The sequence below is a fragment of the Streptomyces sp. CA-251387 genome (assembly GCF_050936625.1).
Lineage (GTDB): Bacteria > Actinomycetota > Actinomycetes > Streptomycetales > Streptomycetaceae > Streptomyces.
Genome location: NZ_JBNJMJ010000001.1, coordinates 2,447,726 through 2,562,653, shown reverse-complemented (window position 1 = coordinate 2,562,653; position 114,928 = coordinate 2,447,726). Strand labels below are relative to the sequence as shown.

The following is a 114,928-nucleotide window of genomic DNA, read 5'->3' as shown; positions in this document are numbered from 1 at the left end:
CCCCTCACCCGTAACAACGTCAGCCCAGGTCACCCGCGGCGGTCAGCTCGGCGAGCCGCACCAGCGTCCGCACACCGGAGCCGGTGCCACCCTTCGGCGTGTACCCGAAGGGCCCGCCCTCGTTGAACGCGGGCCCCGCGATGTCGAGGTGCGCCCACGTGATGCCCTCACCCACGAACTCGCGCAGGAAGAGACCGGCGACCAGCCCGCCACCCATCCGCTCACCCATGTTGGCGATGTCGGCGGTGGGCGAGTCCATGCCCTTGCGCAGGTGCTCCGGCAGCGGCATCGGCCAGGACGCCTCCCCGACCTCCTCGGCGGCCTCCACGATCGCGGTACGGAACGCGTCGTCGTTGGCCATCACACCGAAGGTGCGGTTGCCCAGCGCCAGCACCATCGCGCCGGTGAGCGTCGCGACGTCGACGATCGCGTCCGGCTTCTCCTGCGACGCGGCCCACAGGGCGTCGGCGAGCACCAGCCGCCCCTCGGCGTCGGTGTTGAGCACCTCGACCGTCTTGCCGCTGTACATGCGCAGCACGTCACCCGGACGCACGGCGGACCCCGACGGCATGTTCTCGGCGAGCGCCAGCCACCCGGTGACGTTCACCTGGAGGCCGAGCCGAGCGGCGGCGACGACCGCGGCGAAGACGGCCGCCGCCCCGCTCATGTCGCACTTCATCGTCTCGTTGTGCCCGGCCGGCTTCAGCGAGATGCCGCCCGAGTCGTAGGTGATGCCCTTGCCGACGAAGGCGAGGTGCTTGTCCGCCTTGGAGTGCGTGTACGTCAGCTTCACCAGGCGCGGGCCCGCGGCCGACCCGGAGCCGACACCGAGGATGCCGCCGTAGCCGCCCTTGGTCAGCGCCTTCTCGTCGAGCACCTGCACCTTGATGCCGTGCTCCTTGGCCGCCGCCGAGGCGATCGCGGCGAAGGACTCGGGGGTGAGGTCGTTGGGCGGGGTGTTGATGAGGTCGCGGGCGCGGTTGAGCTCCTCGGAGACGGCGGTGGCGCGCTCGATCGCCGCCTTGTGCTCCTTGTCGCGCGGCTTGCCGCCGAGCAGGGCGGCCTCGGCGAGAGGGGCCTTGCCGTTCTTCTTGTTCTTCTCGTCCTTGCCGTTCGCCTTGTAGGCGTCGAAGGCATAGGCGCCGAGCAGCACGCCCTCGGCGACGACGCCGACGTCGGCGGCATCGCCCAGCGGCAGCGCGAACGCGGCCTTCTTGGAGCCGGCGAGGCTGCGGGCGGCGACGCCGGCGGCCTTGCGCAGCGCCTCCGCGTCGTACGCCCCGTCCTTGGCGTCCTCGGGCTCGGCACCCAGGCCGACCGCCACCACGAGCGGGGCCTTGAAACCGGCGGGTGCGGGGAGCTTCGTCACCTCGCCCTCGGCACCGGAGGCACCGAGGGTCTCCAGGACGCCGGCCAGCTTGCCGTCGTACGCCTTGTCCACGGCCTCGGCGCCCGGTGCGACGACCAGGCTCCCGCCCTTGGAACCAGAGCCCTTGGCGACACCGATCACGATCGCGTCGGCCCGCAGGCCGGGCGCCGCGGCGGTGCTGAGAGTGAGAGCAGTCACGGTGGTGAAATCTCGCTTCCGATGTGAAGTTGCGATGGCCGAATTGGTGTGGGTCGACCGGGCCCGACGGCCGACCCTAGTTCCGACCTACGGGTGCGGTATCAGCGGGGCCTTCCCCGGTACGGCGAACACTCGGGACGAGCCTACGCTCGTGTGAGCGTTCGCTCATTCCTACGGGCGTTCACCTGTCGGTGGCGTCGTGGTCATTTCTTGATCCTTGATGTTGGTGAGCTGAGTCACACTCGTCTGGTTCCGGTGAGCGATCAGCTTGCCGCTTGCATGATTTCCACGGATCCTCCGCCGATCTGTCACGGGCGGCCGTACGGGGATCTTCTGGGGGGAAGGGGCAACCAATGGCGCAGAGTGCGCGCAGACGGAGAAACCGCAGGAATACGGTGGCCGCCCTGGCGGCCGCGAGTCTGCTGAGCCTGGGCCTGGCGGCGGCCCCGGGCGCCGCGGCCGCCGAGGCGCCGCGCATCGATCTCAGGGTGCTGGTCGTGGACAACGGCGACAGCCCCGTCCGGGCCGTCACCGCCCAGCTGAAGAGCACCGGCATCCCGTACACGACCGTCGACCTGAACGACGCGAACCGCCCGACCATCACGGACGCGTTCCTCAGCGACACGGTGAACGGCAGGCCCCGGGCCAAGTACCAGGGCGTCGTCCTGCCCAGCGAGGCCCCTTTCGGCGCGGGCTCCGCCGAGCAGACCGCGCTGGAGAGCTACGAGCGCACCTACGGCATCCCCCAGGTCGACGCCTACACCTGGGCCCACCCGGGCGTCGGCCTCGACTACACCAGCGAGGGCGGCTGGGCCGGCGCCCTCGACGGGCGGCAGGCGTCCGTCACCGACGCGGGCAGGGCGGGGTATTTCGGCTATCTCGACGGCGCCTTCACCTTCGAGGACAACGACGCGTCCGTACAGGAGAGTTACGGCTACGCCGCCCGGCCCCGCACCGGCTTCACCAGCTATGTCGACCTTCCCGTGCCCGCGGGCTCCGGGCGCGGCAGCCTCATCGGCGAGTACGCCCACGACGGGCGCCGCGAGCTGGTGGTGACCTTCGCCTACAACCAGTACCAGCAGCAGTTCCGGGTCCTCGCCCGTGGCATCGTCGAATGGCTGACCCAGGGCGTGCACCTGGGTCGGACGCGCAACTATTTCGCGGTGCACGTCGACGACGTCTTCGCGCCCGACAGCCGCTGGGACACCGAGCACAACTGCACGCCCGGTGACTTCGACTGCGTGGGCGGCGACGGCGAGGGGACCACGCCGATCCGTATGACCGCCGAGGACGCGGTGTACGCCGCCCAGTGGCAGCGCGAGCACGGGTTCACGCTGGACATGGTCTACAACGCCGGCTCCGGCGAGGAGTGGAAGCGCGAGAACGGCGGCACCGACGCCCTCACCGACCGCCTGCTCGCGGACAAGGCGCAGTACCGCTGGATCAACCACACCTACACACACCCGTTCCTCGGCTGCGTCCAGGACACCTCGACCGTCCCGTGGAGCTGCGCCGAGAACGCCGACGGCTCGACGCGGTACATGAGCCGCGCCGACATCTCGGCGCAGATCCGCGACAACCACAACTGGGGCGTCACCAAGGGGCTCCCGCTCGACCGCACGGAACTCGTGACCGGCGAGCACTCGGGCCTGAAAACCCTGCCCCAGCAGCCCGACGACAACCCCCACCTCGCCGGAGCCCTCTCCGACAACGGCGTGAAGTGGACCGCCTCGGACAACTCCCGTGAGCCCGACCAGCGTTCGGTCGGCGCCGCGCTGACCGTGCCCCGCCACCCGATGAACGTGTACTACAACGTGGGAACCGACGAGGAGATGGCCGACGAGTACAACTGGATCCACACCTCGGCGGCCGACGGCGGCAGCGGCATCTGCGCGAACAACCCGGCGTCCACCTGCCTCGACGAACCGCTCGACCCGGCCACCGGCTACCGGTCGTACATCGTCCCGCAGGAGGCCCGTGCCGCCCTCGGCCATGTCGTCTCGGGCGACCCGCGCCCGCACTACGCCCACCAGTCCAACCTGGCCGAGGACCGGACGCTGTACCCGGTCCTGGACCGGGTGCTCGCCGACTACCAGGCGCTCTTCGCCGACAACACCCCGGTGCAGAACCTCGCCCAGAGCGCCATCGGCACCGAGCTGCAGCGCCGCGCCGCCTGGCGGACCGCTCTCGCGAACGGCTCCGTCACGGCGTACCGCATCGGCAGTACCGTCACCGTCAAGGCCCCGTCCGGGACCACGATCCCGGTGACCGCACCGGAAGGGACCACCAAGCAACTCTTCATCGGCACCACCGCGTTCGGCACGCCGTACGCGGGACAGCGCTCGGCCTGGACCACGCCCGAGCTGCTGCAGACCGCGCTCAAACTGAATCTGCCGTAGAACGCGACTAGGGCCAGCGCCAACGCCTCTAGGGCGTGGGGAACTGCGCGACCAGCCACAACGGACCAGCAGCCGGGGTCCGGGCAGCAGTTCCCCACCCATCATCCGCAAAGCAGGGGGAACCGCGTAGCGATGCGTACGGGCCGTCATGTCACCATGCTCACCGAAGGCACCTATCCGCACGTCCACGGCGGCGTCAGCACCTGGTGCGACCAGCTCGTCAAGGGCATGCCCGAGGTCGACTTCCACATCGTGTCGCTCACCGGCAGCGGCCGCGAACCCGTCACATGGGAGCTGCCGCCCAACGTCTACCGGCACACCTCCGTACCGACCTGGGGCCCACGCCCTGGGCGGTGCCGAGCGCCGTACGGCCGGGCCCGCCGCCGTTTCAGCGACGCCTACGAGCGTTTCCTGCTCTCCTTCCTCGACCCCGAGACCCACTGCGACTTCGGCGAGGCCCTGGACGAGCTGGCCGAACTCGCCCGCGACGGACGCCTGTCGGCGGCCCTGCGCACCGAGTCGGCGCTGCGGTCGCTGATGTGGATATGGACGATGCCGCATCTGCCGACCGCGGCCGCCCGCCCGACCGCGCACGACGCCCTGACCGCGACCGACCTGCTGGAACACGCCCTGCGCCCCCTCGGGATCCGCATCCCCGAGGACTGTGTCGCCCACGCCGTCAGCAGCGGCCTCGCGACCCTCCCCGCCCTCGCCGCCCGCAGGCTCGACGGCGTGCCCTTCCTCCTCACCGAGCACGGCATCTATCTGCGTGAGCGCTACCTCGGCTACCGCAGCGACGCCCAGCGCTGGCCCGTGAAGGCGTTCATGCTCGGCTTCTACCGTGAGCTCAACTCGCACGGCTATCGCACCGCCGACCTGATCACCCCCTGCAACCAGTACAACCGCCGCTGGGAGGAGCGCGGCGGTGCCGACGCCGACAAGATCCGCACCGTCTACAACGGCGTCGACCCGCACGCCTTCCCGCACGCCGGCCCCGAGCCCGACGTCCCCACCCTCACCTGGTGCGGCCGCGTCGACCCCATCAAGGACCTGGAGACCCTGCTGCGGGCCTACGCCATGGTCCGCGCCGAACTCCCGGAGACCCGCCTGCGCCTGTTCGGCCCCGTCCCACCCGGCGGCGAGGCCTACCGCACCAAGCTGGAGAAACTCGCCGCCGAACTCGGCGTCACGGACGGCCTGACCTTCGAGGGCCGGATCAGCGAGGTCTGGCGCGCCTATGCGGCCGGACACGTCGTCATGCTGTCGTCCATCTCCGAGGGCTTCCCGTTCTCCATCATCGAGGCCATGTCCTGCGGCCGTACGACGGTCTCCACGGACGTCGGGGGAGTGCGCGAAGCCGTCGGCGACACCGGACTGGTGGTCCCGCCGCGCGAGCCGGAGAAGATGGCGGCCGCCGCCCTCACTCTGCTCCGCGACGACGAACGGCGCCGGAAACTGGGTGAATTGTCCCGGCAGCGCGTGATCGACCGCTTCACTCTCCGGCGCTCCGTGGACAATTTCCGGACGATTTACCAAGAGCTCGCGGGCAGCCCCGAGGTGTACGAGCCCACGCTCGAAACGGTCGCCGACTGGACCCTCGAACTGCGCGATCCCTGGTACGAGAAGGTGGCGACGGACGGAACCGGCTGGTGAGCGGAAGCCTCTGGATGCCGCCCGGCGCCCGCCCCGACACCCTGCCCGTGATCCCGCGCCGGCGCACCGCACCCGGCTGGGCGCAGCCCGATCCCATCGACGAACTCGCCGAACGCCTCGACGACTTCATAGCCGCCTCCGTCCACCCCGACGAGATTGCCGCCCTGCTGGAGTCCGACGGCCTGTCCGACGACCAGATACGCGAGCGCTACGGCGTCAAGGACTCCTTCGCGCTGGCGGAGGAGCTGTACGAACGGGTCGAACGCCGCTGTCCCGAGCCCGACGGCCCGGTCCCCGACCCCTGGCAGGTGGGCCTGCTGGGCTGCCTCCTGAGAGGCGTCGTCTTCGCCCTCCCCGGCTTCGGCTACGTCCTCGGCGCACCCCTGCTCGTCGGCCCGAAGGACGACTCCGGCCTCCCCGCGGGCACGCTCCCGCTGCTGGCCGGCGCCCTGGTCGGCTGGACATGGAACCAGGGCCTCGCCCATCGGGCCTACTCCTGGCTGGGGTTGGGCGACCGCTCCGCCGCCCGCCGCTCTCTGCTGCTGGGGGCACCGGCGGGCGCCCTGCTGGGCGCTTTGGCCGCGTTCGCCGTGGCCGGTACGGGCCATCCGGTGGCGGTCGCCTTCGCGGCCGGGCAGTCGGTCTACCTGGGCGCGGCGACCTCCCTACTGGTGATGGGCCGCGAACGGGCGCTGCTGGCCGCCTTGTCGCCGATGGCGGCGGGCGCCGTTCTGGGGTTCGTCCATCATGTGCCGGACACCGCGAGACTGATCCTGCTGCTGGGCTCGCTGACGGTGGTGGCACTACTTGGCCTCCGTGAGGTCGCGCCCCCAAAGGGGCGCGGGGCTGTATCGGACATGTGGCTACCGCCGCGTGGGCGCGACCAGCCAGGACGCACCCGCACACGGCCAACGGCAAGGGGCCCCCGTCTCTCCGCATCCCTCCCCTACGCTCTCTTCGGTCTCGCCACCGGCGTCCTGGTCCTCCACGCGGCTCTGGGCGATGTCCTGACCGGCGAGCAGCAGCGCACCGCCGCCCCCGCCGCCGTGGCCCTGACCCTCAGCATGGGCCCCGCCGAATGGCTCCTGTACCGCTTCCGCAGCGGCAGCCTCGCCGGACTGCGCTCCAGCAGCACACCGAAGGCCTTCTGGCGGACCACGGCGGTCACGGTCGTCGAGTGCCTGTCGGCCTACCTGCTCTCCCTGCTCGTCCTGAGCCTCGCCACCTCCGCGCTGTGGCCGCACGCCCAAGGCATCGCGGGCATCCGCCTCGCCGGCCTGCTCCTCCTCGGCGCGCTGCTGTGGACCGGCCTGCTGCTGCAGTCCTTCGGCGCGGTGCTCGGCGCCGCGACGGTGTGCTGCGTGGCGGCCCTCGCCCAGACGGCCGGCCTGGTGACGCACACCGGCAGCCCGCACGAGGTCGGCCTGATCGTGTACGGGGCGGCGGCGATGATCCAAGCCGCCCTCGTCTGCGCCCTGTTGGGGAGAGTGACCGCCCACCGATGAGCGAGCTGCTGATCCCGTACTACGAGCACCCGTCCGTCCGCCCCGCCGAATGGGAGGCGATCATCGCGGCCGCACCCCGCCTCTACGGGGTCGTCCTGAACCCGGCCAGCGGCCCCGGCGAGGCCCCCGACCCGGCCTTCGCGGAGGTCGCGGCCCGCCTGCGCCATGCGGACGTGCGGGTGCTCGGCTACGCCGACACCGACTACGGCCGACGCCCGCACATGGACGTCGTACGCGACCTCGTGCGGCACCGCGAGTGGTACGGCGCGGACGGCGTCTTCCTCGACCAGGTCGCCGCGGGCCGCGAGGAGTTCGGCTACTACCAGCGGCTCGCGACGGCGGCCTGGGGCGCCGGCTGCGGCACGCTCGCCCTGAACCACGGCACGGCACCGCACCCGTCGTACGCCAGGATCGCGGACGTCCTCGTCACCTTCGAGGGCACCTGGGCGACGTACGCCCGCCTCGGCCCGCCCCAGTGGCGCGGCGGCACCGGAGTGCGGCTGTGCCACCTGGTGTACGGCGTCCCGGCCGATGTCGGCCTCGCGGACCTGGCGCGCGCCCGCGGAGCCACGGTGCACTGTGCGGTGCCGGGCGCGGGCGATCACCCGTGGGGCACGTTGCCGCACACGCTGGGGCCCGTCGGCTGAGCCGCCCCCGTCCGCCGGTCGCCCAGCACGCCGAGTCGAGCACCCGCCCCCTGGTGCTGCGCCGGGTCCCGGCGGCCGAAGCCGAGTTCGATACCGAGCAGGCACGGCGTGGGTGCCGTCGGGCGGGCTGGGCGTCAGCCCAGGGACAGCACGACGAGCGCGGTCGTCGCCGCCGTCTCCGCGAGCCCGCCGAAGACGTCACCGGTGACGCCGCCGAAGCGGCGGGTGCAGTGCCGCAGGAGGAGTTCGGCGGCGGTGAGTGCGGCGAGGACCGCGAGGGCGGTGCGGGCGAGGTCGTACGTCCCGAGCAGCGCTCCCGCCGCGGCGGCGACGCCGGTCACGGCCAGGGCGACGGCCACCGCGCCCCGTACGGGAACCACCCCGGCCACCGCGGCCCCCAGCCCCTCCGGCCGTGCGGCGGGCACGCCGGTGCGCGCGGCGAGGGTGAGCGCGAGGCGGGCGGCGACCGCCGAGACGACGGTGGCGAAGGCGCCCCGGGCCCACGAGCCGTCGTACAGCCGGGAGAGCGCGGCCACCTGGGCGAGCAGCACGAACACGAGCGTGATGACGCCGAACGGCCCGATGTCCGACTGCTTCATGATCCGCAGGGCGTCCTCGGCGGGCTTGCCGCTGCCGAGCCCGTCGGCGGTGTCGGCGAGCCCGTCGAGATGCAGCCCCCGGGTGAGTACGGCGGGAACGGCGACCGCGGCGACGGCGGCGAGGAGCGGGCCGGCGCCGAGGACGAGGAGCAGGAGCCCGAGCAGGCCGGCGCTCACCCCGAGCACCACCCCCACCAGCGGAGCGCAGAGCATCCCACCCCGCGCGGCCTCCCGGTCCCAGCGGCTCACCTTGACGGGCAGCACACTGAGGGTGCCGAAGGCGAAACGGAGACCGTGCAGGGGCAGCGGGGTCATGGACGGCGGGGTCATGGACACGCCCGCAGAGTAGCCCGGACGCCGCACCCGCCAGGCAGCGCACCCTGGCCGCCGACACACTGACCCCATGGGCCACTGGCTGGAACGCAACGTCATCGAACCGGGCAAACTCCCCCTGCTCCTGGCCCTGACCGCCTTCGTGGTCACCTTCCTCGTCACGCGTCTCATCACTCGCCTCATCCGCGCGGGCAAGGGCCCCTTCCGCAACATCGAGACCGGCGCCGTCCACATCCACCACGTGGTCCCGGGCGTCGTCCTCACCGTCGCGGGCGGCTTCGGTGCGGTGTCCAGCAGCCGTTACGGCTTCGGCGCCGCCGTCTTCGCGGTGATCTTCGGCATGGGCGCGGGGCTGGTCCTCGACGAGTTCGCGCTGATCCTGCACCTCGACGACGTGTACTGGAGCGAGGAGGGACGCAAGAGCGTGGAGGTCGTCGTCCTCACGGCGGCCATGGGAGGCCTGCTGCTCGTGGGCTTCTCACCGCTGGGCGTCAACAACCTCAACCAGGACGAGGCGCAGAGCCGCGGCACGGTCCTGCTCAACGTCGGTGTGAACTTCCTCTTCTCCCTCATCGCGCTCAGCAAGGGAAAGGCCCGTGTCGCGATCTTCGGTGTGATCGTGCCGGTCATCGCCCTGGTCGGCGCCATCCGCCTGGCCCGCCCCAACTCCGCGTGGGCCCGCCGCTTCTACGTCCGCCGCCCGCGCGCCCGCGCCAAGGCCAGCCTGCGCGCCTACCGCCACGACCGCCGCTGGGTCCGTCCCCGCCGCGCCCTGGAGGAATGGCTGGGCGGCAAACCCGACGCGGCGCCCGGCAACACCGCCGACCGCCGCTGACGCCGGCGCAGCGCCGCCGCCGCCCCGCACCAGCACCGCCGCGATCGCCGCCAGGTGCTCCTTCCCGGCGAGGTTCTCCTTCAGCGCCACCTCGACCACCATCGCCGCGACCACGGCACCGGCCGTGACATACGCGCGGTAACGCCACCCGAGGACCGCCGGCACGCTTGACCCGTCGGCCCCCCTCTTCCCGCGGCAACGGCACCCACCGACGACGGCGCAGCCCGGCGATGCCGAACTGTCCGCAACCCCCTGCTCGGCCTACTCGGCCTCTGAAAGCAGCTCCGGGTCCGCCGGCTCCCCGGACATCTCCGGCTCCTCCGATTCCTTCGGCTTCTCCGGCAGTTCCGCGGCCAGTGCCGCCGCGGCCTGGACCATCGGCAGGGCCAGCAGGCCCCCGGCTCCCTCGCCCACCTTCACGCCCTGGTCGAGGAGCGGCTCCAGGGCCATCCGGTCCAGTGCCTTCGCCTGACCCGGCTCCCCGCTGTTGTGCGCGGCAAGCCACCAGTCCGGCGCCCGGAACGCGATCCGCTGCCCTACCAGCGCGCAGGCGGCAACCACCACCCCGTCCAGCACGACCGGCATCTTCCGCACCGCACTCTGCAGCAGGAACCCCGTGATCGCGGCGAGGTCGGCCCCGCCCACCGTCGCGAGCAGCTGCAGTTGATCCCCGAGCACGGGCCGGGCCCGGCGCAGGGCGTCCCGGATCGCCGCGCACTTGCGCATCCACGCGAGGTCGTCGATGGCCAGCCCGCCCCGCCCGGTGACCACGGAGGCATCCGTCCCGCACAGCGCCGCGACCAGCACCCCGGCCGCCGTCGTCCCGCCGACGCTCACATCGCCGAGCACCACCAGATCCGTACCGGAGTCGGCTTCCTCGTCGGCCACCGCCACCCCCGCCCGGAAGGCCGCCTCGGCCTCCTCGAGCGTCAACGCGTCCTCGACGTCGATACGACCGCTCCCGCGCCGCACCCGGTGCCGTACGACGGCCTCCGGTAGCGACTCCGGGTCGCAGTCCAGCGCCATGTCGACGACCCGTACCGCGACCCCGAGCCGCCGCGCGAGCACGGACACCGGCCGGCCGCCCTCGAGGACCTCCCGCACCAACTCCCCGGCGCCGCCCGCGGGCCGCGCCGACACGCCCAGTTCGGCGATGCCGTGGTCTCCGGCGAACAGCACGACCCGCGGCTGTTCGATCGGCCGTACCGGTACCGCGGCCTGCGCCGCCGCCAGCCACTCACCCAGTTCGTCGAGGCGGCCCAGCGCCCCGGGCGGCACGATCTGACGCTCACGGCGGGCTTCGGCATCCCGGCGCACCCCACCGTCGGGGCGCTCGATCAGATCAGTGAAGTCGTCGAGATTAAGCGAGCTCATTCGCCGAACAGTACCGGCACCGGTCGAACAGAACGGCCCCACATGGCCACCAGGCGCTCCGCCACGTCACCGCCACATCCGCACGACGTCGTTGCACCCAAGATCGCCATCCCATACGTTCCGTTTTGCAGTGGATTGTCGGGGCATGCTCGCAGCACCATTCCGCCGTAAGCCGCGCCGTATGCCCCGGCGGACGCCCCGCCGTACCCCCTCGCGCTCGGGAGCCGCTCATGACCGCGACCGCACCCTCGCAACGACGCCCCGCCGCCTGCGCGTTCACCCTCGCCGCATGCCGGGACCACACCTACGCCCCCCGGTTCCTGAGACTCGTACGACAGGCGTCGCCCCGTCACCTGAGAGCCGCGGCCCGCGCGGCGCTCCCCTTCCCCGAGCCGGAGAGCTGGCTGGACGTGGGCACGGGCGACGCACGCTTCCCGGAGGCGGCCAAGGAGGTCTTCCCCTACACCGCGTTCGACGGCCTGGACCCGACCCACCGAGTCCTGCACGCGCGCGTGGCCGAGCGCATCGAGGAGGCCCACGTAGGGCAATTGACGGACCCCCGGATCACGGCCCGTCTGCGCACCCGCTACGACATCGTCAGCATGCTCCGCCACCTGGAACACACCCCGGACCCCCGCGCGGAACTCCGCGCCGCCCTCTCGGTCCTCCGCCCGGGCGGCCATCTCATCGTCGAACTCCCCAACCCGCGCAGCGCGTTCGCCCTGTTGTTCGGCACGGCGTGGATCCCGCAGAGCCCGCACGGCCACCTGCACCTGCTGCCGCTGCGCACGCTCCACGAGGAGCTGCGGTCCCTGGGCTGCACGATCGTCGCGACGGACCGCCGCACCCCGCACGTGCCCTACGACCTGGCGGCCACGATCGCCCTGGTGCTGAACCTCCTCCTGGGCCCGGTGCTGGCCGTACTGGGCGCGCCGTTGGTGGCCGCCGCGTGGGCCGTCGACCTGGTCCTGGCCCCCTTCCTCCGCCGCACCCCCCTGTCGAACGGATACCGGGTCATCGCCCGCAAGGAGCCAACCTGAGTGCAGCGCCCCCTCAGGGGCGCGGGGCTGTATCGATATGCGGCTCCGCCGCGGGGCGCGACCAGCCACGGACAACCCGCAGCCGCCCGACGACAAACCGCGGCACCCTCATCCGCGAAGGACAAGCGCCTGGCCCGCAACAACCAGAACCACCTGCTCGCACTCACCCGCGAACGCGGCGTTCAGCCGCCCGAGCTCATCCCGATACCGCCGCCCCGACGCCGTGGCCGGCACAATCCCCGACCCCACTTCATTGGACACGGCGACGACGGTCCGCCGAGTCGCCCGCACCGCCCCCGTGAGCTCGCGCACGCGCTCCCGCAGCGCCCGCTCACCGCCGTCCGCCCACACCGCGTCGTCCCACGCCCCGACGGAGTCCATCGCGTCCGTCAGCCACAGCGACAGACAGTCGATGAGCAACGGGGCCCCGTCCTCGGCCAGCAGCGGCACCAGGTCGCACGTCTCGGCGGTACGCCATGACCCCGGCCGCCGATCCCGGTGCGCGGCGACCCGCGACGCCCACTCCGTGTCCCCGCTCCGGCTGCCGCCGGTCGCGACGTACAGCACATCGGGGAAGGCCTCCAGCCGCCGCTCCGCCTCCACCGACTTCCCGGACCGCGCCCCGCCCAGCACCAGGGTCCGCCGGGGCACGTCCGGCACGTCCTCGTACGCCCCCACCACCAGCGTCGCCCCGTCCGGCACCGCCCGCGCGCCCGCCGCGGCCAGCCGCCGCCGCAACTCGGCGCCCGGCGGCACGTCATGGTCGAGGTGGACGGCGACGACATCCGTCGTCGGACCGACCGCGCCCACCGCCCGCAGCTTGGCCAGGGCGTCCGGCCGCCCCACGACATCGGCGACCACCATGTCGTACATCCCGACGGCCCCCTCCTCCAGCCCGGCCGGCGCACCACCCGGCGGCAGATACAGCAGCCGCTGCCCGTCCGGCCCGGTCACCGCGTACCCGGTGCCCGGCGAGTCCATCGCCACCGCCCGCACCCGATGCCCCGTCAGCAGCGCCAACTCCCGCCCGTCCGGCACCCGCCCGGGCTGCGGCACCCCCGCCGGCACCTCGACGGCGGGCCCGTCGTGCGGATGCGACAACAGCACCTGCCGTACGCCGCCCAGCGAACGCCCCGCCCTCGCCGCCGCGAACGCCGCCCCGGGCGTCAGATCCAGCAACAGCGCCCCGTCCACGAGCAACGCGGTGGCCGCCCGCGCGTCATCACCGAGCGCGCTCGCACAGGCCGCACAGGGACAGTCGGGGCGGGGGAGGCCCGCGGGGGCACCGGTGCCCAGGAGAGTGAGTTCCACGGACCCGATTTTCGCTTGTCCGCGCAGGTCTTGCGCATCCGACTAGGCTCAGCGCAGGAGCTGGATCAAGATCCGGCTCCTCCTGTGCACGTGCTGACACCTTGGAGGCGTACATGGCGGCATGGACGTGGCGGTTCGAGAAGGCCGACGGGGCGGAGGTCCAGCCCGCGGTGCAGCCCGAGGAGTTCACCACCCAGGGGGACGCCGAGTCCTGGATCGGTGAGCACTGGAAGGCGCTGCTGGAGGGCGGTGCGGACCAGGTGCGGCTGTTCGAGGACTCCACGGAGATCTACGGGCCGATGAGCCTGCACGCCGAGGAGTCTTGAGCGCAGGGGCGAGGGCCGTGTACGGCAGGCCCTCGCCCTCCCTCACCTCACTGCTCACCCAGCGTCACGTCCACCGTCTGCTCACGGCCGTCGCGCGTGTACGTCACGGTCGTCCGCTCGCCCGGCCGGTCGGAGGCCAGCTCCTCGGCGAGTGAGGTGATGGTGGTGATGTCCGTGTCACCGAGCCGGGTGATGACGTCCCCGGGCTCGATTCCGGCCTTGTCGGCCGCCCCGCCCGCCATCACCTCGACGACGGCGACGCCCGCGACCTCGTAGTCCTCGTTCACGACCGTACGGCCCGTGATGCCGAGCGCCGCCCGGCCCGAGTCGGTGACCCGGCCGTCCTTCACGATCTGGTCGGCGATCGTCCGCACCGTCGACGCCGGGATCGCGAACCCGATGCCGGGTGCCGCACCCTCGCCCGCGCCGGGGTCGGTCGCCGCGAGGGTCGGGATGCCGATGACCCGGCCGTCGAGGTTCACCAGGGCGCCGCCGCTGTTGCCGGGGTTGATGGCGGCCGACGTCTGCACCATGTTGGCGATCGTCGCGCCCGTACCGCCCTGGCTGCGGCCCTCGGTGACGGTCCGTCCGGTCGCCGAGACGATGCCCTGCGTCACGCTGGACGACAGTCCCAGCGGCGAACCCATGGCCAGCACGATCTGCCCGACCTCGACCTTCGCCGAGTCCCCGAACGCCGCCGCCTTCAGCCCCTTCGGCGCCTTGTCCAGCCTGATGACCGCGAGGTCCTGCTGCGGGTACGAGAAGACGAGCCGTGCGGTGAGGGTGTCCTCGCTGTTGGCGGTCGTCACCCGGAAGCGGTCCTCGTTCCCCACGACATGCGCGTTGGTGACGATGTGTCCCTGGCCGTCGTAGACCACGCCCGACCCCAGATCGTTCCTGGCCTGGATCTGCACGACCGATGGCAGAACGTCCCTGATCACCTTCAGGTAGCCGTCCTGCAGATCGTCGACCGCCCTCGGGGCGGCGGCCTGCGCGGCCTGCGTGGTCGAGTCCTCCTTCTCGCGCGAGCGCGCGGACGGGGAACCGGAACACGCGGAGAGGAGCCCGAGGCAGCACAGCAGGGCGACGGCCACGACGACCGGCCGCAGGGCACGGAAACGGCGAGCATCCATGCCCCGAGTCTCACCGCGGACCACGGGTCCGGCCTGCGCTGCTCACCCGAACGGGGCCCTGGTGAAAGCGGCTGCGGTTCGACAGCGGCCCAAGGGCGCGGGGCTGTATCGATATGCGACTCCGCCGCGACAGGGGCCGCGCTCATGGGCCCCCGCTCGAGCGAAGCCGAGAGTGGGGGAGAAGCCGAGGGTGGGGAAGCGACCAGCCGCGACGGGCCCGCGGAAGACCGACGGCCTGTCGTGGCCCCGCGGCGGAGCCGCAGGCCGACACCGCCCGCGGAGTGCTCAGCCGCGCACTCCGCACAGATGCAGCAGCGCCGCCACGCTCCGATACGGGTCCGTCTTGCCGGCCCGCTCCTCGACCGCCACCAGCGTCTCCACGTCCGGCGGGATCTGAGCCCCGTCGGCCGCCGTGTCGGTGAACACCCGCACCCCGTACCAGGCGTGCAGCGGCGCCCCGATGCCCGCGAGCGTCGCCGTCAGTTCGGCGAGCCGGTCGGCCCGTACGTCGAGCCCCAGGCGGTTCCGGTACGCGGTGGTGTCGAAGGCGGCCAGTGCCCCGGCCCAGTCCCTGGCCAGCCCCGGCCGCATGGCCAGCGCGTCGCCGTTGCGCACGAGGAGTGACAACAGTCCGCCCGGGGCGAGCATCCGGGCCAGCCCGGCCAGCAGCGGATCGGGCTCCTCGATGTACATCAGCACGCCGTGGCACAGCACGACGTCGAAGCTGCCCGGCAGAAAGTGGACGCCCGTGTCCCGTCCGTCCCCCTGGACGATACGGACCCGCTCCCGGATCCCCTCGGGCTCGCCGGCGAGCTCCTCGCGGGCGGTCGCGATCATCTTCGGGTCCTGCTCGACGCCGGTCACCTGGTGCCCGGCCCGGGCCAGGCGCAGCGCCTGCGTGCCCTGGCCCATGCCCACGTCGAGCACCCGCAGCCGCTGCCCGACCGGGAACCGCCCGGCTATCTGCTCGTCGAGCTGCCGGGCCACCAGCTCCTGTCGTACGACATCACGCAGCCCGCCCAGCTTGCTCAGCCAGGCGTCGGCCGCACCCCCGGAGAACGCCGTTGTGCTCAGGGCCGCTCTCCGCGCTTGACCTGCGGCTTCGGCAGCCGGAGCCGGCGCATCTGCAGGGAACGCATCAGCGCGTAGGCGACGGCGCCACGCCGGTTGTCGTCGGGGAAGCGCTCGGCCAGCCGCTTCTTCAGACGGAAGCCGGTGACGAACGAGTCCAGCACGATCAGCACGATCACGACCAGCCACAGCAGCAGCGCGATGTTCTGCAACGCCGCCACCCGGACCATGCTCAGCACGAGGATGACCACGGCCATCGGCAGGAAGAACTCCGCGATGTTGAAGCGCGAGTCGATGAAGTCACGCGCGAACCTGCGGACCGGACCCTTGTCACGGGCCGGCAGATACCGCTCGTCGCCCCCCGCCAGCGCCTGGCGCTGCTTCTCCAGCGCGGCCCGGCGCTCCTCGCGCTGGCGCTTGGCGGCGTCTTTGCGCGTCATCGACGTGTTGGCCACGCTGCGGCGCTGCGACTGGGCCTCACTGCGCTTGGGCGTGGGGCGGCCCTTCGGGGCCTCGGGGTGACGGGTCTCATTGGAGTCGGTCACCAGCGCCTTGTCGGCGGCTTGGGCCTTCTCTTCCTTGGCACGGCTACGGAACACAAAACCCAAGGGTACGGGGTGCCAGGGGTTGGACCCCAGCCCCATGGGGAACGATCCGGCAACACCAGTCGTCGTAGGGGGACAGAGGGGACGTTGCACCCGGGAGTCACCTACTCCTTACGCCGGAGCGGGACCGTACGCAGTCGTCCTTGGGGATGAGCGCATCCGTCCCCGAACAGTGCGTCAATGGATGCAGGGCCCGTACTGTGGGTTCTGTCGCAGAGCTGGAGCTGGACGTCAGAAGGGGGCGCGCGAAGCCCATGAGCGGTGTCATGAAGCGTATGGGGATGATCTTCCGCGCGAAGGCGAACAAGGCCCTTGACCGGGCCGAGGACCCGCGCGAGACCCTCGATTACTCGTACCAGAAGCAGCTGGAGCTGCTCCAGAAGGTCCGCCGCGGCGTCGCCGACGTGGCCACGTCGCGCAAGCGCCTGGAACTCCAGCTCAACCAACTCCAGCAGCAGTCGACGAAGCTGGAGGACCAGGGCCGCAAGGCGCTCGCGCTGGGCCGCGAGGACCTGGCCCGCGAGGCGCTGTCCCGCCGAGCCGCCCTCCAGCAGCAGGTGACGGACCTGGAGACCCAGCACGCGACCCTGCAGGGCGAGGAGGAGAAGCTCACCCTCGCGGCCCAGCGCCTGCAGGCGAAGGTCGACGCCTTCCGCACCAAGAAGGAGACGATCAAGGCCACGTACACCGCGGCCCAGGCCCAGACCCGGATCGGCGAGGCGTTCTCCGGCATCTCGGAGGAGATGGGCGACGTCGGCCTGGCGATCCAGCGGGCCGAGGACAAGACGGCCCAGCTCCAGGCGAGGGCGGGAGCCATCGACGAGCTGCTCGCCTCGGGCGCTCTGGACGACCAGTCCGGCATGCACAAGGACGACATCCAGGCCGAGCTGGACCGGCTCTCCGGTGGTACGGATGTAGAGCTGGAGCTGCAGCGCATGAAGGCGGAGCTGGCGGGCGGCCCGTCGGCCGGTCAGCAGGCCATCGAAGGCGGCCCGGGTGGCCAGTCGCAGCAGCAGTCCCAGCAACAGCCGCAGGACACCCCGCGCTTCGACAAGCAGTAAGGCAGCGCCGACGGCCGGGGCCCACGCCGAGGAGGCCGAGATGGGCGACCTGATCGTCCGGATCATGGGTGAGGGGCAGGTGAAGCTGTCCGACAGCCATCTGCCCGAGCTGAACAAGCTCGACGACGAGCTCCTGGTGGAAATGGAGAACGGCGACGGCCCCGGCTTCCGCCGCACCCTCGACGCACTCCTCTCCAAGGTCCGCGAACTGGGCGAGCCCCTGCCGGACGCCTCCCTCGAACCGTCCGAGCTGATCCTGCCGTCGCCGGACGCGACGTTGGAGGAGGTGCGGGAGCTGCTGAGCGACGACGGCTTGATCCCGGGTTGAGCTGGGGTGCCTCTGGGCGCCGTCCGTGAAAACCAGCCCGTCCGGCGTTCGAGGAAGAGGCCCTTTCGGGGCCGAAGCGGGGGTCTGGGGGCGGCAGCCCCCAGCCGACGCGCACCGCGACGCCGGGCACACAACACAAGGAACCTCCAGTTGGCCCCCGTTCCAAGCCCCGCAGGGACACGCCTCCGGCGGCACCTCAAGGCGCACCCCATGGCGCTGGACGCGGCACTGGCGGTCGGCGTGCTGGCCTGCATGGTCGCCGGTTCGTTCGTGGACCCGCACGGGAAGAGCGGGGTGACCTGGACCCTGCGCACCCCGGACGTGCTCAGCCTCCTGCTCATCACCCTCGGCGCCGCGGCCCTGGTCTTCCGCCGCCGCGCCCCCATGACGGTCCTCGCCCTCACCGGTACCGCCTCCGTCATCGAGTCCGTCACCGGTGACCCCCGCGCCCCCGTCGCCATGTCGGCGGTCATCGCCCTCTACACCGTCGCCTCGACCACCGACCGCTCCACGACCTGGCGCGTGGGCCTGCTCACCATGACCGTCCTGACCGGCTCCGCGATGCTCGCCGGCCCCCTGCCCTGGTACGCCCAGGAGAACCTCGCCATCTTCGCCTGGACCGGCATCGGCGCCACCGCCGGCGACGCCGTCCGCAGCCGCCGCGCCGTCGTCGACGCCATCCGCGAGCGCGCCGAGCGGGCCGAGCGCACCCGCGAGGAGGAGGCCCGCCGCCGCGTCGCCGAGGAGCGCCTCCGTATCGCCCGGGACCTGCACGACGTCGTCGCCCACCACATCGCCCTCGTCAACGTCCAGGCCGGCGTCGCCGCCCACGTCATGGACAAGCGCCCCGACCAGGCCAAGGAGGCTCTGGCCCACGTACGCGAGGCCAGCCGCTCCGCGCTCAACGAACTCCGCGCCACCGTCGGCCTGCTGAGACAGTCCGGCGACCCCGAGGCCCCCACCGAACCCGCCCCGGGCCTCGACCGCCTCGACGAACTCGCGGGCACCTTCCGCAGCGCGGGCCTCCAGGTGGAGGTCGCCCGCGCCGACCAGGGCACCACGCTCCCCGCCGCCGTCGACCTGGCCGCCTACCGCGTCATCCAGGAGGCGCTGACGAATGTGCAGAAGCACGCGGGCCCGGAGGCCAAGGCCGAGGTCAGTGTCGTCCGCGTGGGCCCGAACATCGAGATCACCGTCCTCGACGACGGCGCCGGCGAGGACGACACCCACGACGGCGGCGGCCACGGCCTGCTCGGCATGCGCGAGCGCGTCACCGCCCTGCGCGGCACCCTCACCACCGGCCCCCGCTACGGAGGCGGTTTCCGCGTCCATGCGATCCTGCCGGTCAAGAGCCGCACACGCCCCGCGGAGGACGCGGCTGACACCAGCCGCTGAAGACGCCGTACGACCGCCGTATGACACAGCCGGGGAACTCGCACGCACCCCGCGGGAGTTGTCGTATGGCAAAGCCGACCGCCTCGTCCCCCTCAGAGGACCCCGCATGACCATCCGCGTCCTGCTCGCCGACGACCAGGCACTCCTGCGCAGCGCCTTCCGGGTGCTCGTCGACTCCGAGCCCGACATGGAGGTCGTCGCCGAGGCGTCCGACGGGGCGCAGGCGGTGCGGCTGGCCAAGGAGGCGCGGGCGGACGTCGTCCTGATGGACATCCGGATGCCCGGCACCGACGGCCTCGCCGCCACCCGCATGATCAGCGCCGACCCGGCTCTCGCACATGTCCGCGTGGTCATCCTGACCACCTTCGAGGTCGACGACTACGTCGTGCAGTCGCTGCGCGCCGGCGCCTCCGGCTTCCTCGGCAAGGGCTCCGAACCCGACGAACTCCTCAGCGCCATCCGCGTCGCGGCCGGCGGCGAGGCCCTGCTCTCCCCGGCCGCCACCAAGGGCCTGATCGCCCGCTTCCTCGCCCAGGGCAGCGCGGACGACGACCGTGACCCCGCCCGCTCCGAGCGGCTCGACGCCCTCACCGTCCGGGAGCGCGAGGTCCTGGTGCAGGTCGCGGGCGGGCACTCCAACGACGAGATCGCCGAGCGTCTCGAGGTCAGCCCGCTGACCGTGAAGACGCACGTCAACCGGGCCATGTCCAAGCTCGGCGCCCGCGACCGGGCCCAGCTCGTGGTGATCGCGTACGAGTCGGGGCTGGTACGTCCAAGGGTGGAGTGACCTCGATGCTGTGTACTGCGCCCGGAGTATGCGCCGTATAAGGAAATGGACCTGGGGTCTACGAAACCGGGCTCCCCGATGGATCAGGGTGTAGGGGCGGGCGCTCACCTGTGCGCACAGACGCCCCTGCCACGTCCGCTGCCCACTTCTGCCGCTCACAGAAGAGAGACCCTGACCCATGTCCTGGCTGTCCAGATTCAGCCTTGCCCAACGTGCCCTGATCGGCCTGGTGTCGATCATCGCGCTCGCCTTCGGGGCGATCGCAATACCCCAGCTCAAGCAGCAGCTGCTGCCCTCCATCGAGCTGCCCATCGTGTCCGTCCTCGCGCCGTACCAGGGCGCGTCGCCGGACGTGGTCGAGAAGCAGGTCGTCGAGCCGATCGAGGACAGCCTCGAAGGCGTCGACGGCATCTCCGGCGTCACCTCCACGGCCAGCGAGGGCAACGCCGTGATCATGGCGTCCTTCGACTACGGCCCCGACAACCAGCAGCTCGTCGCCGACGTCCAGCAGGCCGTCAACCGGGCCCGCGCCCAGCTGCCGGACGATGTGGACCCGCAGGTCATCGCCGGTTCCACGGACGACATCCCGACCGTCGTGCTGGCCGTGACCTCCGACGAGGACCAGCAGGCCCTGGCCGACCGGATCGACCGGACCGTCGTGCCGGACCTGAAGGACATCGACGGCGTCGGCCAGGTCACCGTCGACGGCGTACGCGACCTCCAGGTCACCGTCACGCCGGACGACGCGAAGCTGGCGAAGGCGGGCCTGACCTCGGCGGCCCTCACCCAGGCACTCCAGGCGGGCGGCGCCACCGTCCCGGCGGGCTCCTTCGACGAGGACGGCGACAACCGCACGGTCCAGGTGGGCGGCGGCTTCACCTCGATCCAGCAGATCGAGGACCTGAGGGTCACCGCCGAGGGCGCCGCCGCGAAGAAGCCGGTCCGCCTCGGTGATGTCGCCACCGTCAAGCAGGAGCAGGCCCCGGCCGACTCCATCACCCGCACCGACGGCAAGCCGTCGCTCGCGGTCGCGGTCACCATGGACCGCGACGGCAGTGCGGTCGCGATCTCGGACGCCGTCCGGGACAAGCTCCCCGAGCTGCGCAAGGACCTCGGCTCGGGCGCCACGGTCACCGTGGTCAGCGACCAGGGCCCGGCGGTGAAGAAGTCCATCGACGGCCTGACGACGGAAGGCGCGCTCGGCCTGCTCTTCGCGGTCCTCGTCATCCTGGTCTTCCTCGCGTCGATCCGCTCGACGCTGGTCACAGCCGTCTCCATCCCGCTGTCGGTCGTGCTGGCCCTGATCGTCCTGTGGACGCGCGATCTGTCGCTGAACGTCCTGACGCTCGGCGCGCTGACCATCGCCATCGGCCGGGTCGTCGACGACTCGATCGTGGTCCTGGAGAACATCAAGCGGCACCTCGGCTACGGCGAGGAGCGCCAGGCGGCGATCCTGAACGCCGTCCGCGAGGTGGCCGGCGCGGTGACGTCCTCGACGCTCACCACGGTCGCGGTCTTCCTGCCGATCGGCCTGGTCGGCGGCATGGTGGGCGAGCTGTTCGGCCCGTTCAGCCTGACCGTCACCGCCGCGTTGCTGGCCTCGCTGCTCGTCTCCCTGACGGTCGTACCGGTCCTGTCGTACTGGTTCCTGCGCGCCCCGAAGGGCACGCCCGAGGACGCCGAGGAAGCGCGCCGGGTGGCGGAGGAGAAGGAGGCGAAGAGCCGACTGCAGCGGTTCTACGTCCCCGTCCTGCGGTTCGCGACGCGCCGCCGACTGACCAGCGTGCTGCTCGCGATCGTCATCCTCGTCGGCACCTTCGGCATGGCGCCGCTGCTGAAGACGAACTTCTTCGACCAGGGCGAGCAGGAAGTCCTCACCGTCAAGCAGGAGTTGAAGCCGGGCACCAGCCTGGCGGCGACGGATGAGCAGGCCCGGCGGGTCGAGAAGCTGCTCGCCGGCACCAAGGGCGTCAAGGACTACCAGGTCACGGTCGGCTCGTCCGGCTTCATGGCGGCCTTCGGCGGCGGCACGGACACCAACCAGGCGTCGTACCAGGTGATGCTGGAGGACTCGGCGTCGTACGACGAGGTGCAGGACCGTATCGAAGCGGGCCTGAAGAAGCTGGACGGCATCGGTACGACCACGATCGCGGCCGGTGACGGCTTCGGCGCCCAGGATCTGAGCGTCGTCGTGAAGGCGGCCGACGCGGAGGTCCTGCGCAAGGCGGCCGAGCAGGTACGGGAAGCCGTGGCCGGCCTGGACGACGTCACCGACGTGACCAGCGACCTGTCGCAGAGCGTGCCGCGCATCTCGGTGAAGGCCAACGACAAGGCGGCCGCGGCCGGCTTCAACGACCAGACCCTCGGCATGGCGGTGGCCCAGGCGGTCCGCGGCAACACGGCGGCCCAGGCGACCCTCGACGACACCGAGCGGGACGTCGTCATCAGGTCGGCGAAGCCGGCGACGACCCTGAAGCAGCTTCAGGGCCTGCGCCTCGGCCCGGTGAAGCTCGGTGACATCGCGGACGTGAAGCTGGTGGACGGCCCGGTCTCGATGACCCGGATCGACGGCCAGCGCGCTGCCACGATCAGCGCCAAGCCGACCGGCGACAACACCGGCGCGGTCAGCGCGGACCTCCAGTCCAAGATCAACGGGCTGACCCTCCCGGCGGGCGCCACGGCCGAGATCGGCGGCGTCTCCCAGGACCAGGACGAGGCGTTCGCCAACCTGGGCCTGGCCATGCTGGCGGCGATCGCGATCGTCTTCATGCTGCTGGTGGCGACCTTCCGCTCGCTGGCCCAGCCGCTGATCCTGCTCGTCTCCATCCCGTTCGCGGCGACGGGCGCCATCGGTCTCCTGATCGCCACGGGCACCCCGATGGGCGTCCCCGCGATGATCGGCATGCTGATGCTGATCGGCATCGTGGTGACGAACGCGATCGTGCTGATCGACCTGATCAACCAGTACCGGAAGCAGGGCTACGGCGTCGTGGAGGCCGTGATCGAGGGCGGCCGCCACCGACTGCGCCCCATCCTCATGACGGCCCTGGCGACGATCTTCGCCCTGCTCCCGATGGCGCTCGGCGTCACCGGCGAGGGCGGCTTCATCGCCCAGCCGCTGGCGGTGGTGGTGATCGGCGGCCTGATCACCTCGACCATGCTGACCCTGCTGCTCGTCCCGACGCTCTACACGATGCTGGAGCTCCGCAAGGAGCGCCGGGCGAAGAGGCGGGCGGCGAAGCGGGCCAAGAAGGCGGGCACCCCGGACCGGCCGGCGCCGGCTTCGGACGAGCCCGAACCCGCGGGCGTGTGACGGCCCTCGGCGTCCGATAGGGCGACGGTCACGGTCCACGGCGGCCGGGCCCCCGATGCACAAAGATCGGGGACCCGGCCGCTGCCGTACCCGGGGTTACGTATTCTGTGGCCTCGAACTGCTTGGCGGGGAGGGGATTCGGGCGTGCCGCTGCACAGGGACGACCCGAGGTCGGTCGGCGGGTACAGGCTGGTCGACCGGCTCGGGGCCGGGGGCATGGGGATCGTCTACCGGGGCAGAGCACGTTCGGGCCGTGAGGTCGCCGTCAAGGTGGTGCACTCCCAGTACGCCGAGGACCCCGTCTTCCGCACCCGCTTCCGGCAGGAGATCGAAGCCGTCCGCAAGGTCAGCGGCGCCTTCACGGCCCCGGTCGTGGACGCCGACCCGGAGGCGGCCCGGCCCTGGATGGCGACCCAGTACGTGCCCGGCCGCTCGCTCGCCGACCGGCTGCGCGAACGGGGCCCGCTGCGCGGCGCCGAACCGCGGCAACTGGCCCTGGGACTGGTGGAGGCGCTGCGGGACATCCACCGGGCCGGGGTCGTGCACCGAGACCTGAAGCCCGCCAACGTCCTGATGGCCGAGGACGGCCCCCGCGTCATCGACTTCGGCATATCCCGGGCGGCGGAGAACCACCAGACCCTGACCGAGACGGGCCAGATGATCGGCACCCCGCCGTTCATGTCCCCGGAACAGTTCACCGACGCCCGCAAGGTCGGCCCCGCCTCCGACGTGTTCTCGCTCGGGGCGCTGCTGGTGTACGCCGTCACCGGGCGCGGTCCCTTCGACGCGGACAGCCCCTATCTGACGGCGTATCGGGTGGTCCACGACGAGCCCGTGCTGGACGGGCTGGCGCAGCCGCTACGCGGGGTACTGGAGCGCTGCCTGGCCAAAGAGGTGGCGGACCGGCCCGAACTCGACGAACTCGCGCGGGAGTTCGCGGCCGTCCGGCCCGAGCCGGCGGAGGGCGACCCGCAGACCGTGAGCCTGCGCCTGGACACGCCGGCCGCCGACGGGAAGACCAGCCCCGGGAACGACGCCGACGGGACGGCCGCCACCGGCTCCGGGGGCGCATCCGGGCGGACGTACGCCCCCCGCTTCGGCCGCCGCCGCGGCAGGCGTCCGCTGTGGGCCGTGACCGGCACGGCCGGCGCGCTCGCCCTGGGGCTGACGGGCTATCTGCTGCTCGGGGCGGGCTGGGCGGACAGCGGCGACGCGACCGGCACCGCAACCGCCCCTGCACCGTCTGCCTCCTCCCGGTGGTCGGCGCTGCCCGACGGCTGGCGGCCCTGGCAGACGACGGTGAACGAGACGGCACCGCTCGGCGCGCGGAAGGCGATCGCGGGCGGGTTCGAGGGCGACTCCGCCTGTCTGATGCACGACCTCGCCGCCTACTGCGCGGGCCAGGGAGTCCTCCCGGTACGTCTGGACGGCCTGACCGGCAGGACGGTCTGGCGCGCCGACCTCGCACCGGCCCACGCCGAGGGCGCGGACTACTGGGCCCAGCTCCTCGGCGTCCGCGAGGGCGCGTTGCTCGTCCGGCAGAACATCACCAGCGCGGACGGCCAGACCGAAACCATCCATGTGGTCGCCCTCGACACCAAGACCGGCGCCAAGCTGTGGTCCCGCGAGGTGAACGACGAGAACGTCGACCTGGTCCTGTCCGGCGAGGTGGTCCTGACGGCCGACGGCCGGACGGTGACCGCCCGGTCGCCGCGCACCGGCGCCGCACGCTGGACCATGGAGGTGCCCGACGGCTACTACTGCTCGTTCTCGACGGTCGGCGCGGACCTGTACGCCCACTGCACCCTGGACGGTCCCGAGAAGTCCCTGGTGCTGGCGGTGGACCGGACCGACGGCTCGGTACGGCGCATCGAGGTGCCGTACGCGAGCGGCATCCTCGGCGGGCTCGACGGCCGCCTGGCCCTGGTGGTGTGGACCGAGGAGAGCGAGACGTCCGTGTCGGGCTCGGCGTACAGCCGGCTCCTGCTGATCGACCCGGAGACGAACACCCGCAGCACGACGAAGCTGGCGCAGGCCTACGACGGGGAGCCGACGCTGGTGGATGGCACCCTGTGGATCGCGTCGGCGAACGGCCGGGTGGCCGCGCTGTCGGCCCGGACGGGCAAGCAGCTGTGGCAGACCCCCACCAGCCTGGAAGGCCCGGGCAAGGCGACGTACGACACGCGGACCCACACCCTGTACCTGGCCAGCAACAGCGGCCGGGTGGCGGCCCTCGACGCACGCAAGGGCACCCTGCTGTGGGAGACGCTCCCACGGGTCGCCCGGGTGTTCTCCGGCGGCACCATCGGGCCCGAGGTGAAGCTCAACGAGGGCGCGCTGGTCGTCACCGCTCCCGACGGCACCGTCTTCAGCCTCGACCCCGCGCACCCCGAGCGGGAACCCGCCTCGGGGTGACGGGGCAGGGCGAGGCCTACGGCAGGGCCAGCATCCGCTCCAGCGCCAGCTTCGCGAACGCCTCGGTCTCCTTGTCGACCTCGATGCGGTTGACGAGGTTGCCCTCGGCCAGGGACTCCAGGGCCCAGACCAGGTGGGGCAGGTCGATGCGGTTCATCGTCGAGCAGAAGCAGACCGTCTTGTCGAGGAAGACGATCTCCTTGCCCTCGGGCGCGAAACGGTTCGCCAGGCGGCGGACCAGGTTCAGCTCCGTGCCGATGGCCCACTTGGAGCCGGCCGGGGCGGCCTCCAGCATCTTGATGATGTACTCGGTCGAGCCGACGTAGTCCGCGGCGGCCACGACCTCGTGCTTGCACTCGGGGTGGACGAGGACGTTCACGCCCGGGATGCGCTCGCGCACGTCGTTCACCGAGTCGAGGCTGAAGCGGCCGTGCACCGAGCAGTGGCCGCGCCACAGGATCATCTTGGCGGCGCGCAGCTCGTCGGCGGTCAGCCCGCCGTTCGGCTTGTGCGGGTTGTAGACGACGCAGTCCTCCAGGGACATGCCCATGTCGCGGACCGCCGTGTTGCGCCCGAGGTGCTGGTCGGGCAGGAACAGGACCTTCTCGCCCTGCTCGAAGGCCCAATCCAGGGCTCGCTTGGCGTTCGAGGAGGTGCAGATCGTGCCGCCGTGCTTGCCCGTGAACGCCTTGATGTCGGCGGAGGAGTTCATGTACGACACCGGCACGACCTGCTCGGCTATCCCGGCCTCGGTCAGCACGTCCCAGCACTCGGCGACCTGCTCGGCCGTCGCCATGTCGGCCATCGAGCAGCCGGCGGCGAGGTCGGGGAGGACGACCTTCTGGTCGTCGGACGTCAGGATGTCCGCCGACTCGGCCATGAAGTGCACGCCGCAGAACACGATGTACTCGGCCTCCGGGCGCGCGGCCGCGTCCCGGGCCAGCTTGAAGGAGTCGCCGGTCACGTCCGCGAACTGGATGACCTCGTCGCGCTGGTAGTGGTGGCCGAGCACGAAGACCTTGTCACCGAGCTTCTCCTTGGCGGCACGGGCGCGCTCGACCAGGTCCGGGTCGGACGGCGAGGGCAGATCACCGGGACACTCGACGCCGCGTTCGCTCCTCGGGTCGGCCTCACGGCCGAGGAGCAGCAGGGCGAGGGGCGTCGGCTGTACGTCGAGCTCCTGGGTCTGGGCGGTGGTCACGACACGCACCCTTTCTGTTCTGCGGCTCGCCGGGTCCGGAAGATCCGGACCCGGCGGGTCATGCGGGACACCTTCATCGACTTCTCGTCGAATTGACGCTATCTATCATAACCGGTTCACGTCAGTTTGACGATGGCCATCGCGTCGATGTGACGTGAATCCCGGTGAGGCCCCGCGTATTCCCGAATGAGGCGTTTTCCGCTTCGCGCGCCGTGTGCGAGCATGAAGAAGGACCGAAAGACAAGCGCCCGGCCCCGGAATGAATCCGCGGCCTTGCCGGTTGCACTCGTCGGCAAGCAGTCTCCGTACAACCCGGGAGAGATGTAGATGTCCGTATCGGACGAGACCAGCACCGTCACCGACGGCATCGTCCTGACCGACGCCGCCGCGTCCAAGGTCAAGGCCCTGCTCGACCAGGAAGGCCGTGACGACCTCGCCCTGCGCGTGGCCGTCCAGCCGGGTGGCTGCTCCGGCCTGCGCTACCAGCTCTTCTTCGACGAGCGCTCCCTCGACGGCGACGTGGAGAAGGACTTCGGCGGTGTGAAGGTCGTCACCGACCGCATGAGCGCCCCGTACCTGGGCGGCGCCACCATCGACTTCGTGGACACGATCGAGAAGCAGGGCTTCACGATCGACAACCCGAACGCGACGGGCTCCTGCGCCTGCGGCGACTCCTTCAGCTGAGCCCAGCGGCGACACCTTCGGCCGAGACCGGCTGAGAAGACACAGAAAGGCGGCGGCCCCCTCCGACGGGGCCGCCGCCTTTCCGTATCCGCGGGCCCTTACCGGGCCCCGGACGTCTGCGGTGCGTCCGGGAGCCGCGCCCCGGGCTTCTCCAGCGGGATCGCCCGGCCGTCCGTGCCCACGACCTTGCGGTCGCCGAGCGGCTCGTCCAGCTGCACCGTCTTGTGGAACACCTTGGCGATCAGGATGCAGACCTTGTCCGGCTGCGAGGTCTCGGTCACCCGGACCGTCACCTCGTCGCCGCTCTCGCTCGCCGTCACCTTGTAGTCGGCGCACACCCCGCCCGTGAAGGCGACGGTCAGCTCCGAACCCTCCGCCGTGTAGCCGTCCGCCGTCACGTTCCGCGTGACGGGCGCCGAGGTCGGCTCGTCGTCCTTCGGTCCGGTCGGCCGCGGGCTCGGCTGTTCGGTCGGCCCCTCCGAGGGCGTGGACGAGGCCAGGTACTTCGGGTCGATCGCCGGATACGTGACCGTGAAGCTGTCCTGCGCGCCCGGCGTCCGCACCTGGAACAGCCACGACGGCACCAGCGCCTGCCGCGCGTCCACGTAGTGCGAGGCCAGCCCGAACACCGCCTTCTCGACCGTGACGGTGTCCTTCGACGGCGCCCCCGTGGACGCCTCCGCACCGCAGGGCGCCTCAAGACGGTCCTTCAGCGGTACGGGGCTGGCGCAGCCGCCGATGCCCATGCGGCCGCCGGACGCCGGCGCCGCGTTCATCAGCCCGAGCGCCTTCCCCGCAGCCAGCACGGGGTACGTGTCCCCCTTCACCGGCGCCTTCAACTGGCCGCTTCCGCCGACCACCTCACCCTGGGCGCTCACCGTCACCCCGGTCGTCCAGCCGTACGTGGGCAGCCCGCCGACCACCGGATCGGCGTTCACCACCCGCTGGGCGCCCATGAGCTGGCTCGCGTCGAGCTTCGCGTCATCCTGACCCACCGCCTTGAGAACCGGTGCGGCGGCCTTCTTCGCGGCCTCCTCGCTCACCGGGTCACCGGCCTGGTCGGCGGGCTTCTTCGCGCAGACGGTCGTGCTCTGGCAGGCATCGGTGCCAGGTGTGTACCGGTAGTACGTCCAGGTTCCCGGAGCCTGCTTGTTCACCTGCAGACTGGGCCCCGCCCCGTCCTTCGCCCCGACCCTCCAGGTCTGCCCCTGCGCCACCGGCGTCCCGTCCACCCGAGCGCCTCGGCCAGCCGGGCCACCTCGGCCGCGCCGACCTCGCCCCCGGCCCGGTACACCGGCGCCGAGCCGGGCCCGTCCGGGAGGTCCCCGTCGGCCTTGTAGGTGACGCCGTACGGGTTGGGCTCCCCTGGCGCGATGCCGTTGTTGTCGCCCTCGGTGTAGCCGTCGAGGTGGAGCGGCGGGGGAGTGTCGTCGCCGGGCGCCGCCGACGTCGTACCGTCGTCCGACCCCCCGGACGCGTTCGCGGCGAGGTAGGCCCCGCCGGCCCCGACGAGCAGGACGGCGGCGGCGACGGAGGCGATGATCGCGGGGGAGCGGCGCCGGGCGGAATCACCGACGCCGGGCTCTTCATGACCGGCCTCGCCGTGAAGGACCTCTTCGTGAGGAGCCTCTTTATGACCGGCCCCTTCATGAGCGCGCTCGCCCTTGATCTCGGCGGCCTCGGCCTCGTGCTCGCCCTCGGCGTCGGGAACGGCGGAGCCGTCCTCCACGACAGCGGAATCCTCGGCGGCGGAGGCCTCGGCAGCGGAGGTCTCGGCACCCGCGGCGCCCTTTGCCTCCCGGGCGCCCTTTGCCTCCCGGGCGCCCTTCTCCTCCCGGGCGCCCTTCTCCTCCCGGACGCCCTGCTCCTCGGCGGAGCCGTCGGCGCCCGTGTCGTCGTTCTCGGGTCGCTCGGTGTTCACCGCATCGCTCCTTCGGCTGCGCACATGTCCCATGCCCCTGACCGGACCCTGCCAAAAAGGTCGGCCCACGGGGTCGTATCCCGCATCCCCCTTACGGGGGACAGCGATGGGACGCAGCGGGGGAGCGCGCGGTTCCCAGAAAGGCGCCGATTCGCTCGGCGAAGTTCGATCAGCCCGCGTAGCCCGATCAGTCGCCGTAGTCCGACATCGCGTCCAGCAGTCGCGCCGACTTGGGCGGCACGGTCACGCCATGGATGAGTGACGGGGAGACCGGACGGGAAAGGACGCGGTCGGGAACGGTCCAGTGGGGAGCCATCCGCGCGCAGTCACCGAGCAGCGACGCCAGGTCGACCTCCAGGTCGGCCGGAACGGGGGCGTGGACCTCGATTTTCGTCATGGAGGCACCGTATGCACGCTCGAGCCCGCGAAGAAAGATCTACTATCAGGTATTTTTGGCCGCTTCAGAGTCCCGGTCACGAACGGTAGCGTGGACTGTCAATCAAACCTCCCCGCAGGAGACTCCACGCCGTGCGCATCGCAGTCACCGGCTCCATCGCCACCGACCACCTCATGACCTTCCCCGGCCGCTTCGCCGACCAGTTCGTCGCGGACCAGCTGCACACGGTCTCGCTGTCCTTCCTGGTCGACAACCTGGACGTACGCCGGGGCGGCGTAGGCGCGAACATCGCCTTCGGCATGGGTCAGCTGGGCACGAAGCCGATCCTGGTCGGCGCCGCGGGCTCCGACTTCGACGAGTACCGGGCCTGGCTGGACCGGCACGGCGTCGACACCGGCTCGGTCCGCATCTCCGAGACCCTGCACACCGCTCGCTTCGTCTGCACCACCGACGCCGACCACAACCAGATCGGCTCCTTCTACACCGGTGCGATGAGCGAGGCCCGCCTGATCGAGCTGAAGACCGTCGGGGACCGCGTCGGCGGCCTCGACCTGGTCCTCATCGGCGCCGACGACCCCGAGGCGATGCTCCGCCACACCGAGGAGTGCCGCTCCCGCTCGATCCCGTTCGCCGCCGACTTCTCCCAGCAGATCGCCCGGATGAACGGCGACGAGATCCGGATACTGCTGGACGGGGCGACGTACCTCTTCTCGAACGAGTACGAGAAGGGGCTCATCGAGTCCAAGACCGGCTGGACCGACGAGGAGATCCTCTCCAAGGTCGGCCACCGCGTCACGACCCTCGGGTCACGGGGCGTACGGATCGAACGCGCGGGAGAGGACCCGATCGAGGTCGGCTGCCCCGAGGAGGAGCGCAAGGCCGACCCCACGGGTGTCGGCGACGCCTTCCGGGCCGGGTTCCTGTCGGGACTGGCGTGGGGGGTCTCGCTGGAGCGGGCCGCGCAGGTCGGGTGCATGCTGGCGACGCTTGTCATCGAGACGGTGGGGACGCAGGAGTACCAGTTGCGGCGGGCTCACTTCATGGAGCGGTTCAGCAAGGCGTACGGGGACGCTGCCGCTGAGGAGGTCCAGGCCCACCTGGGCTGAGGGGCGACTACTCATCTGCCTTGGCATGAGCGTTGTCGTGTGCAGGTGCGTGGGGGCTGGTCGCGCAGTTCCCCGCGCCCCTGATCAGCGCTGCTTCGCAGCGTCTGATCAACCCAACCTGCGCACCACATACGCCGAACCTCGCTCCGCCGGCTTCTCGCCCACGTACTCCTGCCCCCGCATCTCGCACCACGCCGGGATGTCCAGGCGGGCCGCCTCGTCGTCCGACAGGACGCGGACGGTGCCGCCCACGGGCACGTTCCCGATGACCTTCGCCAGCTCGATGACCGGGATCGGGCACCGCTTGCCGAGGGAGTCCACGACCAGGACGTCCTCCTCGTCCACGACCGTCCCGCCGGTCGGCGCCCCCAGTTTCTCCCGCACCCCCGCCACGGCTGCCGGCAGCACCTCCAGGAACCGCTCGACGTCCTCTTCCGCCGTCCCGAACGGCAGGGACACCCGCACGTTCCCCTCGCTCAGCACCCCCATCGCCTTCAGCACATGGCTGGGCATCAGCGTGCTGCTCGTGCAGGACGAGCCGGACGACACCGAGAACCCGGCACGGTCCAGTTCGTGCAGCAATGTCTCCCCGTCGACATAGAGACAGGAGAAGGTGACGATGCCGGGGAGGCGCCGCACCGGATCGCCGACCACCTCCACATCCGGCACCAGCCGCGGCACCCGGGCCCGGATCCGCTCCGTCAGCTCCCGCAGCCGTACCGCCTCTTGGGCCGCCTCGGCCCGCACGGCACGCAACGAGGCCGCCGCGGCGACGATCGCCGGGATGTTCTCGAACCCGGCCGCCCGCCCCGACTCCCGCTCGTCCACGGGCCCTTGCGCGGCGAACCGCACCCCTTTCCGCACGACAAGCAGTCCGACCCCCGAGGGCCCGCCCCACTTGTGAGCACTGGCCGTCAGCAGCGACCAGTCACCCCCGACCCGCCCCCACCCCAACGACTGCGCCGCATCCACCAGCAACGGCACCCCGGCCTCCCGGCACACACCGGCCACCTCCGCCACCGGCTGCTCGGTTCCCACCTCATGGTTGGCCGACTGAAGACAGGCGAGCGCGGTGTCCGGCCGCAGCGCCTCCGCGTACGCCCGCACACTCACCATCCCCGCCCGGTCCACCGCAACCTGAGTGACCGCCCCACCCGCGGCCTCGTGCGCGTCAGCCACATGGAGCACAGAGGAGTGTTCGACAGCAGACACGATCAGGTGGCGTCCGATCCGGTGGCGCCCGGCGAGCGCTCCCGCGATGCCTGAGTGCACAGCCCTCGTCCCGGACGATGTGAACGTCAACTCGTCCGCCCGACACCCCACGGCCTCGGCAGCCGCCTCCCGCGCCGCATCGAGCAGCAACCGTGCTCGCCGCCCCTCCCGATAGAGACGGGCAGGATCGGCCCACCCTTCATCCAGGGAGGCCTGCAGAGCCTGCCGGGCAACGGGATGCAGAGGAGCACTGGAAGCAGCATCGAAGTAGGCCACACAGCAACGCTAAACGCCCGGTCACTGCAACGTCCTTTCAGGGGCGCGGGGCCGTGACATTTGCGGCTCCGCCGCGGGGCGCGACCAGCCCCGAACAACCCGCAGCCGCCAATCAAGCGAACCCCCCACCCCACTAGGCACCCCTCCCCGCGAACCCTCGGAGAGCGTCGGCTAGGGTTTGGTCCGCATAAACATCCAAACCCCTGCCCGACGCAGGGCGGCGACCGACCAGCGAGAAGAAGGCAGGCCGCAGCCAATCCGCGCGGGCGAGACTCTCGGGAAGGCGCTACGTGAGTCCCAACGGCTCCGACCGCTCGCCGCGGCGCCCGATGCGGCGGAAGCTGCTGCAGGCAATGACTGCGGGCCTGGTCCTGGCGACAGCCACCGGTTGCTCGTACAACTGGGAAGACTTCCCCCGTCTTGGTATGCCCACCCCGACCACGGAAGAGGCTCCGCGGATCCTCTCCCTGTGGCAGGGTTCCTGGGCGGCGGCGCTCGCCGTCGGCGTGCTGGTGTGGGGCCTCATCATCTGGAGCGCCATCTTCCACCGGCGTAGCCGCACCAAGGTCGAGGTCCCTCCGCAGACCCGGTACAACATGCCCATCGAGGCGCTGTACACCGTGGTCCCGCTCATCATCGTCTCGGTGCTCTTCTACTTCACGGCCCGCGACGAGTCGAAGCTCCTCGAGCTCAAGGACAAGCCCGACGTCACCGTCAACGTCGTCGGCTTCCAGTGGAGCTGGTGCTTCAACATGGTCGCGGACGTCGAAGGTTCCACCGGCGACGCCAAGACCGCCAAGGAACTGGAAGCGATCCCGGACCGGTTCAAGGAAGACTTCCCGGCGAACGCCGGCGGCGTCTACGACTGCGGCACCCCGGGCACCCGGAATCCGCAGACGGGCAACCCGGGCCCGACCCTGTGGCTCCCCAAGGGCAAGACGGTCCGCTTCGTCCTCACCTCGCGTGACGTCATCCACTCCTTCTGGGTGGTGCCGTTCCTGATGAAGCAGGACGTCATCCCGGGCCACACCAACGCCTTCGAGGTGACCCCCAACCGTGAGGGCACCTTCCTGGGCAAGTGCGCCGAACTCTGCGGCGTCGACCACTCCCGGATGCTGTTCAACGTGAAGGTCGTCTCCCCCGAGCGCTACGAGCAGCACCTCAAGGACCTCGCCAAGAAGGGGCAGACCGGTTACGTTCCCGCCGGCATCGCGCAGACGAGCCACGAGAAGAACCGGGAGACGAACAACCTGTGAGCATCCTCAACGAACCCCAGGGTGCCGCGGCAGCTGAGGACTCGTACGAGAACGAGCTGCCGGTCCGGCGCAGGCAACCCGGCAACGTCGTGGTCAAGTGGCTCACCACCACCGACCACAAGACGATCGGGACGCTGTACCTCGTCACGTCGTTCGCGTTCTTCGTGATCGGTGGCGTGATGGCGCTGCTGATGCGTGCCGAGCTGGCCCGTCCGGGCCTGCAGATCATGTCGAACGAGCAGTTCAACCAGGCGTTCACGATGCACGGCACGATCATGCTGCTGATGTTCGCGACGCCGCTGTTCGCCGGCTTCGCGAACTGGATCATGCCGCTGCAGATCGGCGCGCCGGACGTGGCCTTCCCCCGGCTGAACATGTTCGCCTACTGGCTGTACCTGTTCGGCTCGCTCATCGCGGTGGGTGGCTTCCTCACCCCGCAGGGCGCGGCCGACTTCGGCTGGTTCGCCTACAGCCCGCTGTCGGACGCGGTCCGCTCCCCGGGCATCGGCGCCGACATGTGGATCATGGGCCTGGCCTTCTCCGGCTTCGGCACCATCCTCGGCTCGGTCAACTTCATCACCACGATCATCTGCATGCGCGCCCCCGGCATGACCATGTTCCGCATGCCGATCTTCACCTGGAACGTGCTGCTGACCGGTGTGCTGGTCCTGCTCGCCTTCCCGGTGCTGGCCGCCGCGCTGTTCGCGCTGGAGGCGGACCGCAAGTTCGGCGCGCACATCTTCGACTCCGCCAACGGCGGAGCCCTGCTGTGGCAGCACCTCTTCTGGTTCTTCGGCCATCCAGAGGTGTACATCATCGCGCTGCCGTTCTTCGGCATCATCAGTGAGGTCATCCCGGTCTTCTCCCGCAAGCCGATGTTCGGCTACATGGGTCTGATCGCGGCGACCATCGCCATCGCGGGTCTGTCCGTGACGGTGTGGGCGCACCACATGTACGTCACCGGCGGTGTGCTGCTGCCGTTCTTCGCCTTCATGACGTTCCTCATCGCCGTACCCACCGGCGTGAAGTTCTTCAACTGGATCGGCACCATGTGGAAGGGCTCCCTGTCCTTCGAGACGCCGATGCTGTGGGCGACCGGCTTCCTCATCACCTTCACCTTCGGTGGTCTGACCGGTGTCATCCTGGCCTCGCCGCCGATGGACTTCCACGTCTCCGACTCGTACTTCGTGGTGGCGCACTTCCACTACGTCGTCTTCGGCACCGTCGTCTTCGCGATGTTCTCCGGCTTCCACTTCTGGTGGCCGAAGTGGACGGGCAAGATGCTCGACGAGCGCCTCGGCAAGATGACGTTCTGGACGCTGTTCATCGGCTTCCACGGCACGTTCCTGGTCCAGCACTGGCTGGGTGCCGAGGGCATGCCGCGTCGTTACGCCGACTACCTCGCGGCCGACGGCTTCACCGCCCTGAACACGATCTCGACGATCAGCTCGTTCGTGCTCGGCGCGTCGCTGCTGCCCTTCTTCTACAACGTGTGGAAGACGGCCAAGTACGGCAAGCCGGTCGGCGTCGACGACCCGTGGGGCTACGGCCGCTCGCTGGAGTGGGCGACGTCCTGCCCGCCGCCGCGGCACAACTTCCTCACCCTGCCGCGGATCCGTTCCGAATCCCCGGCGTTCGACCTGCACCACCCTGAGATCGCCGCGCTCGACGAGCTCGAGAACGCCCCGCACGGGGGCAAGGCTCTGGCCGGCAACGGCGCCAAGGAGGCCGGCAAGTGAAGATCCAAGGCCGGATGTTCATGTGGCTGAGCGTCTTCATCCTCGCCATGGCGATCGTCTATGGCGTGTGGTCGAAGGAGCCGGCCGGTACCACCGCGCTCTTCCTGGCCTTCGGCCTGGCCATCATGATCGGCTTCTACCTGGGCTTCACCGCCCGGCGGGTCGACGTGGGCGCGCAGGACGACAAGGAGGCGGACGTCGCGGACGACGCCGGCGAGGTCGGGTTCTTCAGCCCGCACAGCTGGCAGCCGCTCTCCCTCGCGATCGGCGGCGCCCTCGCCTTCCTGGCGATCGCCGTCGGCTGGTGGCTGCTGTACTTCTCGGCGCCGCTGATCCTGGTCGGTCTCTGGGGCTGGGTCTTCGAGTACTACCGCGGTGAGAACCGCACCCAGTAACACGAGCTGAGCTCACAGGGAGCCCGGACACTCCGTCAGGAGGGTCCGGGCTCCTGCTTTTGCAGCAAACCCCCTCACCCGAACGCGTCACCCCGCGCGCCGCGGGTGACGCGGCTTCCTAGCGTGAAGCCATGACCAACCCACCACCGCGCACGAGCACCCTCATAGGCTGCTCGCTGCTCGTGATAGCGCTCGGCGCGAGCGCCATAAGCTGCAGCAGCGACGGCAACCCGCTGTCCGCCGACCCGTACGACGCGGCGGACCAGATCGCCTTCAACGGCCCCTCGGGCGGCGGCAAGAAGGCCGACCCCGACAAGCCCCTGGAAGTCACCACGGAGGACTCCGACGGCCGAATAACGGACGTCACCGCCAGGGACGCCGCAGGACGCTACGTCGCGGGCGAACTCTCCGCCGACGGCACCCGCTGGCACAGCACCTCCCCGCTCGCCGCCGACGCCCGCTACACGGTGCGCGTGAGCACGGAGGACGAGGACGGGGCCCCCGGCCGCAAGGTCCTCACCTTCGTCACCAGCAAGCCGACCACCAAGAAGCATCTGACGGTGAAGTTCGGCCCGAAGGCGGGCAAGTACGGCGTGGGCCAGCCCATCACGGCCGAGCTGAACCAGCCCGTCAAGGACACCAAGCAGCGCGCCATAGTCGAACGGGCCCTCAAGGTCGACTCCACGCCCGCCGTGGAGGGCACCTGGCACTGGGTGAGCGACAAGGAACTCCACTACCGCCCCAAGGAGTACTGGCCCACCGGCGCGACGATACGGGCCCGCAGCAACCTCGACGGCGTCAAGATCAGCGACCGCCTCTGGGGCGGCAAGGTCAAGCCCCTGACCATCACCATCGGCGACCAGGTCATAGCCGTCACGGACGCCGCGTCCCACCAGCTGACGCTCTACCGGAACGGCGAGGAGGTCAGGTCGATCCCCGTCACGACGGGCAAGCCCGGCTTCGAGACCCGCAACGGCGTCAAGGTCGTCCTGGCCAAGGAGTACTTCGTACGGATGCGCGGCACCAGCATCGGCATAGCCGAGGGCTCCGCGGACTCCTACGACCTACCCGTCTACTACGCCACCCGCGTGACCTGGAGCGGCGAGTACGTCCACGCCGCCCCCTGGTCGGTCGGCTCCCAGGGCTACGCCAACGTCAGCCACGGCTGCACCGGCATGAGCACCGCCAACGCCGAGTGGTTCTTCGACAACGTCCGCGAGGGCGACATCGTCAAGGTCATCAACTCGTACGGCAACACGATGGAACCGTTCGGCAACGGCTTCGGCGACTGGAACCTCGACTGGAAGAAATGGCGAGGCGGCAGCGCCCTACTGGGCGGCACGCCTGACGGCCCGAGCCCGTCGGAACGGGCAAGACTGAGGCCGCAGAGCATTTAGACCACCGGGGCGGCAGCCAACCCAGAGGGGCGCGGGGAACTGCGCGACCAGCCCCCACGAGCCGCAGTCGCCGGACTATCTGCTGAACCGAGTTCCTAGGCGCTCTGAAGCCTCTTCGTCCGCAACAGAGAAGCCAGCGCCGCCGCGAACTCCACCGGCTCCACAGGCAACGTCACAGCCGCCTCAGCCCGGCTCCAGGTAGCCAGCCACGCATCCTGCGGCCGCCCGATGAGCAGCAGCACCGGCGGGCAGTTGAACACCTCGTCCTTGATCTGACGGCACATCCCCATGCCCCCCATGGGCACGGCCTCACCGTCCAGGACGCAGACGTCGATGCCCCCCTTGTCCAGCTCACGCAGCACCGCGGCCGGAGTCGCACACTCCACGAACTCCACCACAGGCACATCCGGAGCAGGCCTCCGTCCCGTCGCCAACCTCACCTGCTCGCGGGTGTTGGAGTCGTCGCTGTAGACCAGCACCGTGGCGGTCGGCTGCATTGTTCCTCCGTGACGTCAGCGTCGTAAGGACAGGCCTGTTGGCCCGGATGCTACTCCCTTGAACACCACGTCAACACCGGTATGAACGGGGAAGACACTCCGAACGGCACCCCCCGGAGTGAGGGCGGGATAAGCGACCGACATAATGTCGGTCGTGGCGACAGCAACGACAGTAGACAAGGGTCACGCGCACCCGTCGGTCAACCGGCCGAACCTCACCAGCGTCGGAACCATCATCTGGCTGAGTTCCGAGCTGATGTTCTTCGCGGCCCTCTTCGCGATGTACTTCACCCTGCGATCGGTGACGGGTCCCGAGTTCTGGAAGGAGAAGGCGGACTTCCTGAACTTCCCGTTCTCGGCGACGAACACCACGATCCTGGTGCTCTCCTCCCTCACCTGCCAGCTCGGCGTGTTCGCCGCCGAGCGCGGTGACGTCAAGAAGCTCCGGGGCTGGTTCATCGTCACCTTCATCATGGGTGCGATCTTCATCGGCGGGCAGGTGTACGAGTACACCGAGCTGGTCAAGCACGAGGGCCTCTCGCTCTCGTCCGACCCGTACGGCTCGGTCTTCTACCTGACCACCGGCTTCCACGGCCTGCACGTGACGGGCGGCCTCATCGCCTTCCTGTTCGTCCTCGGGCGCACGTACGCGGCCAGGAGGTTCACCCACGAACAGGCGACCGCCGCGATCGTCGTGTCCTACTACTGGCACTTCGTCGATGTCGTCTGGATCGGCCTCTTCGCCACGATCTACATGATCAAGTAGCCGGGCCCGATCCCGCGCGCGTTCCACAACGCACCTACCGCAAGCATCGACGCAGAAGATCCTGACACCGGGGTAATCCGTGAAAAAGCTCTCCGCACGACGACGCCATCCGCTGGCGGCGGTCGTCGTCCTACTCCTCGCGCTGGCGTGCACGGGGGGGCTGTACGCCGTGTTCGCTCCCGCGGACAAGGCGCAGGCCGAGGAAACCGCCCAGTCCCTCACCATCGAGGAGGGCAAGAAGCTCTACACCGTCGGCTGCGCCAGCTGCCACGGAACCGGCGGTCAGGGCACCTCCGACGGTCCGAGCCTCGTGGGCGTCGGCGCCGCGGCCGTGGACTTCCAGGTCTCGACGGGCCGTATGCCGGCCGCCACCTCCCAGGGCGCCCAGGTCCCGCGGAAGAAGAACATCTACTCGCAGGCCGAGATCGACCAGCTCGCGGCGTACATCGCCTCGCTGGGCGCCGGCCCGTCCATCCCGACCGAGGAGCAGTACAGCGCCGAGGGAGCGGACATCGCCAAGGGCGGCGAGCTCTTCCGCAACAACTGCGCCCAGTGCCACAACTTCACCGGCAAGGGTGGCGCGCTGACGCACGGCAAGTACGCGCCGACGCTCGAGGGCGTCGACCCGAAGCACATCTACGAGGCCATGGAGACCGGCCCGCAGAACATGCCGTCGTTCCCCGACACCACGCTGTCGGAGCAGAACAAGAAGGACATCATCGCGTACCTGAACGCGGTCAACAGCGATGAGACGGTCAACCCGGGTGGTCTGGAGCTGGGCGGCCTCGGCCCGGTCAGCGAGGGCCTCTTCGCCTGGATCTTCGGTCTCGGCGCATTGATCGCGGTCGCCGTCTGGGTCGCCGCTCGGACCGCAAAGGCCAAGAAGTCATGAGTAGCCAAGACATTCCAGAAGAGAACCTGCCCGCTGAGCAGGACGCCACCGTCGCGGTAGCGGACGAGAAGGACCCCTTCGCCGACCCCGGCCTGCCGCCCCACGAGCACCGGATCCAGGACATCGACGAGCGGGCCGCCAGGCGGTCCGAGCGTACGGTCGCCCTGCTGTTCACGGTGTCGATGCTGGCCACCGTCGGCTTCATCGCCTCGTACGTCGCGATCCCGCACGACAAGTCGATCTTCGTCTTCCCGATCGGTCACCTCAACGCGCTGAACTTCGCGCTGGGTCTGACCCTCGGTGCGGCGCTGTTCTGCATCGGCGCGGGCGCGGTCCACTGGGCCCGCACCCTGATGTCCGACGTGGAGGTCGCCGACGACCGGCACCCGATCGAGGCGTCGCCCGAGGTCAAGGCCAAGGTCATGGCCGACTTCAAGCAGGGCGCCAAGGAGTCCGCGCTGGGTCGCCGCAAGCTGATCCGCAACACGATGTTCGGCGCGCTGGCCCTCTTCCCGCTCTCCGGTGTCGTCCTGCTGCGTGACCTCGGCCCGCTGCCCGGCACCAAGCTGCGCCACACCCTGTGGTCCAAGGGCAAGCTGCTCGTCAACATGAACACCAACGAGCCGCTGCGTCCCTCGGACGTCGCGGTCGGCTCCCTCACCTTCGCCAAGCCGGAGGGCCTGGAGGAGCACGACCACGAGTTCCAGAACGAGATCGCCAAGGCCGCCCTGATGATCGTCCGGCTCCAGCCCGACGACATCAAGGACAAGCGCGAGCTCGAGTGGTCGCACGAGGGCATCGTCGCGTACTCGAAGATCTGCACCCACGTCGGTTGCCCGATCTCCCTGTACGAGCAGCAGACGCACCACGTGCTCTGCCCCTGCCACCAGTCCACCTTCGACCTGTCCGACGGTGCCCGAGTGATCTTCGGCCCGGCCGGTCACGCCCTGCCGCAGCTGCGCATCGGCGTGAACGACGAGGGCTACCTCGAGGCGCTCGGCGACTTCGAAGAGCCCGTCGGTCCTGCTTTCTGGGAGCGCGGATGAGCACTACGACGACCCCCGAGTCCCGCTCTCGCGGGAAGGCACCGGCCGGCGAGCGCGTCGCCGACTGGGCCGACGGCCGGCTGGGGATCTACTCCCTGGCCAAGGCCAACATGCGCAAGATCTTCCCCGACCACTGGTCGTTCATGTTGGGTGAGGTCTGCCTCTACAGCTTCATCATCATCATCCTCACGGGTGTGTACCTGACGCTGTTCTTCCACCCGTCGATGAACGAGGTGGAGTACCACGGCAGCTACGTCCCGCTGCAGGGACAGCTGATGAGCGAGGCGTTCAGCTCGACCCTGCACATCTCCTTCGACGTGCGCGGTGGTCTGCTCATCCGGCAGATCCACCACTGGGCGGCGCTGATCTTCCTCGCCGGCATGTTCGTGCACATGATGCGCGTGTTCTTCACCGGCGCGTTCCGCAAGCCGCGTGAGATCAACTGGCTGTTCGGCTTCCTGCTGTTCGTCCTGGGCATGTTCACCGGTTTCACCGGCTACTCGCTCCCGGACGACCTGCTCTCCGGTACGGGTGTGCGTTTCACCGAGGGCGCGATCCTGTCCATGCCGATCGTCGGCACGTACATCTCGTTCTTCCTCTTCGGCGGCGAGTTCCCGGGCGTCGACTTCGTGGCCCGCTTCTACTCGATCCACATCCTGCTGCTGCCGGGCATCATGCTCGGCCTGGTGGTCGGCCACCTGATCCTGGTCTTCTACCACAAGCACACGCAGTTCGCGGGCCCCGGCAAGAACAACAAGAACGTCGTCGGTATGCCGCTGCTGCCGGTCTACATGGCCAAGGCCGGAGGCTTCTTCTTCCTGGTCTTCGGTGTCATCGCGGCCATCGCGGCGGTCGCGCAGATCAACCCGATCTGGGCGATGGGCCCCTACCGTCCGGACCAGGTGTCCACCGGCGCCCAGCCCGACTGGTACATGGGCTTCGCCGAGGGTCTGGTCCGCTACATGCCGGGCTGGGAGATCAACCTCTGGGGCCACACGCTGGTCCTGGGCGTGTTCATCCCGCTGGTGCTCTTCGGTGTGGTCCTGATGGCGATCGCCGTCTACCCGTTCATCGAGTCCTGGGTCACCGGCGACAAGCGCGAGCACCACATCCTGGACCGTCCGCGCAACGCCCCGACGCGTACCGCGTTCGGTGTCGCCTGGATCACCGTGTACATGATCGGCCTGGTCGGCGGTGGCAACGACCTGTGGGCCACCCACTTCCACCTGTCGATCAACGCGGTCACCTGGTTCGTCCGGATCGGGTTCTTCGCCGGGCCGGTCCTCGCGTTCATCATCACCAGGCGGATCTGCCTCGGCCTGCAGCGCCGGGACAAGGACAAGGTGCTGCACGGCCGCGAGTCGGGCATCATCAAGCGCCTGCCGCACGGTGAGTTCATCGAGATCCACGAGCCGCTCAGCCAGGACGCGCTGCACACCCTCACCGCGCACGAGCAGTACAAGCCGCTCGAGATCGGCCCGACGGTCGACGAGAACGGCGTCGAGCGCAAGGTGAAGGGCTCCGAGAAGCTGCGCGCCAAGCTCAGCAAGGCGTACTTCGGCGAGGACGGCCAGATTCCCAAGCCGACCGTCGAGGAGTACAAGGAGATCACGAGCGGCCACGGCCACCACTGACGCTCCGCTGGTAGTGCCGCGTTTGGTAGTGCCGCGTCGTGTTGGTTGTCGTCTGCGGCTCCGTCGTGGCTGGTCGCGCAGTTCCCCGCGCCCCTGAAGGGGCGCGGTCGAACCGCGACCTTGCCAGGACTGCTCAGCCACGCCACGGTTGAAGGGCCCCGTCCGGTGTTCGGACGGGGCCCTTCTTCGTGCCCCCGGGCTGGATAGGGTGGACCCGTTGAGACTCGCGTCCCGTAGTGCGGGACACCATCTGACCCAGGAGCGGCTTATGAGCGCTGTGACCCCCGCTGGAGGCGACACCGCGGCGGGCCGTTCCTGGCCCCTGCTGCTGAACGGCTTGCTGGACGGCCGGAACCTCACCGCCGACGACACCGCGTGGGCGATGGACGTGATCATGCGCGGCGAGGCGACGGACGCGCAGATCGCCGGGTTCGTGGTGGCGCTGCGGGCCAAGGGAGAGACCGTCGAGGAGATCGCGGGTCTCGTCCGGACCATGTACGCGCACGCGAACGTGATCGAGGTGTCGGGTCCGACCGTCGACATCGTCGGTACGGGCGGCGACGGCGCGAAGACGGTGAACATCTCAACGATGTCGTCGATCGTCATCGCCGGCACGGGTGCCAAGGTCGTCAAGCACGGGAACCGGGCGGCGTCCTCGGCATCGGGCGCCTCGGATGTGCTGGAGAAGCTCGGCGTCAATCTGGAGCTGACGCCGCAGCGGGTGGCGGAGGTCGCGGAGGAGGCCGGGATCACCTTCTGCTTCGCGGTGAAGTTCCACCCGTCGCTGCGCCATGTGGCGGCCGCGCGAGGCCAGTTGGGCATCAGGACCACCTTCAACGTCCTCGGTCCGCTGACCAACCCGGCGAAGGTGAAGGCCCAGGCGGTCGGTGTGGCGGATCCGCTCATGGCGCCGATCGTCGCGGGCGTCTTCGCCGAGCGCGGCAACTCCTCGCTGGTGTTCCGCGGTGACGACGGCCTCGACGAGCTCACCACGACGTCCACGTCCCGGGTGTGGGTGGTGCGCGACGGCAAGGTGACCGAGGAGACCTTCGACCCGCGCGACGTCGGCATCGACCTGGTGCCGGTGGAGGCGCTGCGCGGCGCGGACGCGTCGTACAACGCCGACGTGGCGCTGCGCCTGCTGAACGGCGAGACGGGGCCCGTCCGGGACGCCGTACTGCTGAACTCGGCTGCCGCACTGGTCGCGTTGCACCCGACGGACGCCCCGCTCACCGAGCAGATCCGGGCCGGGATGGCGAAGGCGGCGGAGTCGATCGATTCGGGGGCGGCCAAGCGGACGCTCGACCGCTGGGTGGCGGTCAGCAACGCATAGCGCGGGAGGGCGGTCCCGTAATTCGGACACGAGTTGCGGGACCGCGATCACTTCACGTACGTTCCTGTCCAGGTCATGAGTGACAGTCATGAGGCCCCGGCCGACTGTCCGGCAACCCTCCGTCCGTGGCGGGGTGCCCCGGGTGAAGACCAGGCCGTAGGCAGCGAGGTCTACGGCAAGCGCGGACCCCTCGCGCGCTTTTTGAAAGCGTGAGCCCAGGGGTCCTGGGTCGTCGAGGAGTCTTCCGTGAGCAAGCGAATGCGATAGGGCCGCAGAGCCCCGCCTCCGCATCCCCCTTTCACCCTTCCCATGCTTGAGCCGTCCTGCTGTGGCGCGCTCGCGTGGTGAGTTCCGTCTGCCTTCACGGGAGTTCAGCCATGTCCGTCTCCACCGCTGCCGCCGTCCAGTCCGTTTGCTCCCCGCTGCCCGTTCTGGGCCGGGATGTCACCGTCCCGCTCGTCACCGGCGGCGAGGTCACCTACGCCGCGCTCGACTACGCCGCCAGCGCGCCCGCCCTCCAGCGCGTCTGGGACGACGTGGCGGCCTACGCGCCGTACTACGGCAGTGTCCACCGCGGTGCCGGCTACCTCTCGCAGCTCTCCACCGACCTGTTCGAGAACGCCCGGAGGACGGTCGCCGAGTTCCTCGACTGCCGGGCCGACGACCAGCTGATCTTCACCCGCTCCACCACGGACTCGCTCAACCTCCTCGCAGCCGCCCTCCCGGCCGACTGCCAGGTCTTCGTCTTCGAGACCGAGCACCACGCCTCCCTGCTGCCCTGGCGCGACGCCCGTGTCACCTACCTCAACGCGCCCCGCACCCCGCGCCAGGCCGTCGCGACGCTGGAGCGCGCCCTCGCCGACCGCGACCCCTATGGCCCGGCCCTGGTCTGCGTCACCGGCGCCTCGAACGTCACCGGCGAGCTGTGGCCCGTACGCGAGCTCGCGGCCGCCGCCCACGCGCACGGCGCGCGGATCGTCCTGGACGCCGCCCAGCTGGCCCCGCACCACCCGGTGAGCATCCGGGACCTGGACGTCGACTGGGTCGCCTTCTCCGGCCACAAGCTGTACGCCCCGTTCGGCTCCGGTGTCCTGGCCGGCCGCGCCGACTGGCTGCGCGCGGCGGAGCCGTACCTCGCGGGCGGCGGCGCCAGCCGCAAGGTCGCCCGGCGCGAGGACGGGGGAGTGGACGTGGAGTGGCACGAGAGCGCCGCCCGCCACGAGGCCGGCTCCCCGAACGTCATCGGCGCCTACTCCATCGCCTCCGCCTGCAAGGCCCTCGCCGAGGCGGGCTTCGACAGCCTGGTCGCCCGCGAGCAGTACCTGATCGAGAAGGTGCGGGCAGGGCTCGCCGAGGTCCCCGAGGTCCGGATCCTTTCCCTCTTCGGTGACGACGCCCCCCGCGTCGGCGTGATCTCCTTCGTCGTCGACGGCTGGAACAGCTCCCACTTCGCCGCCGCGCTCTCCGCCGAGTACGGCATCGGGGTGCGCGACGGCCTGTTCTGCGCCCACCCGCTGGTCCGGACGCTGCTGGGCAGCGACCCGCAGACACAGGGCGAGTGCGGTGCTCCGGAGGCGGCGCCCGGCGAGAAGTCCCTCAACGCGATCCGGGTGAGCTTCGGGGCGGGTACGCCGGACGAACATGTCGAGCGTTTCGTGAAGGCCGTACGCGAACTCGTACGGGACGGCGCGAAGTGGAACTACCGCACGGAGGACGGGCGTTGCGTCCCCGCGGTCTGAGCATGTGACCGTGGAGTACGTCGTACGATCCTCCCCGTCCGCCGGTCGGCGATCAAGCGATGGGGGAGTCGTGCACGTGCTGCGGCAGTCGGATCCGCGCCGGATCGGCCCGTACCGGGTGGTGGGCAGACTCGGCGCGGGCGGCATGGGCGAGGTGTATCTGGCCGAGTCCCGGTCGGGGCTCCGACTCGCCGTCAAGGTGGTGCGCACCGAGCACGCCCAGGACCGCATGTTCCGGGCCCGCTTCCGGCAGGAGGTACGGGCCGCACGGACGGTCGGCGGCGCCGGTACGTACACCGCGCGTGTCGTCGACGCCGACACCGAGGCCGAACGTCCCTGGATGGCAACCGAGTTCGTCGAAGGGCCGAACCTGCGGGACGCGGTGCTGGACCACGGACCGCTCCCCGAGGACGCGGTCCTCACCCTCGCGGCGGCGCTCGGCGAGGCCCTCGACGCGATCCACGGCAAGGGCATGGTCCACCGCGACCTCAAGCCGTCCAACATCCTCCTCGCGCCGGACGGCCCCCGCGTGATCGACTTCGGGATCGTACGGGCCCTGGAGGCGACCTCGCTGACCAGGACCGGCACCATCGTCGGCTCGGTCGGCTACGTCTCGCCGGAGCAGATCCGCAACGGCGCCGAGGTGGGCCCGGCCAGCGACGTCTTCTCGCTGGGCGCGGTCCTCGCGTACGCCTCCAGCGGCCGTGAGCCCTTCGGCGAGGGGCAGGACTCGGTGATCCTGCTGCGGATCCTGACCCGGGACTTCGATCTGACCGGGGTGCCGAAGCGGGTGCTGCCGCTCGTCGAGTCCTGCCTGGGCGCCGAGCCGGAGGAACGGCCCACCCCGCGGGCCCTGGTCGAGGCAGCGGGCCACACCGGGCGCTCACTGCGGGACAGCACCCGCCCGGGTTGGCTGGCTTTCACCGAGGACAGTCCGGAGGGCGACGAACGGTGGCTGCCTGACCGGGACTCCGGGAAGGACCGGAGCCGCGTCGAGTACGTCGCCCCGGCCACGGTGGTCAGTGAGCCTTCGGCGGCGGATGTCCCGACCGAGCCCGGCGGCACCGAGCCCGCCGCCACCGTGCGCGGGCCATCGCGGCGCCGCCTCCTGGCGATCGCCTCGGGCGGCCTGCTGGCCTCGGGGGCCGGTGTCAGTGGCTTCCTCTTCGCACGGGAACCCGGTGGCGGGCCCTCCGGCAGCCGCGCCTCGAAGTCGCCGTCCGCGAAGCGTAGTTCCGCTCCTGCGCCGACGGTGGCCTGGCGGTACGAGAGCGGGCAGCTGGATGCGGCGGGCGGGCCGTGTGTAGGCGTGTCGCCGGACGGCGGCGTGCTGTACACGGCCGTCGACAGCGGCACCGTGTGCGCCGTTTCCGCCGAGGGCGAGGAGCTGTGGCGGAACAGCCTCCAAGGGGGAGGGGCGTCGACGCCGGTCGCCACCGCGGACGCGGTCTTCTGCACCACGTATGGCGGAGACGAGGAAGCCCCCTGGTCCCTGCTCTGCGCGGTGGACCTCGAGGGCCGGCTCCTGTGGAGCAGGAACCTCGGAGAGCACGGCTCCGTCCCGGTCCTCGCCGGTGACGCCGTTGTCGTGGGGGCGGGGGGTACCGACGCGGGCGAGATCCGGGCCTACTCCGCCGACGGCAGTGTGCGGTGGCGCAGAACGACTCCCGCCGGAGTCACCAGCGACCCGCTGGTGGCCGGCGGTGTGGTCTACGCGGGCACGTACGCCGACCGCCTGGTGGCCCTGGACGCCGCCGACGGAACCATGCTCTGGACCGTGTCCGCCGGGGCCGACGTCAACAGCCCCACCCTGGTCGGCGGGCGGACCCTGGTGACCACGTCGGGCACCGAGTCGCGGCTGCACGGATTCGACCTGGACGGCAACAGGATCTGGAGCAGCGCGGAGCTGGGCGAGGCGGAGGGATGCGTCGCGGTGGGTTCACTGGGTGTCGTCGACATCGGGGGCACTCTTACGGCGATCAAGGCCGACGGCTCCGAGGCATGGACGTACCAGAGCGGCACGGACTGGCTCCCCGGACTGGCCGTCGCCGGCGAGACGATCTATGTGCAGACCGACAGCGCCGTCCACGCCGTCGGACTGGACGGCAAGCGCCGCTGGTCGGCGCCGGTCGACACCTCCGAGTCCATGGTGGCCCCGGCGCCCCACGGCACCCGCCTCTACGTCAACACACCCCAGAGCATCACCGCCCTGGACCTCAAGGCATAGCTAGCTGTCCAGCCCGATCGCGAACGCCGCCTCCAGGTCGTGCTGCGAGTACGTCCGGAACGCCACGTGCGTGTCCGTCGCCTCCACGCCGGGGATCTTGCTGATACGGCCAGGGATGACCTCGGCGAGGTCCTCGTGCTGCTTCACCCGCACCATGGCGATCAGGTCGTACGTCCCGGTGACCGAGAAGACCTCGCTGACACTCTCCAGCGAAGCGATCCGCTCCGCGATCTCGGGAATCCGGTCCACGCTGGTCTTGATGAGGACGATCGCGGTGATCACGGCTGGTTCTCTCCCTCGGAGGCCGGAGCAGGGGCGGCCTTCACTCTAGTCGCCCGCCCGTCGCCCACCACCGCCCTTCCCAGGCCGCGCTACGCGCCCTTCCCTTTTCCGAACCGGGCCCACGCGAAGCCGAAGCCCACCGCGAAGCCCACCAGGTGCGCCAGATACGCCACCCCCGGACCCTGGTCCGCCCGCCCCGCCGCCACCCACTGCAGGGCCACCCAGAACGGCAGCACGACCCACGCGGGGAAGCGCAGCGGCAGGAAGAGCAGGAACGGAAGCAGGCTTGTGACGCGCGCCCCGGGGAAGAGGAACAGGAACGCGCCCAGGACCGCGGAGATCGCCCCGGACGCGCCGACCAGGGACTGGCCGGAGTCGTCGTTGGCGGCCGCATAGCCCAGCAGGGCCAGGTAGCCGCAGCCCAGGTAGAAGAGCGTGAACTGGACGCGGCCCATCCGTTCCTCGGTCATCACGCCGAAGACGTAGAGGAAGAGCATGTTGCCGAGCAGGTGCACCCAGCTGCCGTGCACGAAGAGGGCCGTGGCAGGGGTGAGGACGGCCCGGGGCGCCCCCTCGAAGAGCTCCGCGGGAACCACACCCCAACGGTGGAAGTAGGCCCGCTGAGCGGCGAGCAGCCCCTCGCCGGAGCCGTACGCCGGATTGAGCCCCGCCGCCGGGCCGGTCAGGAAGAGCAGACAGCACAGGGCGATCAGCCCGTACGTCACCGGCGCCGACGACCGGAAGACGGACCGGCCCGATCGGCCCGATCGGCCCGCCCTGCCGAACCGAGTCCCGAAATGCGCCACGCTCCAGTTGCCGATCATGAACACAGAGCATGACGTAACGGGACGCACGCGCACAGACCGCCTCGCCGCCCGAGACGGACAGGCGGCGAGTACCCGCCAGGCCGTAGGGTTACGAGCCACACGCACCCGGGAGCCCGGGGGCGTCACGGACAATAGAAGGCCTAGAAGGAAAGAGCACGGTCACGATGACGGTTCCCCTGCCGACCGCCACGACGCGGTGGCGTTGCACCCTCTGCGGCAACCTCACGCGCTTCGACGTGACGCGCTCGTCCAAGGTCGTGGAGTACGTCCACCTCGATCTGGCCGGTGAGCCCAAGGTCGAGGAGCGCGAGGTGCTCAGTGAGACGATCGAGTCGGTGCGCTGCCGCTGGTGCAACGCCGTGGACAAGGTGGAACTCGTGGACAGGCCGGGCGCCGGCTCCTGACGGGAGCCGGCCCCTGTACAGGTGATCCCCGCGGGGATCCCGCACAGGCATTGGGGTGTGACGGATGGTGGAGACACAAGGCGGGGGGCCGGGCGACGGCGCCGCTGAGGTGCTCGACCGTCCGCTGCCCGACGCCGTACGGCGCAAGGTCGTCCAGATCGTGTCCGACGGCTTCGGCGGGCTGACCGTCGGTGAACTGCCCGCGCAGCTGCGGCAGTACGCCCGGTTCGCACCGAACCGTCGGGCCAAGTTCGCCGGCAACGCCATGGCGGCGGCGCTGGAGACCGATCCGCTGTTCCGGCAGCGCATCGGGGAGAAGTTCAGAGAGGCCCAGCCGGAGCTCTCCGGCGCTCTCGACACAGGCTCGGCGCCTCCGGCCGCGGATCCGCTCGACGTGGCGGCCGCGGCCTATGTTCTGCGGCCCACCGGCTGGGTCAAGCTGGTCACCGCGGCCGGCGAGGAGGCCCTGCGGGCCGACGCCGAGCGCGCCGACGAGGAGAACCGCGCCGAGCTGGAGCGGCTGCGCGAGGAGCTCGCCCACGCCCGGGAGCACACCCGGCACGAGACCGAGCGGCTGCGCACCGAACTGGACGCGGCCAAGAAGGAAGCCGAATCGCTTCACCGAAAGCTGCGCTCCGCCCTCAGTGACGTCAAGCGCGGCGAGGCCGCCCTGCGCAAGATCCAGGGCGAGATCGAGGCCGTGCGCGCCGAGGGACAGGCCCAGCTCTCCGCGGCCGAGAGCGAGACCCGGCGGCTCAAGGCGCGGCTCGGGGAGGCAGAGTCGGCCCTGGAGGCCACGCGCAGAGCGGCCCGCGAGGGGCGCAGCGTCGAGGACATGCGCGTACGGCTGCTCCTGGACACCCTGCTGGACGCCACCCAAGGGCTGCGCCGCGAACTGGCGTTGCCGCCGGTCTCCGTACGGCCCGCCGAGACCGTCGACGCGGTCGAACCGGGCCGCATGACCCCGAAGGACATCGCCGCCCGGGCCTTGTCCGAGAACGACCCCGCGATCCTCGACCAGCTCCTCGCCCTGCCGCAGGCCCATCTGGTGGTCGACGGCTACAACGTCACCAAGACCGGCTATCCCCAGATGCCCCTGGAGAAGCAGCGGCTCAGGCTGCTCGGCCAGCTATCCCAGCTCGCCGCGCAGACCGGCGCCGAGGTGACCTGTGTCTTCGACGGGGCCGAACTGGCCGCACCGGTGCTGCTCGCGCCGCCGCGCGGGGTGCGGGTGCTGTTCTCCAAGCCGGGCGTGACCGCCGACGAGCTCATCCGCCAGCTGGTGCGCGCCGAGCCGCCGGGCCGGCCGGTCATCGTCGCCTCCACCGACCGCGAGGTGGCCGACGGGGTGGCCCGGGCGGGGGCGCGGCCGGTGGCTTCTGCGGTGCTTCTCAAGCGGCTGTCCTGAATAGGCCAACGTGCAGGGTCAATGCCCGAATTGACGGAACCGTCACGCAACGTAGTGTCAAACGGGCGTCACATCATGTGAGTTGTGTGCAAAGAATGCATGGCGTGACGAGAATTTTCTTCTGAGGATTTGATCTGATCACAGGAGGGTCACTAGTGTCAGCCACCGAACCTCCGAGCGGGTGATCACTCAGAAGAAGGGTTTCACCTCCGTGGCGTCCCACCGTCGACCCAAGCAGCCGAGCCGTGCACGCGTGACCGTGCTGACCACCGCTGCCGCTGCTGCCGTGGCCATCAGTTCTCAGGCCGCCAACGCGGCCCCCAGCGAGAAGCCGAGCAAGGACGAGGTCAAGGCCAAGGTCGACAAGCTCTACGAGCAGGCCGAGCACGCCACCGAGGAGTACAACGGGGCCAAGGAGAAGCAGGGGAAGCTCCAGAAGGAGATCTCCACCATCCAGGACAACGTCGCCCGCGGCCAGGAAGAGCTCAACGAGCTGCGTGACGCGATGGGCCTCGCGGCCGCCGCCCAGTACCGCACGGGCAGCATCGACTCCTCCGTCCAGCTGTTCCTGTCGTCCGACCCGGACGACTACCTGGACAAGGCGTCCACCATGGACCAGCTGAGCGCCCAGCAGGTCGACCAGCTGAAGAAGATCCAGGACAAGCAGCGCGAGCTCGCCCAGCAGCGCGCCGAGGCCGCCGACAAGCTCAAGGACCTCTCCTCCACCCGCGACCAACTGGGCAAGAAGAAGAAGGAAGTCCAGGCCAAGCTCGCCGAGGCGCAGAAGCTGCTCAACACGCTCACGGCCGCGGAGAAGGCCGCCATGGCCGCCGAGGAGGAGCGCGCCAGCCGTTCCTCCGCCGAGCGCGTGGACCTCGGCAACACCGGCGCCGCCTCCGGCCGCGCCATGGCCGCCTTCCAGGCCGCCCAGAGCAAGATCGGCTCGCCCTACGTCTACGGTGCCTCCGGCCCGTCCTCCTTCGACTGCTCGGGCCTGACCTCCTGGGCCTTCGCCCAGGCCGGCGTCTCGATACCGCGCACCTCGCAGGCCCAGGCCAGCTACGGGACGCGCATCTACAGCCAGTCCGAGCTCAAGGTCGGCGACCTGGTCATCTTCTACGGCGACCTGCACCACGTCGGCTTCTACGCGGGCAACGGCCAGATCCTGCACGCCCCGCGTACCGGCACGGTCGTCCGCTACGAGTCGATCAACAACATGCCGTTCCAGTTCGGCGTCCGCATCTGACCCCGGTCGTACGCCTCCAAGATCAACACAACGTGCCGCCCGAACGAGCGAATTACGGCACCCCCGACTGACCCCACGCCCCGCCCATGACCTGCGTCATAGGCGGGGCGTCACTTTGTGTGCCCGCGGAGGTCGTTGGTCGTCACCCCGGCACGGAGCTACTGTCTGCCGCGTTTCCCCCGCTGTCGGGGGACGAGTCCGTGTCCGCCAGCGGAAGGAGAGCGGCTTCCCGTGGGGTCCCATCGCCGCCTTGCACCAGCCGGGTTCGACCGTGGCGCCGGTGCAGCGCTCTGTGTCATGTCAGCCGCCGCCACGGCCCTCGGGGTCGTACCGGCCACGGCCGCACCGCACGACGACACCCGGGCCAAGGTGGACCGCCTCTACGAGGAGGCCGAGAAGGCCACCGAGGCCTACAACAAGGCCGACGAGCGGGCCGACAAGCTCCGTGACCAGGTGGGCAGGGCACAGGACCGGATCGCCCGGCAGCAGGAGGACATCAACTCCATGCGGGACGCGCTCGGTTTGCTGGCCGGTGCCCAGTACCGGTCCGGCGGCATCGACCCCTCCCTCGCCCTGCTGCTCTCCGACGACCCGGCCGACTATCTCGACAAGGCCGCCCGGATCGCCCGGATCAGCGCCCACCAGGCCGGGGAGCTGGAGGACCTCCAGGACGCCATGCGCGTCCTCGCCCAGGAGCGCACCGAGGCGGCCAAGAAGCTCACCGAGCTGGAGAAGAGCCGCAAGGCCGTCGCCCTCCACAAGCGGACCGTCGAGCGCAAACTCGCCCAGGCCCGCAGGCTCCTCAACTCCCTCACGGAGAGCGACCGCGCCGCCTACGCCCGCGCCTCCCGCTCCGGCCGCGACATCATGCCCGACTTCGGCAGCGCCGTCGCGTCCTCGGCCCGCGCTGCGGCCGCCGTCGCCGCCGCCCAGTCCGCGCTGGGCAGGCCGTACGTGTGGGGCGCCAACGGCCCCTACGGCTTCGACTGTTCGGGCCTGGTCCAGTGGTCGTACGCCCAGGCCGGCGTCTCCCTGCCGCGCACCTCGCAGGGCCAGCGGTACGCCGGCCGGCAGGTCCCGCTCTCCGAGGCCCAGCCCGGCGATGTGGTCACCTACCGCTCCGACGCCAGCCATGTCGGCATGTACGTCGGCAACGGCCAGGTCATCCACGCGCCCTACCCCGGCGCCCCCGTGCGCTACGACCCGGTCGGCATGATCCCGGGGGCTACGGTCACCCGGGTCTGACGCGGGCCGCTCCGCCGAGGGCCCTGTCCGGCGCCCCGGTCGGCTGTCGGAAGCGGCATCGCATCGGCGCAGGTGGGCCGGGGAGGCCGGGGGTGCCTCGCGGGGTAGGCGGGCGCGGCGCAGGTTGCCGCGCTGAAATGCCCGGTGTCGGGACATCGGCGCATGCCGCACCGACCGGCTCGCCCGGCGGCCGGGGGCTCGCCCTCCTCGGCCGACCACGGGCGCCGTCCTGGCAAACGCCGGGCCGCGGGTCCGAACGCGGGTCTGACTCGGGCGCCCTGCCCGCCGTACGATCGGGAAATGGCTGGTCGAAGGCGGGCGCCGGGAGCGCGCATGGTGGTCGCGCTGTGTCTGCTGCTCGTCTCCCTGGTGGGCTGCGGCGGGCGGCCCGGCACCGACAGCGCGACGGCCGAGGTGCAGCGCGTCCTCGACCGGCGGTCCGCGGCGATACTCGACCGCGACGAGGCGGCGTTCCTGGGCACGGGCGCGCGGGACTGGTTCGGCAACCTGCGCGCGCTGCCCCTCGCCGACTGGTCGTACCGCCTGACCGGCCTGCGCCGCACCGGCGACACCGCGACCGCCGAGGCCGAGCTGCACTACCGCGTCCGGGGCTACGACCGGGCTCCCGTCACCGCCGGCCGCACGCTGAGCCTGCGCCTCGACAGGGAGAGCCGCTGGTACGTCGAGGCCGAGCGGCCCGCGAAGGGCTCCGCCCAGCAGCTGTGGGACCAGGGCGCGGTGCGCGTCGCACGGGGTGAGCACAGCCTCGTCCTGGGCGTCGGGCAGTCCGCCGCGGCGCTGCGGTCGTACGCGGAGCTGGCGGACGACGCGGTACCGGCCGTGTCGCAGGTGTGGGGCGCGGACTGGGCCCGGCACGTCGTGGTCCACGTACCGAAGTCACTGGCCGGCATGGCGGGGCTCCTCGGCTCGCCCGCGTCCTCCTACCGCGGGATCGCCGCGGTCACCACCGGCGAGACCGGCGCCCCGGCGAACGCGCCCGCCGACCGGATCATCGTCAACCCCGACGCGTACGGCGTGCTCGGCGCCACCGGCAAACAGGTCGTCCTCACCCACGAGACCACCCATGTCGCCACCCGCGCCGCCACCACCGCCGCCACCCCGCTGTGGCTGTCCGAGGGCTTCGCCGACTGGGTCGGCTACCTCGGCAGCGGCCGCTCCCCGTCCCAGGCCGCGCCCGAACTGTGGCGTGCGGTGACCGAGGGCCGGGTGCCGGAGGCACTCCCGTCCGACGCGGACTTCGGCTTCACCGGCGACTCCGGGAAGCTGGCGCGGGCCTACGAGGGCGGGTGGATGGCCTGCCGGATGATCGCGGAGCGCTGGGGCGAGGTCAGACTCGTCGAGTTCTACCGAGCCGTGGGCGCGCACGAGCGTCGGGCGGGGGCGGTCGAGGGAGCGCTGAAGGACGTGCTGGGTACGTCGACGGCGGACTTCACGGCGCAGTGGCGGGACTACCTGCGGGCTCAACTCGCCTGAGCCGGCGGGCTCAATTCCCCTCATCACCCAGTTGCGCGATGGCCTCCGTCAGCCACGCCCGCTCCGCCTCGCCCGTCGCCCGGGCCACCCGGAGCATGCCCTGCCGGAACAGGTCCTCGGCCTCCTCCGCCCGCACCGGCTTCCCGCCCTCGTAGAAGACGCTCGTGGCTGTCGGCGAGCGAGAGGATCCGGCGCGGGTCGGGTGCTCGAGCACCCGTTGTTGGGTGCCGGGCGGCGAGGACTCTCGCCCCCGCCGCCCCTACCCGTCCCATCCCAGGGGCTCTGCCCCTTCGCGGTACGGCCGTGCAGCTGCCGCTCGCGTACGGGCTGTCGGGGCTCGGGTTGCCGGGTGTGTGCCTGGCGCTGGCGCTCTCCATGGGGGTGCAGTGCGCGGCGGTGGTGGTGCTGCTGTGGCGGGCGCGGCGTCAGGAGGGCAGCGAGGTCTCCTTGGCGCGGGTGGCCTGAGCCGGTACGGGGAGCGGGGCGGGCCGGGTCACCGTCGAGCGCCAGAGCTCGCGGGCCGCGAGGAGCGTGGCGAGGACCAGCAGGCCGTTGCGGACGAACAGGAGCGTGACGCCGAGGCCGTCACTGGCGACGACGTGCGCGAACCAGACCGGGAACTCCAGGGTCGTCACGACGGAGGCCGCCAGGACCAGGCCGACGGGGAGCGTCATCCGGCTGCCGCGGAAGCACAGGCACACGGCCGCGAGGCCGACCAGCCACACCAGGTACTGGGGGCTGATCACCCGGCTGGTCGTCGTGAACATCAGCACCGCCACGAAGGCCGCGTCCGCGAGCGTGTGCGGCCCGAACCGCTTCGCCCGCAGCCGCCACAGCAGCAGCCAGCCGAAGGCGAGCCCGCTCAGGACGAGGGCGGCCTTGCTGACGGCGTCGACGTACGGGCCGAGGAACTCCACGGAGCCGTAGTTCAGCAGCACCTGGCCGTCCCAGCCGTACTGCCGGGCCACATGGAAGACCAGCGCGCCCAGCGACTCCACCTCGGTGCCGCGGTCGCGCTGGAAGGTCAGGAAGGCGAAGGCGCCGGGCATGGCGAGGGCGAACAGCGCCGCCAGGCCGCCGGCGGTCAGCGCGGCCGACGCCCAGGCGCCGCGCCTGCGGGCCGCGACCAGCAGCAGCACCGGCCACACCTTCAGCATCGCCGCGAAGGCCGTCAGCGCCCCCATCACCCGCGGATGCCGGGCGCCCGCCAGCAGCGCGGCCACGGCGACGGCGGTGACCATCACGTCGTAGCGGGCGTACACGGTCGGCCCGAGCAGCGGCACGCCCGCCACCCACACCCAGGCCCCGCGCAGCGTCCGGCCCGGACGCAGGCCGACGTACAGCAGGAGCAGGAGGACGGCCAGGTCGGCGGTGAAGCAGAGCACGAAGAACGCCGACGCGTAGTCCAGCCAGAACACCAGCGCGGGGGAGAGGATCGCGAGGGCCGCGGCGGGCGGGTACTGCCAGGTGACGTCGTCCAGCGGGAACGTTCCGGTGCGCAGCACCTCGTACCAGCCCTGGTAGATCACCGACACGTCGCTGGTGACGTCCGGGCCGGGGAAGACGTACACCTTGAACACGAACAGCAGCAGAAGCACCCTGGTCAGGCACCAGACCCCCAGAAGCCATGCCAGGGATCGCCGCGTGCCCGTCGTCTCCACCGGTTCCCCTGCCGTTCGCTTCCCGCCTTGAGGGGAACATGATGTCCTGTCCAGCTGTGTGCGGGCCATAAGCACGGCCGAGCCCCGGCTGTGAACAGCGGCTTCGGTAAGGTCGGCGGCGATGCACAAGACCCTGATCGTGACGAACGACTTCCCGCCCCGCCCCGGCGGCATCCAGGCGTTCCTGCACAACATGGCGCTGCGGCTCGACCCGGAGCGGCTGGTCGTCTACGCCTCCACCTGGAAGCGCGGCCGCGAGGGCATCGAGGCCACGGCCGCCTTCGACGCCGAGCAGCCCTTCACGGTCGTACGGGACCGTACGACGATGCTGCTGCCGACGCCCGGGGCGACGCGGCGGGCGGTCGAGCTGCTGCGCGAGCACGGGTGCACGTCGGTGTGGTTCGGGGCCGCGGCCCCGCTCGGCCTGATGGCACCGGCCCTGCGCAGGGCCGGTGCCGAGCGGATTGTGGCCACGACCCACGGCCACGAGGCGGGCTGGGCCCAGCTGCCGGCCGCCCGGCAGCTGCTGCGGCGGATCGGGGAGTCGACGGACACGATCACCTATCTCGGCGAGTACACGCGCTCACGGATCGCCACCGCGCTCACGCCGGACGCGGCCTCGCGGATGGTGCAGCTGCCGCCCGGGGTCGACGAGAAGACCTTCCACTCCGGGTCGGGCGGCGACGAGGTGCGGGCACGGCTGGGCCTGACGGACCGCCCGGTGGTGGTGTGCGTGTCCCGTCTGGTGCGGCGCAAGGGCCAGGACACCCTGATCCAGGCGATGCCCCGCATCCTGGCCGCCGAGCCGGACGCCGTGCTGCTGATCGTCGGGGGCGGCCCGTACGAGAAGGACCTGCGGCGGATGGCGGAGGAGACAGGGGTCGCCGACTCCCTCCGCTTCACCGGTCCCGTGCCCTGGTCCGAGCTGGCCGCGCATTACGGCGCCGGAGACGTCTTCGCGATGCCGTGCCGGACGAGGCGGGGCGGGCTCGATGTGGAGGGCCTCGGCATCGTGTACCTGGAGGCCTCGGCGACGGGGCTGCCGGTGGTCGCGGGTGACTCGGGCGGGGCGCCGGACGCGGTGCTGGACGGCGAGACGGGGTGGGTCGTCCGGGGCGGTTCCCCGGAGGAGGCGGCCGACCGGATCGTAACGCTGCTGGGAGACGCCGAGCTCCGCCGGAGGATGGGGGAGCGCGGCCGGGAGTGGGTCGAGGAGAAGTGGCGCTGGGACCTGCTGGCGGAGCACTTGAAGAACTTGCTGTAGTGCAGCCGACCTCTCAGGGGCGCGGGGAACTGCGCGACCAACCACAAACCACCTGCAGCCGCCGACAACGAATACTTGGCACCCCACTAGGCGGAACCTAATAATCCGCACATGCTGCGCACATGACATCAAACCTGATGCAGCGTCAGCTGACAAGACGTCAAATCCTCGGAATGGCGGCACTCCAGACCGCCGCCACCCTCGGCTTCACCCGCATCGCCCTCCAATCGGCCCACGCCGCCGAGCCCGACGCAGTCGAATCCGCCCCGGCGATAGTGGTCGGCTCCGGCTACGGCGGCGCAGTCGCCGCCCTCCGCCTCGGCCAGGCCGGCATCCGCACGATCGTCCTGGAGATGGGCCGCCTCTGGAACACCCCCGGCCCCGACGGCAAGGTCTTCTGCTCCACCGCCGCCCCCGACCAGCGCTCCATGTGGTTCCGCACCCGCACCGAGGCCCCGCTCGCCACCTTCCTGTGGCTGGATGTCGTCAACAAGGACATCAGCCCCTACCCGGGCGTCCTCGACCGCGTGCACTACGACCACATGTCCGTCTACGTCGGCCGAGGCGTCGGCGGCGGCTCCCTGGTCAACGGCGGCATGGCGGTCACCCCGCTCCGGTCCTACTTCACCGAGCAGTTCCCGACCGTGGACGCCGCGGAGATGTACAGCACGTACTTCCCACGCGCCCGCTCCATGTTGGGCGTCAACACCGTCGACCCCGCCTGGTTCGAGTCCACGGAGTGGTACCGCTTCACCCGGATCTCCCGCAAACACGCGACCAACACGGGCCTGAAGACCACCTTCGTGCCCAACGTCTACGACTTCGCCCACATGCAGCGCGAGGCCGCCGGCACGGCCACCAAGTCCGCGCTCGGCCAGGAGGTCATCTACGGCAACAACCACGGCAAGCGCAGCCTCGACAAGACCTACCTCGCCTCCGCGCTCGGCACCGGGAGCGTCACCATCCACACCCTGGAGAGGGTGAAGTCGATCAGCAGGGCGCCCGACGGGACGTACGTCCTGACCGCCGACCGGATCGACAACACCGGCACGGTCGTCGAGACCAAGGAGTACGGCTGCACGTACCTCTTCCTCGGTGGCGGCAGCGTCGGCACCACCGAACTCCTCGTCCGCGCCCGCGAGTCGGGCACGCTGCCCGCGCTGGACGCGAGCGTCGGCACCGGGTGGGGGACCAACGGCAACGTGATGCTCGGCCGGGCCAACCACCTGTGGGACACGGTCGGGGCCAACCAGTCGACCATGCCGGTCATGGGCATCGACGACTGGGCCAACGCCGCCAACCCCGTCTTCGCCGAGATCGCTCCTTTACCCACGGGACTGGAGCACTGGGTCAGCCTCTATCTGGCGATCACCAAGAATCCGTCGCGGGCGTCGTTCTCGTACGACAGCGGTACGGGGGCCGTGAAACTCGGCTGGAGTGCCGCCCAGAGCGCGGTGTCGGTGAGCATGGCCAAGAAGCTGTTCGACCGGATCAACTCGGCGAACGCCACGATCTACCGGTACGACCTGTTCGGCTCGTCCAACAAGGTCTTCGCCGACGACTTCACGTACCACCCGCTGGGCGGGTGCGTGCTCGGGAAGGCGACCGACAACTACGGCCGGGTGAAGGGGTATGCACGGCTGTACGTCACCGACGGCTCGCTGGTGCCGGGGTCGATCGGGGTGAACCCGTTCGTGACGATCACCGCGCTCGCCGAACGCACGATGGCGCGGGTCCTCGTGGAGGACACCGCGCCATGACGCTTTTCCGGAAGGGGCCCTACTTCTGGTAGATCGCCTCGATCTCGTCCGCGAAGTCCTTCGCCACGACGTTGCGCTTGAGCTTCAGCGACGGCGTCAGATGGCCCGACTCCTCCGTGAACTGGGAGGACAGAATGCGGAACTTCCGCACCGATTCCGCCTTCGACACCGCGGCGTTGCCGTCGTCGATCGCCGACTGGATCGCGGCCAGCAGGTCCGTGTCCTCGCGCAGCGACGCCGCGGTGGAGCCCGCCGGTTTGCCGTGCTCGGCGGCCCAGCGGCCCAGGAACTCCTCGTCGACGGTGACCAGTGCGCCCACGAACGGCCGCCCGTCGCCGACCACCATGCACTCCGCGACCAGCGCGTGCGCGCGGATACGGTCCTCTATCACGGCCGGGGCGACGTTCTTGCCGCCCGCCGTGACGATGATCTCCTTCTTGCGGCCGGTGATCCGGAGGTAGCCGTCCTCGTCGAGGGTGCCGATGTCGCCGGTGTGGAACCAGCCGTCGGCCAGCGCCTCCTCGGTCGCGCCCGGGTTGTTCCAGTACTCCTTGAACAGGTGCTCGCCGTGCAGCAGCACCTCACCGTCGTCGGCGATGCGGACCACCGAGCCCGGCAGGGGCTGGCCGACCGTGCCGATCTTCTGACGGTCCCAGGGGTTGAAGGCGGTGGCGGCGCAGGACTCGGTCAGGCCGTAGCCCTCCAGGACTGTGAAGCCGATGCCGCGGAAGAAGTGCCCGAGGCGCTCGCCCAGCGGGGCGCCGCCGGAGATGGCGTACTCGCCCTTGCCGCCGAGGACCGCGCGGAGCTTGCTGTAGACCAGCTTGTCGAAGACCTTGTGCTTGATCTTCAGGCCGACGGACGGGCCCGACGGGGTGTCCAGCGCCTTGCTGTACGCGATCGCGGTGTCCGCCGCCTTGTCGAAGATCTTGCCCTTGCCGTCGGCCTGGGCCTTGGCGCGCGCCGAGTTGTAGACCTTCTCGAAGACGCGCGGCACGCCCAGGATCAGCGTCGGGCGGAATGAGGCCAGCTCGTCGGTGAGGTTCTTGATGTCCGGGACGGTGCCCAGCTTGATCGGCGCCATCATCGGCGCGACCTGCACGAGGCGGCCGAAGACATGCGCGAGCGGGAGGAAGAGCAGGACGCTGCACTCACCGGTGCGGAACAGGGGGCGCAGGCGCTCGACGACGTTCCCGCACTCGGCGAAGAAGCTGCGGTGGGTGAGCACACAGCCCTTGGGGCGCCCGGTGGTGCCGGACGTGTACACGATGGTCGCCGGGTCGTCCGCCTTCGCCAGCGAGCTGCGCTCCTCGACCGTCGCATCGCTGATGTCCTGGCCCAGTCGGCCCAGCTCCTCGACTCCGCCGGCCTCGATCTGCCAGACGTGCTTGAGCGCGGGCAGCCGGTCGCGCACCGACTCGACGGCGGCCGTGTGATTGTCCAGCTCCGTGATCATGGCGGTCGCGCCCGAGTCACTGAGGATCCACTGCACCTGCTCCGCGGAGCTGGTCTCGTACACCGGCACGGTCACCGCGCCCGCCGACCAGATCGCGAAGTCCAGCAGCGTCCACTCGTAGCGGGTGCGGGACATCAGGCCGACCCGGTCGCCCGGCCGGACCCCGGCGGCGATGAGCCCCTTCGCGGCGGCGCGCACCTCGGCGAGGAAAGCGGTGGCCGTCACGTCCTGCCAGGCACCACCCACCTTGCGGGCGATGACGGCGACGTCCGGGTGCTGCGCGGCGTTTCTGCGGACGATGTCGGTCAGATTGCCGTCCGCAGGGACCTCGTACAAAGCCGGAAGGCTGAACTCGCGCAAGACTGCTGCTCCTCATAGGGCGCCGGCGCCACGACGTTGTGTGATGCGACGGTGCGGTCCAAGGCTCGGGCTAGTGCTCGGGAATTCACATGTTGAAATCCAGAGCACGACTGGACCGACCGGACGTTACCCGCCGGTATGGCTTCTTCGACAGGGGGTCCCGGCGAGATGTTCGCTGCGTCACACGGATTGGTGTTTCTGCGCGCACAGTAGTCGAGCGGTCTGACGACTGGCCAGTAACCATCGGTCCCGCCGCCACTGTTCACGTTTGCCGCACACGCCTACCCTTGATCGTCATGGCACCGACACCGACGGGAAACCGCAGGACCCGCGTCCATGTGGTCAGCGATGTGCACGGCAACGCCCGCGACCTGGCCAGGGCCGGCGAGGGCGCCGACGCCCTGATCTGCCTGGGCGACCTGGTGCTGTTCCTGGACTACGCCGACCACTCGCGCGGCATCTTTCCCGACCTGTTCGGCGTGGAGAACGCCGACCGCATCGTGGAGCTGCGCACCGCCCGGCGCTTCGAGGAGGCGCGGGAGTTCGGGGCAAGGCTGTGGGCCGGGATCGGCTCGGACCGGGCGTCGGTGATCGAGAAGGCGGTACGCAAGCAGTACGCCGAGATGTTCGCGGCGTTCCCGACACCGACGTACGCCACTTACGGCAATGTCGACATGCCGCCCCTGTGGCCGGAGTACGCCGGTCCGGGCACGACGGTGCTGGACGGGGAGCGGGTGGAGATCGGCGGGTGGGTCTTCGGCTTCGTCGGCGGCGGTCTGCGCACGCCGATGCGGACCCCCTACGAGATCAGCGACGAGGAGTACGCGGCGAAGATCGAGGCCGTGGGGGAGGTGGACGTGCTGTGCACCCACATCCCGCCGGAGGTCCCGGAGTTGGTGTACGACACGGTGGCGCGGCGCTTCGAGCGGGGGAGCAGGGCGCTGCTGGAGGCGATTCGCCGTACGCGTCCGCGTTACTCCCTTTTCGGCCATGTCCATCAGCCGCTGGTCCGGCGGATGCGGATCGGGGCGACGGAGTGCGTGAACGTGGGGCACTTCGCGGGGTCGGGGAAGCCGTGGGCGCTGGAGTGGTGAGTGAATTCGGGGCCGGTGGGCATTTTCGCGACGACGGCGCTGGTGGGGGTGGAGTCGGCCGGTCGGGCGCGCGGTAGCCTTCACGCTGCACACGCGTGCGCACCACGACTTCTTACCGGCCCGCATCTGGAGGAGCCACAGCGATGGCGGAACACACCAGCTCGAGCATCACGATCGAGGCGGCACCGGCCGACGTCATGGGGGTGATCTCCGACTTCGCCCGCTACCCGGACTGGACCGGCGAGGTGAAGGAGGCGGAGGTCCTCAAGACCGACGGCGAGGGCCGCGCCGAGCAGGTCCGCCTTGTGATGGACGCCGGTGCGATCAAGGACGACCAGGTGTTGGCGTACACCTGGACCGGTGAGAACGAGGTGTCCTGGACGCTGGTGAAGTCCCAGATGCTGCGGTCGCTGGACGGCTCGTACATCCTCAAGCCGGCGGGTGCCGGTTCGACCGAGGTCACGTACCAGCTGACCGTCGACGTCAAGATCCCGATGCTGGGGATGATCAAGCGCAAGGCCGAGAAGGTCATCATCGACCGGGCGCTGGCGGGCCTGAAGAAGCGCGTGGAAGCGGGCAAGTAGGGGTCGCGCCGTAGGGGTGCCGGTGCGTTGCCGGGTGCGGGCCCGTCGTGGCTGGTCGCGCCCCCGCGGCGGAGCCGCTATCGACACAGCCCCGCGCCCCTGGGGGCGCTGCAGCGCCGCCGGCTGCGCATGCGGCCACCCCCGCCCAGCCCCCACGCCGGGCACCGCGAAACCGGGCTGAACCCCAACGTCCGTTACGGTTCACCCCCATGCGCACCATCCTGATCACGGGCCCGGGCGGCAGCGGCCGTACCACTGTCGCCGCCGCCACCGCGCTCTCGGCGGCGGCCAACGGCACCAGAACCCTGGTCCTCAGCGCCGACCGCACCGACACCCTCGGCGCGGCCCTCGGCGCGAGCACAGGAGCCGCCCCCACCCGGGTCACCGAGAACCTCACCGCCTGGCGCCCGGACGCCGCCGTCGGCTTCCGGGACGACCTCGCCGCCTTCCAGGAACGCGCCGCCTCCGCCCTCGACCTCCTCGGCGCCTCCCGCCTCGACCCGGAAGAGGTCACCCCCCTCCCCGGCGCCGAGGAACTCGCGCTGCTGCGAGCCCTGCGGGACGCCGCGCTGGCCGAGGCCCATGACCTCCTCGTCGTCGACCTCCCCGCCACCCCGCACGCCCTCGCCCTGCTCTCCCTCCCCGAAGAGCTGCGCCGCTACCTGCGCAGGCTGCTCCCGCCCGAACGCCAGGCGGCCCGTGCCCTGCGGCCCGTCCTGGGACGGCTGGCCGGCGTTCCGATGCCCGCGGAGTGGCTGTACGAGACCGCGGCCCGCTGGGACGTCGAGCTCGCCGCCGTCGAGGCCGTCGTCGCCGACCGCGACACCGTCGTACGGCTGGTCGCCGAGCCGGGCCCGGGCGGCGCCGACGCCGTACGCGCCGCCCGCCTCGCCCTCGCGCTGCGCGGCCTGCGCCCCGACCTGCTGGTCGCCAACCGCGTCCTGCCGGAGGCGGAGGCGCCGGCGGACAGCTGGCTCGCGGGGCCCGTCGCCCAGCAGCGCAAGGTCCTGGAGGGGTGGGGGGAGGAGGATCACAACGTCCACCGCGTCGCGCATCTCGGGCGGGACCCCCGCGGCGCCGACGACCTCGCCGCCCTCGCCGTGCCCGCCGTCAACGACACCTCGTCCACGGTCGAGTGGCCCGTCACCGACCGGCTCGCCGACGACGGCGTCCTGGTCTGGGCCATCCCTCTGCCGGGCGCTGTGCGCGACGAGCTCGACCTCATCCGCCGCGGCGACGAACTCGTCGTCACCGCGGGCCAGTTCCGGCGCATCGTGCCCCTGCCGTCCGCCCTGCGCCGCTGCGCCGTGGAAGGGGCCGCACTGCGGGACGGCGAGCTGCGGATCCGGTTCGCGCCGGATCCGGAGCTCTGGCCGCGGGCACGGTGAACCAGGTGCGCCCGTTCGGGTAACGTCGGAGAGACGAACCGTAGTCAGGAGTCCGTCATGAGCGAAGAGCTCCCCCCGTCCGACGCCGGTCAGCCGGAGGCGATCGACGAGGTGCGGGCGACCGACGCCGACGCCTGGGCCACGGCGTGCGCCGAGGACCTCGCGGCGGAGAAGGCCCGGCGCCGCGCCGAGTACGGCCCGCACCCGGGCTCGGCCGCCGAGGAACTGCGCAAGCTCGTCGACGCCGTCGCGGACAAGCTGTCGACCATCCAGTCCCCGCTGCTCGGCGCGGTCGCCGGGCCCGCCGCCCAGCAGGTGGTCAAGCAGGTCGTGGAGCAGGCCAAGGCAGCCGTCGAGCCCGTCATCGAGCGCAACCCGGACGTCTTCGACCACCTGGCCGCCGCCGGCAACGAACTCCTCGCCGCCTACCGCTCCGCGGTCCAGGCACAGGAACGCCGCTGGACGGGTCGTACCGACGACACCCACGAACTGGACGAGCCGGCCGACGACGACCGCCCGGACCGGGGCGACGGGAGCGGCCCCGGCCAGCGCATCGACCTGGACTGACGCGGTACGACTCCCTCCCCGGGGCTCCCGCGCCGCCCCGGGCCCCGTCCGCCGAGCGGACGACGGAACCCCGACGGCAGGGCCTCGGGTACGGTTGGCCGTAGCGGGGCTCGACCGAAACTGAGGGATTCATGGGACTCACCATCGGCGTCGACATCGGCGGCACGAAGATCGCGGCCGGCGTGGTCGATGAGGAAGGCAACATCCTCTCGACCCACAAGGTGCCGACCCCGGGCACGCCCGAGGGAATCGTGGACGCCATCGCTGCGGCGGTGGAGGGCGCGCACGCCGGGCACGAGATCGTCGGCGTGGGCATCGGTGCCGCCGGGTACGTCAACCGTCAGCGTTCCGAGGTCTACTTCGCCCCCAACATCCACTGGCGCAACGAGCCGCTGAAGGAGAAGGTCGAGGCCCGCGTGGGCCTCCCGGTCGTCGTCGAGAACGACGCCAACGCGGCTGCTTGGGGCGAGTACAAGTTCGGCGCGGGCAAGGGCCACCGCAACGTCATCTGCATCACCCTCGGCACCGGCCTCGGCGGCGGCATCATCATCGGCAACAAGCTGCGCCGCGGGCACTACGGCGTGGCCGCCGAGTTCGGGCACATCCGCATGGTGCCGGACGGCCTGCTGTGCGGCTGTGGCTCGCAGGGCTGCTGGGAGCAGTACGCCTCCGGCCGCGCCCTCGTCCGATACGCCAAGCAGCGCGCCAACGCCACCCCGGAGAACGCCGAGATCCTCCTCGGCATGGGCGACGGCACCCCCGACGGCATCGAGGGCAAGCACATCTCCATGGCCGCCCGCCAGGGCGACCCGGTCGCCGTCGACTCCTACCGCGAACTCGCCCGCTGGGCCGGCGCCGGCCTCGCCGACCTCGCCTCCCTCTTCGACCCGTCCGCCTTCATCGTCGGCGGCGGCCTCTCCGACGAGGGCGAACTGGTCCTCGACCCCATCCGCAAGTCCTACAAGCGCTGGCTGGTGGGCGGCAACTGGCGCCCGGTGGCGGACGTGATCGCCGCCCAGCTGGGCAACAAGGCGGGACTGGTGGGCGCGGCGGACCTGGCCCGCGAGCCCGACCCGATCATGTAAGGCTCACTTTTCGGCACAGGGGGCTGTGCCGACCTCTTAGGGGCGCGGGGCTGTATCAGTTTGCGGCTCCGCCGCGTGGGCGCGACAAGCCACGACGAACCGGCAGTCGCCAACGAGCCTCGCGCCCCGAGCCATTGGGCGTACATTGATCCACATGGCGCTGCTCCCAGAGTCCCGCACAGACCCCGACGGTTCAGCCCTCATCCGCGTCCTGAGCTACAACATCCGCTCGATGCGCGACGACACAGCCGCCCTCGCCCGCGTCATCACCGCCTGCACCCCCGACCTGGTCCTGCTCCAAGAAGCCCCCCGCTTCTTCCGCTGGCGCAAGAAACTCGCCCGCCTGGCCCGCGCAGCGAACCTCGTCATCCTCACCGGCGGAGCCACGGCAGCCGGTCCCGCGATCCTCTGCAACCTCAGGGCCACCGTCGAGCGAACAGAGGACGTACTCCTCCCACTCACCCCCGGCCTTCACAGACGCGGCTTCGCCACGGCAGTGGTCCGCTTCGGCGGCGCCCGCGTCGGCGTCCTCAGCTGCCACCTCAGCCTTCAGAAGGACGAGCGCTACGAGCAGGGCGGCATGCTCCTGGACCGGCTGGCCGGCATGGGCGTGGAGCACGGGATCGCGGGCGGCGACGTGAACGAACGCCCTGGTGGCCGCACCTTCAGCCGTCTGGCCACCGGACTCCAGGACTGCTGGGCCATGGCCCCCTGGGGCAGCGAGTACACCTCCACCCCGGCCGACCCCCATCAACGCATCGACGCGATCTTCGCTACGAAGGGCATCGAGGTACTCGGCTGCGGGGCCCCCCTCGGCCATCCCGGCGTGACGGACACCGACCTGAGGGCGGCCACGGACCACCTTCCGGTCCTGGCCGCCCTCAGAATCCCAGCCCTCTAAACGCATCCCAGCCCGCTAGACGACTGCTCCCCGCCCCGGATCGTCGTCCTCGTCATCATCCGTGCGCATCCGCATCACCAGCGTGGCGAACCCGCCCAGGAAGCCGCCGATGCCGAGCGTGGCCAGCCACCAGGTCATCTCCCAGCCGAGCACGACCGCGAGCAGCAGCAGGATCGGCCCGCCGATCACGGCCAGCCAGGCGAACTTGGTGGTCACGTCGGCTTCGGGCAGCGGCGGCGGCTCCGGCGGTACGAAGTGGCCCTCGTCGTCGGCGTCGAAGTCGTCGTCGGCCGGCTCGGGCGCGCTGTAGTCGCGCGGTCCGGCGCCGACGCCGGGCGCGAAGGAGACGGAGCTGCCCAGCGGCTTCAGGGGCTTGTCCTCGTCCTTGGGCGCCTGAGCCTCCTGGCCCTTGGTGCCCTCGGGCTCCCCGTCGCCGTTCGTGTCGGACTCCAGCAGCGCCAGGTCCTCCACCGACTTGAACGGCTTCGCGCCCGGCGGGTCCGGCGGCTCGTCGCCGTACCCGGCGACGATCGCGGCCCAGGCGGCGTCCTCGTCGAACGGGACGTGCTGCTCTTCCGGCTCGCGATCCTCGCGGTCCTCGCGCCTCTCGCGGTCGGAGTCGTGCTCAGCCACGTGCGGTCGTCCCTTCCTTGCCCACGCCGGTTGCGAGCCGGCCGATGAAGCCGAGGCTCTCCTCGAAGATCCGGTCGGCGTCATGGTCCAACGTCGCCACGTGATAGCTCTGTTCCAGCACGATCTCCGTTACGTCCGTCGATGACACCCTGCTCAGGATCCGGTCCGCGTCGGCCGCGGGCACGACGTGGTCCTGCCTGCTGCGCAGGACCAGCAGTGGCTGCGTGACCTGCGGCAACTCGCCGTCGACCAGGCGGAAGAAGGTCCGCAGGGAGTGGGCCGCGTGCAGCGGCACCCGGTCGTACCCGATCTCGACGCCGCCCTTGGCGATGTCACCGGTGATCCCCCGTGTCGTACGGACTAGGTGGCGGGAGACCGGAAGGGTGTACGCGGACAGGCCGTGCACCTTGTTCGCCGGGTTGACGACGAGCACGCCGGTGACGTCCTCCCCGTGCTTCGCGGCCAGCCGCAGCGCGAGGGCGCCGCCCATGGACAGGCCGGCCACGAAGACCCGCTCGCAGCGGTCGCGCAGGCTGCGCAGGGCGCGGTCCACCTCGGCGTACCAGTCCTGCCAGCCGGTGACCTGCAGGTCCTCCCAGCGGGTGCCGTGCCCCGGCAGCAGCGGCAGCGAGACGGTGAGCCCGCGCTCGGCCAGATACTCCGCCCAGGGGCGCAGCGACTGGGGGGAACCGGTGAAGCCGTGGCAGAGGAGGACCCCGACCTCCCCGCCCTCACGGCGGTACGGCTCGGCTCCAGGAAGGACCGGCACCTTACGGTCTCCTGTTCGTGAGAGGGACGACACGGACGAGAGCAATGACATGAACCCGCGCGGGGCAGCCGCATGTCGATACAGCCAGGTGTGCTTCACCGTACGCGACCGCACTGACACCGACCAGGGTCGTCGAACTCTTTGACGGCGGTCCGGGTTAAGGTCTGATCGACAGACACAGGAGGCACTCGGTTGTTGTACGGCGCGATGAAGGTGGCCATCGGGGGACCGCTGAAGGTCGCTTTCAGGCCCTGGGTGGAGGGGCTGGAGAACATTCCCGCCGAGGGCCCCGCGATCCTGGCGAGCAATCACCTGTCCTTCTCCGACTCGTTCTTCCTGCCCGCGGTCCTCGACCGCAAGGTGACCTTCATCGCGAAGGCCGAGTACTTCACCACTCCGGGCGTCAAGGGCCGGCTGACGGCCGCGTTCTTCAAGGGCGTGGGCCAGCTGCCCGTGGACCGGTCAGGGGCACGCGGGGCGGGCGAGGCGGCCATCAAGAGCGGCATCGAGGTCCTCGAACGCGGTGAGCTGTTCGGCATCTACCCGGAGGGCACGCGCTCGCCCGACGGCCGGCTCTACCGGGGCAAGCCCGGCGGCCTCGCGCGCGTGGCGCTCGCCACCGGGGCGCCGGTCATCCCGGTCGCCATGATCGACACGGAGAAGATCCAGCCGCCCGGCAAGGTCATGCCGAAGCTGATGCGGCCGGGCATCCGGATCGGCAAGCCGCTGGACTTCAGCCGGTACCGGGGCATGGAGCACGACCGGTTCGTGCTGCGCGCGGTGACCGACGAGGTCATGTACGAGATCATGAAGCTCTCCGGCCAGGAGTATGTCGACATGTACGCGACCGCCGCCAAGCGGCAGATCGCGGAGGCGGCGAAGGCGGAGAAGGAACAGGCGCGGAAGAAGAAGGAACAGTCCGAATAGAGTCGGCCGCACACTGAGCCGAGGGGGTGGGGGGCATGGCCAAGCGCGAGCGGGTCATGAGGATGTCCGTCGAGCAGCCGCTGTGGCGTGCGCTCACCGGCTACCGCGTGCTGACCATGGTGTACGCGATCGGGCTCTTCGCCAGCGCCCACAAGGAGGTCGCCCGCCCCTGGCCGGCCATCGCCTACTTCGCCGTCCTGGCCGTCTGGACGCTGGCCACCCTGCCCAGGGTCGCCAACGCCGCGAGCTGCACCAAGCGCTTCCTCGCCGTGGACCTCACCATCGCCCTCGTCGGCATCCTGCTCACCCGGGTCGCCGAGTCGCCCGAGCGGATCGACGCCGGTGCCCCGACCCTGCCGTCGATATGGACCGCCGGCGCCGTGCTGGCGTTCGCCATCAAGGGCGGTTGGCGCTGGGCCGCCTTCGCCTCCACGCTGGTCGCCGCCGCCAACCTGATCGAACGCTCCGGGGTGCCGACCCGCGACACCATCCACATGGTGCTGCTCGTCTGGATCGCCTCCATCGCCATCGGCTACGTCGTCGAGGTCGCCCGCGCCTCCGAGCGCACCCTCGCCCGGGCCCTGGAGATCGAGGCGGCGACCCGTGAGCGGGAGCGGCTGGCCCGGGACATCCACGACAGCGTGCTCCAGGTGCTGGCCATGGTGCAGCGGCGCGGCGCCGTCATCGGCGGCGAGGCGGCCGAGCTGGGCCGGATGGCCGGCGAGCAGGAGGTGGCGCTGCGCACGCTGGTCTCGGGCGGACTGGTACCCGTGTCGCGGGTGTCGGAGGACGCCGCCGAGGGAGCGGTCGTACGGGCCGTCGACGAGCCGGACGACTCCACCGGTCCCGTCGATCTCCGTGCCCTGCTCGCCCCGTACGCCGGCGCCCGGGTCAGCCTCGCCGAGCCCGGCGCGCCCGTGTCCCTGGCCCCGGTCGCGGCGCGGGAGCTGACCGCTGCCGTGGGGGCCGCCCTGGACAACGTGCGTCGGCATGCGGGCGAGCACGCGCGCGCGTGGATCCTCGTCGAGGACGAGCCCGACGAAGTGATCGTCACCGTGCGGGACGACGGACCCGGCATCCCCGAGGGCCGGCTCGCGCAGGCCGAGGGCGAAGGGCGGCTCGGTGTCGCCCTGTCGATCCGGGGGCGGCTGCGGGACATCGGCGGCACCGCCGAGCTCATCTCGGTGCCGGGGCAGGGCACGGAAGTGGAACTGAAAGTACCGAAGGACAGCAGCGCTGCACGGGGGAAGGCGGGACAGCGATGACGGACACCGCGAACGGACGGGGCGGGCAGGACGGACAGGGCGGACAGCAGGGCGCGATCAAGGTCATGGTGGTCGACGACCACCCCATGTGGCGTGACGCGGTCGCCCGCGACCTGACCGAGTCCGGCTTCGACGTGGTCGCCACCGCGGGCGACGGCGACCAGGCCGTACGCCGCGCCAAGGCCGCCGCCCCCGACGTCCTGGTGCTCGACCTCAACCTGCCCGCTAAGCCCGGCGTCCAGGTCTGCAAGGAGCTGGTGGGCCACAACCCCGCGCTGCGGGTCCTGGTTCTCTCCGCGAGCGGCGAGCACGCCGACGTCCTGGAGGCCGTGAAGTCCGGCGCCACCGGCTATCTGCTGAAGTCGGCCTCGACGGAGGAACTTCTGGACGCGGTGCGCCGTACGGCCGTCGGCGACCCGGTGTTCACGCCGGGCCTGGCCGGACTGGTCCTCGGCGAGTACCGCCGCCTCGCCTCCGAGCCCGCACCCGCGGCCCCCGACGCCGATCAGCCCAAGGCCCCGCAGCTCACCGAGCGCGAGACCGAGGTGCTGCGCCTGGTCGCCAAGGGCCTGAGCTACAAGCAGATCGCCGAACGCCTGGTCATCTCCCACCGCACGGTCCAGAACCACGTCCAGAACACGCTCGGCAAGCTTCAGCTGCACAACCGGGTGGAGCTGGTGCGCTACGCGATAGAGCGCGGCCTCGACGACGAGTGACCTGCACGCGTGACGGCGAGTGACGCGCCCGTTTGACGACGCGTAAACCAAACACCCGACAGTTCACCGGAATTGCCGTTCCGACCCATCCCTGTGTGACCTGGCTCACCATTAGCGTGGCCTCACCAGGCAACCGCGGCGAAGGGACATTTCCATGCGGGTCGGAGTACTGACCGGAGGCGGCGACTGCCCCGGTCTCAACGCCGTCATCCGGGCCATCGTCCGCAAGGGCGTGCAGGAATACGGCTATGACTTCGTCGGCTTCCGGGACGGCTGGCGAGGTCCCCTCGAGAACGACACCGTCCGTCTCGACATCCCCGCCGTGCGCGGCATCCTGCCCCGCGGCGGCACCATCCTCGGCTCCTCGCGCACCAACCCCCTCAAGCAGGAGGACGGCATCCGGCGTATCAAGGAGAACCTCGCCAAGCAGGAGGTCGAGGCGCTCATCACCATCGGCGGCGAGGACACCCTCGGCGTCGCCACCCGGCTCTCCGACGAGTACGGCGTGCCCTGCGTCGGCGTACCGAAGACGATCGACAACGACCTGTCCGCCACCGACTACACCTTCGGCTTCGACACCGCCGTCGGCATCGCGACCGAGGCGATCGACCGGCTGCACACCACCGCCGAGTCCCATATGCGGGTCCTCGTCTGCGAGGTGATGGGCCGTCACGCCGGCTGGATCGCCATTCACTCCGGGCTGGCCGGCGGAGCCAACGTCATCCTCATCCCCGAGCAGCGCTTCGACGTCGACCAGGTCTGCGCCTGGATCACCTCCCGCTTCAAGGCGTCGTACGCCCCGATCGTGGTCGTCGCCGAGGGCGCCATGCCCAAGGACGGCGACATGGTGCTGAAGGACGGGTCGCTGGACTCCTTCGGGCACGTCCGGCTGTCCGGGGTCGGCGAGTGGCTGGCCAAGGAGATCGAGAAGCGGACGGGCAAGGAGGCCCGTACGACGGTCCTCGGTCACATCCAGCGCGGCGGCACGCCCAGCGCCTTCGACCGCTGGCTCGCCACCCGCTTCGGCCTGCACGCCATCGAGGCCGTCCGCGACGGCGACTTCGGCAAGATGGTCGCCCTGCGCGGCACGGACATCGTCCGTGTCCCGATCGCGGACGCGACGGCCAAACTGAAGACGGTCGACCCGAAGCTGTACGAGGAGGTCGGAGTCTTCTTCGGCTGACGGCGGGCCGGAGCGGAGGTCCGGGGGCGGCAGCCCCGGACACCAGGACGACTGAAGGCAAGACGCCTAAACGGTCGTGTTCCGCAGCTGACCGACCAACTCCCGTACGACGGCCGCCCCGTTCAGCGTCAGGATCGACTCCGGGTGGAACTGCACCCCCGCGAACCCGGGCCCCCGTACGGCGTGTACCTCCGCATTGTCGGCCCGGCTGATCTCGATGCCGTGCGCGCCCAGCTCCGCGGCCACCTCGTCGTCGCAGCGCGCCACGAAGCTGTTGTAGAAGCCGACGGTCTCGGCCCGCCCGAACAGGTCGATCGTCGTCTGCGCGCCCTGGTACGGCACTTCCTTCCGTACGATCTCCAGCCCCAGCTCGGCCGCGATCAGCTCGTGCCCGAGGCACACGCCGAGCACGCCGTGCCGGTGGTTCCGGATGACCTCGGCGGTGAGCTCACGCAGGAAGCGCATCTTGGGGTCGGTGAGGTCGGAGGGATCACCGGGGCCGGGGCCGAGCACCACCGGTCCCTCGTGCGCGAGCACCGCCTCCCGCAGCCCCTCCTCGTCGTACCGCCGGACGGTCACCTCCAGGCCGCTGGACCGCAGGACGTGGCCCAGCATCGCCGTGAAGGTGTCCTCGCCGTCGACGACCAGGGCGTGGCCCGTCAGGGAATCCGACCGCTCCTGCATCCGCAGCCAGAACGGCGCCAGCGACGCCCGGCGTCCGTCGAGCGCGGCACGCACGCGTGGGTCGTCGGCGAGACGTACGCGCGCGTGCTCCTCACGCGGGCGGGACGGCCGTACGCCGAGAGCCGCCAGCACCCCCGCCGCCTTGGCGTGCGTCTCGGCGACCTCGCTCGCCGGGTCCGAGCCGCGCACGAGCGTGGCCCCGACCGGCACCCGCAGCCCGCCGTTCGCGTCGATGTCGGCGGTGCGGATGAGGATGGGGGAGTCGAGGGTCTGGGCGCCGCCGGAGTCACGGCCGATCAGGGCCAGCGCACCGGCGTAGTAACCGCGCCCCCCGACCTCGTGCCGCTCGATGACCCGGCAGGCGTTCTGCACGGGCGAGCCGGTGACCGTCGCCGCGAACATGGTCTCCTTCAGGACCTCCCGCACATCCAGCGAGGACTTGCCGCGCAGCTCGTACTCGGTGTGCGCGAGGTGAGCCATCTCCTTCAGCCGCGGGCCGACGACCACCCCACCCATGTCGCCGACGGTGCACATCATCTTGAGCTCCTCGTCGACGACCATCGACAGCTCCTCGATCTCCTTGCCGTCGGCGAGGAAGCCGAGCAGGTGCTCGGGGGTCGGACCCTCGGCGGGATAGCGGTACGTCCCGCTGATCGGGTTCATGACGACAGTGCCGCCGGACATCCGCACGTGCACCTCGGGGCTGGCCCCGACCAGCGTGCGCTCACCGGTATGCACGACAAAGGTCCAGTACGCGCCCCGCTCGCCCTCCAGCAGCCGCCGGAAGAGCGCGAGCGCGTCGGCCCGCCCGAACCCCGGGATCTCGCCCCCGTACGTCCGCCGGATCACGAAGTTGGCGCCCTCGCCCCGCCCGATCTCGTCCCGCAGCACCCGCCCCACGATCTCGCCGTACTCCTCGTCGCCGACGTCGAAGCCACCGCCCTCGACGCGGACGTCGTGCGCGGGGAGCTGCGCCAGGGCGTCGGCGAGCGGGATGCCGTACGACTCCTCGGGGATCAGGACGGACAGCGGGGTGCCGTCGTCGCGGACGTCGAAGCCGCGCTCGCGGATCTGCCGGAAGGGGACGAGCGCCAGGCCCTCGTCGGGGAGGTCGGCGAGGCGGTCGTAGGTACTGACCGAGCCGATCATGACCTCTACGGTCTCGTGGTCGTGGCCTGGGGTTCGACGGCGCAGCAGGGCGAACGGGCGTGGGTCGGCCGGCAAGCCGAGCAGGTTCATGGGTCCGTACTCCTTCTCCGAGGATCCGGTGGATTCGGTGGGAGAGGAACGACCCCGGGAAACGCCGAAGGCCGCCCCTCGGGCGGCCTTCGCGAAGTCTTGCGTACGCGCAGTCAGTGGGCCGCCGGATGAGCGGTCCACCACCAGTTCTGGGTCGAGTGCGCGAACATGCGAGGCACCCTACCCCAATCTCCGGTGTCCGGGTCGTGCACTCCGTGTCTCAATTACTGGGCATGGGGCGGAACGCCCGACACGACCCCGTAATGTTGACGTCGTGACCGTGAACGCTAAGACCAGCGCGAGCGCTGGCAACACCTGGCGAAACCTGCCCGCGGCGCAGCAGCCCGAGTACCCCGACCCCGAGGCTCTGCGCGCAGTCGTTGCGGAGCTGGAGTCGTATCCGCCGCTCGTCTTCGCGGGCGAGTGCGACCAGCTGCGCGCCCGGATGGCTGCCGTCGCCAAGGGAGAGGCGTTCCTCCTCCAGGGCGGCGACTGCGCCGAGGCCTTCGACGCCGTGTCCGCCGACCAGATCCGCAACAAGCTCAAGACCCTGCTCCAGATGGGCGCCGTGCTGACGTACGCCGCCTCGGTGCCGGTCGTGAAGGTCGGCCGGATCGCCGGCCAGTACTCCAAGCCGCGCTCCAAGCCGACCGAGACCCGCGACGGCGTGACGCTCCCGACCTACCGGGGCGACTCCGTCAACGGCTTCGACTTCACCGAGGCCGCCCGCGTCCCGGACCCCGAGCGCCTGAAGCGGATGTACAACGCGTCCGCCTCGACGCTCAACCTGGTGCGCGCCTTCACCACCGGTGGCTACGCCGACCTGCGCCAGGTGCATGCCTGGAACCAGGACTTCGTGAAGTCCTCCCCGTCCGGCCAGCGCTACGAGCAGCTGGCGCGCGAGATCGACAACGCGCTGAACTTCATGCACGCCTGCGGGACCGACCCGGAGGAGTTCAAGACCGTCGAGTTCTACTCCTCGCACGAGGCGCTGCTGCTCGACTACGAGTCGGCGCTGACCCGCGTCGACTCCCGCACCGGGCAGCTGTACGACGTCTCCGCGCACATGGTGTGGATCGGTGAGCGCACCCGGCAGCTGGACCACGCGCACATCGAGTTCGCCTCGAGGATCCGCAACCCGATCGGCGTCAAGCTCGGCCCGACGACGACGGCCGAGGAGGCGCTGCAGTACATCGACCGCCTGGACCCGGAGCGCGAGCCGGGCCGGCTGACCTTCATCGTCCGGATGGGCGCCGACAAGATCCGGGACAAGCTCCCCGAGCTGGTCGAGAAGGTCACCGCCTCCGGCGCCACCGTCGCCTGGGTGACCGACCCGATGCACGGCAACACCTTCGAGGCGGCCTCCGGTCACAAGACCCGCCGCTTCGACGACGTGCTCGACGAGGTCAAGGGCTTCTTCGAGGTCCACAAGTCGCTGGGCACCCACCCGGGCGGCATCCACGTGGAGCTCACCGGTGACGACGTCACCGAGTGCGTGGGCGGCGGCGACGAGATCTTCGTCGACGACCTGCACCAGCGCTACGAGACGGCCTGCGACCCCCGGCTCAACCGCAGCCAGTCGCTGGACCTGGCATTCCTGGTCGCGGAGATGTACAGGGACCAGTAGCCGGGGCGCCTGTTACAGGCCGGTTCAGGACAAGCTGTGGGGCGCGGATCACATACGATCCGCGCCCCACAGCACTTTTGCGGCACCTGAGCGACGGGTAAGGTTAGGTTAGCCTCACCGATCAAGGGGATGGCACAACGAATCCCACCGGGAGGTGAACCGCGTGTACGTCTGCAGTTGCTTCGGGGTCACCGAGCAGCAGGTGAAGCAGCACGCGGAGAACGGTGCCTGCACCCCCCGCCAGATTGCTTCGGCCTGCAAGGCCGGTACGGATTGCGGGTCGTGCGTACGCCGCATCCAGGCGCTGCTGGGCAGGGGCGCGTGCCCGCGCCGTGAGCTGGCCGACCAGGGCAAGCCGGTGCTCGCGGGACTGGAAGAGGCGGCCTAACTCGGCTGCTCGATCTGCTGCGCGATGTAGAGCGCCTCGCCGATCTTGTCGATGAGCTCCAGCTGTGTGTCCAGGTAGTCGATGTGGTGCTCCTCGTCCTCGAGGATCGACTCGAAGAGATTCGCGGACGTGATGTCGCCCTTGGTGCGCATCACCTCGATACCCCGCTTGAGGCGGTCGATCGCCTCGACCTCGATCTGCCGGTCGGCCTGGAACATCTCGGTGACCGTCTGGCCGACCCGCACATGGAACAAGCGCTGATAGTTGGGCAGGCCGTCCAGCATGAGAATGCGCTCGGTGATCTTGTCCGCGTGCTTCATCTCGTCGATGGATTCTTCACGCGTGTACTTGGCGAGCTTCGTCCAGCCTTTGTTGTCCTGGATCCGGTAGTGCAGCCAGTACTGGTTGATCGCGGTCAGCTCGCCGGTCAACTGCTCGTTCAGGAATTCGAGGACCTCGGGGTCGCCCTGCATCGCAGAGGCTCCTTCCGCGCGGGGGAACTGGCAGGTTGCGCCGCATGATTGCACCGGCGACAAAGATCGTCCAGTAAGTCTTCACTTAGTAAGTAAGTGCATGCTTAGTCCAGTTTGGGCGGAATTGCGGAAGGTGTGGTCCGGTGCACCGCCGCGGGTCTGTCAGGATGGAGTCATGGGTCAGCCGGTGGAGCGCGAAACTGGAGCAGCAGCACACTCCGAGCTTCCGCCGGGGCAGCGAGTGCAGCGTGGCTGGCCGGTCACCCACTACGGGCCGGTCCCCAAGTTCCGCCCCGAACGCTGGGAATTCAGGGTGTTCGGCGCGACCGCCGACGGCGAGAAGCACTGCTGGACCCACGAGGAGTTCACGGCCCTGCCGTACACCACCGTCGTCGCCGACCTTCACTGCGTGACGAAGTTCAGCATGCTCGGCGCGGAGTGGGGCGGCATCCCGGCCCGTACGATCCTGGAGATCGCCCCGCCCGCACCGACGGTCACCCATGTGATGGTGTGGGCCGAGTACGGCTTCAGCTCCAACCTCCGCCTCTCCGACTTCGCCTCCGAGCGCACGATCTTCGCCACCCACAAGGACGGCGAACTGCTCACCGCGGAGCACGGCTTCCCCCTCCGTCTGGTCGTCCCCCATCTGTACGCCTGGAAGGGGCCCAAGTGGGTCCGTGGCGTCGAGTACATGACCGCCGACCGCCGCGGCTTCTGGGAGGAGCGCGGCTACCACAACATCGGCGACCCGTGGAAGGAACAGCGCTACTCGTACCAGGAGGAGCCCGGGGACGGCCCCGAGCTCTGAGTCCTGATCCTCTTGGGGTGCGTCAGTGGTGGTACTGGTGCACCACCGCGTGCCCCTTGCCGCGGCCGATCATCCACTTGTTCACGGGCGTCGTGAGGACGAAGGCGACGGCGAGCGCGATCGCCAGCACCCACCAGAACAGCGGGTCGGCGAGTTCGGCGTCCATCGCGCCCGGCCACAGCACGATCACGCCGTTGTCGACCAGCTCCATCACGGCGATCGACAGCGTGTCCGCCGCCAGTGCCACCTTGAGTGCGCCGCGCAGATCGAGGCCCGCCTTCAGGACGCCGCGCAGAGTGAGCGCGTACCCGAAGAAGAAGGCGAGGACGATCGCCAGGACCAGGGTCGGTACGGTGCTCCAGCCGAGCGCGGTGCCGATCACCATGCCCAGCACTTCGCCGATGGCGCAGCCGGTGAGGCAGTGCAGGGTGGCCCGGACGGCCATCGCCCAGGTGCTGGTGGCGGCGGCCTCGTGGTGGTGAGCGTGTGTCGCGTGTGCTTCGTGCTGCATGACTGCCCCCAAGGTCAGGTTACGGTTCCCGCATCGAGCAGGAACCGTATACCCCCCAGGGGTATTCCCTAACGGCTTACGCGTCCCGAAGTTTTTTCAGCCGCTCCACGTCCGCCGCGTGGCCCTCCTTCCCGCCGGGTGTCTCGATGATCAGCGGTACGCCCGCCGTGGCCGGGTGGGTCATCAGCGACCGGAACGGGTCCTCGCCGATGTGACCTGCGCCGATGTTCTCGTGCCGGTCCTTGTGCGCGCCGACGACGTCCTTGGAGTCATTGGCGTGGATCAGCTTCAGCCGGCCCTCGCCGACGGTGTCCACCAGCAGGTCGAGCGTCTGGTGCATGCCGGACGGGCCGGTCAGGTCATGGCCGGCGGCGAAGATGTGGCAGGTGTCCAGGCACACGCCCAGCTTCGGATGCGAGTCCAGCGCCTCGAAGTACGGCCCGAAGTCCCAGGTCCGCGAGCAGAGCGAGGCGCCCTGCCCGGCGGTGGACTCCAGAAGCAGGTAGGGATCGTCGTCATGGGTCAGCTCGTCGAGCAGCGGCAGCATGTGCTCCCGTACCTGCTTCAGGGCCACCGAGCGCTCCCGGCCGCCGGTCGCACTGCCCGTGTGCACGACGACGCCCAGCGCGCCGATCTCCCGGCCCCGCCGCAGCGAGTGCCGCAGCGACTCCACCGACCTCTCGACGGTCGCCTCGGTGTGCGAGCCGAAGTTGATCAGGTACGGCGCATGGACGTACGCCGGGATCGACTCGGCCTCGCACACCGCGCGGAACTCCTCGTCCTGCCGCGGATTCCCGGCGGGCGTGGCCCAGCCGCGCGGGTTGGCGACGAAGACCTGGACCGTCTCGGCCTTGAGGTCGTAGGCGTAGGTGAGGCCGACGGAGCGGAGACCGCCGGCCACGGGGACGTGGCCGCCGATGGGGTTGCGGGACGGGCCGGGGGCGGGTTCGGGGGCGGCGGACTGCTGACTCTTCACCCGTTCAGAGTGTCATGGCCGCCGTGGACCCCGGTCACCGGATGGTGACCACCGTCATCGGATGGTGATCGTGATCGTCGACCCCTTGGGTGCCCTCTCCCCGCCCTTGACGGACTGCTTCTTGACCGTGTCGCCGAACAGTCCCAGCAGGCCGCGGTCCTCGTCGACCTCGAAGCCGGCGGCCTCCAGCTCGGCCCTGGCGTCGTCGACACTGTCGCCGGTCACGTCCGGGACCTCGATCATCTCCGGGCCCTTGGACAGCGTCAGCGTCACCGTGTCGCCCTCGGCGGCCTGGCCGTTCGCCGGTGACTGCCGGGCGACCTGGCCCGCGTCGAACTCGGAGTTGACCCGCGCGGGGGCGATCTTCACCTTCAGGCCGGCCTCCTCCAGGTCGGCCCTCGCGTCCGCCAGGGTCTCGCCGGTGACGTCCGGGACGTCGATGGGGCTGCCCTTGCTGACGGTGAGCTCGACCGCGGAGCCGGAGCGGACCTTGGTGCCGTCCCCGGGTTCGGAGGAGATCACGAAGCCCGGGGAGAACTCGTCGTTGAACTCCCGGGTCACCCTGCCCGGCTGGAGACCGCTGTCCTTCAGCACGGTCCGCGCCTTGTCCAGCTTGTAGCCCTGCAGGTCGGGGACCTTGACGGTCTCCGGCCCCGCCGAGATGACCAGGTTGACCGAGTCGTTGTTCCGGATGCGGGCGCCCATCCCCGGGTCCGTGCTGATGACGGTGCCGCGCCTGACGGTGTCGCTGTAGGCGCGCTCCACCTTGCCGAGCTCCAGCCCGGCCTCCTCCAGCCGGTCCTCGGCCTGCGCCTGGGTCTTGGACAGGAGCGACGGGACCTTGGTGAACTGGCCGGAGTTGATGTACCAGACGCCGACACCGAGGCCGAGGGCCAGCAGGACGGCGGCGACGATGACGAGCGGGCCGCGCGGCGCACGCGAGGTCCCCGACCGGCGCCGGGGCGGCAGGGGCGGCGGGGCCTCCAGCCGGCTGGTCCGGTTGAAGACGGGCTCGGGCTCGTCCTCGTTCACGGGCAGCGGCCGCTGGATGGTCAGCGCGCGCGGGATCACGCTCGTACGGTCGTCGGCGTTGCTGTGCTCCGCCGAGAGTGCCTGCGGCGGCACCGCGTCCAGCTGGTCCGCGCTCAGCGCGGCGCGTGCCTCCCGGGCCTGCGCGAGCAGCGCCACGGCGTCGTAGGGCCGAAGATCCGGAGTGCGCGCGGTGGCCGACGCCACCAGCTCGTCGAGTTCGTACGCCAGCCCCGGCACGAGCGCCGAGGGCGGCGGGACGTCCTCGTGGAGGTGCTTGTAGAGCACCACGGCGGGGGAATCCCCGTCGTGCGGTTTGTCGCCGGTCAGCATCTCGTAGAGGACGACACCGCACGCGTACACGTCGACGCGGGCGTCGGCGGCGCCGGGCTGCTCGATCTGCTCGGGCGCGAGATAGGAGACGGTGCCGAGCACGGCACCGGTGGTGCTGGTCACGGTGTCCACGGACCGCACGAGCCCGAAGTCGGCGACCTTGACCCGGCCGTCATCCCCTATGAGCACGTTCTCCGGCTTCATGTCCCGGTGCACGAACCCGGCGCGGTGCGCGGCACCGAGCGCGGCGAGCACCGGCTCCAGGATGTCGAGGGCGGCCCGGGGCTGCAGCGCCCCGCGCTCGCGCAGGACGTCGCGCAGCGTGCAGCCCGCGACGTACTCCATGGCGAGATAGACGTACGACCCGTCGGTACCCTGGTCGAAGACCTGCACGACGTTGGGGTGCGCGAGCCGGGCGACGGACTTGGCCTCCCGGATGAACCGGTCGACGAACGCCCCGTCCACCGCCAGCGCCGGATGCATCACCTTGAGCGCGAGGACGCGGTCGAGGCGGGTGTCCAGGGCCCGGTAGACCGTGGCCATCCCGCCGACCGCGATCCGCGCGTCCACGCGATACCGGCCGTCGAGCACCTGCCCGACCAGAGGGTCCTGAAGGGTCGTATCCACGCAGGTGAGTGTACGAGCCGACACTGACACACCTGCCGGTTCGGTCAGGATCGGGCCGGTACTGCAGCCGACCTGTGACGCAAACCACGCAGCCGCGGCCGCACCGGGTGCCTAGAAAGCAGGCCGTTCCGGATCCAACCGCGCCAACCCCTCCGCAGGAGACGACGCCTCGGCAAAGTGCCGCCTGGGAATCCGCCCCGCCCGGTACGCCAACCGCCCCGCCTCCACGGCATGCCGCATCGCGTCGGCCATCAACACCGGCTCCTGCGCCCGCGTCACCGCCGAGGCAAGCATCACACCCGCACACCCCAGCTCCATGGCGAGCGCCGCATCGGACGCCGTACCGGCCCCCGCGTCCAGAATCACCGGCACGCGCGCGTGCTCCACGATCAGCTGGAAGTTGTGCGGATTACGGATGCCGAGCCCCGACCCGATCGGCGACCCCAGCGGCATGATCGCCGCACACCCGACGTCCTCCAGCTTCCGCGCCAGCACAGGGTCGTCATTGGTGTACGGCAGCACCGTGAACCCGTCGTCCACCAGCGTCTCCGCCGCATCCAGCAGCTCGATCGGATCCGGCAGCAGTGTCCGCTCGTCGGCGATGACCTCCAGCTTGACCAGATCCGTACCGAGCGCCTCGCGCGCGAGGCGGGCCGTCAGCACGGCCTCACCCGCCGTGAAGCACCCGGCCGTGTTGGGCAGCACCCGGATGCCGAGCTTCTCCAGCACGGACAGGACGGACCCGTGCACCGACGGGTTCACCCGCCGCATCGCGACCGTCGTCAGCTCCGTCCCGGACGCCACCAGCGCCCGCTCCAGCACCTCCAGGCTGGGCGCCCCGCCCGTGCCCATGATCAGACGGGACGTGAAGGACGTACCGCCGATGACAAAGGGATCGTCGGCCATGGTTCAGCCTCCTTGGACGGCGGTGAGGACCTCGACGCGATCCCCTTCGGAGAGGGACGTCGACGCCCACTGCGCGCGCGGGACGACGGTTTCGTTGAGGGCGGCGGCCACTCCGGAGGGCGCCGCGGTGAGGGACTTCACGACCGTGTCGAGAGCCGTGCCCGGCTCGATCTGCCGACGCTCGCCGTTGACCGAGATGGTGACCGGGGTGTTCATGCGGGCTGCTCCGTGAGTGCGGCGGCGCTGAACCTCTTCGGGGTGAACGGCCGGGCTTCCTCCGGGAGTTCACCGGTGGTCAGGACGTGCGCCATGGCGTCGCCGGTGACCGGCGTCAGCAGCACGCCGTTGCGGTAGTGCCCGGTGGCGAGCAGCAGCCCGTCCAGCTCGGTCGGGCCGAGCAGCGGCGCGTTGTCCGGGGAGCCCGGGCGCAGTCCCGCGCGCGTCTCGGTGAGCGGCAGTTCCGTGATGCCGGGCACCAACTCGTGGGCGTCGCGCAGCAGCTCGTACACCCCGCCCGCGGTCACCGTCGTGTCCCAGCCCAGCTCCTCGCTCGTCGCCCCCACGACCAGCTCCCCGCTCTCGCGCGGCACCAGATACACCTGGCTGCCGCGCACCACGGCCCGCACGGTCCGGTTCAGGAACGGCGCGTACCGCTTCGGCACGGTCAGCCGCAGCACCTGGCCCTTCACGGGGCGCACGGGCGGCAGGACGTCGTCCGGGAGTCCGGGCAGCCGCCCGCTGAGGCTGCCGGCCGCGAGGACGACCTGGCCCGCGCCCAGCTCGGTGCCGTCCGTCGTGGTGACACCGGCGGCCCGCTCCCGTACGACGGTGAAGCGCTCGGCCCACGCCCGGTGGAAGACCACCCCGGCCCGCTCGCACGCGGCCACCAGCGCGCCGGCCAGCCGCCGCGGATCGATCTGGTGGTCACCGTCCACCCGAAGCCCGCCGCGCACCCCCGGCGCGAGCATCGGCTCCAGGCGTCGGCAGTCACGCCCCGACAGCCACTCGGAGTCCAGCCCCGACTGGCGTTGCAGGGCGTGCAGTTCGCGCAGATGGGCGCGGTCGTCGGCGTCCAGCGCGACGGCGAGCGTGCCGCACTGGCGGTAGCCGAGGTCATGGCCGGTGACGTCGGTGAGCTCGGCCGCGAAGTCCGGGTAACGGCGGGCCGAGGCGAGGTTCAGGCCCAGCAGGGTCTGCTCGCCGTAGTGCAGTTCCGTGACGGCGGCCAGCATCCCGGCGGCCACCTGGGCGGCGCCGCCGCCCGGCTCCGGGTCCACGACGGCCGTCGTGAACCCGCGCTGCGCGGCCCGCCACGCCGTGACCAGGCCGATGATTCCGCCCCCGATGACAAGGACGTCTGACGTTCGCGTACGCGACATGGGCGTCCAGCCCCTCCCTTCGCCGGCATGACCCGGATCAGGTTCGTACGGTCGGAGGCCGCCAGCCTCCCTCTCAGCCCGGTGCGTCCGGGCTCCCGCGAGTGCTTTACGTTGGCCACCCTAGCCCGCTGCCGTATGTCTCAGTAAGGGAGCCTCCGCCCGTGGCCCGCTCGCTCGACGGTCTCGTCCTCGCCCCTGTCGCCGATCAAGCGGCAGGTCAGGTGGGTACGCGCACCCGGTTCACGTACCACGAGAAGGACGGCGAGATCTGGGCCGAGTACGCGGGCGGCGACGTCGTACGCGGGCATCTGGTGGGTACCAGAGAGGGTGACCGGCTGGACTTCCGGTATGTGCAGCTCAAGCGGGACGGGACGACGTCGTCGGGCCACTGCGTGTCGACCGTGATCGAGCTGCCCGACGGGCGGGTACGGCTGGAGGAGACCTGGGAGTGGGAGTCACAGGCAGGCGAGGGAACCAGCGTTGTGGAGCAGGTCACTGAGCATGCCCCCTGACTGACAATTTGTCAGTTGTCTATGGTGATCAGGTGAGCGAGCAGACGCAGCAACGGGGCACGTCACAGGCGCGGCGCGTGGTCGTCGCCGGCGCGGGCATGGCCGGGGTGCAGACGGCGGTCGCCCTGCGCGAACAGGGCTTCCCCGGCACCGTCACACTGATCGGCGCCGAGCCCCACCAGCCGTACGACCGGCCGCCCCTGTCCAAGGCCGTGCTGCTCGGCAAGGCCGAGGGCTCCGCCTTCGACGTCGACTTCGAGGCGCTCGGCATCGACCTTCAACTGGGGCGCGAGGTGCTGGGCGTGCGCCCCGCCGACCACGAACTGGACACCGAGGCCGGGCCCGTCCCGTACGACGTCCTCGTGATCGCCACCGGCGCCGAACCGATCCGGCTGCCGGGCGCGGAGGGCGTGCCCGGCGTGCATCTGCTGCGCACCCTGGACGACGCCGAGCGGCTGCGGCCGGTGCTCGCCCGGCAGCACGACATCGTGGTCGTCGGCGCGGGCTGGATCGGCGCGGAGTTCGCCACGGCCGCGCGCGAGGCGGGCTGCGCGGTGACGGTCGTGGAGGCCGCCGACCGGCCGCTCGCGGGTGCGCTGCCCGCGGAGGTGGCGGCGCCGATGGCCAGCTGGTACGAGGACAGCGGGGCGGTGCTGCGCACGCACGCGCGCGTGGAGCGCGTCGAGCCCGGCGCGGTGATCCTCGACGACGGCTCACGGCTGCCCGCGGGCGCCGTCGTGGTCGGCATCGGCGCGCGGCCCGCCACGGGCTGGCTGGCCGGTTCGGGGATCGAGCTGGGCGTGCACGGGGAGGTCGTCGCCGACGACCACCTGCGCACCTCCGTGCCGGACGTCTACGCGGTCGGCGACTGCGCTTCCTTCCCTTCGGGAAGGTATGGCGAGCGCCTGCTGGTCCACCACTGGGACAACGCCCTCCAGGGCCCGCGCACGGTCGCCGCCAACATCATCGGCGAGGCCACCGGTGAGCCTCCCGCGGTCTACGACCCCGTGCCGTACTTCTGGTCCGAGCAGTTCGGCCGCTTCGTCCAGTACGCCGGCCACCACGCCGCCGCCGACACGACCCTGTGGCGCGGCGACCCGTCGGGCCCCGCCTGGACGGTGTGCTGGCTGAAGGACGACCGGCTGGTCGCCCTGCTGGCGGTGGGCCGGCCGAGGGATCTGGCACAGGGACGGCGGCTGATCGAGGCGGGCACGCCGATGAACCCGGTGCTGCTGGCGGACCCGGCACGGCCGATGAAGGCGGCGGTGGCGTAGGGCGTCGGAGCGACGGCTCGCGCCCGGGTGGACCGGCCTGACTTCCGACTGTCAGTGGCAGATGGCAGGCTTGTTGCCGTGACCGAGATTGACGCAAAGATCGATGCTCTCGTCCCCGCCTGGCTCACCCTCCCCGACATCGCCGAAAAGCTCGGCGTCGAGGTGACCCGCGTCCGGCAGCTGGTCAAGGAGGGCCAGCTCATCGCCGTACGCCGTGGTGAGAACCGCGCGCTGCACGTCCCTGCCGCCTTCATCGACGGGGACAAGGTCGTCAAGGGCCTGTCCGGCACCCTGACGCTCCTGCGGGACGACGGCTTCACCGACGAAGAGATGCTGGAGTGGCTCTTCACCCCCGACGAGAGCTTGCCCGGCACCCCCGCGCAGGCGCTCAGCGAGAATCGCGGCACGGAGGTGAAGCGCCGCGCCCAGGCGCTCGCCGTCTGATCTGAACAGCCGGACCTGAACACCGTTCGGCGTACGGGCCGGGGTCCTGCGGGCCGCGGTCGTGGCTGACTGCGGCCGTGGGGCGGGCCTCGCCCGTACGCCTATCGATACGGCGGTGTCGTCGCCCGGTGTCGGGCCCTCGGCCGTCCGTCCGGCAGCAGTTGCCCTGGGCGGTCTGACGCAGGCGGCACGGCAGGTGCGCCGACGCCCAGCACCGGGTGCCCAGCACCGGCCCCCGCTCCCGCACCCGGCTCCGGCTACCGTGCCTCCGTCCGGCACCATCCCGACGCACCCGACGCACCCGACGCACCCGACGCACCCGACGCACCCGACGCACCCGACGCACCCGACGATCCCAGGGGCCACTTCCATGTCCGACACCGCCACCGCAGCCACCGCCCGCGCCCAGCTGGCCGACGCCCGGCTCTACCTCTGCACCGACGCCCGCAAGCAGCAGGGCGACCTCGCGGAGTTCCTGGACGCCGCCCTGGCCGGCGGTGTGGACATCGTGCAGCTGCGCGACAAGGGCATGGAGGCGGCCGAGGAGCTGGAGCACCTGAAGGTCTTCGCCGAGGCCTGTGCCCGGCACGGCAAGCTCCTCGCGGTCAACGACCGCGCCGACGTGGCGCACGCCGCCGACGCCGACGTCCTGCACCTGGGCCAGGGCGACCTCCCGGTCCCCGCCGCCCGTGCGATTCTCGGCGACGACGTCCTCATCGGCCGCTCCACGCACTCCGAGCCGGAGGCCACCGCGGCCGCCGTCCAGGAGGGCGTGGACTACTTCTGCACCGGCCCCTGCTGGCCCACCCCCACCAAGCCAGGTCGCCACGCCCCCGGCCTCGACCTGGTCCGCCACACCGCCGCCCTCGGCACCGACCGCCCCTGGTTCGCCATCGGCGGCATCGACCTGGCCAACCTCGACCAGGTGCTGGAAGCGGGCGCCCGCCGTGTCGTGGTCGTACGGGCGATCACGGAGGCGGACGACCCGGGCGCCGCGGCGGCGGAGTTCGCGAAGCGGCTGCGGCAGGCGGGGTAGGGCGGCCCTTCGGTCACGGGACCGGCCGCGTCTCAGTTTCCGCCCCACGCGTCTCAGTCAGTGGTCGTCCCGGCCGCGATCCACGCTCTCGGCGCCCTGCCCGGCCTGCCGCAGGGCCATTTATGGCCCTCGTTGTCCAAGGTGTGGACAACAACCCGACAATTCGGGCAAATGTCCGGCGCCCGGTTGGGGGACCGGGGACCCCTGGTTAACCTGCGAGTATGGCCCTCGGCACCGCATCCATCAGGTCGGACCACGCTCGTACCGTGCGCGAGATGCTCGCGACCGGCAAGACGACGTACTCCTTCGAGTTCTACGCGCCCAAGACCCCGAAGGGCGAGCGGAACCTGTGGAACGCGCTGCGCCGGGTCGAGGCCGTAGGTCCCGACTTCGTCTCCGTGACCTACGGCGCGGGCGGTTCCACCCGCGCCGGCACCGTCAAGGCGACCGAGGCGATCGCCTCGGACACCACGCTCACGCCGATCGCCCACCTCACCGCGGTCGACCACTCGGTGGCCGACCTGCGCAACATCATCGGGCAGTACGCCGACGCCGGGATCCGCAACATGCTGGCGCTGCGCGGCGACCCGCCCGGCGACCCGCTGGGCGAATGGGTGCCGCACCCCCAGGGCCTGACCTACGCCGCCGAACTCGTCGAACTGATCAAGGCGTCCGGCGATTTCTGCGTGGGCGTCGCGGCCTTCCCCGCGATGCACCCGCGCTCCGAAGAGTGGGAGGCCGACGTCCGGCACTTCGTCGACAAGTGCCGTGCCGGGGCGGACTACGCGATCACGCAGATGTTCTTCGAACCGGAGGACTACCTGCGGCTGCGCGACCGGGTCGCCGCCTCCGGCTGCGACACCCCGATCATCCCGGAGATCATGCCGATCGTCAGCGTGCGGAACCTGGAGCGGATCCCGTCCCTCACCAACGCTTCCTTCCCCTCCGCCCTGAAAGAGCGGATCCTCACAGCAAAGGACGATCCGGCGGCTGTACGCTCGATCGGGATCGAGTTCGCCACCGAGTTCTGTGCGCGGCTGCTGGCCGAGGGAGTGCCCGGACTGCACTTCATCACGCTCAACAACTCCACGGCGACCTTGGAAATCTACGAGAACCTGGGCCTGCACCACCCACCGCAGGCCTAGACCGGCCGTCCTGATATACGTCACACTGCGTAGGCGGCCACTGGGAGAGGGGCGTACATGGGCTGGACGGTCCTCTACATCGCGTTCGGCATCGTCGCGCTGTGGCTGTTGGGCGAGGTGCTGCTGCAGTACAAGGCACGGCTGCGCTGGCGGCTGCTCGCCTTCGTCGGTTTCCTCGGCGTCGTGGTCGGGGTGCTGATCCCGTCCGTCGTCGTCATCGGTCTGGGCGCCGCCGCGTTCGCGGTCGGCCAGACCTACGTCACGCTGTCGTTCCGCCGCGGCTTCTCGGCCGGCTGGGCGGTCTCCGCGCCGGCCCTGGGCCCCCTGGCCGCCGCCAAGCGCCGCCGCGGCGAGCCGGAACGCCAGGAGCCGACCCTGGAGGTCTCCGACCTCGAGGCGGCCGAGAGCGGTTTCGGGAGCGGCGACGGCCCGTACGGTCAGGACGACGGCAAGTACGGCCAGGACAGCGTCGGTTACGGCCCCGACGACTACGACCGCGACGACGTCTTCACCCCCTCGCGCCCGGCCCAGCCCACGGCCGCCGAGACGACCGCCGTCTACGAGCCGCAGCCCCTGCCGGAGGACACCGGCTCGTACGGCATATACAGCGACCCCGCCTACGCCGCCGCCGACCAGAACTACGCGGCCGCAGGCCAGCCCCAGGACCAGTACGCGACGGCCGACCAGAGCTATGCCTACGGCTACTCCGGCTACGACCAGCAGCAGTACGGCTACGACGCGACCGGCCAGCAGCAGTACGCCGCGTACTCCGACCCGTACGTCGGCACCCAGACCTACGACGGCACCTCGTACGACGCCTACGGCCAGCAGCAGTACGGCCAGCAGGGCTACGGCCAGGACCAGTACGCCACCGGCACCTACGGCCAGACCCCGCCCGGCGGTGTCTGGGTCCCGCAGCAGCGTACCGACGAGGCGTACGGCGGCGAACTCCCGCCGGAGCAGCAGTACCCGTACCAGGGCAACGGCCAGGAGCAGGGGCAGGGCAACGGGTACGACGAGCAGTACCGCTTCTGACGGCCCACGAGACGCGCCCTACGCGGCGGTCACCACGCCAGGCGCCCTCAGCGGCGGTCTCACTGCGAGCCCCGGAACTCCGGCCCCTCCACGATCAACCCGGCCACCAGCGCGCCCGACATACCGGCATGGGGGAGACCCCCGCCGGGGTGGGACCAGCCGCCGACCGTGAACAGCCCGGATATCGCCGTGGTGTTGGACGGGTGCAGCAGGCGTCCGCCGACCGCGGCCAGCGCCGGCGCGGGAACCGCGCCGCCCTCCGCGCCGGTCGCCTCCCCGATGTCGGCCGGGGTGCGCACCTCGTGCCAGAGAAGGCGGTCACGCAGGCCCGGCACGGCACGCTCGGCCACAGTGATCAGATGTGCGGCGTGCTGATCGAAGGTCTCCGACTCCGCCCGGTCCCCGTCGGGCTGAGCCGGCACCGTCGAGGTGAGGGTGATCGCCTCATGGCCTGAGTCCGGAACCAGCGCCGGGTCGTCGGGCCGCAGAACTGTGACCGTGGGGCGGGTGGGCAGGCCCCCAGCGGCGCCGAACAGGGCATCCAGCTCGGTCTCCCGGCTCTCCGCGTGCACCACCGTCCGATGTGCGGTGCCCTCCGGTCGGCCGCCGCGCAGCGCCAGCAGCACCGTCAGACGGCTCGCCGCCCCCCGCTGGGGCGCGACCCCGGCCTCGCCTCGCACCGCCGTCCCCCGGACGAGGCGGTCCAGCACCCCGGGAGCGACCCCAGAGACCACGAAATCGGCGTCCACCACCGCCCCGTCGGCCAGCTCCACCCCCGCCGCCCGGCCGTCCTTCTCCAGGATCCCGGCGACCTCGACGCCGAAGTGGAACTCGACCTTCCTGGCGAGGCACCGCTCGTACACCGCCCGCGCCAACTCCCGTATGCCGCCCCGCACATACCAGGTCCCGAAGGCGTGCTCCATGTACGGCAGCACCGCCGCGCTCGCCGGGGCCTCGCGCGGATCCAGGCCGTAAGCGAGGGCGTGGCTCTCCAGCAGGGCGATGAGCCGGGGGTCGCGCAGCTCCCAGGCGCCGACCTCGGCGAGCGTGCCGGCCCGGCGGGTGCGCAGGAGTCGCTTGTGGGGGACCGCCGGATAGGGTTCGCGCTCGGCCAGCACCTGCCAGTTCGGCCACAGGGGCTCCTCCAGCAGCGGTCTGCGGGTGCGGTCCCAGGCCTCGCGGGCGCGGACCAGGAAGTCGCCCCAGCGGTCGCCGGTCCCGGCGCCCAGCGCCTCGTCCAGGGCGGCCACCACACCCGCGCGCGAGGCGTTCGGCAGAAACACCTCGGTGCCGTCCGCGAAGACGTGCCGCGCGGACGGGTCGACCTGGACCAGCTCGACGCACGCCTCCAGCGGCTCCTTGCCGGTCTTGAGGAACAGGTCGCGGTACACGGCGGGCAGGGGCAGCAGCCCCGGTCCCGTGTCGAAGCCGAAGCCGTCGCGCTCGAAGCGGCGCACCGCTCCGCCGTACGTCTCCGTACGCTCGTACACCGCCACCCGGTGGCCCGCGACGGCCAGCCGGGCAGCGGCCGCCATGGCGCCCATCCCGGCGCCGATCACCGCAATCCTTGCCATGCGTGGGACTTTATCGGCCGCCACTGACAAGGGCTCGCTGACCTCGGGCAATGGCTCGTTGATCGCGGGCGGAGGCTCAGCTCTTCGACGTCTGGTCGAGGTTCAGCTCTTGACGTCCGGCGGAGGCTCAGCCGGGCCGCTGTCCCACCGCTTGCGCGATCCGCTTCTCCTCCCGGCGCTCGGCCCTGCGGCGCAGGAAGCGACGGATCCGCGAGGCCAGGAAGAGGACCATCAGCAGTCCGGCGAGCAGCAGCGCGCCGGCGACGACCGCCGCGGCGACGGGGTAGAAGATCGCGAGCGTGATGAGGGCACCGACGCCGAGATCCTCGGCGATGCTCACCACGATGTTGCTGAACGGCTCGGGCGAGGTGTTGACCGCCATCCGCGTCCCGGCCTTCACCAGGTGGCTCACCAACGCCGTGGAACCGCCGACCGCGCCCGCCGCCAGCTCGGGCACCGACCCGCTCTGCCCGGCGAGCAGCGCCGCGACGACCGCGCCCGCGACCGGCCGGATCACGGTGTGCACCGCGTCCCAGGCCGAGTCAACGTAGGGGATCTTGTCGGCGACCGCCTCGCAGAGGAACAGCACACCGGCGGCTATCAGGACATCGGGCCGTTGCAGCGCCTCGGGCACCTCGTCGCTCAGCCCCGTCGCGCCGAATATGCCGAGCAGCAGCACCACGGCGTAGGCGTTGATGCCGCTGGCCCAGCCGCTCGTGAAGACCAAAGGGAGTACAGACACGGGGGCGATCGTAACCAGTCGGCAACGGACGGTCTTGGGGATGAGTGCGCAGGTCTGAGTACGCGTACCTAGTCGGTGAGATGAGTACACGCGCGGATGGGGGCCGACCTGCGTGAACGAGAGAGTAGAGGCACGGAGAAGGGGATCGGCTCCGGCACCGGCGACACGGGGCGCCGGAACGGAGCGGCCCCGGATCCGCTCCTTCCGCCGACTTGGCGTCGGCGGGAGCGAGACGGGGGACCCGGGGGAACGACCGAACGGGGGTCCAACGGGGGAGACGGGGGACACGGGGAAAACGGGGGAGCACGAGAAGGCGCCGGTTCGGCGGTGGCCCGCGGGGGACGCGGCCACTTCGGACCGGCGCTTTCGCATGCGTACGGCGGCCTGCGCGTGCCGGCCGCTTCAGTGGCGCCCGCTCACCCGGCCCTGCAGCAGCCGGGACAGCGCCGCGTGCACGTCGTCCAAGGAGCGCTCCGGCTGGAAGGACTTCCAGTCCAGCGCGGCCACCAGGACCATGCCGACCAGTGCGGAGGCGGTCAGCTGGACGTCGATCTCCTCGCTGAACTCGCCGTTTTTCACGCCTTCGCGCAGCACACCCTCGACGACCGCCACGGCCTGCTGCCGGACCACCATCAGCGTGGACTGCCAGGCCCGGTTCGTCCGCCACAGCTCGGCGACGTACAGCTGGGTGAAGGACGGATAGCGGTCGATGAAGACCAACCCCGCGCGGACCATCGCGTCCAGGGCGTCCACCTTGCTGCCGCCCTCGCGTTCGGTCTTCTCGGCCGCCTCCCGCAGGGAGGCGGTGAGGAGCTCGACTCCGTGCCGCAGCAGTTCCTCGAAGAGGACCGACTTGCTCGCGAAGTTGTAGTAGACCGTGCCCTTCGCCACCCCCGCCCGCTCGGCGATCTCGTCCACCGTCGTGGCGGAGAAGCCCTGTTCGGCGATGAGCGTGACGGCCGCCTCGTAGAGCTTCTGCCGGGTGGCCTCACGGCGTGTGCTGCCGCCCGACGCGGCGCTGCTGCTTTCCATGGCAGCGATTGTCCCGCGCGCGTTCACAGGCTCAGCTCCGGGTGCAGCCGGTCGAGCGTCCACACCTGCCGGCGGCGGGCCGACAGCGCGGTCAGCGCGAGGGCGCCCGCGGTGAAGGCGACGAGCACCACGCACGCGTGCCACACCGGTTCCAGACCGCCGCCCGTGATGAGCCTCCTGAGCGCCTCCACGACGTAGCTCATCGGCAGGAAGGGGTGGAGCGCGTTGAAGAAGCCCGGGCTGGTCTGGACGGGGTAGGTGCCGCCCGCGGACGTCAACTGCAGCATCAGGAGAGCCAGGACGAGGATCCGGCCGGCCGCCCCGAAGCGCGCGTTCAGCCACTGCACGAGCGCCGCGAAGCACGCCGTCACCAGGAACAGGAAGCCCACCGTCCCGGCCGCCCGCGCCATCTGCAGCCCGATCGCCCAGTGCAGCACCGACATCAGGGCCACCGTCTGCAGCACCCCGATCGCCACCACGGGCAGCCAGCCGGCCAGCGCGATCCGCCATGCCGAGGCACCCGCGGCGAGCGCACGGCGGTTCATCGGCGCGATCAGCATGTACGCCACCATGGCGCCCACCCACAGGGACAGCGGGATGAAGTACGGGGCGAAACCGGTGCCGTAGTTGGCCGCCTTGTGCATGTCCCGGGAGACGAGCTGGACCGGGTCGGCCATCACCTCGGTGCGCTGGTCGCGGGCCTTCTTGTCGTAGTCGGGGATCTGCTTCGCGCCGTCGTGCAGCCCGTCCGAGAGCTTCCCGGAGCCGTCGACGAGCTTGTAGATGCCGCCGCTGAGGTCGTAGGCACCCGTCTTCAGCCTGCCGACACCCGTGTCCAGGTCGGCCGCGCCCGTCGTGGCCCCGCCGATCCCCGAGTGCAGCTTCTTGGCACCCGCGGCGACCTTGGCGGCCCCGTCGTTCAGCTTGTTGATCTTGGCGACGGCGTCGTCGAGGTCCTCCGAGAGGTGGGGCGCGCGGTCGGCGAGCGCCTGGGACTGCTTCTGGAGGGTGGCGAGGTTCTTCTTGAGCGCCTTCAGATCGCCGTCGTGGTCGGTGATCAGCGCGTTGAGGTCGTCGGCGATCGTCGCCACGTCCGCGGCCGACTGCTTGGCCTTCTTCAGGTCGGAGCAGGCAGGGTCGGGCAGTACGGCGTCCTCGCAGCGCGCCTTGTAGACGGTGTTCAGCACGTCGGAAGCCGCATGCGCGCGCCTGGCGGCGTCCGGCGCCCGCTTCACGAGGTCGTCGAGGTTGTTGCTGATCGCCGCCGAGGTGTCGGCGACCAGCTGGGCGGTGTCCCCGATGGTCTTCTCGTTGTCCGCCAGGAACGGGCCGATCTTCTGGTCGATGCCGTTGACCCTGTCGGCCAGCGTCTGCGTGCCCTGCGCGACCTGCCTGGAGCCGTTGTCCAGATCGCCCGCGCCCTTATTGAGCTTCTTCAGGCCCGTCGACAGCTTGCCGCTGCCGTCCTTGGCGTCCTTCAGCCCGTCCGCGAGGTCCTTGGAGCCCTTCTCCGCCTTCCCGATGCCGCCTTCGAGCTGGTCGGCACCGTTCGCGGCCTTCACCGTCGCGCCGTGGATGTCGGAGAACGACACGAAGATCTTGTCCAGGAACGACCGCGACGCCTTCGTGGAGGCGGCTTCGCGCACCTCGCTGAAGACCGTCCGCGAGATCTGCCCGACGATGTAGTTGTTCGCGTCGTTCGTACGCACCTGGAGGGCGCCCGTCTCGGGCGAGTCGCCCGCGCTGGAGCCGATCCGCTCACTGAAGTCGGACGGCATGGTCAGCGACAGGTAGTAGGTGCCGTCCTCGACGCCCTTGCGGGCCTCCGCGTCACTCACCTCGTGCCAGTCGAAGACCTCGCTCTCGCGCAGCCCTTCGGTGATGTCGTCGCCGACGGTGAGCTTCTTCCCCTCGACGGTCGCCCCCTTGTCGTCGTTCACGAGCGCCACGGGGATGCGGTCGAGACGGCCGTACGGGTCCCAGAACGACCACAGGTACAGGGCGCCGTACAGCAGGGGCAGCACCAGCAGCGCGACCAAGGCGGCACGCGGCAGCTTCCCCCGCCCGAAGCGCCTCAGTTCAAGCGCGGCGAGCCTCGGCGAGCGCATCAGCGGCCTCCTTTCCGTCGGTTTCCCTGGACTCTTCGGCTTCCTGGGGCTCTTTGGCTTCCTGGGACTCTTCGGTTTGCTGGGGCTCATCGGTTTCCTGGGAGACGGACGCCCTGGCGGTCTCCCGGGTGCTGGACGGCTGGTCGGTCGCCTGCGTGGACACCTCGACCGTGCCGTCGGGAGCCTCACGGCACACCGCCATGACCGTGGTCCCGGCCTCGGTGATCGACTTCAACAGCGCCCAGACCTCGGTCCGCTCGGCGTCGGAGAGCTTGAGATCGGTGTCGTCGACGCCGAGCAGGCGCGGGCGGCCGATCAGGGCCAGCGCGATGGACAGCCGCAGCGCCTCCATCCGCTCCAGATCGCGTACGGCGGTACGGGGGCCCTTGGGCAGGGCGTCCAGGTCGACGCCCGCTGCCGTCAGCGCGGCGTCGATGCGCCGCTTCTGCTCGGTCCTGCGCTCGGCACGCGGTCGCAGGAGCCCCCGCAACGAGTCGCCGAACCGCCGCTGCAGCAGCGCCCGTTCATGGAGGTGCTCGGCGACGGTCAGGGCCGGGTCCAGGTCGGTCACACCGGGAACGTGGGCCAGGGCGCTGACGCGCCGCACCGCCGCCATGCGCTTGGGCAGCACCGCATCGCCCACGGTGGCCGCTCCCTCGGAGAGCTTCATGCGCCCCGTGAGCGCCAGCAACAGGCACGTGCGGCCGGTGCCGGACGGACCTTCGATCGTGATCAGTGAGCCGGGCTCCGCGTCGAAGGAGACCCCGCGGAACGCCCATCCGCGGGGCCCTTCGAGGCCGAGACCCTGGGCCGTGACACCGACTCCGGTCACGGTTCCCCCCATCCCTGCCCCCTCAATTTGAACTGACTGGTCAGTGCAAAACTACTCCGAACTCCCGATCGAAGCAAAAGTGCAGGTCAGAACGGATTGTCAGTGCCATACCTCACGATGGGCACATACGGCACCTCGTATCAGGGCGTGCCGTCACACAGACGACAGGAGGTTCGTCATGGCCAGCTACCACGCAGCCGCCGCCCGCCGGCGCCGCGCCACCGGCCCTGCCCCCTCACTGACCGGCCCGGCGAGCGACGTGCACCCCGTGCTCCGCCGGGCCACGGCCCCGCCCGCCGCCCTCGACCTGCTCGCCCAGGCCCGTGCCGGACTCGACGAGGCCGCCGTTCTGGAGACCCCGAACGAGCGCTATGCCACGGCCCACCTCGCCGCCCTGCGCACCGCCGCCGCCGTGCTCGCCGCGCGAGGGCGCCCGGAGCCGTCGCCCAGGCGCCGAGCCCGCATCAGGAGTGCCTGGGAAGTGCTCCCCGAAATCGCGCCCGAACTCACCGAGTGGAGCGCGTTGTTCGCCTCCGGCGCCCGGCGCCGCGCCCGGGCCGAGGCGGGCATCCAGGGCGCGGCCAGCCGCCGGGACGCCGACGACCTGATACGTGACGTGGCGATGTTCCTCCGCCTCGTCGAGCGGATGCTGGTGCTCCAGCCGGTCCTGCCGCAACCGCGACCGGACGCGGACGCGGAGGAGCCCGACCGCGCACGACACGGGCGCGAGGACATGCCGGACGCGGGCTGACGGCAGGTGCGTCGCGGGTCGGGCTTCTGAGCGGTGCCGGGGCGGCTTTGTGTGTCGGGTTCGGGACGTGCTCGTGCCGTATCGGCGCTCCCGGGCGTGTGCTCCGTGCCGTATCGGCGCTGTGGGTAGGGGCCGGCGCTGTGGGGAGGGCCCGTCTGCCCGTGAAAGTTGCCGCGGCCCGCCCGCCCCCTGCTGCCGGACCTTGCCCTCCCTGTCGGACCTTGCCCTCCACGGCTGCCCTCGCCCTGCCATCCGCCCTGCTGACACCCTCTGCCGTCCGCCGGGCGAGACGGTGGGGGTCGTGCGGCACCGCGATGGCCGGGTGGGGCGGCGTAGGCAATAGGGTGGAGGGCGCCTGAAGCCTTCCCAATCCCGTGATCCGGGCGCCGGGGAGGCAGCCCGTTCGCTCCGCCGCGCCAGTGGCGGTGCCGTGCCGAGGAGTCAACTGCCGTGTCGGACCCGATGCGCCCGCCCGTCTCCCATCACCACCCCCACGCGACGTCGCTGCGCTCCGAGTCCTCCCGACCCCGCGCCTCCCTCCGTACCGCCGTGGTCTGGGAGGTCCTCCAGGACGCCCTGGACCGCCGGGTCAAGGCCACGGGCCGGCAGGCGCTGGACGTCCTCGACACCGGAGGCGGCAGCGGCAACTTCGCGGTGCCCCTCGCCCGCCTCGGCCACCGGCTCACCGTCGTCGACCCCAGCCCGAACGCGCTCTTCGCCCTGGAGCGGCGCGCCGCCGAGGCCGACGTCGCCGACCGGGTGCGGGGCGTCCAGGGCGACGCCCACGGCCTCTTCGACGTGGTCGAGCGCGGCGGGTACGACGTCGTGCTCTGTCACGGCGTGCTGGAGTACGTCGACGACCCCGCCGAGGGTGTCCGCAACGCGGTCGCCGCCCTGCGTCCCGAGGGCGTCCTCAGTCTGCTCGCCGCCGGACTGGGCGGTGCGGTGCTGGCGCGGGCCCTCGCCGGTCACTTCAAGGAGGCCAAGCAGGCCCTGGAGGACCCGGACGGCCGCTGGGGGCAGGGCGACCCGGTGCCCCGGCGATTCACCGCCGAGCAGCTCACCGCGCTGGTCGAGGGAGCCGGCCTGCGGGTCGGTGCCGTGCACGGGGTGCGGGTCTTCGCCGACCTGGTGCCCGGCGTGCTGGTGGACACCGAGCCCGGCGCACTCGAGGCGCTGCTGAAGCTGGAGGAGGCTGCGGCAGAGCTGCCCGCCTTCCACTCGGTGGCCACGCAGCTCCACGTGCTCGGCGAGACGCGGGAGACCAGCGAGGCCTGAGCCGCCTTCCGTGAGCGGACCGCAGGGGTGCGCCGTTGATCAGGGACTTGGCTGCACATGGAGTACGCCACAGGCCCCCCGATCGGGCGCTCAGCGCCGTATGATCGAGGGAGACCGTTCCGGCATGACGGGTCGGCCGCTGGGGAATGCAGATCTCAGCGAGCCGGGACGCCCATGCCGGAGCCCGGTTGGCCAATTGGCGTAGAGGGGCGGGTTTCACGGGGGCGATTCCCTGCCTATCCTGAAGGGACCCCCCGGGTCGCCCCGGCGACTGCACGATGAGGAGGACTCCGTGCCGCTCTCGGAGCACGAGCAGCGAATGCTCGAGCAGATGGAGCGAGCGCTGTACGCCGAAGATCCCAAGTTCGCGTCGGCGCTTGAGGGAAGCGGGCTGCGTACGTACACCCGGCGGCGGGTCTACCAGGCGGTCGCGGGCTTCCTCGTGGGTATCGCGCTCCTCATGGCTGGAATGGTCGCCAAGCAGGTCTGGCTGAGCGTGGTGGGGTTCCTCGTCATGCTGGGCTGCGCGGTCCTGGCGGTGACCGGTTGGCGCAAGGCCCCGAAGCCGGGCGAACAGCCCGCCGCCGGCCCGCACGCTCGCCGTCAGCCACGCCAGAAGCGCTCCATGATGGACCGCATCGAAGAACGCTGGCAGCGCCGCCGCGACGAACAGGGCGGCCACTAGCTCGACGATCAGCTCCCGAACCTACATCAGGGGGTGACCACCGGACGGGTGGTCACCCCCTGATGCATGCTCTCGTACGGCCCGATGGGAGCCGGGGGCGGCGCTGCAACGCCCCCTTGGGCGCGGGGAACTACGCGATCAGCCACACACCCCCCGCAGCCGCCATCGAACCCAAGACCCCGAACTAGTGGGCGCCGGGACAAGCCGTTGTCACGTGTCCGGGCGGCGAGCCCTCACCCCCGCTGTCCGGACGTGGACGGCTTGCGCCACGTCGGTCGGGCGGCGGCAGCGCGTCGCTGGAGGGTGCTCCACCAGTCCGACAGGGCCCACGTCACCCGCACGCTGGACCGTGGGGCCAGCAGGGCGCGCATCCTCGTCGGCCGGCTGACCTTGGACTCGAGGTTGGACAGGACACGGCGGACGTCCTCCGCGAGGCCGGCCACCGGGTGGGGACTGGGGGCGTACAGGACCTGTTCCACCGCGTCGGCGATGCGATGCACAGAGGCCACGGCCGGTGGGTCGAGGTGGCCGAGGCGGACGATGCGGGCGGCCGTCTTGCGGGGGGTCTGGGAGTCGTCCGGGGGGATGCCGAAGTCCCAGGCGATGTCGGTCAGTTCCTGCCAGACCGCCAGCGTGTGCAGCGAAACGTCCGCTTCCGTGCGGCCGTGCGCTCCCAGCCGTACCGCCCGTGTCCGCAGCCGCCACAGCATCGGCGCCAAGGGGATCAGCAGCGCCGCCAGCCCGCCGAGCACCCAGGCCAGCACGGCGTACCACTTCGGGCCGTCGTCATCCGTGGGCAGCGCGGCCTGAGGGGACTCGCTCGCGCACAGCTCCCGGTTCTGCCCCACGCAGCTCTGGCTCGCCGAGGGCGAGGCGGAGGGCCCCGTGCTCGCCGACTGTGAGGGCCGCACCACGTCGGGAAGGGCCGAGCCGGTCGTGTCCGACTGGGTGTACGACGGAACCGAGCCACGGGTCGGCGTCGGCTCGAAGCGGGTCCAGCCCACGCCCTCGAAGTACAGCTCCGGCCAGGCGTGCGCGTCCCTCAACCCCACCGAGACCGAGCTGTCGCCCTGCGGGGTGCCGGGTGCGAAGCCCACCGCGACCCGGGCAGGTATCTCCAGCGAGCGGGCCATGGCCGCCATCGCGAAGGAGAAGTGGACGCAGAAGCCCTGCTTGTCCTTCAGGAAGCGGGCGATCGCCTGCCGGCCGCTGCCGACCTTGACGTTGGTGTCGTACTGGAAGCCGCCTGTCACGGAGAAGTACTCCTGCAGCTTGACCGCCTGCTCGTAGTGGCTGGTCGCGCCCTTGGTGACCGCACGTGCCGTCTCGGCCACCACCGCGGGCATCGAGTCGGGCAGCTCGGTGAATTCGCGCTTCAGGGCGGCGGGCGGTTCCGCGGCGTTCGCCAGTTGCTCGGCCGTCGGCTGCACATCGAGGCTGCGCACGGTGTACGTCACCCCGCGCGTGGTCTGGCGGCGGTCGCCGACGACCGTCATGCCCAGCGGCTCGTACCGCCAGTTGCCGTCGATGTCCACGCCGCTCGGCGGGTACGGCATCGGCAGCCAGTTCTGGGCGTACCAGTCCGCGGCCGAGATCGTCGTCTCGACCTCCGCACGCCGCACGTCGGGGCCGAGGCCCGTGGGCGTGGGGAACTCGCCCGGCACGGACTCGATGCTGCGTTTCGACGGCTGCCAGGTGGTCCCGTCGAAGTCGTCCAGCGAGACGATCCGCAGGTACAGGTCGGAGAGGTCCTTCGTGTTGGTCTTCAGGGAGATGACCTCGCGGTCCTCGTCCACGTTCAGACTGTCGCGCAGCGACACCAGCGGGTTGACCGCGGAGATCGTGCCCCCGCTGCCGCTTCCCGAGCCCACGCCGGTGCCTGCCGCGTCCAGCAGACCGCCGTTCATGGCGGGCAGGGCGAGCGGCACCACCAGGGCCACGCCCAGAGCGAACACGCCGATGCGCCGCCCGGTGCGCACCGGCGCCACCGCACTACTGGGCTCCCCGCCCGGCGTCCGTGGCGCCCCGCCGAAGACCCGGCCCCACTGCGAGAGCCGGTCGCGGCCCTCGGCCAGCAGCAGCATCAGATAGCCCGCGGCGGCGACCACGAACCACAGCCAGTCGGCGCCGCCGTCGGACAGCCCCGCGGCCACGGAGTACAGCGCGAGCAGCGGCAGCCCGGCCGGGGCGGCGCTGCGGAAGGTCACCGCCAGGGTGTCGACCGCGAGGCCGATGATCAGGACGCCGCCGATGAGCATCAGGCGGATGCCGTCCGAGAGCGGCGCCGGGATCGAGTACCGGCTGACGTCGTCCGCACCTGCCTGCAGCAGGTCGGCGAAGTGACGGAAGGCCTCCGGGCCGGGGATCACTCCGAGGATCGCCTGCTGGTTGGCGAAGGTCAGGGTCAGCAGCATCAGGGCGACCAGGGCCTGCGCCGCGACCGTCAGGGGCCGCGCCAGCGGCACCCTGCGGGTGGCCATGCCCACGCCCATCTGGATCGCCAGCAGGAAGACCGCCTGCACCAGCCAGGTGGCCGGGGAGACCAGTGGCAGCAGGGCGCACGACGCCATCAGCGTGGCCGACGCGGCGCTCAGCGCCATCCGTGTCCGCCCGCTCATGCCGGTCCCCCCTCACCCCGCGCGCCACTGATCGCGGCGGCGTCCGTACGCGCCCGGTCCGCCTGGCGCCACAGCTCGTTCAGCGAAGCGCCCCGCGGCACGCTCAGGGCCGTCCAGCCCGCCTCCCGCAGCATCCGCAGCCGCTCCTCGCTCCTGTTCAACGGACCGGCCACATCGGTCGGTTCCCGCCCCCAGCCGTCGCCGTCCAGCACGAAGGCCACCGCGCCACCGCTGCGCTGCCGCATCTTGGCGGCCACCGTCGCCTGCTCCTCGTCGAGGTCACCGAAGAAGGCGACCAGCAGCCCTTCGTTGCCGCCGCGCAGCACGTCGTACGCCCGCGACAGACCCGTGCCGTCGGAGTGGTCGATCACCGCGAGGGTGTCCATCATCAGCCCGGCCGCGTCCGCCGACTCCTGGCTCGCGCCCGCGAACCCGTCGGAACCCTCGCCGGGCACCGAGTTGCCGGTGTCGGTCAGCAGCCGTACGGAGAAACCCCGTTCGAGCATGTGGACCAGCACGGACGCGGTGCCCGACACGGCCCACTCGAAGGCCGAGTCGGGGCCCGCGCCCTGGAAGGCCAGGCCCCGGGTGTCCAGCAGCACCGTGCAGCGGGAGCGCTGCGGCTGCTCCTCGCGGCGCACCATCAGTTCGCCGTAGCGCGCGGTGGAGCGCCAGTGCACCCGGCGCAGGTCGTCGCCGTACCGGTATCCGCGCGGGATCACGTCGTCCTCGCCGGCCAGTGCGAGCGAGCGCTGCCGCCCGTCGCCGTATCCCTTCGCCTCCCCGCTGAAGCGCACCGGCGGCAGCGGCTCCACGCGCGGGATGACGGTCAGGGTGTCGTACGTCGAGAAGGACCGGGTGAGCTCGCACATGCCGAACGGGTCGGTCAGGCGCAGCTGCAACGGGCCCAGCGGATAGCGGCCGCGCAGGTCGGAGCGCACCCGGTAGGACACCTCGCGGCGGCCGCCCGGCTCCACCCGGTCCAGCACGAAACGCGGGCGCGGGCCGAGGACGTACGGCACCCGGTCCTGCAGCATCAGCAGGCCCGTGGGCAGCCGCGAGACGTTGTCCATCCGCAGATGCACGCGGGCCTCGCTGCCCGCGGGCACGCGCGCGGGGGAGAGCCGGCGGCTGCCCGCGACCCGGTAGCGGGTGCGGTACCGCACGGTCGCGCAGACCAGGGGTAGCACGGCGAGCAGCAGCCCGACGCGCAGCAGGTCGCTCTGGCCGAGGACATAGGCGCAGACGGCGGCCGCGACGCCGGCGGCCAGGAAGGACCGGCCGCGTGTGGTCAGACCGGTCAGTGCCGTGCGCAGCCCGCCCTTCTCGCCCCGGTCCGCCTCGGCCTGGCCCGTACTGCCGGAGGTCATCACAGCCTCCGGGGCGGCTGCTGGCCGTAGGCCGCGGCGCCCCGGCCCAGGCCGCCGAAGCCGCTCTGCTGCTGCGGCGCGGCGGGCACCGGGGTGCGCTGCAGGATCTCCTGGACGACCTGCTCGGACGTACGGCGGTTCAGCTGGGCCTGTGCGGTGGGCAGCAGGCGGTGGGCCAGGACGGCCACGGCGAGCGCCTGCACGTCGTCCGGCAGCGCGTACTCCCGGCCGCTCAGGGCCGCCGATGCCTTCGCCGCGCGCAGCAGGTGCAGCGTGGCGCGCGGGGAGGCGCCGAGTCTGAGGTCGGGGTGGGTGCGCGTGGCCGCGACCAGCTCCACCGCGTACCGGCGGACCGGCTCGGCGACGTGGACGCCCCTGACGGCCTCGATCAGCTTCACGATGTCGTGCGCGTGGGCCACCGGCTGGAGGTCCTCCAGCGGCGAGACGCCGCCGTGCACGTCCAGCATCTGCAGCTCGGCCTCCACGCTGGGGTAGCCGACGGAGACACGGGCCATGAAGCGGTCGCGCTGCGCCTCGGGTAGCGGGTAGGTGCCTTCCATCTCCACGGGGTTCTGCGTGGCCACCACCATGAAGGGGCTCGGCAGCTCGTAGGTCTGGCCGTCGATCGTGACCTGGCGCTCCTCCATGGACTCCAGGAGTGCGGACTGCGTCTTCGGCGACGCGCGGTTGATCTCGTCACCGATCACGATCTGGGCGAAGATCGCACCCGGCTTGAACTCGAAGTCCTTGCGCTGCTGATCCCAGATGGACACACCCGTGATGTCCGACGGCAGCAGGTCGGGCGTGAACTGGATACGCCGCACCGAACAGTCGATGGACCGTGCCAGCGCCTTGGCGAGCATTGTCTTGCCCACGCCGGGGACATCCTCGATCAGAAGATGTCCCTCGGCGAGCAGTACGGTCAGCGAAAGCCGTACGACCTCGGGCTTGCCCTCGATCACTCCTTCCACCGAACTGCGGACACGCTCCACAGTGGCGGTCAGATCAGTGAGGCTCGCTCGATCGTCATAGGTCGTCACCCGGCCCTCCTCGGCCCGTTCTTTCCGGGCCGACGCTCTACCACGCGGACCGGCCCACCCCTGGAACACGGACACCACGCGTGAAAAGTTCCGCGTGTTGCCACACCCGCATTCTTGCTGCCGTTACCGATTCGTGTCACTCGCCTGTGGACAACTGCCTGCGATATGTCGGGTCTTACGGCCTTTTGTGCACGCCGGAGCCCAAATTGACAGCGAAACGACAGCTACGGCGGATGATCAGGCGGGGTCGACCTCGCGCAGCAGACCCGTCTTCACGTCGAAGACGAAGCCCCGCACGTCGTCGGTGTGCAGCAGGAACGGCGAGGTGCGCACCCGCTGCATCGACTGCCGTACGTCCTGGTCGACGTCCCGGAAGGACTCCACCGCCCAGGCGGGCCGCTGGCCGACCTCCATCTCCAGGTCGTGCCGGAAGTCCTCGGTGAGGGTCTCCAGACCGCAGCCGGTGTGGTGGATCAGGACGATGCTGCGGGTGCCGAGCGCCCGCTGGCTGATGGTCAGGGAGCGGATCACGTCGTCGGTGACCACACCGCCCGCGTTGCGGATGGTGTGGCAGTCGCCGAGCTCCAGGCCGAGCGCGGCGTGCAGGTCGAGACGGGCGTCCATGCAGGCGACGATGGCGACGTGGAGCACGGGACGGGCGTCCATGCCGGGGTCGGTGAAGGCGGAGGCGTATCGCTCGTTCGCCTCGACGAGACGGTCGGTGACCGTGCCGCGGGGGGCTATCGCACCTTGAGGACCAGCGGGAACCGATGCAGAAGTCGTCATACCCATGACGGTACTGGTCACAGCGTTTCCGGTCCTGTCGTGAGAAGGGAAAAAGAGCGTTATCACGCGCTCACTGTGAGGTAATCCACAGAGGTGAGGCGGAGGTTTCCGTGTGGGCGATTTTTCCCGGCTCGTGGCGCCAGGATCGCCCCGGAGCGCGACGCGCAGGCCAGTTGATTGACCGCGCGACACCGTGGACTAAAGTGACGCGAAGCGGGAGGGCCGGCTCTCCCTGCTGGACTGAAATTTCCTGGAGACCCCGGCGATTTTTCCGGAGATCTCCCCGCGTGCGCGGCGCGTACGTACGGCTCGGCCTCCTCCCGCTCCCGGTCGGCTGACGCTCTCGGCGCCGGCAGGCCTCCCCTTCACGAGCGGGCGGGGACCCGGCAGTGCGTACGGGCCCGTCGGATCTGAGAGGGCCCCTTGAGCCAGAGTCGACATGTCCCGGTGATGCTCCAGCGGTGCCTGGACCTGTTGGCCCCCGCCCTGCAGCGGCCGGGAGCGGTGGTCGTCGACTGCACGCTCGGCCTCGGCGGCCACAGCGAGGCTCTCCTGACGCAGTTCCCCGAGGCCCGGCTCGTCGCGCTCGACCGCGACAAGGAGGCCCTGCGCCTGTCCGGCGAGCGGCTCGCGCCGTACGGCGAGCGCGCGACCCTCGTGCACGCCGTGTACGACGAGCTCCCGGAGGTCCTGGAAAGGCTCGGCATCGCGCGCGTGCAGGGCGTCCTGTTCGACCTCGGCGTCTCCTCCATGCAGCTCGACGAGGCCGACCGCGGCTTCGCCTACGCCCAGGACGCCCCCCTCGACATGCGCATGGACCAGACGACCGGGATCAGCGCCGCCGAGGTCCTCAACACCTACCCGGCCGGCGAGCTGGTCCGGATCCTGCGCGCGTACGGCGAGGAGAAGCAGGCCAAGCGGATCGTGGCCGCGATCGTGCGGGAACGGGAGAAGGAGCCGTTCAGCAACAGCGCCCGGCTCGTGGAGCTGATCCGCGACGCCCTTCCGCAGGCCGCCAAGCGCACCGGCGGCAACCCGGCCAAGCGCACCTTCCAGGCGCTGCGCATCGAGGTCAACGGCGAGCTCTCCGTCCTGGAGCGGGCGATCCCGGCCGCCGTGGAGGCCCTCGACGTCGGCGGGCGGATCGCCGTCCTGTCGTACCACTCGCTGGAGGACCGGCTGGTCAAGCACGTGTTCGCGGCCGGCGCCGCCAGCACCGCGCCGCCCGGGCTGCCCGTCGTCCCCGAGCGCTACCAGCCACGGCTCAAGCTGCTGACGCGAGGTGCCGAACTTCCCACCGAGGAAGAGGTCGCCGAGAACCGGCGCGCGGCACCTGCGCGCCTGCGGGGGGCCGAGCGCATCAGGGAGTCCATCGAATGAGGGCCGTGAGGCAGGGGCGGGCGTCCGGGTCCAGGATTCGAACCCGTGAGTTGGAGAACCGGACCCGGGGGAGGGTGAGTGAGTAGGAAACCCGAACTGAGAGGGCGGGCCGCCCGGCTCGCGCGGCTCATCCCCGCAGGGCGCGCACGAGCCGCCCGCACGCCCTTCGTCCTCCTCGTCGTCCTTCTCCTCGGCGGCGGCCTCATCGGGCTCCTCATGCTGAACTCCGCCCTCAGCGAAGGCGCGTTCAAACTGGACGACCTGAAGAAGGACACCAAGTCCCTCACCGACGAGGAGCAGTCCCTCCAGCGGGACATCGACGCCTACTCCGCTCCCGACGCCCTCCAGCGTCGCGCCCACGAACTCGGCATGGTCCCCGGCGGAGACCCCGCCTTCCTCAACCCCGACGGCACGGTCAAGGGCGTCCCCAGCCCCGCGCCCGAGGACCGGACCTCCGTGTACACCCCTCTCGTCCTCGCCCCCGAGTCCCTCGTCAGCGAGCCCACGGCACCCCCGACAGCCGGCGCGACCGCCGGCCCGCCGCCCGCGCCGACCGCCGAGGCCACTCCCGCCGCGCCGCAGTACGCGTCCCCCGAGGTCACGCCCACCACGCCGCAGTACGCGCCCCCCGCTCCGCAAGCCACCCCGTTCGCCCAGTCCTCCGCATACCCGACCCCCGGCAGGTGACGGAAGTGGTCGAAAGTTCACCAAGGCAACCGCCGCGCCGCCGCGTGCCCGGACCCGCGAAGCCCGCCCGCTCCGGCGGCGCCCAGCGGCGCCCGGGCCCCGGCGCCCGCCCGGCCCGCCGCCCGGCATCCCGCCCCGCGGTCCGCACGATCCGGCTCGGCAGCCCCCGCCCCAGGCTGCGGATGGTCAGCCTCGCCCTGACCCTCGTCCTGCTCGCCTTCGTCGTACGGCTGCTCCAGGTGCAGGGCGTCGACGCCAGCACCTACGCGGCCAAGGCCGAGAAGAACCGGTACGTCGGCTACACCCTGGCCGCCGAGCGCGGCGGCATCACCGACCGCAACGGCGTCGAGCTGGCGACCAGCGTGGACGCGTACGACATCACGGCCGACCCCACGCTGTTCTCCCGCGAGCAACTGAAGATCAATGACGGCCCCGAGCAGGCGGCCGCCCTCCTCGCGCCGATCCTCGGCCAGCAGCAGGAAACGATCGTCAGGAAGCTGCGGCCCGAGAACAAGAACTCGCGCTACACCCTGCTGGCGCGGCGCCAGACCCCGCAGGTCTGGAAGCAGATCAAGGACCTGAAGACCGCTCTGGCCACCAAGGCCGAGAAGGACGAGAGCACGGTCAACGTCCTCGCGGGCGTCCTCTCGGTCGCCAGCAGCAAGCGGGTGTACCCGAACGGCGACCTGGCCGCCGGGATACTGGGCTGGGTCAACGCCGACGGCAAGGGCGGCGGCGGCGTCGAGCAACAGCTGAACAAGGCACTGTCCGGCAAGGACGGCGAGATCCGCTACGCCCAGTCCGGCGGCCGCCAGGTGCCCACCGTCGGATCGACCGAGACGCCCGCCGTGCCCGGCAGCGACGTCGAGCTCACCATCGACCGCGACATCCAGTGGGCCGCGCAGAACGCGATCAGCGAGCAGGTGGCGAAGTCCAAGGCGGACCGCGGCTATGTGATCGTCCAGGACACCCGCACCGGCCAGATCCTCGCGATGGCCAACTCGCCCGGCTTCGACCCGAACGACCTCTCCGAGGCCAGCGCCGCGAACATGGGCAACGCGGCCGTCCAGGACGCCTACGAGCCCGGCTCCACCGCGAAGGTCATCTCGATGGCCGCCGTACTGGAGGAGGGGGTGGCCACGCCCCTCACCAACGTCGTCGTGCCCAACCGACTGCATCGCGGCGACCGGCTCTTCAAGGACGACATCGACCACCCCACCTGGTACCTGACCCTCAATGGCGTGCTCGCCAAGTCCAGCAACATCGGCACCATCCTGGCCACCGGCCAGCTGGGCAAGACGCAGAAGCAGTCGAACCGGATCCTCTACAACTACCTGCGCAAGTTCGGTTTCGGCAGCCCCACCGGGCTCGGCTTCCCTGGCGAGACCCCGGGCATCCTCGCCGCCCCGAACACCTGGTCGACCTCGCAGCAGTACACGATTCCTTTCGGCCAGGGCGTGTCCATCAACGCGATGCAGGCGGCCTCCGTCTACTCGACGGTCGCCAACGGCGGCGTACGCGTCGAGCCCACGCTCGTGCGCGGCACCAAGGGACCCGACGGGCAGTTCACGCCCGCCCCGAAACCCAAGAAGACCAGGGTCATCAGCGCCAAGACGGCCAAGACCCTGGCCCGGATGCTGGAGTCGGTCGTGGACGACGAGGAGGGCACCGGCACCAAGGCGCGCATCCCCGGCTACCGGGTCGCGGGCAAGACGGGTACGGCGAACCGCGTGGATCCGGCCACCGGCAGGTACCGCGGCTACACGTCGTCGTTCGCCGGCTTCGCCCCCGCCGACAAGCCCCGTGTGACGGTCTACTGCGCGATCCAGAACGCCACCTCGGGCAACTACTTCGGCGGCCAGATCTGCGGACCCATCTACAAGAAAGTCATGGAGTTCGCGCTGAAAACCCTCCAGGTCCCGCCGACCGGCGCCAAGGCCGCCAAGCTCCCGGTCGGCTACAAACCCTGACCGCCCCGACGACCCCTGACCCCACCTGATCAGCACCGAGCAGCCAGGAACCACCTCGTGACAACGATCACTCCCGACTCCGGAAACCAGGGCACGCCCCGCCCCTCACTTCGCTCCGAAGCCGGTGCGCCCGGTACGCTCACCGCCGTGCCACACGCTGATCAGTCCCAAACCACCCAGAAGGGGCAGCCCGTGACGTATCCGGGACCGCCCAGGCCGGCGCAGGTCTCCGCCACACCCCTCGCGGAACTCGCCGACCAGTTGGGTGCCCCTGCGCCGGAACACGCGGAGGGCGCCGCCGAGGTCACGGGCATCACCCATGACTCGCGGGCCGTCCGCCCCGGCGACCTGTACGCCGCCCTCCCGGGCGCCCGCCTGCACGGCGCCGACTTCGTCACGCAGGCCGCCGGCCTCGGCGCGGCCGCCGTGCTGACCGATCCGACCGGCGCCGAGCGGGCCGCCGCGACCGGGCTCCCGGTCCTGGTCGTCGAGGACCCGCGGGGCCGGATGGGCGAACTGGCGGCCACGATCTACGGCCACCCCGGCCGCGACCTGCTGCAGATCGGCATCACCGGCACCTCCGGCAAGACCACGACCGCGTACCTGGTCGAGGGCGGCCTCAAGACGGCCCGCGCGACCGGACTTATCGGCACGGTCGAGATGCGCATCGGCGACGAGCGCATCAAGTCCGAGCGCACCACCCCCGAAGCCACCGACCTCCAGGCCCTGTTCGCCGTCATGCGCGAACGCGGCGTCGAGGCGGTCGCCATGGAGGTCTCCAGCCACGCGCTCGTGCTCGGCCGCGTCGACGGCTGCGTCTTCGACATCGCCGTGTTCACCAACCTCAGCCCGGAACACATGGAGTTCCACTCCGACATGGAGGACTACTTCCGGGCCAAGGCACAGCTGTTCACGCCGAAACGCAGCAAACTCGGCGTCGTCAACCTCGACGACGAGTACGGCCGCAGGCTCGCAAAGGAAGCCACGGTCCCGGTCGTCACCTTCTCCGCCGAGGGCCACCCCGACGCCGACTGGCGGGCCGAGGACGTGGAGATCGGCCCCATGGACTCGACGTTCACCGTGATCGGCCCCAAGGGCGAGCGGATCGCCGCCAGCTCGCCGATCGCGGGCCCCTTCAACGTGGCGAACACCCTCGCCGCGATCGTCGCTCTGGCCGCCGCCGGTCTCGACCCGCAGGCCGCCGCCGACGGCATCGCCGCCGTGCCGGGCGTGCCGGGCCGGCTGGAGCGGGTGGACGCGGGGCAGCCGTATCTCGCGGTCGTGGACTACGCCCACAAGACCGACGCCGTCGAGTCGGTGCTCAAGGCGCTCCGCAAGGTCACCGAGGGCAGGCTGCACGTGGTGCTCGGCTGCGGCGGGGACCGTGACACGACCAAGCGCGCCCCGATGGGCGCCGCCGCCGCCCGCCTCGCCGACACAGCCGTACTGACCTCCGACAACCCCCGCTCCGAGGACCCCCTCGCGATCCTCGCAACCATGCTCCAGGGCGCGGCGTCCGTGCCAGTACACGAGCGTGGCGAGGTCCAGGTCTTCGAGGACCGGGCCGCCGCGATCGCCGCAGCCGTCGCCCGCGCACAGCCCGGCGACACCGTGCTGGTCGCGGGCAAGGGGCATGAGCAGGGCCAGGACATCGCCGGGGTGGTGCGTCCCTTCGACGACCGCCAGGTGCTTCGCGAAGCTATCCAGAAGACCCAGGGATGAACTTGTGATCGCCCTCTCTCTCGCCGAGATCGCAGAAGTCGTCGGCGGGCAGACGCACGACATACCGGATCCGTCCGTCGAGGTCACCGGATCCGTCGTCCGGGACTCCCGCGAAGTGGAGCCCGGCAGCCTCTTCGTCGCCTTCGTCGGTGAGCGTGTGGACGGCCACGACTTCGCGGAAGCGGTCGTGGCGGCCGGTGCCGTCGCCGTACTGGCCTCGCGTCCCGTGGGCGTGCCCGCGATCGTCGTGGCCGACGTCCAGAAGGCCCTCGGCGCGCTCGCCCGGCATGTCGTACGACGGCTCGGCGCGACCCTCGTCGCCCTCACCGGCTCGGCGGGCAAGACCAGCACCAAGGACCTGATCGCCCAGGTGCTCCAGCACAAGGCGCCCACCGTGTGGACGCCGGGCTCGCTCAACAACGAGATCGGGCTCCCGCTCACGGCCCTCAGCGCCACCGAGGAGACCAGGTTCCTCGTCCTGGAGATGGGCGCCCGCGGCATCGGCCACATCCGCTACCTCACGGATCTGACGCCCCCCAAGATCGGCCTCGTGCTCAACGTCGGCACCGCCCACATCGGCGAGTTCGGCGGCCGCGAGCAGATCGCGCAGGCCAAGGGTGAGCTCGTCGAGGGACTGCCGTCGGAAGAAGACGGCGGCGCCGCGATCCTCAACGCCGACGATCCCCTCGTACGGGCCATGGCCTCCCGTACGAAGGCGAAGGTGATCCTTTTCGGAGAGTCCGGCGAAGCGGACGTACGCGCCGAGAACGTGAGACTCACGGACAGCGGACAGCCTGCCTTCACCCTTCACACACCCTCCGGTGCAAGCGATGTGACCATGCGCCTGTACGGTGAGCACCACGTGTCGAACGCGCTCGCCGCGGCCGCCGTCGCCCATGAGCTGGGCATGTCCGCGGAAGAGATCGCCACCGCGCTCTCCGAGGCGGGCTCCCTCTCCCGCTGGCGGATGGAGGTCACCGAGCGCCCGGACGGCGTGACGGTCGTCAACGACGCCTACAACGCGAACCCCGAGTCCATGCGGGCCGCTCTGCGCGCCCTGGCGGCCATGGGCAAGGGGCGCCGTACGTGGGCGGTGCTCGGCAAGATGGCCGAGCTCGGGGACGAGGCGCTCGCCGAGCACGACGCGGTCGGACGGCTCGCCGTCCGGCTCAACGTCAGCAAGCTCGTCGCGGTCGGGGGCAGGGAAGCGTCCTGGCTGCAACTGGGCGCATATAACGAGGGTTCGTGGGGTGAGGAGTCGGTGCACGTGTCCGACGCACAGGCGGCGGTCGACCTGTTGCGCAGCGAGTTGCGCCCGGGGGACGTCGTACTCGTGAAGGCGTCCCGTTCGGTCGGCCTGGAGAGCGTCGCCGACGCGCTGCTCTCCGGCGGTGCCGAGGGTGAGGTTGCCGCCCGATGATGAATCAGATCCTGTTCTCGGGTGTCATCGGTCTGTTCCTGACCCTGGTCGGCACCCCGCTGCTGATCAAGCTGCTGGCCCGCAAGGGCTACGGCCAGTACATCCGTGACGACGGCCCCCGGGAGCACCACAGCAAGCGCGGTACGCCGACCATGGGTGGTATCGCCTTCATCCTGGCGACGGTCGCCGCGTACTTCCTGTCCAAGCTGATCACGGGCAAGCCGCCGACGTTCTCCGGCGTCCTGGTGATCGGTCTGATGGCCGGCATGGGTCTGGTCGGCTTCCTCGACGACTACATCAAGATCGTCAAGCGTCGCTCGCTGGGTCTGCGGGCCAAGGCCAAGATGGCCGGCCAGCTGCTCGGCGGTATCGCCTTCGCGGTGCTCTCGCTGCAGTTCGCCGACAACCGCGGCAACACCCCGGCCTCCACCAAGCTCTCCTTCGTGCAGGACTTCGGCTGGTCCATCGGCCCGGTGCTGTTCGTCGTCTGGGCGCTGTTCATGATCCTCGCCATGTCGAACGGCGTGAACCTGACCGACGGTCTGGACGGCCTCGCCACCGGCGCCTCCGTGCTGGTCTTCGGCGCCTACACGTTCATCGGCGTCTGGCAGTTCCAGGAGTCCTGCGCCAACGCGCAGACGCTCACGAACCCCGGCGCCTGTTACGAGGTACGCGATCCACTCGACCTCGCCGTCGTCTCCTCCGCGCTGATGGGCGCCTGCCTCGGCTTCCTGTGGTGGAACACCTCGCCCGCCAAGATCTTCATGGGTGACACCGGTTCGCTGGCTCTGGGCGGCGCGCTCGCGGGTCTCGCCATCTGCTCGCGCACCGAGCTGCTGCTCGCCATCCTCGGCGGCCTCTTCGTGCTGATCACCATGTCGGTGGTCATCCAGGTCGGCTCCTTCCGCCTCACCGGCAAGCGCGTCTTCCGCATGGCGCCACTCCAGCACCACTTCGAACTCAAGGGCTGGTCAGAAGTGCTCGTCGTGGTCCGTTTCTGGATCATTCAGGGCATCTGTGTGATCGTCGGACTGGGCCTCTTCTACGCAGGATGGGCAGCGGACAAGTGACCGACTGGCAGGGCAAGAACGTCACCGTCGCCGGGCTCGGCGTCTCCGGCATCCCGGCGGCCAAGGTGCTGCACGGCCTCGGCGCGAAGGTCACCGTCGTCAACGACGGCGACGACGCACGCGCGCGTGCCCAGGCCGAGGAGCTTCAGGCCCTGGGCATCGCCGTCCGCCTCGGTGACGGAGACACCCTGCCCGCCGGCACCGAGCTGATCGTCACCTCTCCGGGCTGGAAGCCGGACAAGCCGCTGTTCGCGGCGGCTCGCGAAGCCGATGTCCCGGTCTGGGGCGACGTCGAGCTCGCCTGGCAGCTGCGCGGCCCAGACGCCGCGCCCTGGCTGGCCGTCACCGGCACCAACGGCAAGACGACGACCGTGCAGATGCTGGCCTCCATCCTGAAGGCGGCGGGGCTGCGCACGGCCGCCGTCGGCAACATCGGCATCTCGCTCCTCGACGCGGTGCTCGGCGAGGAGCAGTACGACGTCCTGGCCGTGGAGCTGTCCAGCTACCAGCTCCACTGGGCGCCCTCCCTGCGCGCCCACTCCGCCGCCGTGCTCAACCTCGCCCCCGACCACCTCGACTGGCACGGCTCCATGGAGGCGTACGCGCGCGACAAGGGCCGTATCTACGAAGGCAATCGCGTCGCCTGCGTCTACAACGTCGCCGACAAGGCCACCGAGGACCTGGTCCGCGAGGCCGACGTCGAGGAGGGCTGCCGCGCCATCGGCTTCACCCTCGGCACCCCGGCCCCCTCCCAACTCGGCGTCGTCGAGGGCATCCTGGTCGACCGCGCCTTCGTCGAGAACCGGCAGAAGAACGCCCAGGAGCTCGCCGAGGTCTCCGACGTCAACCCGCCGGCCCCGCACAACATCGCGAACGCCCTCGCGGCGGCGGCCCTCGCCCGGGCCTACGGCGTGCCCCCCAAGGCCGTACGGGACGGTCTGCGGGCCTTCACCCCGGACGCCCACCGCATCGCGCACGTGGCGGACGTGGACGGGGTCGCGTACGTGGACGACTCCAAGGCCACCAACACCCACGCGGCCGAAGCCTCGTTGGCGGCGTACGAGTCCATCGTGTGGATCGCGGGCGGGCTCGCCAAGGGCGCCGTCTTCGAGGAGCTGGTCGCCAAGTCGGCAAAGCGCCTTCGCGCAGCCGTGCTCATCGGCGCCGATCGTGGCCTGATCCGGGAAGCCCTCGCGCGACACGCGCCGGAAGTACCCGTCGTCGACCTCGACCGGACCGACACTGGGGCGATGCTCGCGGCAGTCCAGGAGGCCAAGCGGCTCGCACAGCCCGGTGACACGGTGCTCCTTGCCCCGGCCTGCGCCTCGATGGACATGTTCGCCAACTACAACCAGCGCGGTGACGCGTTCGCGGAGGCGGTTCGCGAACTCGGCGCGGGCGCCTGACGCCGGGTCTCGGCCACTGCGGGTGCTTCGGGACCCCCGCCGTGATGTGGAGGGACGCGTGACTCGGATGTGGCCGGCCAGTACGTACGCCCACGGCGAGGCGGTGAGCGCCGATGCCCGGTAGCCGTACGGGACGGCCTCCCGTGCAGCGGGCCGTCCGCCGCCCCGCCCCGCCCGGGCCATCGCACGACAACCCGGTACGGCGGCTGTACACGCGCGTGCACCGAGCATGGGACCGGCCGCTGACCGCGTACTACCTGATCCTCGGCGGCAGTCTGCTGATCACGGTGCTCGGTCTGGTGATGGTCTACTCGGCCTCCCAGATCACCGCGCTGCAGATGTCCCTGCCGGGGTCGTACTTCTTCCGCAAGCAGCTGCTGGCCGCGGTGATCGGCGCCGGCCTGCTGTTCGCCGCCTCCCGGATGCCGGTGAAGCTGCACCGGGCGCTCGCCTACCCGATCCTCGCCGGTGCCGTCTTCCTGATGGCGCTGGTGCAGGTGCCCGGGATAGGAGTCGCGGTCAACGGCAACCAGAACTGGATCGCCCTCGGCGGCTCCTTCCAGATCCAGCCCAGCGAGTTCGGCAAGCTGGCCCTGGTGCTGTGGGGCGCCGACCTGATCGCCCGCAAGCAGGACAAGAAGCTGCTCACGCAGTGGAAGCACATGCTGGTGCCGCTCGTCCCGGTCGCTTTCATGCTGCTCGGACTGATCATGCTCGGCGGCGACATGGGCACGGCGATCATCCTGTCGGCGATCCTGTTCGGCCTGCTGTGGCTGGCGGGAGCGCCGACCCGGCTGTTCGTGGGGGTCCTGTCGTTCGCCGGCGTGATCGGCGTGCTGCTCATCAAGAGCAGCGAGAACCGCATGGCCCGCCTGCAGTGCCTCGGCGCCACCGAGCCCCAGTCCGGCCCGGTCGACTGCTGGCAGGCGGTGCACGGCATCTACGCCCTCGCCTCGGGCGGAATTTTCGGTTCCGGGCTGGGGGCGAGTGTGGAGAAATGGGGCCAACTCCCCGAAGCCCACACCGACTTCATCTTCGCCGTCACCGGTGAGGAACTGGGCCTCGCGGGGACGCTGTCGGTGCTCGGTCTCTTCGCGGCTCTAGGCTATGCGGGTATCCGCGTGGCCGGACGCACGGAGGACCCCTTCGTGAGGTACGCCGCGGGAGGCGTGACCACCTGGATCACCGCGCAAGCTGTGATCAACATCGGTGCGGTGCTCGGCCTGCTGCCGATCGCCGGCGTCCCCCTCCCGCTGTTCTCCTACGGAGGGTCCGCCCTGCTGCCGACCATGTTCGCCATCGGGCTGCTGATCGCCTTCGCGCGCGACGAGCCCGCTGCGCGGGCGGCGCTTTCTGCGCGGCAACCCCGCTTTGGTAGAAAGCGTGCGGGAGGCGCCGGTTCCGGCCGGGAGCCTCGGAGATGGAACACGATGCGACGGCGTGCCTCGGCGGCGCGTTCGTCCGGAGAGCGGTGAATTTCGGTGCATGTCGTACTCGCCGGTGGGGGGACCGCCGGCCACATCGAGCCCGCGCTCGCCCTCGCGGACGCCCTGCGCAGGCAGGACCCGACCGTGGGGATCACGGCCCTGGGCACGGAGCGCGGCCTTGAGACCCGGCTCGTGCCCGAGCGGGGCTACGAGCTCGCGCTGATCCCCGCCGTACCCCTGCCGCGCAAGCCGACACCCGAGCTGATCACCGTCCCGGGCCGGCTGCGCGGCACGATCAAGGCGACCGAGCAGATCCTGGAGCGCACGAAGGCGGACTGCGTCGTCGGCTTCGGCGGCTATGTCGCCCTGCCCGGCTACCTCGCCGCCAAGCGCCTCGGCGTGCCGATCGTCATCCACGAGGCCAACGCCCGCCCGGGCCTCGCCAACAAGATCGGTTCGCGGTACGCCGCCCAGGTCGCCGTCGCCACTCCGGACAGCAAGCTCCGCAACGCGCGCTACATCGGCATCCCGCTGCGCCACTCCATCGCCACCCTCGACCGGGCCGCCGCCCGCCCCGAGGCCCGCGCGATGTTCGGGCTCGACCCGAACCTGCCGACGCTGCTGGTCTCCGGCGGCTCGCAGGGCGCCCGCCGCCTCAACGAGGTCGTCC

99 protein-coding genes, 3 pseudogenes and 2 riboswitches (1 of these 104 only partly in view) are annotated in these 114,928 nt (G+C 70.9%); of the genes and pseudogenes, 65 read left to right on the top strand and 37 right to left on the bottom strand.

Annotated elements, in window-relative coordinates; translation table 11 throughout:
* Positions 1–19 precede the first annotated feature (19 nt).
* On the bottom strand, positions 20–1,567 hold the full coding sequence (locus tag ACQEV2_RS11420; protein WP_433039225.1) for a leucyl aminopeptidase: 1,548 nt from the start codon (positions 1,565–1,567) through the stop codon (positions 20–22).
* Positions 1,568–1,920: 353 nt separating this feature from the next.
* Here ACQEV2_RS11420 and ACQEV2_RS11415 point away from each other — a divergent pair, with 353 nt between their 5' ends.
* From ACQEV2_RS11415 to ACQEV2_RS11400, 4 genes are all read left to right on the top strand, one after another.
* Complete coding sequence (locus tag ACQEV2_RS11415) at positions 1,921–3,966, top strand: hypothetical protein (RefSeq protein ID WP_433039224.1); 2,046 nt, start codon at positions 1,921–1,923, stop codon at positions 3,964–3,966.
* A 132-nt stretch (positions 3,967–4,098) separates the two neighbouring features.
* Positions 4,099–5,619 carry a GT4 family glycosyltransferase PelF gene (gene pelF, locus ACQEV2_RS11410; protein ID WP_433039223.1) on the top strand — a complete coding sequence of 507 codons (1,521 nt, stop codon included), beginning with the start codon at positions 4,099–4,101 and terminating at the stop codon, positions 5,617–5,619.
* Positions 5,616–7,124 (top strand): hypothetical protein, encoded by a 1,509-nt coding sequence (locus ACQEV2_RS11405; RefSeq protein ID WP_433039222.1) that lies wholly within the window; start codon positions 5,616–5,618, stop codon positions 7,122–7,124. The genes pelF and ACQEV2_RS11405 overlap by 4 nt, the downstream gene beginning before the upstream one ends.
* The gene (locus ACQEV2_RS11400) at positions 7,121–7,771 is read left to right on the top strand and encodes a spherulation-specific family 4 protein (protein WP_433039221.1); all 651 of its coding nucleotides are present in this window, start codon (positions 7,121–7,123) and stop codon (positions 7,769–7,771) included. Before ACQEV2_RS11405 ends, ACQEV2_RS11400 begins: the two co-directional genes overlap by 4 nt.
* A gap of 134 nt (positions 7,772–7,905) precedes the next feature.
* On the opposite strand, the gene ACQEV2_RS11395 is transcribed toward ACQEV2_RS11400, so the two are convergent.
* Positions 7,906–8,685, bottom strand: a complete 780-nt coding sequence (locus tag ACQEV2_RS11395; protein ID WP_433054366.1) for an adenosylcobinamide-GDP ribazoletransferase — start codon at positions 8,683–8,685, stop codon at positions 7,906–7,908.
* A gap of 88 nt (positions 8,686–8,773) precedes the next feature.
* Here ACQEV2_RS11395 and ACQEV2_RS11390 point away from each other — a divergent pair, with 88 nt between their 5' ends.
* On the top strand, positions 8,774–9,538 hold the full coding sequence (locus ACQEV2_RS11390) for a hypothetical protein (protein ID WP_433039220.1): 765 nt from the start codon (positions 8,774–8,776) through the stop codon (positions 9,536–9,538).
* 261 nt (positions 9,539–9,799) lie between these two features.
* Here the strand turns inward: ACQEV2_RS11390 and cobT are convergent, their stop codons facing one another.
* Positions 9,800–10,912 carry a nicotinate-nucleotide--dimethylbenzimidazole phosphoribosyltransferase gene (gene cobT / locus ACQEV2_RS11385; RefSeq protein WP_433039219.1) on the bottom strand — a complete coding sequence of 371 codons (1,113 nt, stop codon included), beginning with the start codon at positions 10,910–10,912 and terminating at the stop codon, positions 9,800–9,802.
* 230 nt (positions 10,913–11,142) lie between these two features.
* Here cobT and ACQEV2_RS11380 point away from each other — a divergent pair, with 230 nt between their 5' ends.
* On the top strand, positions 11,143–11,952 hold the full coding sequence (locus ACQEV2_RS11380) for a class I SAM-dependent methyltransferase (protein WP_433039218.1): 810 nt from the start codon (positions 11,143–11,145) through the stop codon (positions 11,950–11,952).
* Positions 11,953–12,060: 108 nt separating this feature from the next.
* On the opposite strand, the gene ACQEV2_RS11375 is transcribed toward ACQEV2_RS11380, so the two are convergent.
* Positions 12,061–13,263, bottom strand: coding sequence for a bifunctional adenosylcobinamide kinase/adenosylcobinamide-phosphate guanylyltransferase (locus tag ACQEV2_RS11375; protein WP_433039217.1), 1,203 nt, complete (start codon positions 13,261–13,263; stop codon positions 12,061–12,063).
* Between the two features lie 113 nt (positions 13,264–13,376).
* On the opposite strand from ACQEV2_RS11375, the gene ACQEV2_RS11370 reads away from it, so the two are divergent.
* Positions 13,377–13,589, top strand: coding sequence for a hypothetical protein (locus ACQEV2_RS11370; RefSeq protein WP_433039216.1), 213 nt, complete (start codon positions 13,377–13,379; stop codon positions 13,587–13,589).
* A gap of 47 nt (positions 13,590–13,636) precedes the next feature.
* Here the strand turns inward: ACQEV2_RS11370 and ACQEV2_RS11365 are convergent, their stop codons facing one another.
* From ACQEV2_RS11365 to ACQEV2_RS11355, 3 genes are all read right to left on the bottom strand, one after another.
* Positions 13,637–14,722, bottom strand: coding sequence for a trypsin-like peptidase domain-containing protein (locus ACQEV2_RS11365; protein ID WP_433039215.1), 1,086 nt, complete (start codon positions 14,720–14,722; stop codon positions 13,637–13,639).
* A 285-nt stretch (positions 14,723–15,007) separates the two neighbouring features.
* Complete coding sequence (locus ACQEV2_RS11360; protein ID WP_433039214.1) at positions 15,008–15,709, bottom strand: class I SAM-dependent methyltransferase; 702 nt, start codon at positions 15,707–15,709, stop codon at positions 15,008–15,010.
* Positions 15,710–15,792: 83 nt separating this feature from the next.
* On the bottom strand, positions 15,793–16,437 hold the full coding sequence (locus tag ACQEV2_RS11355) for a DUF3043 domain-containing protein (RefSeq protein ID WP_433039213.1): 645 nt from the start codon (positions 16,435–16,437) through the stop codon (positions 15,793–15,795).
* Between the two features lie 242 nt (positions 16,438–16,679).
* Here ACQEV2_RS11355 and ACQEV2_RS11350 point away from each other — a divergent pair, with 242 nt between their 5' ends.
* The 6 genes from ACQEV2_RS11350 (at position 16,680) to ACQEV2_RS11325 (ending at position 25,697) form a co-directional block, all read left to right on the top strand.
* The gene (locus ACQEV2_RS11350; protein WP_433054363.1) at positions 16,680–17,459 is read left to right on the top strand and encodes a PspA/IM30 family protein; all 780 of its coding nucleotides are present in this window, start codon (positions 16,680–16,682) and stop codon (positions 17,457–17,459) included.
* A gap of 49 nt (positions 17,460–17,508) precedes the next feature.
* On the top strand, positions 17,509–17,787 hold the full coding sequence (pspAA, locus tag ACQEV2_RS11345) for a PspA-associated protein PspAA (protein ID WP_433054360.1): 279 nt from the start codon (positions 17,509–17,511) through the stop codon (positions 17,785–17,787).
* 150 nt (positions 17,788–17,937) lie between these two features.
* A complete protein-coding gene (locus ACQEV2_RS11340; protein ID WP_433039212.1) occupies positions 17,938–19,182 on the top strand; it encodes a sensor histidine kinase in 1,245 nt (414 codons plus the stop codon).
* A 106-nt stretch (positions 19,183–19,288) separates the two neighbouring features.
* On the top strand, positions 19,289–19,969 hold the full coding sequence (locus ACQEV2_RS11335; RefSeq protein WP_433039211.1) for a response regulator: 681 nt from the start codon (positions 19,289–19,291) through the stop codon (positions 19,967–19,969).
* A 178-nt stretch (positions 19,970–20,147) separates the two neighbouring features.
* A complete protein-coding gene (locus ACQEV2_RS11330; RefSeq protein ID WP_433039210.1) occupies positions 20,148–23,282 on the top strand; it encodes an efflux RND transporter permease subunit in 3,135 nt (1,044 codons plus the stop codon).
* A 144-nt stretch (positions 23,283–23,426) separates the two neighbouring features.
* Positions 23,427–25,697 (top strand): serine/threonine-protein kinase, encoded by a 2,271-nt coding sequence (locus ACQEV2_RS11325; RefSeq protein ID WP_433039209.1) that lies wholly within the window; start codon positions 23,427–23,429, stop codon positions 25,695–25,697.
* Positions 25,698–25,713: 16 nt separating this feature from the next.
* Here the strand turns inward: ACQEV2_RS11325 and nadA are convergent, their stop codons facing one another.
* Positions 25,714–26,898, bottom strand: coding sequence for a quinolinate synthase NadA (gene nadA, locus ACQEV2_RS11320; protein WP_433039208.1), 1,185 nt, complete (start codon positions 26,896–26,898; stop codon positions 25,714–25,716).
* A 327-nt stretch (positions 26,899–27,225) separates the two neighbouring features.
* Between nadA and ACQEV2_RS11315 the strand changes: the two genes are divergently transcribed.
* On the top strand, positions 27,226–27,582 hold the full coding sequence (locus tag ACQEV2_RS11315) for a HesB/IscA family protein (RefSeq protein ID WP_004001854.1): 357 nt from the start codon (positions 27,226–27,228) through the stop codon (positions 27,580–27,582).
* 98 nt (positions 27,583–27,680) lie between these two features.
* Here the strand turns inward: ACQEV2_RS11315 and ACQEV2_RS11310 are convergent.
* Both ACQEV2_RS11310 and ACQEV2_RS11305 read right to left on the bottom strand, forming a co-directional pair.
* Positions 27,681–29,503: pseudogene (locus ACQEV2_RS11310) on the bottom strand (hypothetical protein).
* A 187-nt stretch (positions 29,504–29,690) separates the two neighbouring features.
* A complete protein-coding gene (locus ACQEV2_RS11305; protein ID WP_433039207.1) occupies positions 29,691–29,900 on the bottom strand; it encodes a hypothetical protein in 210 nt (69 codons plus the stop codon).
* 131 nt (positions 29,901–30,031) lie between these two features.
* Here ACQEV2_RS11305 and ACQEV2_RS11300 point away from each other — a divergent pair, with 131 nt between their 5' ends.
* Complete coding sequence (locus tag ACQEV2_RS11300; protein ID WP_433039206.1) at positions 30,032–31,006, top strand: carbohydrate kinase family protein; 975 nt, start codon at positions 30,032–30,034, stop codon at positions 31,004–31,006.
* 108 nt (positions 31,007–31,114) lie between these two features.
* Here the strand turns inward: ACQEV2_RS11300 and ACQEV2_RS11295 are convergent, their stop codons facing one another.
* On the bottom strand, positions 31,115–32,494 hold the full coding sequence (locus ACQEV2_RS11295) for a cysteine desulfurase/sulfurtransferase TusA family protein (RefSeq protein WP_433039205.1): 1,380 nt from the start codon (positions 32,492–32,494) through the stop codon (positions 31,115–31,117).
* 290 nt (positions 32,495–32,784) lie between these two features.
* On the opposite strand from ACQEV2_RS11295, the gene ctaC reads away from it, so the two are divergent.
* The 4 genes from ctaC to ACQEV2_RS11275 all read left to right on the top strand — a co-directional run bounded on the left by ctaC (position 32,785) and on the right by ACQEV2_RS11275 (position 37,281).
* Positions 32,785–33,750 (top strand): aa3-type cytochrome oxidase subunit II, encoded by a 966-nt coding sequence (ctaC, locus tag ACQEV2_RS11290; protein ID WP_433039204.1) that lies wholly within the window; start codon positions 32,785–32,787, stop codon positions 33,748–33,750.
* Positions 33,747–35,489: an aa3-type cytochrome oxidase subunit I gene (ctaD, locus tag ACQEV2_RS11285; protein WP_433039203.1), complete on the top strand. Its 1,743-nt coding sequence runs from the start codon at positions 33,747–33,749 to the stop codon at positions 35,487–35,489. Before ctaC ends, ctaD begins: the two co-directional genes overlap by 4 nt.
* Entirely contained in the window at positions 35,486–35,884 is a 399-nt protein-coding gene (locus ACQEV2_RS11280) for a cytochrome c oxidase subunit 4 (RefSeq protein WP_433039202.1), read from the top strand. The genes ctaD and ACQEV2_RS11280 overlap by 4 nt, the downstream gene beginning before the upstream one ends.
* Before the next feature lie 131 nt (positions 35,885–36,015).
* Positions 36,016–37,281, top strand: a complete 1,266-nt coding sequence (locus ACQEV2_RS11275; RefSeq protein WP_433039201.1) for an Ig-like domain-containing protein — start codon at positions 36,016–36,018, stop codon at positions 37,279–37,281.
* A 95-nt stretch (positions 37,282–37,376) separates the two neighbouring features.
* Here the strand turns inward: ACQEV2_RS11275 and ACQEV2_RS11270 are convergent, their stop codons facing one another.
* Entirely contained in the window at positions 37,377–37,778 is a 402-nt protein-coding gene (locus tag ACQEV2_RS11270; RefSeq protein WP_433039200.1) for a hypothetical protein, read from the bottom strand.
* Between the two features lie 145 nt (positions 37,779–37,923).
* Here ACQEV2_RS11270 and ctaE point away from each other — a divergent pair, with 145 nt between their 5' ends.
* The 7 genes from ctaE (at position 37,924) to ACQEV2_RS11235 (ending at position 47,415) form a co-directional block, all read left to right on the top strand.
* Positions 37,924–38,544: an aa3-type cytochrome oxidase subunit III gene (ctaE, locus tag ACQEV2_RS11265; protein ID WP_398821717.1), complete on the top strand. Its 621-nt coding sequence runs from the start codon at positions 37,924–37,926 to the stop codon at positions 38,542–38,544.
* 79 nt (positions 38,545–38,623) lie between these two features.
* Positions 38,624–39,436, top strand: a complete 813-nt coding sequence (gene qcrC, locus ACQEV2_RS11260) for a cytochrome bc1 complex diheme cytochrome c subunit (protein ID WP_433039199.1) — start codon at positions 38,624–38,626, stop codon at positions 39,434–39,436.
* Entirely contained in the window at positions 39,433–40,482 is a 1,050-nt protein-coding gene (gene qcrA / locus ACQEV2_RS11255; protein ID WP_433039197.1) for a cytochrome bc1 complex Rieske iron-sulfur subunit, read from the top strand. The genes qcrC and qcrA overlap by 4 nt, the downstream gene beginning before the upstream one ends.
* Positions 40,479–42,116 carry a cytochrome bc1 complex cytochrome b subunit gene (qcrB, locus tag ACQEV2_RS11250; protein WP_433039195.1) on the top strand — a complete coding sequence of 546 codons (1,638 nt, stop codon included), beginning with the start codon at positions 40,479–40,481 and terminating at the stop codon, positions 42,114–42,116. Before qcrA ends, qcrB begins: the two co-directional genes overlap by 4 nt.
* 268 nt (positions 42,117–42,384) lie before the next feature.
* Positions 42,385–43,449, top strand: coding sequence for an anthranilate phosphoribosyltransferase (trpD, locus tag ACQEV2_RS11245; protein WP_433039193.1), 1,065 nt, complete (start codon positions 42,385–42,387; stop codon positions 43,447–43,449).
* Positions 43,450–43,520: 71 nt separating this feature from the next.
* Positions 43,521–43,637: riboswitch (SAM riboswitch) on the top strand.
* A 189-nt stretch (positions 43,638–43,826) separates the two neighbouring features.
* On the top strand, positions 43,827–45,188 hold the full coding sequence (locus ACQEV2_RS11240; protein WP_433039191.1) for an aminotransferase class V-fold PLP-dependent enzyme: 1,362 nt from the start codon (positions 43,827–43,829) through the stop codon (positions 45,186–45,188).
* 76 nt (positions 45,189–45,264) lie between these two features.
* Complete coding sequence (locus ACQEV2_RS11235; protein WP_433039188.1) at positions 45,265–47,415, top strand: protein kinase domain-containing protein; 2,151 nt, start codon at positions 45,265–45,267, stop codon at positions 47,413–47,415.
* On the opposite strand, the gene ACQEV2_RS11230 is transcribed toward ACQEV2_RS11235, so the two are convergent.
* Together ACQEV2_RS11230 and ACQEV2_RS11225 are read right to left on the bottom strand one after the other, a co-directional pair.
* Entirely contained in the window at positions 47,416–47,697 is a 282-nt protein-coding gene (locus ACQEV2_RS11230; protein WP_391682670.1) for an Lrp/AsnC family transcriptional regulator, read from the bottom strand. It lies immediately after the preceding gene.
* Positions 47,694–48,521 (bottom strand): annotated as a pseudogene (locus tag ACQEV2_RS11225) (rhomboid family intramembrane serine protease). The gene ACQEV2_RS11230 and the pseudogene ACQEV2_RS11225 overlap by 4 nt, the downstream one beginning before the upstream one ends.
* A 167-nt stretch (positions 48,522–48,688) precedes the next feature.
* Between ACQEV2_RS11225 and ACQEV2_RS11220 the strand changes: the two are divergent.
* The 5 genes from ACQEV2_RS11220 (at position 48,689) to ACQEV2_RS11200 (ending at position 54,321) form a co-directional block, all read left to right on the top strand.
* Positions 48,689–48,928 carry a hypothetical protein gene (locus ACQEV2_RS11220; RefSeq protein ID WP_062702813.1) on the top strand — a complete coding sequence of 80 codons (240 nt, stop codon included), beginning with the start codon at positions 48,689–48,691 and terminating at the stop codon, positions 48,926–48,928.
* Between the two features lie 64 nt (positions 48,929–48,992).
* Positions 48,993–50,336 (top strand): NYN domain-containing protein, encoded by a 1,344-nt coding sequence (locus ACQEV2_RS11215; protein ID WP_433039185.1) that lies wholly within the window; start codon positions 48,993–48,995, stop codon positions 50,334–50,336.
* A gap of 211 nt (positions 50,337–50,547) precedes the next feature.
* On the top strand, positions 50,548–51,582 hold the full coding sequence (locus tag ACQEV2_RS11210; protein ID WP_433054357.1) for an NlpC/P60 family protein: 1,035 nt from the start codon (positions 50,548–50,550) through the stop codon (positions 51,580–51,582).
* 231 nt (positions 51,583–51,813) lie between these two features.
* Entirely contained in the window at positions 51,814–52,827 is a 1,014-nt protein-coding gene (locus ACQEV2_RS11205) for an NlpC/P60 family protein (protein WP_433039183.1), read from the top strand.
* Between the two features lie 300 nt (positions 52,828–53,127).
* Entirely contained in the window at positions 53,128–54,321 is a 1,194-nt protein-coding gene (locus ACQEV2_RS11200; RefSeq protein WP_433039181.1) for a hypothetical protein, read from the top strand.
* A 10-nt stretch (positions 54,322–54,331) separates the two neighbouring features.
* On the opposite strand, the pseudogene ACQEV2_RS11195 reads toward ACQEV2_RS11200, so the two are convergent.
* Positions 54,332–54,493, bottom strand: a pseudogene (locus ACQEV2_RS11195) (PadR family transcriptional regulator); the annotation flags it as partial.
* A gap of 131 nt (positions 54,494–54,624) precedes the next feature.
* On the opposite strand from ACQEV2_RS11195, the gene ACQEV2_RS11190 reads away from it, so the two are divergent.
* Complete coding sequence (locus ACQEV2_RS11190) at positions 54,625–54,786, top strand: hypothetical protein (protein ID WP_433039179.1); 162 nt, start codon at positions 54,625–54,627, stop codon at positions 54,784–54,786.
* Here ACQEV2_RS11190 and ACQEV2_RS11185 read toward each other — a convergent pair.
* Positions 54,747–55,982, bottom strand: a complete 1,236-nt coding sequence (locus ACQEV2_RS11185) for a glycosyltransferase 87 family protein (RefSeq protein ID WP_433039177.1) — start codon at positions 55,980–55,982, stop codon at positions 54,747–54,749. The two genes, ACQEV2_RS11190 and ACQEV2_RS11185, sit on opposite strands and share 40 nt — an antisense overlap.
* A 121-nt stretch (positions 55,983–56,103) precedes the next feature.
* On the opposite strand from ACQEV2_RS11185, the gene ACQEV2_RS11180 reads away from it, so the two are divergent.
* On the top strand, positions 56,104–57,246 hold the full coding sequence (locus tag ACQEV2_RS11180; protein ID WP_433039175.1) for a glycosyltransferase family 4 protein: 1,143 nt from the start codon (positions 56,104–56,106) through the stop codon (positions 57,244–57,246).
* Between the two features lie 173 nt (positions 57,247–57,419).
* The gene (locus ACQEV2_RS11175; protein ID WP_433039173.1) at positions 57,420–59,006 is read left to right on the top strand and encodes a GMC oxidoreductase; all 1,587 of its coding nucleotides are present in this window, start codon (positions 57,420–57,422) and stop codon (positions 59,004–59,006) included.
* Between the two features lie 19 nt (positions 59,007–59,025).
* Here ACQEV2_RS11175 and ACQEV2_RS11170 read toward each other — a convergent pair whose 3' ends face one another.
* Positions 59,026–60,822: an AMP-dependent synthetase/ligase gene (locus ACQEV2_RS11170; protein WP_433039171.1), complete on the bottom strand. Its 1,797-nt coding sequence runs from the start codon at positions 60,820–60,822 to the stop codon at positions 59,026–59,028.
* 296 nt (positions 60,823–61,118) lie between these two features.
* Here ACQEV2_RS11170 and ACQEV2_RS11165 point away from each other — a divergent pair, with 296 nt between their 5' ends.
* The 6 genes from ACQEV2_RS11165 (at position 61,119) to ACQEV2_RS11140 (ending at position 66,441) form a co-directional block, all read left to right on the top strand.
* The gene (locus tag ACQEV2_RS11165; protein WP_433039168.1) at positions 61,119–61,916 is read left to right on the top strand and encodes a metallophosphoesterase family protein; all 798 of its coding nucleotides are present in this window, start codon (positions 61,119–61,121) and stop codon (positions 61,914–61,916) included.
* A 143-nt stretch (positions 61,917–62,059) separates the two neighbouring features.
* The gene (locus ACQEV2_RS11160; RefSeq protein WP_433039166.1) at positions 62,060–62,500 is read left to right on the top strand and encodes an SRPBCC family protein; all 441 of its coding nucleotides are present in this window, start codon (positions 62,060–62,062) and stop codon (positions 62,498–62,500) included.
* Between the two features lie 209 nt (positions 62,501–62,709).
* A complete protein-coding gene (locus tag ACQEV2_RS11155; RefSeq protein WP_433039164.1) occupies positions 62,710–63,888 on the top strand; it encodes an ArsA family ATPase in 1,179 nt (392 codons plus the stop codon).
* A gap of 57 nt (positions 63,889–63,945) precedes the next feature.
* Positions 63,946–64,455 (top strand): DUF5304 domain-containing protein, encoded by a 510-nt coding sequence (locus ACQEV2_RS11150; protein WP_433039162.1) that lies wholly within the window; start codon positions 63,946–63,948, stop codon positions 64,453–64,455.
* Between the two features lie 131 nt (positions 64,456–64,586).
* The gene (locus ACQEV2_RS11145) at positions 64,587–65,540 is read left to right on the top strand and encodes an ROK family glucokinase (protein ID WP_433039160.1); all 954 of its coding nucleotides are present in this window, start codon (positions 64,587–64,589) and stop codon (positions 65,538–65,540) included.
* Positions 65,541–65,694: 154 nt separating this feature from the next.
* Positions 65,695–66,441: an endonuclease/exonuclease/phosphatase family protein gene (locus ACQEV2_RS11140; RefSeq protein WP_433039158.1), complete on the top strand. Its 747-nt coding sequence runs from the start codon at positions 65,695–65,697 to the stop codon at positions 66,439–66,441.
* A 15-nt stretch (positions 66,442–66,456) separates the two neighbouring features.
* Here ACQEV2_RS11140 and ACQEV2_RS11135 read toward each other — a convergent pair whose 3' ends face one another.
* Positions 66,457–67,074, bottom strand: coding sequence for a hypothetical protein (locus ACQEV2_RS11135; protein ID WP_433039156.1), 618 nt, complete (start codon positions 67,072–67,074; stop codon positions 66,457–66,459).
* Positions 67,067–67,843 carry an alpha/beta hydrolase gene (locus tag ACQEV2_RS11130; protein ID WP_433039154.1) on the bottom strand — a complete coding sequence of 259 codons (777 nt, stop codon included), beginning with the start codon at positions 67,841–67,843 and terminating at the stop codon, positions 67,067–67,069. The genes ACQEV2_RS11135 and ACQEV2_RS11130 overlap by 8 nt, the downstream gene beginning before the upstream one ends.
* Positions 67,844–68,050: 207 nt before the next feature.
* Here ACQEV2_RS11130 and ACQEV2_RS11125 point away from each other — a divergent pair, with 207 nt between their 5' ends.
* From ACQEV2_RS11125 to ACQEV2_RS11110, 4 genes are all read left to right on the top strand, one after another.
* Positions 68,051–68,770 (top strand): lysophospholipid acyltransferase family protein, encoded by a 720-nt coding sequence (locus tag ACQEV2_RS11125; protein WP_433054354.1) that lies wholly within the window; start codon positions 68,051–68,053, stop codon positions 68,768–68,770.
* Positions 68,771–68,805: 35 nt separating this feature from the next.
* Entirely contained in the window at positions 68,806–70,035 is a 1,230-nt protein-coding gene (macS, locus tag ACQEV2_RS11120; protein ID WP_433039152.1) for a MacS family sensor histidine kinase, read from the top strand.
* Positions 70,032–70,751, top strand: a complete 720-nt coding sequence (locus ACQEV2_RS11115; protein WP_433039150.1) for a response regulator — start codon at positions 70,032–70,034, stop codon at positions 70,749–70,751. The genes macS and ACQEV2_RS11115 overlap by 4 nt, the downstream gene beginning before the upstream one ends.
* A 154-nt stretch (positions 70,752–70,905) precedes the next feature.
* A complete protein-coding gene (locus ACQEV2_RS11110; RefSeq protein ID WP_433039148.1) occupies positions 70,906–71,934 on the top strand; it encodes a 6-phosphofructokinase in 1,029 nt (342 codons plus the stop codon).
* 66 nt (positions 71,935–72,000) lie between these two features.
* Here the strand turns inward: ACQEV2_RS11110 and ACQEV2_RS11105 are convergent, their stop codons facing one another.
* Both ACQEV2_RS11105 and ACQEV2_RS11100 read right to left on the bottom strand, forming a co-directional pair.
* Positions 72,001–73,857: an anthranilate synthase family protein gene (locus tag ACQEV2_RS11105; protein WP_433039146.1), complete on the bottom strand. Its 1,857-nt coding sequence runs from the start codon at positions 73,855–73,857 to the stop codon at positions 72,001–72,003.
* Between the two features lie 113 nt (positions 73,858–73,970).
* The gene (locus ACQEV2_RS11100) at positions 73,971–74,027 is read right to left on the bottom strand and encodes a trp operon leader peptide (protein WP_071528813.1); all 57 of its coding nucleotides are present in this window, start codon (positions 74,025–74,027) and stop codon (positions 73,971–73,973) included.
* Between the two features lie 104 nt (positions 74,028–74,131).
* Here ACQEV2_RS11100 and ACQEV2_RS11095 point away from each other — a divergent pair, with 104 nt between their 5' ends.
* A complete protein-coding gene (locus ACQEV2_RS11095) occupies positions 74,132–75,484 on the top strand; it encodes a class II 3-deoxy-7-phosphoheptulonate synthase (RefSeq protein WP_433039144.1) in 1,353 nt (450 codons plus the stop codon).
* Between the two features lie 163 nt (positions 75,485–75,647).
* On the top strand, positions 75,648–75,872 hold the full coding sequence (locus tag ACQEV2_RS11090; RefSeq protein ID WP_404034451.1) for a (2Fe-2S)-binding protein: 225 nt from the start codon (positions 75,648–75,650) through the stop codon (positions 75,870–75,872).
* Here the strand turns inward: ACQEV2_RS11090 and bfr are convergent.
* Complete coding sequence (gene bfr / locus ACQEV2_RS11085) at positions 75,869–76,345, bottom strand: bacterioferritin (RefSeq protein WP_004001903.1); 477 nt, start codon at positions 76,343–76,345, stop codon at positions 75,869–75,871. The two genes, ACQEV2_RS11090 and bfr, sit on opposite strands and share 4 nt — an antisense overlap.
* Before the next feature lie 175 nt (positions 76,346–76,520).
* Here bfr and ACQEV2_RS11080 point away from each other — a divergent pair, with 175 nt between their 5' ends.
* Positions 76,521–77,153 (top strand): sulfite oxidase-like oxidoreductase, encoded by a 633-nt coding sequence (locus ACQEV2_RS11080; protein ID WP_433039142.1) that lies wholly within the window; start codon positions 76,521–76,523, stop codon positions 77,151–77,153.
* A gap of 22 nt (positions 77,154–77,175) precedes the next feature.
* On the opposite strand, the gene ACQEV2_RS11075 is transcribed toward ACQEV2_RS11080, so the two are convergent.
* The 6 genes from ACQEV2_RS11075 to thiO all read right to left on the bottom strand — a co-directional run bounded on the left by ACQEV2_RS11075 (position 77,176) and on the right by thiO (position 82,914).
* Positions 77,176–77,664, bottom strand: coding sequence for a DUF4396 domain-containing protein (locus tag ACQEV2_RS11075; RefSeq protein WP_433039140.1), 489 nt, complete (start codon positions 77,662–77,664; stop codon positions 77,176–77,178).
* A gap of 76 nt (positions 77,665–77,740) precedes the next feature.
* Positions 77,741–78,640 (bottom strand): deoxyribonuclease IV, encoded by a 900-nt coding sequence (locus ACQEV2_RS11070; RefSeq protein WP_433039138.1) that lies wholly within the window; start codon positions 78,638–78,640, stop codon positions 77,741–77,743.
* A 54-nt stretch (positions 78,641–78,694) separates the two neighbouring features.
* Complete coding sequence (gene pknB / locus ACQEV2_RS11065; RefSeq protein ID WP_433039136.1) at positions 78,695–80,629, bottom strand: Stk1 family PASTA domain-containing Ser/Thr kinase; 1,935 nt, start codon at positions 80,627–80,629, stop codon at positions 78,695–78,697.
* A gap of 111 nt (positions 80,630–80,740) precedes the next feature.
* On the bottom strand, positions 80,741–81,535 hold the full coding sequence (locus ACQEV2_RS11060) for a thiazole synthase (RefSeq protein ID WP_398821641.1): 795 nt from the start codon (positions 81,533–81,535) through the stop codon (positions 80,741–80,743).
* 3 nt (positions 81,536–81,538) lie between these two features.
* Complete coding sequence (thiS, locus tag ACQEV2_RS11055; protein WP_433039134.1) at positions 81,539–81,751, bottom strand: sulfur carrier protein ThiS; 213 nt, start codon at positions 81,749–81,751, stop codon at positions 81,539–81,541.
* Positions 81,748–82,914, bottom strand: a complete 1,167-nt coding sequence (thiO, locus tag ACQEV2_RS11050) for a glycine oxidase ThiO (RefSeq protein WP_433039132.1) — start codon at positions 82,912–82,914, stop codon at positions 81,748–81,750. Before thiO ends, thiS begins: the two co-directional genes overlap by 4 nt.
* A riboswitch (TPP riboswitch) is annotated at positions 82,912–83,023 on the bottom strand. It overlaps the preceding gene by 3 nt.
* Before the next feature lie 52 nt (positions 83,024–83,075).
* Between thiO and ACQEV2_RS11045 the strand changes: the two genes are divergently transcribed.
* The 6 genes from ACQEV2_RS11045 to ACQEV2_RS11020 all read left to right on the top strand — a co-directional run bounded on the left by ACQEV2_RS11045 (position 83,076) and on the right by ACQEV2_RS11020 (position 88,360).
* Positions 83,076–83,426, top strand: coding sequence for a hypothetical protein (locus ACQEV2_RS11045; RefSeq protein ID WP_433039130.1), 351 nt, complete (start codon positions 83,076–83,078; stop codon positions 83,424–83,426).
* 32 nt (positions 83,427–83,458) lie between these two features.
* Positions 83,459–84,700, top strand: a complete 1,242-nt coding sequence (locus ACQEV2_RS11040) for an NAD(P)/FAD-dependent oxidoreductase (protein ID WP_433039128.1) — start codon at positions 83,459–83,461, stop codon at positions 84,698–84,700.
* Positions 84,701–84,778: 78 nt separating this feature from the next.
* On the top strand, positions 84,779–85,144 hold the full coding sequence (locus tag ACQEV2_RS11035; RefSeq protein ID WP_433039126.1) for an Rv2175c family DNA-binding protein: 366 nt from the start codon (positions 84,779–84,781) through the stop codon (positions 85,142–85,144).
* Between the two features lie 370 nt (positions 85,145–85,514).
* Positions 85,515–86,180: a thiamine phosphate synthase gene (thiE, locus tag ACQEV2_RS11030; protein WP_433039124.1), complete on the top strand. Its 666-nt coding sequence runs from the start codon at positions 85,515–85,517 to the stop codon at positions 86,178–86,180.
* Positions 86,181–86,401: 221 nt separating this feature from the next.
* Positions 86,402–87,325: a methylenetetrahydrofolate reductase [NAD(P)H] gene (gene metF / locus ACQEV2_RS11025; protein WP_433039122.1), complete on the top strand. Its 924-nt coding sequence runs from the start codon at positions 86,402–86,404 to the stop codon at positions 87,323–87,325.
* A 57-nt stretch (positions 87,326–87,382) separates the two neighbouring features.
* Positions 87,383–88,360, top strand: a complete 978-nt coding sequence (locus ACQEV2_RS11020; protein ID WP_433039120.1) for a hypothetical protein — start codon at positions 87,383–87,385, stop codon at positions 88,358–88,360.
* 59 nt (positions 88,361–88,419) lie between these two features.
* Here the strand turns inward: ACQEV2_RS11020 and ACQEV2_RS11015 are convergent, their stop codons facing one another.
* From ACQEV2_RS11015 to ACQEV2_RS10995, 5 genes are all read right to left on the bottom strand, one after another.
* Complete coding sequence (locus tag ACQEV2_RS11015; protein WP_433039118.1) at positions 88,420–89,934, bottom strand: phytoene desaturase family protein; 1,515 nt, start codon at positions 89,932–89,934, stop codon at positions 88,420–88,422.
* A 127-nt stretch (positions 89,935–90,061) separates the two neighbouring features.
* On the bottom strand, positions 90,062–90,676 hold the full coding sequence (locus ACQEV2_RS11010; RefSeq protein ID WP_433039116.1) for a DUF4126 domain-containing protein: 615 nt from the start codon (positions 90,674–90,676) through the stop codon (positions 90,062–90,064).
* A gap of 402 nt (positions 90,677–91,078) precedes the next feature.
* Positions 91,079–91,708: a TetR/AcrR family transcriptional regulator gene (locus ACQEV2_RS11005; RefSeq protein ID WP_433039114.1), complete on the bottom strand. Its 630-nt coding sequence runs from the start codon at positions 91,706–91,708 to the stop codon at positions 91,079–91,081.
* A 23-nt stretch (positions 91,709–91,731) separates the two neighbouring features.
* On the bottom strand, positions 91,732–93,816 hold the full coding sequence (locus tag ACQEV2_RS11000) for a YhgE/Pip family protein (RefSeq protein WP_433039112.1): 2,085 nt from the start codon (positions 93,814–93,816) through the stop codon (positions 91,732–91,734).
* Positions 93,788–94,660: an ATP-binding cassette domain-containing protein gene (locus ACQEV2_RS10995; protein ID WP_433039110.1), complete on the bottom strand. Its 873-nt coding sequence runs from the start codon at positions 94,658–94,660 to the stop codon at positions 93,788–93,790. Before ACQEV2_RS10995 ends, ACQEV2_RS11000 begins: the two co-directional genes overlap by 29 nt.
* A 166-nt stretch (positions 94,661–94,826) precedes the next feature.
* Between ACQEV2_RS10995 and ACQEV2_RS10990 the strand changes: the two genes are divergently transcribed.
* The 3 genes from ACQEV2_RS10990 to ACQEV2_RS10980 all read left to right on the top strand — a co-directional run bounded on the left by ACQEV2_RS10990 (position 94,827) and on the right by ACQEV2_RS10980 (position 97,362).
* Positions 94,827–95,399: an SAV_6107 family HEPN domain-containing protein gene (locus ACQEV2_RS10990; RefSeq protein ID WP_433039108.1), complete on the top strand. Its 573-nt coding sequence runs from the start codon at positions 94,827–94,829 to the stop codon at positions 95,397–95,399.
* Positions 95,400–95,849: 450 nt separating this feature from the next.
* Positions 95,850–96,677 carry a methyltransferase gene (locus tag ACQEV2_RS10985; protein ID WP_433039106.1) on the top strand — a complete coding sequence of 276 codons (828 nt, stop codon included), beginning with the start codon at positions 95,850–95,852 and terminating at the stop codon, positions 96,675–96,677.
* A gap of 292 nt (positions 96,678–96,969) precedes the next feature.
* Positions 96,970–97,362, top strand: coding sequence for a DUF3040 domain-containing protein (locus ACQEV2_RS10980; RefSeq protein WP_398821610.1), 393 nt, complete (start codon positions 96,970–96,972; stop codon positions 97,360–97,362).
* Between the two features lie 233 nt (positions 97,363–97,595).
* Here the strand turns inward: ACQEV2_RS10980 and ACQEV2_RS10975 are convergent, their stop codons facing one another.
* The 4 genes from ACQEV2_RS10975 to ACQEV2_RS10960 all read right to left on the bottom strand — a co-directional run bounded on the left by ACQEV2_RS10975 (position 97,596) and on the right by ACQEV2_RS10960 (position 103,176).
* Positions 97,596–99,980, bottom strand: a complete 2,385-nt coding sequence (locus ACQEV2_RS10975) for a transglutaminase TgpA family protein (RefSeq protein ID WP_433039104.1) — start codon at positions 99,978–99,980, stop codon at positions 97,596–97,598.
* Positions 99,977–101,350: a DUF58 domain-containing protein gene (locus tag ACQEV2_RS10970; RefSeq protein ID WP_433039102.1), complete on the bottom strand. Its 1,374-nt coding sequence runs from the start codon at positions 101,348–101,350 to the stop codon at positions 99,977–99,979. Before ACQEV2_RS10970 ends, ACQEV2_RS10975 begins: the two co-directional genes overlap by 4 nt.
* Positions 101,350–102,390 (bottom strand): AAA family ATPase, encoded by a 1,041-nt coding sequence (locus ACQEV2_RS10965; RefSeq protein ID WP_433039100.1) that lies wholly within the window; start codon positions 102,388–102,390, stop codon positions 101,350–101,352. Before ACQEV2_RS10965 ends, ACQEV2_RS10970 begins: the two co-directional genes overlap by 1 nt.
* A 237-nt stretch (positions 102,391–102,627) precedes the next feature.
* Positions 102,628–103,176, bottom strand: a complete 549-nt coding sequence (locus tag ACQEV2_RS10960) for a beta-class carbonic anhydrase (RefSeq protein WP_433039098.1) — start codon at positions 103,174–103,176, stop codon at positions 102,628–102,630.
* A gap of 423 nt (positions 103,177–103,599) precedes the next feature.
* On the opposite strand from ACQEV2_RS10960, the gene rsmH reads away from it, so the two are divergent.
* The 9 genes from rsmH to murG form a co-directional block, all read left to right on the top strand.
* Complete coding sequence (gene rsmH / locus ACQEV2_RS10955) at positions 103,600–104,556, top strand: 16S rRNA (cytosine(1402)-N(4))-methyltransferase RsmH (RefSeq protein WP_433039096.1); 957 nt, start codon at positions 103,600–103,602, stop codon at positions 104,554–104,556.
* Positions 104,557–104,634: 78 nt separating this feature from the next.
* Positions 104,635–105,243 carry a hypothetical protein gene (locus ACQEV2_RS10950; RefSeq protein ID WP_433039094.1) on the top strand — a complete coding sequence of 203 codons (609 nt, stop codon included), beginning with the start codon at positions 104,635–104,637 and terminating at the stop codon, positions 105,241–105,243.
* A 5-nt stretch (positions 105,244–105,248) separates the two neighbouring features.
* Positions 105,249–107,213 carry a peptidoglycan D,D-transpeptidase FtsI family protein gene (locus ACQEV2_RS10945; RefSeq protein ID WP_433054351.1) on the top strand — a complete coding sequence of 655 codons (1,965 nt, stop codon included), beginning with the start codon at positions 105,249–105,251 and terminating at the stop codon, positions 107,211–107,213.
* Positions 107,214–107,405: 192 nt separating this feature from the next.
* Positions 107,406–108,935: a UDP-N-acetylmuramoyl-L-alanyl-D-glutamate--2,6-diaminopimelate ligase gene (locus tag ACQEV2_RS10940; protein ID WP_433039092.1), complete on the top strand. Its 1,530-nt coding sequence runs from the start codon at positions 107,406–107,408 to the stop codon at positions 108,933–108,935.
* A 4-nt stretch (positions 108,936–108,939) separates the two neighbouring features.
* Positions 108,940–110,355, top strand: a complete 1,416-nt coding sequence (locus ACQEV2_RS10935) for a UDP-N-acetylmuramoyl-tripeptide--D-alanyl-D-alanine ligase (protein WP_433039090.1) — start codon at positions 108,940–108,942, stop codon at positions 110,353–110,355.
* The gene (gene mraY, locus ACQEV2_RS10930) at positions 110,352–111,425 is read left to right on the top strand and encodes a phospho-N-acetylmuramoyl-pentapeptide-transferase (RefSeq protein ID WP_433039088.1); all 1,074 of its coding nucleotides are present in this window, start codon (positions 110,352–110,354) and stop codon (positions 111,423–111,425) included. Before ACQEV2_RS10935 ends, mraY begins: the two co-directional genes overlap by 4 nt.
* Positions 111,407–112,831, top strand: a complete 1,425-nt coding sequence (gene murD, locus ACQEV2_RS10925) for a UDP-N-acetylmuramoyl-L-alanine--D-glutamate ligase (RefSeq protein ID WP_433039086.1) — start codon at positions 111,407–111,409, stop codon at positions 112,829–112,831. The genes mraY and murD overlap by 19 nt, the downstream gene beginning before the upstream one ends.
* Before the next feature lie 113 nt (positions 112,832–112,944).
* The gene (gene ftsW / locus ACQEV2_RS10920; RefSeq protein WP_433039084.1) at positions 112,945–114,306 is read left to right on the top strand and encodes a putative lipid II flippase FtsW; all 1,362 of its coding nucleotides are present in this window, start codon (positions 112,945–112,947) and stop codon (positions 114,304–114,306) included.
* Between the two features lie 6 nt (positions 114,307–114,312).
* Positions 114,313–114,928 carry the 5' portion of an undecaprenyldiphospho-muramoylpentapeptide beta-N-acetylglucosaminyltransferase gene (gene murG, locus ACQEV2_RS10915; protein ID WP_433039082.1) on the top strand. Its footprint extends 476 nt past the window's final position, so only the first 616 of its 1,092 coding nucleotides appear in the window; its start codon is at positions 114,313–114,315; the stop codon falls past the right edge of the window.

What these genes read in the sequence shown, in the direction of transcription:
- ACQEV2_RS11350 (WP_433054363.1), top strand. Translation starts at nt 16,680, where the DNA reads ATGATCTTCCGCGCGAAGGCGAACAAGGCCCTTGACCGGGCCGAGGAC.
- ACQEV2_RS11390 (WP_433039220.1), top strand. Translation starts at nt 8,774, where the DNA reads ATGGGCCACTGGCTGGAACGCAACGTCATCGAACCGGGCAAACTCCCC.
- ACQEV2_RS11115 (WP_433039150.1), top strand. Translation starts at nt 70,032, where the DNA reads ATGACGGACACCGCGAACGGACGGGGCGGGCAGGACGGACAGGGCGGA.
- ACQEV2_RS11315 (WP_004001854.1), top strand. Translation starts at nt 27,226, where the DNA reads ATGTCCGTATCGGACGAGACCAGCACCGTCACCGACGGCATCGTCCTG.
- thiE (WP_433039124.1), top strand. Translation starts at nt 85,515, where the DNA reads ATGTCCGACACCGCCACCGCAGCCACCGCCCGCGCCCAGCTGGCCGAC.
- ftsW (WP_433039084.1), top strand. Translation starts at nt 112,945, where the DNA reads ATGCCCGGTAGCCGTACGGGACGGCCTCCCGTGCAGCGGGCCGTCCGC.
- ACQEV2_RS11275 (WP_433039201.1), top strand. Translation starts at nt 36,016, where the DNA reads ATGACCAACCCACCACCGCGCACGAGCACCCTCATAGGCTGCTCGCTG.
- ACQEV2_RS11200 (WP_433039181.1), top strand. Translation starts at nt 53,128, where the DNA reads ATGGCTGGTCGAAGGCGGGCGCCGGGAGCGCGCATGGTGGTCGCGCTG.
- ACQEV2_RS11150 (WP_433039162.1), top strand. Translation starts at nt 63,946, where the DNA reads ATGAGCGAAGAGCTCCCCCCGTCCGACGCCGGTCAGCCGGAGGCGATC.
- murD (WP_433039086.1), top strand. Translation starts at nt 111,407, where the DNA reads ATGGGCAGCGGACAAGTGACCGACTGGCAGGGCAAGAACGTCACCGTC.
- bfr (WP_004001903.1), bottom strand. Translation starts at nt 76,345, where the DNA reads ATGCAGGGCGACCCCGAGGTCCTCGAATTCCTGAACGAGCAGTTGACC.
- ACQEV2_RS11415 (WP_433039224.1), top strand. Translation starts at nt 1,921, where the DNA reads ATGGCGCAGAGTGCGCGCAGACGGAGAAACCGCAGGAATACGGTGGCC.
- ACQEV2_RS11400 (WP_433039221.1), top strand. Translation starts at nt 7,121, where the DNA reads ATGAGCGAGCTGCTGATCCCGTACTACGAGCACCCGTCCGTCCGCCCC.
- ACQEV2_RS11145 (WP_433039160.1), top strand. Translation starts at nt 64,587, where the DNA reads ATGGGACTCACCATCGGCGTCGACATCGGCGGCACGAAGATCGCGGCC.
- ACQEV2_RS10970 (WP_433039102.1), bottom strand. Translation starts at nt 101,350, where the DNA reads ATGACCTCCGGCAGTACGGGCCAGGCCGAGGCGGACCGGGGCGAGAAG.
- ACQEV2_RS11125 (WP_433054354.1), top strand. Translation starts at nt 68,051, where the DNA reads ATGAAGGTGGCCATCGGGGGACCGCTGAAGGTCGCTTTCAGGCCCTGG.
- ACQEV2_RS11160 (WP_433039166.1), top strand. Translation starts at nt 62,060, where the DNA reads ATGGCGGAACACACCAGCTCGAGCATCACGATCGAGGCGGCACCGGCC.
- ACQEV2_RS11080 (WP_433039142.1), top strand. Translation starts at nt 76,521, where the DNA reads ATGGGTCAGCCGGTGGAGCGCGAAACTGGAGCAGCAGCACACTCCGAG.
- ctaE (WP_398821717.1), top strand. Translation starts at nt 37,924, where the DNA reads ATGTCGGTCGTGGCGACAGCAACGACAGTAGACAAGGGTCACGCGCAC.
- ACQEV2_RS11380 (WP_433039218.1), top strand. Translation starts at nt 11,143, where the DNA reads ATGACCGCGACCGCACCCTCGCAACGACGCCCCGCCGCCTGCGCGTTC.
- mraY (WP_433039088.1), top strand. Translation starts at nt 110,352, where the DNA reads ATGATGAATCAGATCCTGTTCTCGGGTGTCATCGGTCTGTTCCTGACC.
- ACQEV2_RS11175 (WP_433039173.1), top strand. Translation starts at nt 57,420, where the DNA reads ATGGCGGCACTCCAGACCGCCGCCACCCTCGGCTTCACCCGCATCGCC.
- ACQEV2_RS11365 (WP_433039215.1), bottom strand. Translation starts at nt 14,722, where the DNA reads ATGGATGCTCGCCGTTTCCGTGCCCTGCGGCCGGTCGTCGTGGCCGTC.
- thiO (WP_433039132.1), bottom strand. Translation starts at nt 82,914, where the DNA reads ATGTCGCGTACGCGAACGTCAGACGTCCTTGTCATCGGGGGCGGAATC.
- ACQEV2_RS11015 (WP_433039118.1), bottom strand. Translation starts at nt 89,934, where the DNA reads ATGGCAAGGATTGCGGTGATCGGCGCCGGGATGGGCGCCATGGCGGCC.
- ACQEV2_RS11075 (WP_433039140.1), bottom strand. Translation starts at nt 77,664, where the DNA reads ATGCAGCACGAAGCACACGCGACACACGCTCACCACCACGAGGCCGCC.
- ACQEV2_RS11180 (WP_433039175.1), top strand. Translation starts at nt 56,104, where the DNA reads ATGCACAAGACCCTGATCGTGACGAACGACTTCCCGCCCCGCCCCGGC.
- ACQEV2_RS11220 (WP_062702813.1), top strand. Translation starts at nt 48,689, where the DNA reads ATGACGGTTCCCCTGCCGACCGCCACGACGCGGTGGCGTTGCACCCTC.
- ACQEV2_RS11000 (WP_433039112.1), bottom strand. Translation starts at nt 93,816, where the DNA reads ATGCGCTCGCCGAGGCTCGCCGCGCTTGAACTGAGGCGCTTCGGGCGG.
- qcrA (WP_433039197.1), top strand. Translation starts at nt 39,433, where the DNA reads ATGAGTAGCCAAGACATTCCAGAAGAGAACCTGCCCGCTGAGCAGGAC.
- metF (WP_433039122.1), top strand. Translation starts at nt 86,402, where the DNA reads ATGGCCCTCGGCACCGCATCCATCAGGTCGGACCACGCTCGTACCGTG.
- ACQEV2_RS10995 (WP_433039110.1), bottom strand. Translation starts at nt 94,660, where the DNA reads ATGGGGGGAACCGTGACCGGAGTCGGTGTCACGGCCCAGGGTCTCGGC.
- ACQEV2_RS11215 (WP_433039185.1), top strand. Translation starts at nt 48,993, where the DNA reads ATGGTGGAGACACAAGGCGGGGGGCCGGGCGACGGCGCCGCTGAGGTG.
- pelF (WP_433039223.1), top strand. Translation starts at nt 4,099, where the DNA reads ATGCGTACGGGCCGTCATGTCACCATGCTCACCGAAGGCACCTATCCG.
- ACQEV2_RS11020 (WP_433039120.1), top strand. Translation starts at nt 87,383, where the DNA reads ATGGGCTGGACGGTCCTCTACATCGCGTTCGGCATCGTCGCGCTGTGG.
- ACQEV2_RS11270 (WP_433039200.1), bottom strand. Translation starts at nt 37,778, where the DNA reads ATGCAGCCGACCGCCACGGTGCTGGTCTACAGCGACGACTCCAACACC.
- trpD (WP_433039193.1), top strand. Translation starts at nt 42,385, where the DNA reads ATGAGCGCTGTGACCCCCGCTGGAGGCGACACCGCGGCGGGCCGTTCC.
- ACQEV2_RS10960 (WP_433039098.1), bottom strand. Translation starts at nt 103,176, where the DNA reads ATGACGACTTCTGCATCGGTTCCCGCTGGTCCTCAAGGTGCGATAGCC.
- ACQEV2_RS11305 (WP_433039207.1), bottom strand. Translation starts at nt 29,900, where the DNA reads ATGACGAAAATCGAGGTCCACGCCCCCGTTCCGGCCGACCTGGAGGTC.
- ACQEV2_RS11110 (WP_433039148.1), top strand. Translation starts at nt 70,906, where the DNA reads ATGCGGGTCGGAGTACTGACCGGAGGCGGCGACTGCCCCGGTCTCAAC.
- macS (WP_433039152.1), top strand. Translation starts at nt 68,806, where the DNA reads ATGGCCAAGCGCGAGCGGGTCATGAGGATGTCCGTCGAGCAGCCGCTG.
- ACQEV2_RS11155 (WP_433039164.1), top strand. Translation starts at nt 62,710, where the DNA reads ATGCGCACCATCCTGATCACGGGCCCGGGCGGCAGCGGCCGTACCACT.
- ACQEV2_RS10990 (WP_433039108.1), top strand. Translation starts at nt 94,827, where the DNA reads ATGGCCAGCTACCACGCAGCCGCCGCCCGCCGGCGCCGCGCCACCGGC.
- qcrB (WP_433039195.1), top strand. Translation starts at nt 40,479, where the DNA reads ATGAGCACTACGACGACCCCCGAGTCCCGCTCTCGCGGGAAGGCACCG.
- ACQEV2_RS11165 (WP_433039168.1), top strand. Translation starts at nt 61,119, where the DNA reads ATGGCACCGACACCGACGGGAAACCGCAGGACCCGCGTCCATGTGGTC.
- ACQEV2_RS11355 (WP_433039213.1), bottom strand. Translation starts at nt 16,437, where the DNA reads ATGGGGCTGGGGTCCAACCCCTGGCACCCCGTACCCTTGGGTTTTGTG.
- ACQEV2_RS11335 (WP_433039211.1), top strand. Translation starts at nt 19,289, where the DNA reads ATGACCATCCGCGTCCTGCTCGCCGACGACCAGGCACTCCTGCGCAGC.
- cobT (WP_433039219.1), bottom strand. Translation starts at nt 10,912, where the DNA reads ATGAGCTCGCTTAATCTCGACGACTTCACTGATCTGATCGAGCGCCCC.
- thiS (WP_433039134.1), bottom strand. Translation starts at nt 81,751, where the DNA reads ATGAACACCCCGGTCACCATCTCGGTCAACGGCGAGCGTCGGCAGATC.
- ACQEV2_RS11060 (WP_398821641.1), bottom strand. Translation starts at nt 81,535, where the DNA reads ATGGCCGACGATCCCTTTGTCATCGGCGGTACGTCCTTCACGTCCCGT.
- ACQEV2_RS11140 (WP_433039158.1), top strand. Translation starts at nt 65,695, where the DNA reads ATGGCGCTGCTCCCAGAGTCCCGCACAGACCCCGACGGTTCAGCCCTC.
- ACQEV2_RS11330 (WP_433039210.1), top strand. Translation starts at nt 20,148, where the DNA reads ATGTCCTGGCTGTCCAGATTCAGCCTTGCCCAACGTGCCCTGATCGGC.
- ACQEV2_RS11105 (WP_433039146.1), bottom strand. Translation starts at nt 73,857, where the DNA reads ATGAACCTGCTCGGCTTGCCGGCCGACCCACGCCCGTTCGCCCTGCTG.
- ACQEV2_RS10975 (WP_433039104.1), bottom strand. Translation starts at nt 99,980, where the DNA reads ATGAGCGGGCGGACACGGATGGCGCTGAGCGCCGCGTCGGCCACGCTG.
- ACQEV2_RS11240 (WP_433039191.1), top strand. Translation starts at nt 43,827, where the DNA reads ATGTCCGTCTCCACCGCTGCCGCCGTCCAGTCCGTTTGCTCCCCGCTG.
- ACQEV2_RS11395 (WP_433054366.1), bottom strand. Translation starts at nt 8,685, where the DNA reads ATGACCCCGCTGCCCCTGCACGGTCTCCGTTTCGCCTTCGGCACCCTC.
- ACQEV2_RS11370 (WP_433039216.1), top strand. Translation starts at nt 13,377, where the DNA reads ATGGCGGCATGGACGTGGCGGTTCGAGAAGGCCGACGGGGCGGAGGTC.
- ACQEV2_RS11005 (WP_433039114.1), bottom strand. Translation starts at nt 91,708, where the DNA reads ATGGAAAGCAGCAGCGCCGCGTCGGGCGGCAGCACACGCCGTGAGGCC.